The 115,343-nt window shown below is 39.9% G+C and carries 112 protein-coding genes and 1 tRNA gene (1 of these 113 only partly in view); 8 read left to right on the top strand and 105 right to left on the bottom strand.

Annotated elements, in window-relative coordinates; all coding sequences use genetic code 11:
• A protein-coding gene (gene selB, locus PQ478_RS13270) for a selenocysteine-specific translation elongation factor (protein ID WP_289234576.1) crosses the window boundary here: on the bottom strand, positions 1-1,187 show its 5' portion. It extends 766 nt beyond the left edge of the window; only the first 1,187 of its 1,953 coding nucleotides appear in the window; its start codon is at positions 1,185-1,187; the stop codon falls past the left edge of the window.
• A gap of 463 nt (positions 1,188-1,650) precedes the next feature.
• Between selB and PQ478_RS13275 the strand changes: the two genes are divergently transcribed.
• Positions 1,651-1,747: transfer RNA gene (locus PQ478_RS13275), tRNA-Sec, on the top strand.
• Positions 1,748-1,822: 75 nt separating this feature from the next.
• Here PQ478_RS13275 and PQ478_RS13280 read toward each other — a convergent pair.
• Positions 1,823-2,941, bottom strand: a complete 1,119-nt coding sequence (locus PQ478_RS13280; protein WP_289234577.1) for a PQQ-dependent sugar dehydrogenase — start codon at positions 2,939-2,941, stop codon at positions 1,823-1,825.
• A 153-nt stretch (positions 2,942-3,094) separates the two neighbouring features.
• On the opposite strand from PQ478_RS13280, the gene PQ478_RS13285 reads away from it, so the two are divergent.
• On the top strand, positions 3,095-4,189 hold the full coding sequence (locus tag PQ478_RS13285) for a metallophosphoesterase (protein WP_289234578.1): 1,095 nt from the start codon (positions 3,095-3,097) through the stop codon (positions 4,187-4,189).
• A gap of 102 nt (positions 4,190-4,291) precedes the next feature.
• Here PQ478_RS13285 and PQ478_RS13290 read toward each other — a convergent pair whose 3' ends face one another.
• Both PQ478_RS13290 and PQ478_RS13295 read right to left on the bottom strand, forming a co-directional pair.
• Positions 4,292-4,723, bottom strand: coding sequence for a hypothetical protein (locus PQ478_RS13290; protein ID WP_354004538.1), 432 nt, complete (start codon positions 4,721-4,723; stop codon positions 4,292-4,294).
• Between the two features lie 148 nt (positions 4,724-4,871).
• Complete coding sequence (locus tag PQ478_RS13295; protein ID WP_289234579.1) at positions 4,872-7,391, bottom strand: transglycosylase domain-containing protein; 2,520 nt, start codon at positions 7,389-7,391, stop codon at positions 4,872-4,874.
• Between the two features lie 485 nt (positions 7,392-7,876).
• Between PQ478_RS13295 and PQ478_RS13300 the strand changes: the two genes are divergently transcribed.
• A complete protein-coding gene (locus PQ478_RS13300; RefSeq protein ID WP_289234580.1) occupies positions 7,877-8,932 on the top strand; it encodes a peptidoglycan-binding protein in 1,056 nt (351 codons plus the stop codon).
• A 44-nt stretch (positions 8,933-8,976) separates the two neighbouring features.
• Here PQ478_RS13300 and ykzS read toward each other — a convergent pair whose 3' ends face one another.
• A complete protein-coding gene (gene ykzS, locus PQ478_RS13305; RefSeq protein WP_012959276.1) occupies positions 8,977-9,171 on the bottom strand; it encodes a protein YkzS in 195 nt (64 codons plus the stop codon).
• A gap of 99 nt (positions 9,172-9,270) precedes the next feature.
• Here ykzS and PQ478_RS13310 point away from each other — a divergent pair, with 99 nt between their 5' ends.
• Complete coding sequence (locus PQ478_RS13310) at positions 9,271-9,666, top strand: GNAT family N-acetyltransferase (protein ID WP_289234581.1); 396 nt, start codon at positions 9,271-9,273, stop codon at positions 9,664-9,666.
• Positions 9,667-9,715: 49 nt separating this feature from the next.
• On the opposite strand, the gene ald is transcribed toward PQ478_RS13310, so the two are convergent.
• A complete protein-coding gene (gene ald / locus PQ478_RS13315; RefSeq protein WP_289234582.1) occupies positions 9,716-10,843 on the bottom strand; it encodes an alanine dehydrogenase in 1,128 nt (375 codons plus the stop codon).
• Between the two features lie 326 nt (positions 10,844-11,169).
• Between ald and PQ478_RS13320 the strand changes: the two genes are divergently transcribed.
• The gene (locus PQ478_RS13320; RefSeq protein WP_022628083.1) at positions 11,170-11,601 is read left to right on the top strand and encodes a DUF2621 family protein; all 432 of its coding nucleotides are present in this window, start codon (positions 11,170-11,172) and stop codon (positions 11,599-11,601) included.
• Between the two features lie 50 nt (positions 11,602-11,651).
• Here PQ478_RS13320 and PQ478_RS13325 read toward each other — a convergent pair whose 3' ends face one another.
• A complete protein-coding gene (locus tag PQ478_RS13325; RefSeq protein ID WP_022628084.1) occupies positions 11,652-12,161 on the bottom strand; it encodes a CcdC family protein in 510 nt (169 codons plus the stop codon).
• A 193-nt stretch (positions 12,162-12,354) separates the two neighbouring features.
• On the opposite strand from PQ478_RS13325, the gene PQ478_RS13330 reads away from it, so the two are divergent.
• A complete protein-coding gene (locus tag PQ478_RS13330; protein ID WP_289234583.1) occupies positions 12,355-12,642 on the top strand; it encodes an aspartyl-phosphate phosphatase Spo0E family protein in 288 nt (95 codons plus the stop codon).
• A gap of 32 nt (positions 12,643-12,674) precedes the next feature.
• Here the strand turns inward: PQ478_RS13330 and PQ478_RS13335 are convergent, their stop codons facing one another.
• From PQ478_RS13335 to PQ478_RS13370, 8 genes are all read right to left on the bottom strand, one after another.
• Positions 12,675-14,465 carry an ABC transporter ATP-binding protein gene (locus PQ478_RS13335; RefSeq protein WP_075682715.1) on the bottom strand — a complete coding sequence of 597 codons (1,791 nt, stop codon included), beginning with the start codon at positions 14,463-14,465 and terminating at the stop codon, positions 12,675-12,677.
• Complete coding sequence (locus PQ478_RS13340) at positions 14,465-16,219, bottom strand: ABC transporter transmembrane domain-containing protein (protein ID WP_289234584.1); 1,755 nt, start codon at positions 16,217-16,219, stop codon at positions 14,465-14,467. Before PQ478_RS13340 ends, PQ478_RS13335 begins: the two co-directional genes overlap by 1 nt.
• A gap of 201 nt (positions 16,220-16,420) precedes the next feature.
• On the bottom strand, positions 16,421-16,639 hold the full coding sequence (locus tag PQ478_RS13345; RefSeq protein WP_012959284.1) for a YneF family protein: 219 nt from the start codon (positions 16,637-16,639) through the stop codon (positions 16,421-16,423).
• Positions 16,640-16,763: 124 nt separating this feature from the next.
• Entirely contained in the window at positions 16,764-17,204 is a 441-nt protein-coding gene (sirA, locus tag PQ478_RS13350; RefSeq protein WP_289234585.1) for a sporulation inhibitor of replication protein SirA, read from the bottom strand.
• A gap of 140 nt (positions 17,205-17,344) precedes the next feature.
• Entirely contained in the window at positions 17,345-19,342 is a 1,998-nt protein-coding gene (tkt, locus tag PQ478_RS13355) for a transketolase (protein ID WP_012959286.1), read from the bottom strand.
• 211 nt (positions 19,343-19,553) lie between these two features.
• On the bottom strand, positions 19,554-19,796 hold the full coding sequence (locus PQ478_RS13360) for a DUF896 domain-containing protein (protein ID WP_022628091.1): 243 nt from the start codon (positions 19,794-19,796) through the stop codon (positions 19,554-19,556).
• Between the two features lie 138 nt (positions 19,797-19,934).
• Positions 19,935-20,633, bottom strand: coding sequence for a YneB family resolvase-like protein (locus PQ478_RS13365; RefSeq protein ID WP_435521085.1), 699 nt, complete (start codon positions 20,631-20,633; stop codon positions 19,935-19,937).
• The gene (locus PQ478_RS13370; RefSeq protein WP_289234587.1) at positions 20,596-20,889 is read right to left on the bottom strand and encodes a hypothetical protein; all 294 of its coding nucleotides are present in this window, start codon (positions 20,887-20,889) and stop codon (positions 20,596-20,598) included. Before PQ478_RS13370 ends, PQ478_RS13365 begins: the two co-directional genes overlap by 38 nt.
• A 148-nt stretch (positions 20,890-21,037) precedes the next feature.
• On the opposite strand from PQ478_RS13370, the gene lexA reads away from it, so the two are divergent.
• On the top strand, positions 21,038-21,661 hold the full coding sequence (gene lexA, locus PQ478_RS13375; protein ID WP_012959290.1) for a transcriptional repressor LexA: 624 nt from the start codon (positions 21,038-21,040) through the stop codon (positions 21,659-21,661).
• Positions 21,662-21,804: 143 nt separating this feature from the next.
• Here the strand turns inward: lexA and PQ478_RS13380 are convergent, their stop codons facing one another.
• The 8 genes from PQ478_RS13380 to spoVK form a co-directional block, all read right to left on the bottom strand.
• On the bottom strand, positions 21,805-22,065 hold the full coding sequence (locus tag PQ478_RS13380; protein ID WP_022628094.1) for a hypothetical protein: 261 nt from the start codon (positions 22,063-22,065) through the stop codon (positions 21,805-21,807).
• Between the two features lie 64 nt (positions 22,066-22,129).
• Positions 22,130-22,363: a hypothetical protein gene (locus tag PQ478_RS13385; RefSeq protein WP_022628095.1), complete on the bottom strand. Its 234-nt coding sequence runs from the start codon at positions 22,361-22,363 to the stop codon at positions 22,130-22,132.
• 41 nt (positions 22,364-22,404) lie between these two features.
• Complete coding sequence (locus PQ478_RS13390) at positions 22,405-22,737, bottom strand: hypothetical protein (protein WP_289234588.1); 333 nt, start codon at positions 22,735-22,737, stop codon at positions 22,405-22,407.
• A gap of 313 nt (positions 22,738-23,050) precedes the next feature.
• On the bottom strand, positions 23,051-24,400 hold the full coding sequence (gene glnA, locus PQ478_RS13395) for a type I glutamate--ammonia ligase (protein WP_012959294.1): 1,350 nt from the start codon (positions 24,398-24,400) through the stop codon (positions 23,051-23,053).
• Positions 24,401-24,507: 107 nt separating this feature from the next.
• Positions 24,508-24,903, bottom strand: a complete 396-nt coding sequence (locus PQ478_RS13400) for a MerR family transcriptional regulator (RefSeq protein WP_012959295.1) — start codon at positions 24,901-24,903, stop codon at positions 24,508-24,510.
• 171 nt (positions 24,904-25,074) lie between these two features.
• Positions 25,075-26,322, bottom strand: a complete 1,248-nt coding sequence (locus PQ478_RS13405) for a methionine gamma-lyase family protein (RefSeq protein ID WP_012959296.1) — start codon at positions 26,320-26,322, stop codon at positions 25,075-25,077.
• Between the two features lies 1 nt (position 26,323).
• Entirely contained in the window at positions 26,324-27,595 is a 1,272-nt protein-coding gene (gene hflX, locus PQ478_RS13410; RefSeq protein WP_289234589.1) for a GTPase HflX, read from the bottom strand.
• 75 nt (positions 27,596-27,670) lie between these two features.
• Entirely contained in the window at positions 27,671-28,624 is a 954-nt protein-coding gene (spoVK, locus tag PQ478_RS13415; protein WP_289234590.1) for a stage V sporulation protein K, read from the bottom strand.
• A 174-nt stretch (positions 28,625-28,798) separates the two neighbouring features.
• Here spoVK and PQ478_RS13420 point away from each other — a divergent pair, with 174 nt between their 5' ends.
• A complete protein-coding gene (locus PQ478_RS13420) occupies positions 28,799-29,788 on the top strand; it encodes a tyrosine-type recombinase/integrase (RefSeq protein WP_289234591.1) in 990 nt (329 codons plus the stop codon).
• A 42-nt stretch (positions 29,789-29,830) separates the two neighbouring features.
• On the opposite strand, the gene hfq is transcribed toward PQ478_RS13420, so the two are convergent.
• From hfq to PQ478_RS13830, 82 genes are all read right to left on the bottom strand, one after another.
• Positions 29,831-30,061 (bottom strand): RNA chaperone Hfq, encoded by a 231-nt coding sequence (gene hfq / locus PQ478_RS13425; RefSeq protein ID WP_012959300.1) that lies wholly within the window; start codon positions 30,059-30,061, stop codon positions 29,831-29,833.
• Between the two features lie 50 nt (positions 30,062-30,111).
• Positions 30,112-31,050 (bottom strand): tRNA (adenosine(37)-N6)-dimethylallyltransferase MiaA, encoded by a 939-nt coding sequence (gene miaA / locus PQ478_RS13430; RefSeq protein ID WP_289234592.1) that lies wholly within the window; start codon positions 31,048-31,050, stop codon positions 30,112-30,114.
• Positions 31,051-31,053: 3 nt separating this feature from the next.
• Positions 31,054-31,845 carry a class I SAM-dependent methyltransferase gene (locus tag PQ478_RS13435; protein WP_289234593.1) on the bottom strand — a complete coding sequence of 264 codons (792 nt, stop codon included), beginning with the start codon at positions 31,843-31,845 and terminating at the stop codon, positions 31,054-31,056.
• A 29-nt stretch (positions 31,846-31,874) separates the two neighbouring features.
• On the bottom strand, positions 31,875-33,851 hold the full coding sequence (mutL, locus tag PQ478_RS13440; RefSeq protein ID WP_289234594.1) for a DNA mismatch repair endonuclease MutL: 1,977 nt from the start codon (positions 33,849-33,851) through the stop codon (positions 31,875-31,877).
• 35 nt (positions 33,852-33,886) lie between these two features.
• Positions 33,887-36,529 (bottom strand): DNA mismatch repair protein MutS, encoded by a 2,643-nt coding sequence (gene mutS, locus PQ478_RS13445; protein ID WP_289234595.1) that lies wholly within the window; start codon positions 36,527-36,529, stop codon positions 33,887-33,889.
• A gap of 143 nt (positions 36,530-36,672) precedes the next feature.
• Positions 36,673-37,248, bottom strand: a complete 576-nt coding sequence (locus PQ478_RS13450; protein ID WP_075682698.1) for an outer spore coat protein CotE — start codon at positions 37,246-37,248, stop codon at positions 36,673-36,675.
• A gap of 247 nt (positions 37,249-37,495) precedes the next feature.
• The gene (locus tag PQ478_RS13455; RefSeq protein WP_075682697.1) at positions 37,496-37,924 is read right to left on the bottom strand and encodes a YlbF/YmcA family competence regulator; all 429 of its coding nucleotides are present in this window, start codon (positions 37,922-37,924) and stop codon (positions 37,496-37,498) included.
• Positions 37,924-39,549 carry a tRNA (N6-isopentenyl adenosine(37)-C2)-methylthiotransferase MiaB gene (gene miaB / locus PQ478_RS13460; protein ID WP_289234596.1) on the bottom strand — a complete coding sequence of 542 codons (1,626 nt, stop codon included), beginning with the start codon at positions 39,547-39,549 and terminating at the stop codon, positions 37,924-37,926. The genes PQ478_RS13455 and miaB overlap by 1 nt, the downstream gene beginning before the upstream one ends.
• 186 nt (positions 39,550-39,735) lie before the next feature.
• A complete protein-coding gene (locus tag PQ478_RS13465; protein WP_075682695.1) occupies positions 39,736-40,602 on the bottom strand; it encodes a 2-oxoacid:ferredoxin oxidoreductase subunit beta in 867 nt (288 codons plus the stop codon).
• Between the two features lies 1 nt (position 40,603).
• Complete coding sequence (locus tag PQ478_RS13470; RefSeq protein ID WP_289234597.1) at positions 40,604-42,346, bottom strand: 2-oxoacid:acceptor oxidoreductase subunit alpha; 1,743 nt, start codon at positions 42,344-42,346, stop codon at positions 40,604-40,606.
• Between the two features lie 342 nt (positions 42,347-42,688).
• Complete coding sequence (locus PQ478_RS13475) at positions 42,689-42,949, bottom strand: stage V sporulation protein S (RefSeq protein WP_012959310.1); 261 nt, start codon at positions 42,947-42,949, stop codon at positions 42,689-42,691.
• A gap of 186 nt (positions 42,950-43,135) precedes the next feature.
• Positions 43,136-43,930 carry a TIGR00282 family metallophosphoesterase gene (locus tag PQ478_RS13480; RefSeq protein ID WP_012959311.1) on the bottom strand — a complete coding sequence of 265 codons (795 nt, stop codon included), beginning with the start codon at positions 43,928-43,930 and terminating at the stop codon, positions 43,136-43,138.
• A gap of 169 nt (positions 43,931-44,099) precedes the next feature.
• Positions 44,100-45,665 (bottom strand): ribonuclease Y, encoded by a 1,566-nt coding sequence (gene rny, locus PQ478_RS13485; RefSeq protein WP_012959312.1) that lies wholly within the window; start codon positions 45,663-45,665, stop codon positions 44,100-44,102.
• A 163-nt stretch (positions 45,666-45,828) separates the two neighbouring features.
• On the bottom strand, positions 45,829-46,506 hold the full coding sequence (locus tag PQ478_RS13490; RefSeq protein WP_289234598.1) for an ATP-binding protein: 678 nt from the start codon (positions 46,504-46,506) through the stop codon (positions 45,829-45,831).
• Positions 46,499-46,750, bottom strand: coding sequence for a hypothetical protein (locus PQ478_RS13495; protein ID WP_012959314.1), 252 nt, complete (start codon positions 46,748-46,750; stop codon positions 46,499-46,501). Before PQ478_RS13495 ends, PQ478_RS13490 begins: the two co-directional genes overlap by 8 nt.
• Positions 46,751-46,764: 14 nt before the next feature.
• Positions 46,765-48,192, bottom strand: a complete 1,428-nt coding sequence (locus PQ478_RS13500) for an AAA family ATPase (RefSeq protein ID WP_289234599.1) — start codon at positions 48,190-48,192, stop codon at positions 46,765-46,767.
• Positions 48,185-49,177, bottom strand: a complete 993-nt coding sequence (locus PQ478_RS13505) for a metallophosphoesterase family protein (RefSeq protein ID WP_075682691.1) — start codon at positions 49,175-49,177, stop codon at positions 48,185-48,187. Before PQ478_RS13505 ends, PQ478_RS13500 begins: the two co-directional genes overlap by 8 nt.
• A 137-nt stretch (positions 49,178-49,314) precedes the next feature.
• Complete coding sequence (gene recA / locus PQ478_RS13510; RefSeq protein WP_012959317.1) at positions 49,315-50,364, bottom strand: recombinase RecA; 1,050 nt, start codon at positions 50,362-50,364, stop codon at positions 49,315-49,317.
• Between the two features lie 236 nt (positions 50,365-50,600).
• Positions 50,601-52,220: a DEAD/DEAH box helicase gene (locus PQ478_RS13515; RefSeq protein ID WP_012959318.1), complete on the bottom strand. Its 1,620-nt coding sequence runs from the start codon at positions 52,218-52,220 to the stop codon at positions 50,601-50,603.
• Entirely contained in the window at positions 52,220-53,470 is a 1,251-nt protein-coding gene (locus PQ478_RS13520; RefSeq protein ID WP_289234600.1) for a competence/damage-inducible protein A, read from the bottom strand. The genes PQ478_RS13515 and PQ478_RS13520 overlap by 1 nt, the downstream gene beginning before the upstream one ends.
• Positions 53,471-53,483: 13 nt before the next feature.
• Positions 53,484-54,062 (bottom strand): CDP-diacylglycerol--glycerol-3-phosphate 3-phosphatidyltransferase, encoded by a 579-nt coding sequence (gene pgsA, locus PQ478_RS13525; protein WP_289234601.1) that lies wholly within the window; start codon positions 54,060-54,062, stop codon positions 53,484-53,486.
• Between the two features lie 35 nt (positions 54,063-54,097).
• Positions 54,098-54,592, bottom strand: coding sequence for a YajQ family cyclic di-GMP-binding protein (locus tag PQ478_RS13530; RefSeq protein WP_012959321.1), 495 nt, complete (start codon positions 54,590-54,592; stop codon positions 54,098-54,100).
• Between the two features lie 206 nt (positions 54,593-54,798).
• Positions 54,799-55,701, bottom strand: a complete 903-nt coding sequence (locus PQ478_RS13535; RefSeq protein ID WP_289234602.1) for a helix-turn-helix domain-containing protein — start codon at positions 55,699-55,701, stop codon at positions 54,799-54,801.
• A 21-nt stretch (positions 55,702-55,722) separates the two neighbouring features.
• The gene (locus tag PQ478_RS13540) at positions 55,723-56,490 is read right to left on the bottom strand and encodes a DUF3388 domain-containing protein (RefSeq protein WP_012959323.1); all 768 of its coding nucleotides are present in this window, start codon (positions 56,488-56,490) and stop codon (positions 55,723-55,725) included.
• Positions 56,491-56,775: 285 nt separating this feature from the next.
• Positions 56,776-57,027, bottom strand: a complete 252-nt coding sequence (locus tag PQ478_RS13545; protein WP_012959324.1) for a DUF3243 domain-containing protein — start codon at positions 57,025-57,027, stop codon at positions 56,776-56,778.
• Between the two features lie 73 nt (positions 57,028-57,100).
• Entirely contained in the window at positions 57,101-57,823 is a 723-nt protein-coding gene (ymfI, locus tag PQ478_RS13550) for an elongation factor P 5-aminopentanone reductase (protein ID WP_289234603.1), read from the bottom strand.
• Positions 57,824-57,846: 23 nt separating this feature from the next.
• Complete coding sequence (yfmH, locus tag PQ478_RS13555; RefSeq protein WP_012959326.1) at positions 57,847-59,133, bottom strand: EF-P 5-aminopentanol modification-associated protein YfmH; 1,287 nt, start codon at positions 59,131-59,133, stop codon at positions 57,847-57,849.
• Positions 59,133-60,413, bottom strand: coding sequence for an EF-P 5-aminopentanol modification-associated protein YfmF (gene yfmF / locus PQ478_RS13560; RefSeq protein ID WP_075682686.1), 1,281 nt, complete (start codon positions 60,411-60,413; stop codon positions 59,133-59,135). The genes yfmH and yfmF overlap by 1 nt, the downstream gene beginning before the upstream one ends.
• A 33-nt stretch (positions 60,414-60,446) precedes the next feature.
• Positions 60,447-61,172: a GntR family transcriptional regulator gene (locus PQ478_RS13565; protein WP_012959328.1), complete on the bottom strand. Its 726-nt coding sequence runs from the start codon at positions 61,170-61,172 to the stop codon at positions 60,447-60,449.
• A 38-nt stretch (positions 61,173-61,210) separates the two neighbouring features.
• Complete coding sequence (locus tag PQ478_RS13570) at positions 61,211-63,577, bottom strand: FtsK/SpoIIIE family DNA translocase (RefSeq protein ID WP_289234604.1); 2,367 nt, start codon at positions 63,575-63,577, stop codon at positions 61,211-61,213.
• A 119-nt stretch (positions 63,578-63,696) separates the two neighbouring features.
• Positions 63,697-63,921 carry a YlzJ-like family protein gene (locus PQ478_RS13575; RefSeq protein WP_012959330.1) on the bottom strand — a complete coding sequence of 75 codons (225 nt, stop codon included), beginning with the start codon at positions 63,919-63,921 and terminating at the stop codon, positions 63,697-63,699.
• Positions 63,918-64,667, bottom strand: coding sequence for a ClpP family protease (locus PQ478_RS13580; RefSeq protein WP_289234605.1), 750 nt, complete (start codon positions 64,665-64,667; stop codon positions 63,918-63,920). Before PQ478_RS13580 ends, PQ478_RS13575 begins: the two co-directional genes overlap by 4 nt.
• A gap of 107 nt (positions 64,668-64,774) precedes the next feature.
• A complete protein-coding gene (locus PQ478_RS13585; RefSeq protein ID WP_012959332.1) occupies positions 64,775-66,442 on the bottom strand; it encodes a ribonuclease J in 1,668 nt (555 codons plus the stop codon).
• Between the two features lie 331 nt (positions 66,443-66,773).
• Positions 66,774-67,649 (bottom strand): 4-hydroxy-tetrahydrodipicolinate synthase, encoded by an 876-nt coding sequence (dapA, locus tag PQ478_RS13590; protein ID WP_289234606.1) that lies wholly within the window; start codon positions 67,647-67,649, stop codon positions 66,774-66,776.
• A gap of 39 nt (positions 67,650-67,688) precedes the next feature.
• Positions 67,689-68,915: an aspartate kinase gene (gene dapG, locus PQ478_RS13595; protein ID WP_289234607.1), complete on the bottom strand. Its 1,227-nt coding sequence runs from the start codon at positions 68,913-68,915 to the stop codon at positions 67,689-67,691.
• A 15-nt stretch (positions 68,916-68,930) separates the two neighbouring features.
• A complete protein-coding gene (gene asd, locus PQ478_RS13600; RefSeq protein WP_012959335.1) occupies positions 68,931-69,977 on the bottom strand; it encodes an aspartate-semialdehyde dehydrogenase in 1,047 nt (348 codons plus the stop codon).
• A 153-nt stretch (positions 69,978-70,130) separates the two neighbouring features.
• A complete protein-coding gene (dpaB, locus tag PQ478_RS13605; RefSeq protein WP_012959336.1) occupies positions 70,131-70,724 on the bottom strand; it encodes a dipicolinate synthase subunit B in 594 nt (197 codons plus the stop codon).
• 71 nt (positions 70,725-70,795) lie between these two features.
• On the bottom strand, positions 70,796-71,671 hold the full coding sequence (gene dpaA / locus PQ478_RS13610) for a dipicolinic acid synthetase subunit A (RefSeq protein WP_289234608.1): 876 nt from the start codon (positions 71,669-71,671) through the stop codon (positions 70,796-70,798).
• Between the two features lie 190 nt (positions 71,672-71,861).
• Positions 71,862-72,104, bottom strand: coding sequence for a YlmC/YmxH family sporulation protein (locus tag PQ478_RS13615; protein WP_012959338.1), 243 nt, complete (start codon positions 72,102-72,104; stop codon positions 71,862-71,864).
• Positions 72,105-72,189: 85 nt separating this feature from the next.
• Positions 72,190-73,431, bottom strand: a complete 1,242-nt coding sequence (locus PQ478_RS13620; RefSeq protein ID WP_289234609.1) for a M16 family metallopeptidase — start codon at positions 73,429-73,431, stop codon at positions 72,190-72,192.
• 17 nt (positions 73,432-73,448) lie between these two features.
• Complete coding sequence (locus tag PQ478_RS13625; protein WP_012959340.1) at positions 73,449-74,426, bottom strand: polysaccharide deacetylase family protein; 978 nt, start codon at positions 74,424-74,426, stop codon at positions 73,449-73,451.
• 145 nt (positions 74,427-74,571) lie between these two features.
• Positions 74,572-76,686, bottom strand: a complete 2,115-nt coding sequence (gene pnp, locus PQ478_RS13630; RefSeq protein WP_289234610.1) for a polyribonucleotide nucleotidyltransferase — start codon at positions 76,684-76,686, stop codon at positions 74,572-74,574.
• Positions 76,687-76,892: 206 nt separating this feature from the next.
• Entirely contained in the window at positions 76,893-77,162 is a 270-nt protein-coding gene (gene rpsO / locus PQ478_RS13635) for a 30S ribosomal protein S15 (protein ID WP_012959342.1), read from the bottom strand.
• Positions 77,163-77,291: 129 nt separating this feature from the next.
• Positions 77,292-78,239, bottom strand: coding sequence for a bifunctional riboflavin kinase/FAD synthetase (gene ribF, locus PQ478_RS13640; protein WP_012959343.1), 948 nt, complete (start codon positions 78,237-78,239; stop codon positions 77,292-77,294).
• Between the two features lie 35 nt (positions 78,240-78,274).
• The gene (truB, locus tag PQ478_RS13645) at positions 78,275-79,186 is read right to left on the bottom strand and encodes a tRNA pseudouridine(55) synthase TruB (RefSeq protein ID WP_354004549.1); all 912 of its coding nucleotides are present in this window, start codon (positions 79,184-79,186) and stop codon (positions 78,275-78,277) included.
• A gap of 118 nt (positions 79,187-79,304) precedes the next feature.
• Positions 79,305-79,646 (bottom strand): 30S ribosome-binding factor RbfA, encoded by a 342-nt coding sequence (rbfA, locus tag PQ478_RS13650; RefSeq protein ID WP_012959345.1) that lies wholly within the window; start codon positions 79,644-79,646, stop codon positions 79,305-79,307.
• A 24-nt stretch (positions 79,647-79,670) separates the two neighbouring features.
• The gene (locus PQ478_RS13655; protein ID WP_022628137.1) at positions 79,671-79,952 is read right to left on the bottom strand and encodes a DUF503 domain-containing protein; all 282 of its coding nucleotides are present in this window, start codon (positions 79,950-79,952) and stop codon (positions 79,671-79,673) included.
• Positions 79,949-82,054, bottom strand: coding sequence for a translation initiation factor IF-2 (gene infB, locus PQ478_RS13660; protein WP_075682680.1), 2,106 nt, complete (start codon positions 82,052-82,054; stop codon positions 79,949-79,951). Before infB ends, PQ478_RS13655 begins: the two co-directional genes overlap by 4 nt.
• A 16-nt stretch (positions 82,055-82,070) precedes the next feature.
• Positions 82,071-82,382, bottom strand: a complete 312-nt coding sequence (locus tag PQ478_RS13665) for a YlxQ family RNA-binding protein (RefSeq protein ID WP_012959348.1) — start codon at positions 82,380-82,382, stop codon at positions 82,071-82,073.
• Positions 82,383-82,655: an RNase P modulator RnpM gene (rnpM, locus tag PQ478_RS13670; protein WP_075682679.1), complete on the bottom strand. Its 273-nt coding sequence runs from the start codon at positions 82,653-82,655 to the stop codon at positions 82,383-82,385. It lies immediately after the preceding gene.
• A gap of 19 nt (positions 82,656-82,674) precedes the next feature.
• Entirely contained in the window at positions 82,675-83,811 is a 1,137-nt protein-coding gene (gene nusA / locus PQ478_RS13675) for a transcription termination factor NusA (protein ID WP_075682678.1), read from the bottom strand.
• A gap of 42 nt (positions 83,812-83,853) precedes the next feature.
• Positions 83,854-84,324 carry a ribosome maturation factor RimP gene (gene rimP, locus PQ478_RS13680; RefSeq protein WP_012959351.1) on the bottom strand — a complete coding sequence of 157 codons (471 nt, stop codon included), beginning with the start codon at positions 84,322-84,324 and terminating at the stop codon, positions 83,854-83,856.
• A gap of 249 nt (positions 84,325-84,573) precedes the next feature.
• On the bottom strand, positions 84,574-88,872 hold the full coding sequence (locus PQ478_RS13685) for a PolC-type DNA polymerase III (RefSeq protein ID WP_289234612.1): 4,299 nt from the start codon (positions 88,870-88,872) through the stop codon (positions 84,574-84,576).
• 82 nt (positions 88,873-88,954) lie between these two features.
• On the bottom strand, positions 88,955-90,673 hold the full coding sequence (locus PQ478_RS13690) for a proline--tRNA ligase (RefSeq protein ID WP_289234613.1): 1,719 nt from the start codon (positions 90,671-90,673) through the stop codon (positions 88,955-88,957).
• A gap of 48 nt (positions 90,674-90,721) precedes the next feature.
• Positions 90,722-91,975 carry an RIP metalloprotease RseP gene (gene rseP / locus PQ478_RS13695; RefSeq protein ID WP_289234614.1) on the bottom strand — a complete coding sequence of 418 codons (1,254 nt, stop codon included), beginning with the start codon at positions 91,973-91,975 and terminating at the stop codon, positions 90,722-90,724.
• Between the two features lie 20 nt (positions 91,976-91,995).
• Positions 91,996-93,144 (bottom strand): 1-deoxy-D-xylulose-5-phosphate reductoisomerase, encoded by a 1,149-nt coding sequence (locus tag PQ478_RS13700; protein WP_012959355.1) that lies wholly within the window; start codon positions 93,142-93,144, stop codon positions 91,996-91,998.
• A gap of 59 nt (positions 93,145-93,203) precedes the next feature.
• Entirely contained in the window at positions 93,204-94,001 is a 798-nt protein-coding gene (locus tag PQ478_RS13705) for a phosphatidate cytidylyltransferase (protein WP_012959356.1), read from the bottom strand.
• Between the two features lie 15 nt (positions 94,002-94,016).
• Positions 94,017-94,790, bottom strand: coding sequence for an undecaprenyl pyrophosphate synthase (gene uppS / locus PQ478_RS13710; protein ID WP_289234615.1), 774 nt, complete (start codon positions 94,788-94,790; stop codon positions 94,017-94,019).
• A 151-nt stretch (positions 94,791-94,941) separates the two neighbouring features.
• Positions 94,942-95,499, bottom strand: coding sequence for a ribosome recycling factor (frr, locus tag PQ478_RS13715; RefSeq protein WP_012959358.1), 558 nt, complete (start codon positions 95,497-95,499; stop codon positions 94,942-94,944).
• A complete protein-coding gene (pyrH, locus tag PQ478_RS13720) occupies positions 95,499-96,218 on the bottom strand; it encodes a UMP kinase (RefSeq protein ID WP_012959359.1) in 720 nt (239 codons plus the stop codon). The genes frr and pyrH overlap by 1 nt, the downstream gene beginning before the upstream one ends.
• 176 nt (positions 96,219-96,394) lie before the next feature.
• On the bottom strand, positions 96,395-97,279 hold the full coding sequence (gene tsf, locus PQ478_RS13725; RefSeq protein ID WP_012959360.1) for a translation elongation factor Ts: 885 nt from the start codon (positions 97,277-97,279) through the stop codon (positions 96,395-96,397).
• 147 nt (positions 97,280-97,426) lie between these two features.
• Complete coding sequence (gene rpsB, locus PQ478_RS13730; protein WP_031311530.1) at positions 97,427-98,149, bottom strand: 30S ribosomal protein S2; 723 nt, start codon at positions 98,147-98,149, stop codon at positions 97,427-97,429.
• A gap of 164 nt (positions 98,150-98,313) precedes the next feature.
• The gene (locus tag PQ478_RS13735; RefSeq protein WP_289234616.1) at positions 98,314-98,880 is read right to left on the bottom strand and encodes a DUF6115 domain-containing protein; all 567 of its coding nucleotides are present in this window, start codon (positions 98,878-98,880) and stop codon (positions 98,314-98,316) included.
• A 55-nt stretch (positions 98,881-98,935) separates the two neighbouring features.
• Complete coding sequence (locus PQ478_RS13740; RefSeq protein ID WP_012959363.1) at positions 98,936-99,271, bottom strand: hypothetical protein; 336 nt, start codon at positions 99,269-99,271, stop codon at positions 98,936-98,938.
• Between the two features lie 12 nt (positions 99,272-99,283).
• A complete protein-coding gene (locus PQ478_RS13745) occupies positions 99,284-100,663 on the bottom strand; it encodes a flagellar assembly protein A (protein ID WP_289234617.1) in 1,380 nt (459 codons plus the stop codon).
• Between the two features lie 37 nt (positions 100,664-100,700).
• Positions 100,701-101,474: a FliA/WhiG family RNA polymerase sigma factor gene (locus PQ478_RS13750; RefSeq protein ID WP_289236982.1), complete on the bottom strand. Its 774-nt coding sequence runs from the start codon at positions 101,472-101,474 to the stop codon at positions 100,701-100,703.
• A 63-nt stretch (positions 101,475-101,537) separates the two neighbouring features.
• Complete coding sequence (locus PQ478_RS13755) at positions 101,538-102,026, bottom strand: chemotaxis protein CheD (RefSeq protein ID WP_012959366.1); 489 nt, start codon at positions 102,024-102,026, stop codon at positions 101,538-101,540.
• The gene (locus tag PQ478_RS13760; RefSeq protein WP_411810023.1) at positions 102,019-102,657 is read right to left on the bottom strand and encodes a chemotaxis protein CheC; all 639 of its coding nucleotides are present in this window, start codon (positions 102,655-102,657) and stop codon (positions 102,019-102,021) included. Before PQ478_RS13760 ends, PQ478_RS13755 begins: the two co-directional genes overlap by 8 nt.
• 23 nt (positions 102,658-102,680) lie before the next feature.
• Positions 102,681-103,772, bottom strand: coding sequence for a protein-glutamate methylesterase/protein-glutamine glutaminase (locus PQ478_RS13765; RefSeq protein WP_289234619.1), 1,092 nt, complete (start codon positions 103,770-103,772; stop codon positions 102,681-102,683).
• Between the two features lie 134 nt (positions 103,773-103,906).
• Entirely contained in the window at positions 103,907-104,764 is an 858-nt protein-coding gene (locus tag PQ478_RS13770) for a MinD/ParA family protein (RefSeq protein WP_289234620.1), read from the bottom strand.
• Entirely contained in the window at positions 104,757-105,917 is a 1,161-nt protein-coding gene (gene flhF, locus PQ478_RS13775) for a flagellar biosynthesis GTPase FlhF (protein ID WP_289234621.1), read from the bottom strand. The genes PQ478_RS13770 and flhF overlap by 8 nt, the downstream gene beginning before the upstream one ends.
• The gene (flhA, locus tag PQ478_RS13780) at positions 105,914-107,950 is read right to left on the bottom strand and encodes a flagellar biosynthesis protein FlhA (RefSeq protein WP_289234622.1); all 2,037 of its coding nucleotides are present in this window, start codon (positions 107,948-107,950) and stop codon (positions 105,914-105,916) included. Before flhA ends, flhF begins: the two co-directional genes overlap by 4 nt.
• Before the next feature lie 29 nt (positions 107,951-107,979).
• Positions 107,980-109,071 carry a flagellar biosynthesis protein FlhB gene (flhB, locus tag PQ478_RS13785; RefSeq protein WP_289234623.1) on the bottom strand — a complete coding sequence of 364 codons (1,092 nt, stop codon included), beginning with the start codon at positions 109,069-109,071 and terminating at the stop codon, positions 107,980-107,982.
• Complete coding sequence (gene fliR / locus PQ478_RS13790; protein WP_289234624.1) at positions 109,071-109,847, bottom strand: flagellar biosynthetic protein FliR; 777 nt, start codon at positions 109,845-109,847, stop codon at positions 109,071-109,073. The genes flhB and fliR overlap by 1 nt, the downstream gene beginning before the upstream one ends.
• Positions 109,847-110,116 carry a flagellar biosynthesis protein FliQ gene (fliQ, locus tag PQ478_RS13795; protein WP_012959374.1) on the bottom strand — a complete coding sequence of 90 codons (270 nt, stop codon included), beginning with the start codon at positions 110,114-110,116 and terminating at the stop codon, positions 109,847-109,849. The genes fliR and fliQ overlap by 1 nt, the downstream gene beginning before the upstream one ends.
• Positions 110,117-110,128: 12 nt before the next feature.
• A complete protein-coding gene (fliP, locus tag PQ478_RS13800; RefSeq protein WP_289236983.1) occupies positions 110,129-110,833 on the bottom strand; it encodes a flagellar type III secretion system pore protein FliP in 705 nt (234 codons plus the stop codon).
• On the bottom strand, positions 110,833-111,573 hold the full coding sequence (locus PQ478_RS13805) for a flagellar biosynthetic protein FliO (RefSeq protein WP_289234625.1): 741 nt from the start codon (positions 111,571-111,573) through the stop codon (positions 110,833-110,835). The genes fliP and PQ478_RS13805 overlap by 1 nt, the downstream gene beginning before the upstream one ends.
• A gap of 34 nt (positions 111,574-111,607) precedes the next feature.
• On the bottom strand, positions 111,608-111,970 hold the full coding sequence (locus tag PQ478_RS13810) for a response regulator (protein WP_075682663.1): 363 nt from the start codon (positions 111,968-111,970) through the stop codon (positions 111,608-111,610).
• Between the two features lie 23 nt (positions 111,971-111,993).
• Positions 111,994-113,247 (bottom strand): flagellar motor switch phosphatase FliY, encoded by a 1,254-nt coding sequence (gene fliY, locus PQ478_RS13815; protein WP_289236984.1) that lies wholly within the window; start codon positions 113,245-113,247, stop codon positions 111,994-111,996.
• Positions 113,240-114,232, bottom strand: coding sequence for a flagellar motor switch protein FliM (gene fliM, locus PQ478_RS13820; RefSeq protein WP_075682661.1), 993 nt, complete (start codon positions 114,230-114,232; stop codon positions 113,240-113,242). Before fliM ends, fliY begins: the two co-directional genes overlap by 8 nt.
• A gap of 102 nt (positions 114,233-114,334) precedes the next feature.
• A complete protein-coding gene (fliL, locus tag PQ478_RS13825) occupies positions 114,335-114,766 on the bottom strand; it encodes a flagellar basal body-associated protein FliL (protein ID WP_012959380.1) in 432 nt (143 codons plus the stop codon).
• Positions 114,767-114,979 (bottom strand): flagellar FlbD family protein, encoded by a 213-nt coding sequence (locus PQ478_RS13830; protein ID WP_075682660.1) that lies wholly within the window; start codon positions 114,977-114,979, stop codon positions 114,767-114,769. It abuts the gene before it with no gap.
• Positions 114,980-115,343: the final 364 nt, after the last annotated feature.

Consider the following 115,343-nt stretch of genomic DNA (forward strand, 5'->3'; position numbering starts at 1 on the left):
TCAGGCGTCCCTTCACGCTTTTTAGCTAGCATCTGAACAGTCGCCTGACCAAATTTATACGTCTGGCCATGCCCATCAATGACTTCTCCGCCGCCGATCGTCTCCATTGGAGTAGGACGTCTTAAAATAAATCGGTCTCCACGCCTTGTCACCACCGGTTCGTCTAAGCGCAGCTGGCAAAGGACTTCATCTCTCTCTGCTTGTAACTCATTGCGGTCAAAAAAGACGATTTTTCCATACACTTCTGATGTGCCAATATGTAATTTAATTGCCTGGCGCTGTTTGATCAAATGGTTCAGTTCATTAACTGTCTTTAAAGCAATATCAATCGTTTGTGTCGACTCATAACGGCCTGGTGCAGCGATCACATCCCCTCTTTTTAGCGAAGCTTTTTCAATGCCTCCTATATTAATTGCTACCCGCTGGCCGGCATGCCCCTCTTCTCTAGGCTGATGATGCACTTGAAGCTGTCTTGCTCGAACTAACTTACCCTGTGGCAGCACTTCGACCATATCACCTTCCTGTATCATGCCTTCATAAACTGTTCCTCTCACAACGGTACCTTGTCCATGAACGGTAAATACTTGATCAATCGGCAGTCTAAATGCTCCGCTTGCATTACGCACATCTAGGACAGACAATTGCTCGATTAACCCTGCTTTCAATTCTTCTAAACCGACTTCTTCAATGCTGTCAACGAGAAAGACAGGCTGGCTATCAAGAAACGTTCCTCTGATTGAATCTTCTATATCCATTCTTGCTAGTTCTAGCATTTCAGAGTCTACTTTAGTTATTTTGGTCACCACAACCACACCTCGCTTGATCCCAAGCAAGGTCAGGATATCTAAATGTTCGCGCGTCTGCGGCATGACGCCTTCGTCTGCTGCGATCACAAGCATAACCATATCAATACCTGCAACGCCTGCAATCATCTGTCTGATAAAGCGTTCATGTCCAGGAACATCAATGATCGATACTTCCATATCCTCATTTAAAGTGAGCGGCGCATAACCTAGCTCTATGGAGATTTTTCGTTCCTGCTCTTCTTTTAAACGGTCTGTATACACATTTGTTAATGCTTTGGTCAGAGATGTTTTCCCGTGATCAATATGACCGGCCATTCCAATGGTAAAATGTTTTTTCACACAAGCCACTTCCTTCTCTCCGTATGTACGTTGTATTATCATACTACACGCCACACAGCAGTTAAAAGCGATTTACTAAAATGTTATGGGGACGTAAAAAAGCCATCTGATTGGATGGCTTAAATTTAAGATATTTAGAAAATGAATATATAAAAATTCAAGTCAGAAATACGCGGCAGCTTGTATTAATAAGCCGCTCCTGAACGATACTTCGCTTTCCGTGTGGAGCTAGTGAGCTTCCTCGGGCTAAAGCACTGTGGGATCTCACTTTTGCTCTAGTCCACACAGGAGTCTTCGTATCATTCATCCGCTAAGACAGAGCGTAATTAGTTATGTGATTATAAGGAATTTTCAAACCAAAAAGTTCCCAATTGATTACTCAACAACTAATCTCTACTAACGTATTTTTGCCAGCAAACATCTACTCTACATTTCACTTGATAAAATTAAGTAATTCATGCATAATAGAGTTCGTTCAAATTTTAATAATTATATAGAACTTCTTGGGGCTGGCTGCGACACTGGTGTTCGTCACGGTCTTCAAAACCGCTCGAGAGGCGCGTGCCGTCTCTGGTAGGTTCGATTCCTACACAGTCCCGCCAAATTATATATATCCTTTTTATATAAATCAGCCCCTGGATCGATTGATCACAGGGGCATTCATTTTATTAGCGACTCTATTCACTTCTATTCAATTCTGTTAAGGAGACTTTATACAGTTTATCATCATTCTCTTTTGGATTGCCGCGTCCATCTTTGTTATTGCTGATGAAATATAATGTATCATCCTCAATCAGCACATCTCGTATCCTGCCATAATCAGTAATGACTTTTCGTTGCTCTCCTGTTTCAAGATCAAATTCGATCACGGCTTCTCCCCTTAAAGCTGCAACAAACAGCTTGCCATTCGCATAATCCATACCTGATGGTGCCCACGTGTCCGTGGCTCCTGAAGTGAATAAAGGTGTGATCATTCCTTCTTCTTCCTCTGTTCCTTGTATGATTGGCCAGCCATAATTTTGTCCGCCTTCAATTTCATTTATTTCATCTTTGGCACTGCTGCCATGTTCACTGGAGTAAAGCGTCCCTGCAGATGACCAAGTCAGCCCTTGAGGATTGCGGTGTCCGTAGCTGTAGATGTAGGAGTCAGGCAGTGGATTATCTTCTGGGATCGATCCATCTAGATTCATCCTTAATATGCTTCCTCCTAATGAGTTAAGGTCCTGTGCTAGATCTGGAGCAGAGGCATCACCTGCTGTTGCGTAAAGCGTTTCATCTGATCCGATTTTTAACCGTCCCCCGTGATGATAGGTACCGCTTGGGATCTGATCTAAAAGCAAGCTCTCTTCCCTCCAACTGTCGTCCTCCAATCGCAGAGTGACAATTCGATTGAATTGTCCGGAATTGTCTTCATAGGTGTAGTAAGCAAATGCTAGATTCGAATCAGAAAAATCTGGTGCCAGCACTAACCCCAAAAGTCCCGCCTCTGCTGCCGTTGCAATATTTTTTTCTAGCTGTACACCTTGCCGTTTCATTTCTCCATTTTCTACTTTTATAATAGAGCCCGGTCTTTCTGTTAAGTAAAAAGTATCGTCTGCTTTTTCAATTGACCATGGAATCTCGAGGTTTTCTGCTATGACTTCTATCCCAGTTGCATGCTCCTCCTCAGAGTGATTAGAATCTTCATTTATGTCAGCCTGCTCCGCTGTAGAGTCTTCTTGTTCATTACTAGAACACCCTACACTAGACCACCCTACTATCAGCAGGAATATACATACAGCTAAAAGTCTTTTCATCTAGCATCTCTTCCTTTCTACTACCTATTTTTATTAGGATACCCTGCCTGAATAGAAACTTAAACTAAAAGGCAGGACTTCTAGCATGAGTTAATGTAAGACTAATGATATGATAGATGGCATATATAAAACTTAATATAGGAGTCCTGCTTCATGACAATCATACTGTTTATTTTCTTTCTATTGATTTATTTTTCCCTTACTTTTTATGTAGCCTATAACGGCTGGATTTGGCTGAAGAAATCCTTTGGTTTCCGTTTTAAACGAACCTATTTCCTCGTCGTGCTCTTTATTTCCATTTCTTATTTTTTAGCGCAGTTTTATTCTATTTCAGGTCTTTTATGGGTTGGATACATCTGGCTCGTTGTATTTGGATATAGTCTGCTTCTATTTCCGCTATTAAATATCCTTTTCTTCGTTATGAAGAAAAAAAGGCTTAATACGAGAAAAGGATTTAAATGGGCCGGGTTTAGTGTCACTTTATTTTATTTGTTTGTTTTCATATATGGCTCCTATAACATGTGGAATCCAGTTGTTGTTTCCTATGATATTGAAGTTGCTAAAGAATCCGAACTGGATGAGATTAAGCTGCTCTTAGTGTCTGATATCCATATCAGCGAAACAATTGGGCCCAAAACGATTACAGAGCTAATCAACCTCTCAAACGAGGTCGAGCCGGATGTTATTTTACTAGCTGGTGATATTATTGATAGTAGTATAGAGCCCTATTATTCACATAACCTAAGTGAAATTATGGCAGGATTAACGGCTCCGCTGGGGGTATATGCTGTTTTAGGCAACCATGAATATTACGGAGATGACATTCCTACTTTTATTAAGGAAATGAATGAAATTGATATTGAGGTGTTAGTCGATGAGGCTGCACTTATTGAGGACCTTTTCTATGTCATTGGACGCAAGGATTACTCAGACTTTAACCGATTACCAATTGACGACCTTACTGAAGACGTGGATCACAACAAGCCAATTCTTTTAATTGATCATCAACCAAGAGAGTTTGATAAAGTAGGTGCTGCTGGAGTCGATGTGATGGTATCTGGTCACACCCATAAAGGCCAGTTGTTCCCTGGTAATCTCATTACTAATGCGATATATGAAAACCATTACGGCCACATACAATTAGACGAGCTCCACACCATTGTTTCATCTGGCTATGGTATATGGGGACCGCCGTTTCGTATCGGGAGCAGAGCAGAAGTGGTTGAGATCAATGTGAGATTTAATTAAATTTAGCCAGTTCAAGTATTTTTTAAAACGAACATTTTTCATTAAAGAAAGCCACTGCAGACTAACATTAAGCAGTGGCTTTCCTTATTTTGAGACACTTCTTTAAAGTCCCTTAATAAGCATTTTATCGAGCTCGCGAACTTTGTCATAAGCACCTACCAATTCTTCAGGTACTAATGTTCTCCCGTATTCCCAAGCATTTGTTTCAATTTGCGCTTTCAATTGTTCAATTTCTTCTTCGTCTCCATAAATAAATGTTCTTAGGTCATACTTTGTCTTTTTATAATCCACATAATAGCCGAGTTCATGATAAATGATGACCTTAAGAAGATTTTCTTTTGACTCTTTTATCCTGATTTTACTTAAGTACCCGTTAACTTCCAGATAGTTAAACTTTAATGTCGTAGTCGAAATATTAAAGCTCATCGGCGAGCTGAGCTCATTGTTAAATTCATAGTTGATTTGTAAATCATGTTCCTCTACGATCTCTTTGATCGCTTTTTCAATATCCCATATGTAAAGCATTTTCTTCATACACAATCCTTTCCTGCATCGTTCCTATTAGTCATTACTCTACCATGATCCCACACAGTTCACATAGAGAAAGTCCATTTTTTTATTTCTGGTAGGCAAAAGCCCTTCACATCCATTATAGATTGTGAAGGGCTTTTCTCACTTTTATTTAATTATCTTCTTCTTCGCTATCACTGTCACTTTCATCACTGTCAGACTCATCATCTGAGCTGGCAGAACTTGATTCATTGTTTTCCTCATCTTTTTCCTCTTCTTTCTCATCCTCTTTTTCCTGCTTCTTCTCCTCTTTCTCATCTTTCTCTTCTTTCTTATCTTCTTCCTTTTCTTCTTCTACATTGTCTTCTTCATCAGACCCTTGCTCCTCGTCATTTGAGGAATCATTCGGCTCTTCATTTGATTCATCGTCACTTGGGTCAATTTCAATATTTAACCCGTCCTCATCGACGACCTCACTCTCACTCTCATCCTCATCGTTATCAGTCTCTTGCTGTTCTTCTTTTCTACGTTCTCTTTCTTCTGATCTTTCACGTTCTCTTCTTTGTTGTTCCTGTTTAGCTCTTTCTTCCTCACGAGCTTCTTTTTGCTTTTTCTCCCATTCATCTTCTACTAGACTGTAAGCATCTTTAACAGTGGTCCCAGTGACAAATAGTTCTGTTACGAGATCACTTCTAGAAGAACTTGAGTCTGCACGTTCACCCGTTGAAGTATCTATTGTAATTTCTTCAACCGAATCAGGTTTTGCAAACTCTCCTGTTTCTTCATTTACCATACCACTCATCACTTCACGGAAGATATGCTGGGCGATTTGACGATCTTCTCTCGTTTTAATATAACTATTCTCATCAATTCTAGGATACCCCGTCCATACAGCGGCTGTATAATTCGATGTATAGCCTGCAAACCAAACGTCAGGAACCCCTTCATCAATATTGTATTTTTGCTTTGTTTCTTCATTAAAGTTCGTTGTACCCGTCTTACCTGCAACCGGTACGCCGCCAATGGCTGCGAGCTGTCCTGTTCCTTCTTCTACTACACTCTTCAACATATCAGTTACCATGTAGGCAGTATAATCACTCATTGCTTGTACACCTTCTGGCTGCATGTTAATTTCTCTGCCATCTGGGAAAACAACTTTTCTAACGGTATGAGGCTCATTATAGGTCCCTTCATTAGCGAAAGCTGAGTATGCACCTGCTAAATCAAGCGGTGAAATTCCTTCATCAAAGGACCCTAGAGCATAGGACTCATAGACAGAACCTTCAATATCAATCCCAATGTTTCCAGCAAATTCCTGCGCTTTATCCGCACCAACTTCTTGGAATGTCTTCACGGCTGGAGTATTCCAGCTTTGAGTCAAAGCTTCTCTTATAGACATCAGCCCGTGATATTGGCCATTATAGTTACGGATTACTTGATCACTGCCTGTATAAGTCATTTCTTCATCTTCTATTTGCTGATAGGTTGACCATTTCAAATGTTCAATTGCAGGTCCATAACTTAGAATCGGTTTAATTGTAGATCCTGGCGAGCGCTTAATATGGGTAGCATAGTTGGAACGGTTCTCTCCAGCTTCTTGATTACGACCTCCGCCAATGGCTTTAATTTCTCCTGTACGGTTGTCAACCACGGTTACTCCCGCTTGGAAATTATCATCCGGATATTGAATAAATTGATCAGAATTAAGCACTTCTTCTACATGTGCTTGAGCATCCGCATCATAGGTTGTATAAATTTCTAAACCACCGTTATAAATCATCTGGGCAGTTAATCCATCAATTTGTTCTAGTTCCCTATATACTTGGTCCATAAAGGCATCAGAAACGGATTGATCTTCCGAGCCTCTTTGCAGCATATCTTCGACCGGCATGCTTCTTTCTTCATCGTATTCTTCCTCTGTAATAAATCCATGTTCATGCATCACATATAGTACAGTATTTCGTCTTTCTTCAGCAAGGTCTGGATTTTGATAAGGGTCATATCCAGATGGACGCTGAGGCAGGCCGGCTAATAAGGCAGCTTCCTTAATTGTCAGCTCATCTACTTCTTTATTAAAGTAAGTCTCAGCTGCTGTAACAATCCCGTAAGCACCATTACCGAAATATATTTTATTTAAATAGAGTTCTAGAATCTCATCTTTTGTATAATGTCTTTCAAGTTCCAGGGCTAGATAGGCTTCTTGTACCTTTCGTGTCATTGATTTCTCAGCAGTTAAAAGTGAATTTTTCACTACCTGCTGAGTAATTGTACTTCCGCCTTCAGCACCAAAACCATTCGTAATATTAGAGATCACAGCCCCTCCGATGCGTCTGATATCAAGTCCTGAATGATCGTGAAAACGAACATCTTCAATTGCTATAAACGCATCCTTCACGTGATCAGGCACTTCTTCAATAGACATTGACTGCCTGTTTTCTCCATTACTTAAAGCAATAATCTCCTCGTTATTATGGTCATACAGAGTAGATGAATTAGCAAATGCAAACGTATCATCATCAATCTCTGGAGCACTTTGAACTAAACCATAAATTGTAAAGCTCCCAACCGCTCCTGCTATCACAAAGAGAACAGTTAAAACGGCTGCAACCTTAAACAATAGCCCGCTTCCTCTTTTATGTTTCCTTTTCTTTAGCTTCCTCTTTTCTTCCCTTGTTTCAGGTTTATCAGCCATAAACCCTTCCCCCACTTTCAATATTTAGATAGTCGATTATTCGTTCCCTCTTTCAAGCAAGGTAAAACCTTGTAAAATATGGTTTTCTACAAGATATACGTATAAAGGAGGATCCTCAACTGTATGGATTCTCAGTTTACGTTTTCGTAGTATAATATGTAGAGAGTTGAAAAATCTATCGAAACGGGAGCTTTTTGATCGTTTTTTGCATTTACTCTTATTTATAAAAACAAAGCTTGAACCTATTGGCATATTAAGGATTAACCCATAACAGCCTTAAAAATCCCATGATTTTACACCTTATTTTTTTGTCATTTTCCCACAAACACATACATATTTTGGCGATCTTGCCACCGATTATCTCGTAGCAATTTCATATATTACAAGTATATTGCAGTTTGATTAAGTAGAACGAGAATGCTTGCCTAACTCGTTTGATAGCTGTTACGATTACTAGCGTTGAACGAAGTAAGGAGGTATTCACTTTGAAAAAACAAACTAATTCAAAGCTTTTACGGAACTTCGGACTACCGCTTGCTACAGCTGGCGTGCTCCTATTTGCATCACCAGCCATTTCAGAGGCAAGTGACTTAGGAAGCAATCTTTTACACAAAGGCGTAGATGGCGAGAGTGTCCAAGTAGTTCAAGAACTCTTGCATGAAAAAGGCTTATTAGATGAAGCCGCTATAACAGGAACATTTTCAAAAGAAACATTTGAAGCTGTTTCAACATATCAAGAAAATCATAACTTAGTAGTGGACGGAATTGCTGGTCCGCAAACAGTAGGTGCGATGAAAGTTCTAGAAAAAGGTGACGAAGGGGTATTAGTAGAAGACCTTCAACATCAATTAGTAGATCTAGGTTTCTATGAAGGAAATAAAGATGGCTTGTATGGTCCATTAACCCAAGCAGCGGTTAAAGGATTTCAAAAAGCTCAAGGAATTTCTGTAGACGGTATTGCCGGCCCTGAGACTTACTCTAACCTTTACTACTCAAACCCAGCCGCTAATAAGGCAGCTGAGCCACAAGCTCCTGTAGCGGAAGCTCCAGTCGAAACAGCTCCTGAATCCCAAGAGCCTGCAGAAGCTCCTGTTGAAGAAGCTCCTGTAGAGGAAGCTCCTGCACAAGCTGAGGAAACAACAGAAGAACCTGCTGCTGAAGAACCACAAGCAGAGGAGCCTGAAGCAGTAGATGAACCTGCTGTGGAAGAAACAGAAGAAACAGTTGATTCTGCCCCTGCAGACAGCGAACAAGCAACATTCGAAATGGAAGCAACAGCGTACACTGCTTATTGTGAAGGATGTTCTGGTGTAACGGCTACTGGAATTGATTTACGCGAAAATCCTAATAAAAAAGTAGTTGCAGTTGATCCTAGCGTTATCCCTCTTGGATCACGTGTACATGTAGAAGGATACGGCGAAGCAATTGCTGGAGATACTGGCGGCGCTATTCAAGGCCATAAAGTAGACTTGCACATGGCAACGAAAGAAGAAGCGATTAACTTTGGCCGTCAAACAGTAACAGTAACGGTGTTAGATTAATATATGTTTAAAAAGCACATCTGCTTATTGCAGATGTGCTTTTTCTATTTCGTCCAGCCCGGTTCATATGTATAAATCGCAGCCCCGCCGTGCTGAGCATTCCCTCTAAAGCTTTTAACATCATCCTGCGCCACTAATACGGAACGAAAATCCAAGAAATCTTCTTTTGTAACCGTGTAAGATTCTAACTCCTTATTACGTAATTGTTCAAGAATCGATTGTGCTTCTTCTTTCGTCAACGGACTCTCCTCCTGCCTTTATCTGAACGTTATGATATAGTTAATGATAATAACATCGTACGATACTATTAAACTAAAGAACGGAGTGTATGTAAACCTATGATCACATATGAAGTGAATCGAGCGATCTCTGCTGAGCAATTAGCTGATCTTTTTAAGCGTTCTACAATTAAACGGCCACATGAAGATGCAGCTCGGTTGACTAAAATGATTGAAGCCTCTCCTCTCCTTGTCACTGCGTGGGATGGTGACCATTTAACTGGTGCAGCCCGTTCGCTGACTGACTTCTCCTATTGCTGCTATTTATCTGATTTAGCTGTAGATAAGCGTTATCAGCATAATGGGATCGGACGTAAATTAATCGAGCGAACCAGACAAGAAATCGGAACCGAATGCTCGCTGATCTTACTCTCCTCCCCTGAAGCACTTGATTATTACCCAAAAGTTGGTTTTAAGAAAGCTGATCACGCTTACTATATTCAACGAAAACAATAAAAGTCAGAGGATTCATATCCCCTGACTTTTTTATTTGCCAGATGTGTTTTTATGACTGAAGTGTTTTTAATGCTTCACGAGGAGCTAAGTACTCATACCCTAAATCACGAGCTACCGCTTCGTATGTGACAGTTCCTCCAGCTGTATTAAGCCCAAGCTCTAAAGCAGGATTTTCTTCGAGTGCACGATGTACACCTTTATTAGCAATTTGCAGCGCATAAGGGATTGTCACATTCGTTAATGCAATCGTTGAGGTTCGCGGAACTGCGCCTGGCATATTAGCAACAGCGTAATGAACAACGTCATGTTTTGTATAGGTCGGTTCATCATGTGTGGTGATACGGTCTACCGTCTCAATAATTCCGCCTTGGTCAATCGCCACATCGACAACCACTGACCCTGCCTTCATCGACTTAATCATTTCTTCTGTAACAAGCTTAGGTGCTTTCGCTCCAGGTATCAGCACCGCGCCAATCACTAAATCTGATTCCGCTACCGCTTCTGCAATATTCAACGGGTTCGACATCATCGTTTGAATATCTGTTCCGTATAAGTCATCTAATTGTCTTAGGCGCTCAGGACTTAAATCCATAATCGTTACATCTGCCCCAAGACCCATCGCAATCTTAGCAGCATTTGTTCCAACAACACCCCCGCCAATGACTGTTACTTTTCCACGTTTCACACCAGGCACGCCTGATAATAAAATCCCTTTTCCTCCTTTAGGCTTTTCAAGGAATTGGGCACCAATTTGAGACGCCATACGGCCAGCTACCTCACTCATTGGAGTAAGTAATGGAAGAGTTCGTCCCACTTGAACGGTTTCATATGCAATGGCCGTTACTTCTTTTTCAACTAATGCTTTTGCAAGCTCTGCTTCAGCTGCTAAGTGCAAGTATGTGAATAAAATAAGACCTTTTCTGAAATAAGCATATTCAGATGGGAGCGGCTCTTTCACTTTCATAATCATATCTGCTTTTTCCCAAATAGCTGCAGGGTCAGCTTCAATTTCAGCACCAGCTTGAACATATTGCTCATCACTAAATCCGCTTCCAATACCCGCATTTTTCTCGATTAATACATGATGCCCAGCTTGAACGAGCGTCATCACACTTGCAGGGGTCATCGCCACACGATTTTCATTGTTTTTTATTTCCATAGGTACACCAATTAACATGTAGACATCCTCCTTTGAACTCTTCAACATTTTCTTATTTTCAGTATAATCATTCTTAGTCAAACTGACCTTGTGGAAAATAATCAAACAACTCTGTCTCTTTTTGTATTTTTCCACAAATCATAAATTATCACTTCACACATGTAAAAATTAAGATTATACCTGTTCTACCTTACCCATTTTCGCCTTCCTCTACCTATTCTATCCCCTCATTCATCTGCCTTTTTACATTTTGTCAGCTTTTAAGGAGAAAAATTAGACACCAATAGCAGTTTTAAGTTGTTTATGGTAGGATAGAATCGATACGTAGAAGAGGTGAGAATAAAATGCCTACTTGGTTTATGTGGTTTATCGTACTATGGACCATCTTTTTGATTACAGTGATGTTTATCGGCGGATATTTCATGTTCCGTAAATTTCTTAAGCGTCTGCCTAAAGAAGATGGAAAAAGTATTCTAGATTGGCAAGACTACTATATCGAGAAGACGATTCATTTATGGGACGCAGAACAAAAAGCATTATTAAATGATTTAGTTGAACCCGTTCCTGAATTGTTTCGAGACGTCGCTAAAGGAAAAATTGCGGGGAAGATCGGTGAGCTTGTATTAGAAGAAAATGCGAGTGTATTAACCCAAGATTATATTATCCGCGGATACATTCTAGCTACGCCTAAACGTGATCATAAATTTTTAAAGAAAAAGTTAAAAGAAAAAGAAATCGATATGACACCATACAAACAATTGCTAGAATCATCTTAAACAAAGAACTCGCTCAATAGAGCGAGTTCTTTGTTTAAATTCGTATTCGTTTATGTTTCAGCAGGTACGATTATTTTTTTAGGGGGATTATTTATTAATTCTGCTTCAAGTTTTCGATAGGATCGATACATCGAAATCCGCCACGGAATAATCATTCCATAAGCAAGTAAAAAGAACATGCCAGCGAGCTCTTCAAATTGAACAGCGTCCCCAATGATCAGTTTAAACGTGATTCGAGCAACTAATAGACCGACTAATATAAATGCAAACGCTTTTGAACGTTTTAAATAAATTTGATTGCGCTTAATTTCAAAATTAGAGGTTTTTATTAATAATATGGAAAAAATCATGCCGACAGCTAATGCCTCAATCACCTGCCACCAAGCAGGGCGAGCTGGTTCATAGAGAAACATCAAAAAACCAGTAGACATAAAAATCGGAGGTAAAATAATTTTTTTTGCAGAAGCTGGACGTTTCGTTGCCTTAAGTCGAATAATAATAGCTAGAGTAGCCATTATAGCTGCCCCGATTGTTGATAATAATATATACGTATCACTCAATTTAGCTCACTCCTTTCTCATGAGCGTACCCATCCCTTTAAACATACCTTAAAGCGTCCTCTCTTTCAAACATTATTCAAACATTTGATAAAAAAATCTGCTCTTTGACAAATAAAAACGAAATATTCGCTTCTCTTTTAGTTAGGACGTTTCTTCCAAATAATTCAGATTGTTTTTAAATGAGGAGAATATTATGATATATGTAAGCGATTCGTGGAGGGTTGCACCTATGACAAAAAGGCAGCTAGAGGATTCATTAAGAAAACAAACTAGTAATTTTATAGAAGACTCAGTGCAAGCCGCAAATGAGAGAGTAACCGAAGAATCCATTGAAGAATCGATCGAAAAAAAACGGAATGAATTAATTAAAGTTGGTACAAGCAACGGTCTTCATTCTAAAAAAGCCGTTGAAGTAAGTCAGCAGCTAGACCAGTTGTTAAATAAATACGATCGCTTATTAAAAGAGAAAATAACAAAATAGAACCGACTTAGCAGATGCCAAGTCGGTTATTTTTAACTCAGTTTAATTTTTTCATTAGACCCTTTTTGCAGGAGGTACATTTTGTGATAGAGACCTCCTCTTTCTAACAGCTCTTCGTGATTACCTCGCTCAACAATCTCTCCTTGATGGAGGACCAAAATTTGATCTGCATCTTTAATGGTTGATAATCTATGGGCAATCGCAATCGTCGTTCTACCCTCTTGCATTTTTCTAAGTGCCATTTGGATCGCTTCCTCTGTTTCTGTATCTACATTTGCCGTTGCTTCATCTAAAATGAGTACTTTTGGATTTGTGGCCATCGTTCTTGCAAATGATAAAAGCTGACGCTGTCCACTTGATAGCGTTGACCCACGTTCTGCTAAAACTGTGTCATATTGATTTGGCAAACGTTGTATAAATTCATCTGCCTGAACAAATTCTGCTGAAGCACGCACTTGTTCATCGCTAATGCCATCCCGGTTCAGACGAATATTATGTGCGATCGTCCCCGTATACAAAAATGGATCTTGCAGCACGAGTCCGACCTCTCTTCTTAGTTCCTCATTAGGATAACTGTATAATGATTTGCCATCGATGATAATATCACCTTTAGATAATGGATAAAATCGCATGAGCAAATTAATAATAGAACTTTTTCCGCTTCCGGTATGTCCGACCAGCGCAACCGTTTCTCCTTTTTTAACTGTAAATGAGATATTCTTTAACACATCCGTTTTCCCGTCGTAAGAAAAAGTCACGTCACGAAATGTAATATCCCCTTGTTCGATTCTGTGAGGATCTCTCCCCTGTTGGCTCGGTGCATAATCTTGATGGTCCATCAGTTTAAACACTCGTCCTGCTGAAACAATTGCCTGCTGAAATAAGGACAATCTCATCATCATTTGGTTAACTGGTTCAAAAAAGCGATCTAAGTAATTAACAAATGCATAGATAACCCCGATCTCAACAGGGCTGACAAAGGATGTCACACCAAAATAGCTTAGCACTAAGATTAATGCGAGAATAGAAATAAGATCCACCATCGGCCGAAGTAGCAGCCCATCTAATTTCATGCTCTTCATACCAGCATCTAGATGTTCATCATTGACTCGCGAAAACTCTTTTCGCAACCGTTTTTCCTGCCTGAACATTTGAATAATCGCCATACCTTGTATTGATTCATTCATTTTCGCATTTAATTGGCTTAACCTTTCACTCATATCCGCATAAAACTTTGAGCTCCATTTACGATAGAGCTGCATTAAGCCAAGCAAGATAGGAATTAAAAATAAGCAGTAAAGCGCAAGTGTAGTATTTAAATAGAACATCGCTACAAAAACACCGATTAAAAACATGATGTTTTGGACAAAAGTTGCTAATACCGTTACATACAGCTCCTTGATTGATTCTGTATCATTGGTAATGCGAGAAATCAGCCCCCCTGCAGGCGTTTTATCGAAGAAAGCCAGCCCTAAACGCTCTACATTACTAAATACATCGACTCGCAGCTGTTGAATAATTCTAAGAGATACTTTTTGAAATAAAAAGGATTGAAAATAATTAACAAACACTGAGGAGATATGCAAACTTAGATACAGAACTGCTAAAAGTACAAGTTCATTAGTCGGAAAAACTTGTGGTGTGAGATAATCATCGATAAAAATTTTGACTAAAATAGGACCCATTAATTCCGCAGCTGTAGCAAGGAGCAGCAATGTAAATGCAATCGATAACGTTTTAGCATGCGGCTTTGCATAGCCTAAGAGACGATAGAGGACCTGTCGTTGTTCTTTCTCTGTTAATACACGGTCTTTATGTTCCATTACTCCTCGCCACCTCCTCTTACTACAGACTCTAGCTGCTGCTGCTCATACATGCTGCGATACCATCCGCCTTCATTCATCAATTCTTCATGAACACCACGCTCTATTACTTTTCCATCTGCTAAAACAAGTATTAAATCTGCATGTTTAATTGCACTTAAGCGATGTGCTGTAATAATCGTTGTTTTTCCGCGTCGGTTTTCTCTAAGTGAGTTTAGTATTTGTTCTTCTGTCTTTGCATCAACAGCTGATAAAGAATCATCCAATATAAGAATATTAGGATCAGAGATAAGCGCTCTTGCTATCGAAATTCGCTGCTTTTGACCTCCAGAGAGCGTTACTCCTCGCTCTCCAACAACAGTATCGTACCCTTGATCAAATCGAGTGATATCCTCGTGAATGTTTGCTAGTTTACAAGCTTGAACAATCTCTTTGAAACTAGCATCAGGCTTTGCAAATGCTACATTATCAGCAATCGTCGCTGAGAAAAGGAAATGTTCTTGCGGTACGAGTCCAAATGCTTTCTTTAATGCATCAAGGGAATATTCATTTATTGAACGTTCATTAATTCTTATCGATCCATCTGAGACATCATACTCTCGCTGCAGCAATTTTATCAATGTAGACTTACCACTGCCTGTTTTTCCTACAATCCCGAGTGTTTGACCTTCTATTAAAGTGAAATGCAGTTCAGTCAATGCATTTTTATCTGTACCTGGGTATGCATAGGAGTTCAAGGAAACATCAATGTCTCCTTTTGCGACCGTATCAACTGTCGCCAGCTCATCTGTAATATCTTGCTTTTCGCTTAACAAATGCTTAATACGATCATATGAAGCTCTTCCACGTTCCACAATGTTAAACAGCCATCCAAAGGCAAGCATTGGCCAAATCAACAGACCAAGATAGATGGTAAAACTCGTTAACTGGCCGATTGTCATTTCATCAGCGATCACATAACGCGCGCCAAATACAACAGCAAGAAAATAAGACAACCCGACAATCAATGAAATCGTAGGATCAAATAAAGCATCTACTTTGGCAACCGAAACATTTTTTTTGACAACTTGCTCCGATTGCGCACGAAACCCTTCTATTTCACGTTCCTCTTGACCAAAAGCTTTTGCTACTCTGACCCCAGTAATACTTTCCTGTACATTGTCATTCAAATCAGAAAAAGCTGCTTGAGCCACATGAAATCTTTTATGAAGCAATGTTCCATAATAACTTGTTAAAAGCGCCATGAACGGCATCGGGATCAAACTGATCAATGTTAACTCCCAGCTGATGGTGAGGGCCATTGTTAAAATAACAAAGCCTCCCATTGTCAGAGAATCCACTAAAGTAAGCACACCTTGCCCTGCCGTCGCTTGAACAGCTCTAATGTCATTTGTAGCATGTGCCATTAAATCGCCAGTCCGCTGTTTTTGATAAAATTTACTCGACATATTTGTAAAATGTTCATATAACTGATTTCTTAAAAGACGGGCTAAACGAATCGCAGCCCCAAATATCATAATCCTCCATACAAAACGAAGCACATAGACGATGAGTCCTACACCTAGTAAAACTCCAACCCAAGAAAGCAAGGTTGTTGTCGTCAACGTCTGCTCTGCGATATGATCCACAATCACACCCACTATATACGGGGGTAATAAGGTGAAAATAGAAACAAAAGCCAATACTAATATACCCAACCCATAAGAAACACGTTCACGCTTGAAAAACCACCATAAGTCTTTAAATACAGACATCTTACCAATTTCCTCCCTCGCAAAAAACCGAAAGTAATTAATATTCCGTAAATTAAATGGATACGTATATGATAAATATTACATATTCCATCCACCCTTCTCATGTATTGGAGCCGCTATCTTATTTCCTTTTTATGTATGATAGCATAACATCTTTTTACAGTAGAAAAACACCCCAATATGAGGTGCTTGTCCGATACATTATTTCGTTTGTTGCTTTTGCATTGCTTTCATCATCTGATTTATCTTCTTTTGTGATGGATTTTGACCCATTTGCATCATCATCACTCGAAGCATTTGCTCATTAATTGGCGGGTTCTTCTTTAAATAAGACATCATCGTCTTACGTGCGATAAAGAAACCGATAGCAACACCCGCAAGTACTGCGATCGTGTAGCCTAAAATATGAATCCATGGCATACGTCCAACGTCCTCCTTCAAACAAAATAAACCGTTCAAGCTTAGCCTGAATCAACCTACATTATTATATCGTAACGAGACCGTTTTTAAAAGCTCCTTATGAAATTTGTTCCTATTTATCCGCTTAGACAAACTTAACTTGCTTAATAGGATTAAGCCATCCAAAACGATGATTTTCAAAATTGATGGCAAAAAAACAAGGGTCTATTTTTCTCAGCACTTCAAAAAACATCGTTTCTGCTTCAATTTCACCAGTCGATGTTAATGATAGGTGTTTCTTATAAATTAGTAATTCAGCGCAGCTTTCAGGTTGGGCAAGGTCAAGCACATGGATATGTTTATTTACTTTATAGGAGGATAAATTTGAAAAAGCAGCCATCATTTGTTGCTGCAGCAACAAACCAGGCATCGGCTTTGAAATATACTCTATCTGCAAATCAATAATTTGCTTTTGTTCAGGTGAAGCCATCGTTCTTTCTAAAAATAAATGAAATAGTTTTGACTCTTGTCCAAAATAGTGCTGCGCAACGTCCTCTTCTAGTAAAAACAATTGATAATGTCTCATTCGCTGCACCCCTTTCATTCATTTCTTTACGATAAGTATAGGGGATGCTTCCTAAAATCATTGTCTTAAACTGGCGAGGAATTTCACTAGTTTTGTCGAATAAAAAGACCGCCTAAACAAGAGGCGGTCTTCATCATTCATTATTTATTTAATAAAACTTTTGCTTTAGCAACCACATTATCTACAGTAAAGCCATACTCCTGCATAATGCGCTCTCCTGGTGCTGATGCTCCAAATTGATCAATTGCAAGTACATCGCCGTGATCCCCAACATATTTATGCCAGCCAAGAGATGCTCCCATTTCAATACCTAAACGAGCTTTTACATTTGGAGAAATAACTTCATCCTTGTATTCTTTTGGCTGTGCTTCAAAGCGATCCCAGCTTGGCATGCTGATAACAGATGCATGAATGCCTTCTTTTTCAAGCACTGCTTGCGCTTCTACTGCTAGTGGAACCTCTGAACCAGAGGCTAATAAAAGTAAGTCTGCATCTCCATTTGCACGAGATACAATATAAGCACCTTTTTTCACACCTTCATAAGCCGTTTCCTTTGTTCCTTCAATAGTAGGAAGGTTTTGACGAGTAAGAACTAATGCTGTTGGTGTATCTTTTGATTCAAGCGCTAATTTCCACGCTGCAACCGTTTCATTGCTGTCACCAGGACGAACAACAGATAAACCAGGCATTGCACGAAGAGCTGCTAATTGTTCAACAGGCTCATGTGTCGGACCATCTTCACCTACAGCAATACTATCATGTGTAAAGACATAAATGACTGGAAGATTCATTAATGCAGATAGGCGGATAGCGGGACGCAGGTAGTCAGAAAACACAAAGAATGTTGCTCCGAATACTTTCACTCCCCCGTGCAGAGCCATACCATTTACAGCTGCACCCATCGCAAATTCACGAACACCAAACCACACATTGCGGCCGCTGTAATCTTCACGAGTAAAGTCACCAAGATCTTTCATCATTGTTTTGTTTGAAGATGCTAAGTCAGCTGAACCTCCGATAAGTTGAGGAACATGTTTAGCAAATGCATTTAATGCCTCACCTGATGATGCACGAGTTGCTACGCTTGAGCCGACATCATATACTGGAGCATCTTGATCCCAGCCCTCAGGAAGTTCGCCTTTAACAGCAGATTCAAATTGGGCAGCAAGCTCAGGATAAGCCTCTTTATATGTTGCAAATAACTCATTCCAGCTTTCTTCCGCTTTTGCACCTTGTTCTTTCACATTATTATAAAACTCTTTAACGTCTTCAGGAATGTGAAAATCTCCATCGCCTTCCCATTTATATGCTTCACGTGTAAGCTTCACTTCATCAGCACCAAGCGGAGCTCCGTGAGAAGCTGATTTACCAGATTTGTTTGGAGAGCCGTAGCCGATAACTGTCTTCACTTCAATTAACGTTGGACGATCATCTTCTTTAGCCGCTTTAACCGCACGGTTAATCTCATCAATGTTATTTCCGTCTTCCACACGAATGACTTGCCATCCGTATGCTTTATAACGATCTTCAACGCTCTCTGAGAATGAACGGTTTAATTCACCATCAAGTGAAATATCATTTGAATCATACATCACAATAAGGCGGCCTAATTTTAAGTGTCCTGCTAGTGATGCTGCTTCTGCAGAAACACCCTCCATTAAATCTCCATCTCCACAAATGCTGTATGTGTAATGATCAACGATATTGTACCCATCACGATTATATGTACTAGCTAAATGACGTTCTGCCATTGCCATACCTACTGCCATTGCCACACCTTGTCCTAATGGGCCGGTAGTAGCTTCTACTCCAGGAGTATGTCCAAATTCAGGGTGACCAGGTGTCTTACTTCCCCATTGACGAAATGATTGTAAGTCTTCTAGAGAAACATCATATCCAGTCAAGTGAAGAAGGCTGTAAAGCAGCATAGATCCATGACCAGCAGATAATACAAAACGATCACGGTTTGCCCAATCGGGGTTTGAAGGATTGTGCTGCATATATTTTGTCCATAGACTAAATGCCATCGGAGCTGCACCCATTGGCATACCTGGATGGCCTGAGTTCGCTTTTTCAATACTATCAATTGATAATGTACGAATGGTATTAATTGCTTTTAATTCAACATTTGTTGACATGATTTCGTTCATCCTTTCCGTTACTGAAAACGTTGTATTCGTGTTTCATCATATACTTTCTTGCCCGTTTTAACAAGCGGATTCGACAAATTCTCACCGGTTTGTTGCATTTTGACACTCTCCTTACTATTTCTCAACTACAGAAGTCTTATCCTATATTTAAGAGGTGTTTTTATAGAAAAGAAAAACCCTCTTTATAAAAAAGAGAGTTTTAATGGGTGAAGCCGCCGTTCTTCTTCTGTTTACTATCTTTCAATGCTTGAGGTGTCACATCATTTCCCTCTTCATCTACTACTTTTACGGAGTGCAGCTGATTTTTGAAGGATTTACGGAACGTTTGGATATATTCTTTTCTAAGAGCTTGCTGCTCTTTTTCCTCTGATTTCGTTAAGCCTGTTGATTTTGATCGTTTAGAAAGCTCATTAATTCTAGCAATCTTATCTTTTGATAGCATTTGATTCACCACCTTTAAAATGAACACGCGTAAATATGATCACATTTAAAATGTACATATCTAAATATGAACAAATCCTACTGTATCATGAATCTATAAACACTATCAAGTGAGGTGTATTGAGCTTTACGAGCTAATTTAGCTGTTTAAATCTTGATTTGATTTCGCTTCTTCATATTCACGATACCGGCGATGGACAGTGGCTTTTGAAACATCATAACCGAAACCTCTTAATGTCGCAGCTATATCATGAAAAGTTAATTTACGCTCACGAAGCCGGACAATATCTTCAATGGGTACTTCCTTTTTATCCCTGCCGCCTATTCTTTCGCCGCTTAGATTATCTTGAGGTCTATATCCCCTTTCCACCGCTGCCCTCATCCCTCGCTTTATTTTCAAATTATGTAATTTACGTTGATACTCTTCAACAATTGAGACGATATCAAGAACCATCGAATCTGCTTCCGATAGGCGCAGCTCTCCCTCATCCTGAATCGTATAGATTGTAATATCATCTTTTCGGAGCTGATGAAGGATAGCCATCTTCGCATGTCCGCGCCCAAGCCGAGTATCATCTTGGACCAAAACTGATTGTGCTTTGTCTTCCTTAATAAGGTCTAGTAATTTCAATATTCCTTCACGATCGATTTCATAACCGCTTGCTTTCTCTTCAATTACGTGCACCACTTCTAGCCCGTAATCTTCAGCTATCTTTTCTAATTCACTTTTCTGTCTTTCGATGGATGTTTGCTGTGTTTCTTTTTCTGTGCTTACTCTACAATAAATAATAGCTTGGTTATTATTTATCATTTTGCTTGTCTTTTTGTTCGTACGCATAGGCATACAGATTTTCAATCTCCTTTGTTGATTCATCTTTGTCTAAAGCATCTAATTGGCCGGCTTTTATAACTTCACCGTTTGAGAGCGGCTCTTGCTCATTATTAACTAAATCATACTCTTGTGCAATCGTATTTGTCATATCATCTTGGTCTATATTTCCGCCAGAGAAAAGAATCGAGCTATACATAAACATCAATGCGAAAACCGCAGTAATCATAATAAATAATTCTTGTCCTGAAAATTTTCTGATCATTTTCATCACCCCATAAGAATGTTTGTTCCCATTCACTATAAATGAGAACACTCGTTTGTGTCAAGCTAATTTTAGAACTTATGTTTGCATTACGTATGTTCGCATGGTACAATTTAGTCAAGAAGGAAACAAAAGCGAGGTGTTATTCGTGTCAAAACTATCAAAACGTCAACAAGAAATCCTAGATTACATTAAGATAGAAGTGAAGAAAAAAGGTTATCCCCCTTCTGTACGTGAGATTGGAGAAGCGGTGGGACTAGCGTCAAGTTCAACTGTTCACGGCCATTTATCTAGACTTGAGAAAAAAGGTTTAATCAGACGAGACCCTACCAAGCCTAGAGCAATCGAAGTACTAGAAATGGATGAGCTAGACCCAGTTGTGCATGAGAAGAAAACGGCTTACGTTCCGATTGTAGGTAAAGTCACAGCCGGTATGCCTATTACCGCCATTGAGAACGTTGAGGAATACTTGCCTCTTCCTGATCACTTGGTAACAAATGATTCCGTTTATGTTCTTGTTATCCAAGGAGATAGTATGATTGAAGCCGGTATTTACGATGGCGATATGGTCATTGTCCGTCAGCAACAAACTGCTAATAACGGCGATATCATTGTCGCAATGACGGAAGAAAATGAAGCGACAGTGAAACGCTTCTTCCGTGAAAAAGATTACATCCGATTGCAGCCGGAGAATTCTACTATGGAACCAATCTTACTAAAAGATGTAACGGTTCTCGGAAAAGTCATCGGAGTGTTCCGTACCCTTCATTAAATATTCATATAAAAGCTTGTCCTCAATACGCTTGTTCTCTATATTATGAGGACAAGCTTTTTTTATGATTGTATTTATAAAAAAAAGATGAAAAGTTTAAAAGCTAGAAAGCTTTCAAACTTTTCATCTATATGAACAAGAGTTTAAAACGCCCACGGCCTTATGAGCGGAGCATTGTGATCTTCTTTGCTCGTTTTATACCCTCTTCGTCTAAACTGCCGGTCCATCTCTCTTACCATCGTACGATATTGATTCTGATCCAACCGTCCATCTGCAAATAAGTAACATGCAAAGGCATACGCTAAAGCAGAAGTGTCAATATTTACGGTTACATCAACATCTGAATTTCCACTTTCATGAACGAAAGCTTTCGTTTCTGTTTGATTACGATTACGATGTTGCATCGTCATTCACCTCTCTTATGTTGAAATGGGCATTAGCTATGCTAATACCCATTAAATAACGGAATTATCTACGTGAACGTGCACGTGCACGAGCATAAGCTTCTGCATCTACGAAAACGTCTACTTCTGAGTTCCCGCTGTCATCTACATAAGACTCATTAAAGTTAAAGTTGTAGTTCTTATCCTTTAACGTATTTTCATTATCTACACGGTTGCGGTTCTTATTATGACTATCAACTTCTGCATTTAACCAAACACCAGCAACATCACGACGTCTTTCTCTTTTCTTACGACCCATTTTATTCTCCTCCTCAATTATGGTCTTAACTTCTTAGCTGCCTACCAAAACCAATTCCAGCATTTACAGCAATGTTTTCTTCTGCGGTCGCCTGCTACAGGACCTCTATCGCGATCCCTCCGGCGCCTGCGATCTTGATCACCTGCTACTGGGCCGCCGCCATCGCCGCTGCGTGCATTTGCTCTAGCAAACGCCTCAGTATCTACAAATACATTAACATTAGAGTTTCCACTATCTTCTACATAGGAATAGTTAACGTTATAGTTGTAGTTCTTATCTTTTAAAGTATTCTCATTTTCTACCTTATTTTCATTCTTGTTATTTGCCCATACGTCAGAGCCACCGTGATCACATTTCTTATGACACCACCACATAACTTTCCCTCCTTTTTTCTTGGAATACTTATATGTATGTCATGTAGTATGATAGCGTATAGACAAGACTCTAGTTTTTGTTTATTTTTTTACATTAATTTCATAAAAGCGTATGCGAAACATTTTATGGGATTAAAACTAATCAGATCTCAAGAAAGCATTATAAATGCAGTTTTTTTGTGAAGGAATATATTCAAAGCCTGACAGTTACGATGATCTACACGACTTGTGTAGATATATAGAAGTTGGTAAAGTTTAGAGGGATTAAGAAGTAAAGAAAACCCCTTTAACTGAGTTAAAGGGGTTAACTGTATTAATAAGATGACATATATTGCTCGCGCTCCCAAGGGTGAACTTGTGTGCGGAACATGTCCCACTCGATTTCTTTTGCTTCAACAAAGTGCTCCACTGCATGCTCACCAAGAGCTTTTACAAGAACTTCGTCTTTAACAAGCTTATCAAGAGCATCTTTAAGTGTAGCTGGAAGGTCATTGATACCTTCTTCTACACGCTCTTCTTTACTCATTACGTAGATGTTACGATCTGTTGCTGGTGGCGGCGTCATTTTCTTCTTGATTCCATCAAGACCTGCAGCAAGAAGAACAGCCATTGCAAGGTAAGGGTTAGCAGCCGGGTCTGGACTACGAACTTCAATACGAGTACTCACACCGCGAGAAGAAGGAATACGTACTAGCGGGCTGCGGTTTTTCATTGACCAAGCCACATATACAGGAGCCTCATATCCTGGAACTAAACGTTTGTATGAATTCACGATTGGGTTCGTAATAGCTGTGAAAGCTTCAGCATGCTTTAGAGTACCGCCTAAGAAATGCATAGCTGTTTCACTAAGCTGCGAATCTGTAGACTCGTCATAAAATACGTTGCCGGTTTCGTCAAATAATGACATGTTACAGTGCATACCAGAACCATTTACACCAAATAACGGCTTAGGCATGAACGTCGCATGCAAACCATGCTTACGTGCAATTGTTTTAACTACTAATTTAAATGTTTGAATATGGTCACACGCTGTAACCGCATCAGCATATTTAAAATCAATTTCGTGCTGGCCTGGAGCAACCTCATGGTGAGAAGCTTCAATGTCAAAGCCCATATCTTCAAGTTCTAAAACGATGTCACGGCGGCAGTTCTCACCTAAATCAGTTGGTGATAAATCAAAGTACCCACCTTTGTCATTAAGTTCTAGAGTCGGTTCACCGTTTGCATCATTCTTGAATAAGAAGAACTCTGGCTCAGGACCAATATTGAATGCAGTAAAGCCCATATCCTTCGCTTCAGCTAAAACGCGCTTTAAAATACCACGAGGATCACCTTCAAATGGTGTCGGCTCTTCACCTGGCTCACCTGGTTGATAAATATCACAGATTAAACGTGCCACTTTACCTTTTTCCGGCGTCCAAGGGAAGACAACCCATGTATCAAGATCTGGATATAGATACATATCTGATTCCTCAATACGAACAAACCCTTCAATTGATGAACCATCAAACATCATTTTGTTATCTAATGCTTTTTCAAGCTGATCAACTGGGATTTCTACGTTTTTAATTGTTCCTAATAGATCAGTAAATTGTAAACGAATAAATCTTACGTTATCTTCCTCAGCAATTCGCATAATATCTTCGCGTGTGTACTTTGACATTGTTATGTATTCCCCTTTCAAATTCTTTAAAAATGTATTTGCAGAATCGGTTCCCTAAACTAGAATACCCTGATTCCATTCATACGAAACCGATTCATACAGCCTTTTTAATGGAAAAATCTAGATAACTGACCTTGAATAATTGATGCCCTGCCGTTTCTTCCTGCCATCATTAAATCTTTTTTAAGATGGTTTCTTAATTCTCGGTCAGAAAGCGGCTTTTTAGAAGCTTCTTCTTGATCAGTACGCATTTGCACTTGCTGTTTCATTTGAATAATTTGTTTAATTCCTGAAATGTTAACCTTTTGATCTAGCAACGCTTTAATCTCTAATAATCGATCTACATCATTAAACGAGAATAATCGTTGATTCCCATCGGTTCTAGCAGGCTTTATTAATTCATGCTGCTCATAATAACGAATCTGCCTAGCTGTAAGTTCTGTCAGCTTCATTACTATCCCTATCGGAAATAAAGGCATGCTGCGACGAATTTCATCATTCATCTTGCCACCTCCTTGTCTTCTCATAGATTAGTATAAACAATGTCAGTTTCTTTGTCAAACTCATGTCAGCTTCCCTTACATAAAATTTTTCGATATTTTCTCTTTAAATAGAAAGTTCAGAAATATCTTCAGTAAAAAAAGCGTTCAACCGAACAGATTGAACGCCCTCTTTTATATTATTCGATCAAGTGCTTGTAAAACGGCAAGTTTTACGTGTTCATAAGTAAGTCCGCCTTGCACGTACGCAAGGTAAGGAGGTCTTATTGGGCCATCGGCAGTTAACTCGATGCTTGCTCCTTGAATAAATGTGCCTGCCGCCATAATCACATCATCTTCATACCCCGGCATATAACTTGGCTGCGGTTTAACATGCGCATTTATCGGAGAAGCGGCTTGGATCTCTTGGCAGAATGCAATCATTGTTTCAGCATCTTTAAAGCGAACAGATTGAATTAAATCTGTACGTCTTTCATCCCAATGAGGAGAAGTCTCCATTCCTGCTTCTTCTAAGCATGCTGCTGTAAATACAGCGCCCTTTAAGGCTTGAGATACGACATGGGGAGCTAAGAAAAATCCTTGGTACATTTCTAGCAGGCTGTATAAGCTAGCACCGCCTTCAGCCCCAATACCAGGTGCAGCAAGACGATAGGAAGCAAGTTCAATTAATTCCTTATCCCCGACAATATAGCCGCCAGTTTTAACAAGGCCGCCGCCAGGATTTTTAATTAAGGAGCCGGCAATTAGATTAGCCCCCACTTGAGTCGGTTCTAATGTTTCAACAAATTCGCCGTAGCAATTATCAACAAAAACAATAACGTCCTCTTTAATTGAGCGTACAAAGTCAATCATTTCTTTTATTTCGTGAATGAAATAAGAAGGACGATCCCCGTAGCCTTTTGAACGTTGAATCCCTATCATTTTTGTATTAGTATGAATCGCCTCTCTGATTGCATTTTTATCAATCCAGCCATCTTCTACTAACGGAACTGCTTTATAGCTTATTCCAAATTCCTTTAACGATCCATTTCCATTACCTCTGATTCCAACGATCTCTTCAAGGGTATCATAGGGCTTTCCTGTGATGTATAAAAGTTCATCGCCAGGCCTAAGCACTCCAAATAATGCCGTAGCAATCGCGTGTGTCCCTGAAATAATCTGCGGACGAACGAGTGCGGCTTCACCGCCGAACACATCAGCATAAACACTTTCTAAAGTATCTCTTCCTGCATCGTCATATCCATAGCCAGTAGAGGGTGTAAAATGAAAATCAGATACTTGATGCGTCTTAAAGGAAGCCATTACCTTTGCTTGATTGAAAAGAGCGGTTTCTTCAATCTCACGGTGGTGGCCGGCAATGTTTTCCTCTGCTTTTTTCATGAGTTGCTTAAGTTTTTCTTGATGTGTAAATGTTTCGTACATTTTATGACTCCTTCAGTAAACGTTCTTTGAGCTGACTATAAATAGATGTATTTTCTAAAGCATGTCCTTCAATGACATAAGCTTCCCTGGATTCATCAAATTGCTGGGTATGAATCATTGTTTCTTGTCTAGCAGCAGCTAAAATATGACCTTCATCTGCTTTAATGATTGATCGATAAGGCATCATCATTCCCTTTAATGCTTGTTCAATTTTCACCTTTAAAGCGAGCAGATCTTCCTCATTATAAGCACTCATTATGATTGAGTCTTTTGTATGAGTCGGAATAAAAACATCCGTTTTTTGATCGGCTTTATTATAGATGAGCAACTGCGGTATGGAGTGCGCTTCTAATTCTTCTATTAATTTAATTACCGTTCTTTCATGCTGTTCATAATCCGGATGAGAGCAATCAACAACATGTAATAATAAATCAGCTTCTTTTAGCTCCTCTAACGTGGAGCGGAATGATGCAACAAGGGTCGTTGGCAAATCCTGAATAAATCCAACGGTATCAGACATTAACACTGAAAATCCACTTGGAAGGTGAAGCTGCCTTGTCGTCGGATCAAGCGTGGCAAATAATTGATCTTCTTCAAGCGTGTCGGCTTTTGTTAACCTGTTTAAAAGAGTTGATTTCCCTGCATTTGTATACCCGACTAAAGCAAGTTGTATAGCAGCATTCTTTTTACGTTTTTCACGATATCTTCCCCTGTGATTAACGACCGCTTCAAGCTGCCGCTCAATTTCATTCATTCTCCTTCTAATATGACGCCGGTCCGTCTCAAGCTGCGTTTCCCCCGGACCTCTTGTTCCGATTCCGCCTCCTTGTCTTGATAGAGCTAGACCTTGTCCAGATAACCTGGGAAGCAGATATTTAAGCTGGGCTAATTCCACTTGCAGCTTACCCTCTCTGGATTTTGCCCGCGAGGCAAATATATCAAGAATCAACTGAGTTCTATCGATAACCGCTATACCGCACTCGGCATGAAGGTTTCTCATTTGACTTGCTTGTAATTCATCATTGAAAATAACAAGATCAGCTTCTGTCTCTTCTATAAGGTGAACAAGCTCCTGCACTTTCCCTTTTCCGACATACGTAGAAGGCTCAACCTTTTCTCTTTTTTGTGTGATCGTTCCTACGACTTTTCCCTTGGCGGTTTTAGCAAGGCTCTCAAGCTCTGCGATCGATTGTTCAAACTCTTCGTCCTCTCGATTCACTTGGCACCCTACAAGTATTACATGCTCTATATCCCTTTGCTTTATATCTTGCATATTTGGCACATCCTCACTTCAACATCATAATCTTATCTAAAAAAGCCAGGCACACACACGCCCGGCCCCTGCTCATTACTTAAGCTTAACATGAGAAGCATCAAAATTAAAATCTTCTTTTTGTAGAGTCACAAGGGATTCACGATCATACAGCCCCTCTTTCAATAACCGAACAGCCTGCATACGAATAGCTTCCTCTATAATATTACGAATATATCTACCATTTGAAAATGTCTTTTCTTGTTCAAGCCTTAATTTCCTCAAATGTTCTTTTACGTGTCTCTTTGCCTCATCCGTAAGCTCATACTCTCTTTCAATCACCATCCTTGCGGCCATCTCAAGCAGCTCTTCTGATGTGTAATTTGGGAAGTCAATTGCAATTGGAAACCGCGATGGGAGTCCTGGATTTAACGAAAGAAAATACTCCATTTCTCTTTGATACCCAGCTAAAATCAACACAAATTCATGCTGTTGGTCTTCCATCGCTTTTACTAGAGTATCGATGGCTTCCTTTCCGAAATCTTTTTCTCCTCCGCGCGACAATGAATAAGCTTCATCAATAAATAATACCCCGCCATTTGCTTTCTTAATGACCTCACGTGTTTTTTGAGCCGTGTGACCAATATATTCCCCTACTAAATCTGCTCTCTCCACTTCAATTAATTGACCTTTCGCTAATACATTCATTTCATGAAAAAAAGAAGCGATCATACGAGCAACCGTTGTCTTTCCCGTCCCTGGATTTCCTTTGAAGATCATATGAAGCACTTGCTTAGAAGCTCTAAGTCCTAATTCTTTTCGTCTTTGATTAATATAGAGCCACGCATAGATTTCTTTTATCAGCCTTTTCACTTCATTTAATCCTACGTACTCTTCAAGCTCCTTTTCAAAACGATCTAAAATTTCATGTTTTTGGCGATCTTGCTCAGATTTAAATAAGGAATCTGCTTCATTTGTATGTTGAGTCTGTTTGTGGTTTAAAACAACATTAATACGCCCATTCTTTCTCGTATTGACTCGGTCATTCATGCAAAACACCCCTTTATTACCGAGTTCGGTGCATTACAAGACAGTAGCTATTCATTCTTATTCATACGCTAAGTGAAATGAAAGTGTGACAAATGCCTAGAAGGATGAGGATGAAAATGAAAATATTCCTATTTTTTTGCTATAATACATTCATAGAAAGGGAGGGATTCATACATGTCTGTTTCCACACCTGAATTTATTACAGATTATCTTGACTCTTTATATGAAAAGGGACGGAAGGAGGCTACGATAAAACGATATCGTTATGACCTTCTAGATTTCCTTGAGTGGATGAAGGATCACAATAAACCATTAACAATAGAGGGCTTTGACTCTCTTTCAAATGAGGAAATGGCCCTTTTCTTTGACGAGTTAATTAAACATCGTTCCTACAAAATACGTACAACAAGAAGAATTTATTCCGTGATTCAACAATTAGCAAGATTTTATATAAAAAAAGGACAACTTCAGACACACGCTATTCTTTTCTACACTCAGCCAGAATTGATTCAAACTCCCTTACAACGAAAGGAATGGGTAAGCTCTGCTGAAGCCGACCAGCTCTTTTCTGTCGTTCGTTCTTATGAAGGATTAAGTGAAAATCAAATGAGAGCACGCCCTCTATTAATTGCTCGTAACGAATGTCTTTTACATTTATTATTGCATTATGGATGTTCTCTCCACGAGGCAGCTTCCCTTACCACTCGTGATGTACGATTTGAACGAAATGAGATACGTGTCCAATCTGAAAAAGGGATATCAAGAATTGTACCGATCACTCACGAGCATAAACAGCTTGCCTACAACTACTTAAAGACGATTCCAGAAGCGGTAAGACCTAAGCTTTTTTCAGATGAGCCTTTTTTTGTAGCCTTTGATTTTCAACGCGGTACGTTCCGCTGGTCATACGAAGAAGATCAACCGAAGCAATTAACGATAATCTCTATTCAAAAAATGATTCGACAGGAAGTGGAAAGAGCGGGGCTGCGGAAAGGCATTTCAGCGCAGCATTTAAGACACACCTATATTCTTAGAAAACTGCTAAATGGTGACGATGCGATCTCCTTGCAGCAGCAGCTTAGCTTTAAATCACTTCTATCACTTAAGCGCTACACTCTTACCATCAATCAATTAACAGAAGAGCAAAAACGAGAATTACAATAAAAAAGCTTTGGACAAAAGTCCAAAGCTTTTATAAATGATTTCTTATACTTCATCAGATTTCAATTGAACATTGCGTTGAGGAGCGAAGGTTGAGATCGCATGTTTATATACAAGCTGCTGCTTCCCTTCAGACTCGAGAATAATCGTAAAATTATCAAAGCCCTTAACATGGCCGCGTAATTGAAAGCCGTTTAATAAAAAGACAGTTACCGAGATGTTTTCTTTGCGTAGTTGGTTCAAAAATTGATCTTGAATGTTGATGGATTGTTTCATTAGAAGTCCTCCTCTTTATATCTCTATCCTTGTTTATTCGAGTTCTTTTTTCAATTTCCTTCTAAAAATTTGTCTACTGTGAAATTTACAATGTCTTGATAGTGCTTTGTTGGCTCAAAGGCAGACACAGAATACCATGCAGCATCCGTTTTATTTTTGAACCAGGTGAGCTGTCTTTTGGCATATCTTCGCGAGTTTTGCTTTAACACCTCAATCGCTTCATCCCTTGTATAAAGTCCGTCAAAATAAGCATAAATCTCTTTATAACCAATCGCTTGAATCGATTGACAATCACGGAGCCCTTGATCATAAAAGTGTTTCACCTCATCAAAAAGGCCAGCTTCTACCATTAAATCTACTCGTTTATTAATGCGGTCATATAAGTCTACACGATCCATTGTTAACCCAATCATCACTAAATTATACAAGGATTCTTGTTTTTCTTCGGTTTGCTGCTCTGAAAATAATTCACCGGTCACATAGTTTACTTCTAGAGCCCGGATGACCCTCCTTACATTATTAGGATGAATCTTTTCACATACTTTAGGGTCGATCTCCATCAGCTTTTGATAGAGCGCTTCGTTACCGTTCTTCTCGGTTTCTTCTTCAAGCTTTTTTCGATACGTAACATCTGTCGGAACTTCGGCAAAATCAAATCCGTGTGTGACAGCATTCACATAAAGCCCTGTACCGCCAACCAAGATTGGCAGCTTCCCTCTCTTAGTGATATCAGTAATAAGCGGGCGGCATAATTCTTGGAATTCAGCTACTGAAAAAGGCTTGTCCGGCTCTTTAATATCAATGAGATAATGCGGGATGCCCTCTTGTTCCTCTTTTGTCACCTTAGCCGTTCCAATATCCATACCCTTATATATCTGCATCGAATCTCCGCTAATAATTTCGCCATTCATTGCCTTTGCCACATGAATGCTAAGAGCCGTTTTACCAACTGCTGTCGGTCCGACAATCGCCATTAATCTTTCTTTCATTCCTTACACACCTCTATTTGTAGTAACATCAATAAAACCATAATGGAAAGCTGCATGCTGGCGTTTTATTTGCTTAAATCCAAACTTGTTAAAGCGTTCACTTTGCCAATGGTCTTTAAGAACGACTTTCTTTTTGGCTATACGTTTTGCGTGAAAGAGCACTTCTTCATCAATATCATCATGACATGCTATGCCTTTTAACCCTTTTATTCCTGTAGAGGTTTCAACATGCACCTCAAACATTGGGTCAAAGTAAACGACATCAATTGAAGAGGAAGAGGCTTGTTGTAAATAGGGCAGATGGTGAGTATGAATTACGTTGATCTCCCTCATCCGCTCAATCATCACTTTTGGCCCTTCCTGCCATTCTTTAAGACCTTCTTTAACAATATAAGCCGCCTCACGATTTGCTTCTAACCCAGTGACACATCCTTTTTCACCTACCGCAAGCTTTGCCATTAAACTGTCAGAAGCAAGCCCAAGCGTACAATCAAGAACGCTCATCCCCTCTTTTAAATCCGCCACATCAACGAGTGGATCCCTCATCCCTCTTAACCATTGCTTCACACGAAACATAGCAGAACTCGGATGATAGAAAAAGGGCTCCATTCTATCTTCTGTATATAACGTTAACCTGCTTTTAGCGACGACAATCACTTTGCTTTCGTGAGTGTTCAACAGCTCATCTACTGAGGCATCATTCCTCTTTATGAACAGACCATTAAGGTGACTGGCAACTTCTTTTGCTTTTCCTTCTAATTTGCTTGCTTGTTTCCTTGCAGTCGTTACGATCATGTTTTCCTCTTCTTTCTGAGTATTAGCTTCTACATCACGCGCTTAAACATTTTCTCAAGTTCATATGAAGAGAAATGAATAAGAATGGGCCTTCCGTGAGGACAAGTAAAAGGATCACTGCTTTTTCGCAATGATTCAAGCAGAGCAAACATTTCATCTTGCCTTAAATGACGATTTGCTTTTATCGATGCTTTGCAGCTCATTAAAATAGCCGCCTCTTCTCTTAAGCGTTTAATATCAATTTTTGCCGTTGTAAGCAGGTGGTCGATAATTTCTCTAATCGTTTCTTCTTCAAGGCCTTTAGGCAGCCATACAGGGTGAGAACGCACAATATAGGTTTTAGAACCAAATTCTTCTAAAAATACTCCTACTTGTTTCAAATCATCTAGATGCTGATCAATGATGATCGCCTCTTGGTTTGTGCACTCGATCGTCATCGGAACTAACAACTCTTGTGTTTCCCTTGGTACTTCTCCTACTTTTTCTCTATAATACTCATATTTTATTCGTTCCTGCGCAGCATGTTGATCAATCAGATACATACCGTTTTCATTTTGAGCCACGATATACGTACCATGCATTTGCCCAACTGGATACATCACCGGAACCCTGTCATGAAGCTCGTTTGTTTGTTGCTCATGTACACTGCTCGCAAAGTCGCCCTCTGCTTTATGCGTCTCTGGCATTTCTAGTGAATCTATTTGATTTTTTTCTAGATAATCTTCTTTAACCTTACTTTTTTCAAACTTATCTCCTTCTACCTTACTTCCTTCAGCCTTATCGAAAAATTTGCTCCCATTTGCGTCTTTCTCTATCGTTCCAGCTTCCTTAACGATTGACGGCAGAGGATCCTTCGCATGATTTCCCTCTGTTTGCGCACCACTATTATTTACTTGATTTAATAGTGATTGATCAAATAGTGACGAATCAGTATCTGGTGTAGCCTTCTCAAATGGAAGTGTCTCCTGGTAATGTATTTGTTTAGGTTTTTCGGTAGTATGTTTTATTTCAGGGATAAGAGTTTGTTTATTGAAAGCTGATTGAATAGACGAGGTAATAAGCTTAGCTAGTTCATCTTCTTTACTTAAACGGACTTCAAGTTTAGATGGGTGTACGTTCACATCAATTAATGTAGGGTCCATCTCAATACTTAGCACAACAACCGGGTACCTTCCGATCGGCAATAATGTATGAAATCCTTCTTGAACTGCTCTAGCAAGATGAAAATTACGTATATATCTCCCGTTAATAAATAAACTCATGTATTGTCTGGACGCTCTTGTTACTTCAGGCTTTGCAATATACCCCTCGATCGAATAATCAAGAGAGGTACCCGAGACAGCAACCATTTCTTTGGCTACATTCCGTCCGTAAATCGAGGCAATAACCTGCCTCACATCTTTATTCCCGCTCGTCTTAAGCATCTCTTTACCGTTATGATAGAGGGAGATAGCCACATTTGGGTGAGCTAAGGCCAGACGATTGACGACATCACTCACATGGCCCGCTTCCGTATGTACTGTTTTTAAATACTTCAAGCGAGCAGGGGTATTATAAAATAAATTCTGAACGATGACTTCTGTTCCTTTACGGGTTTTTGAAGGAGTGCGTGAAGTAATATGGCCGCCTTCTAAAGTCAGCTCTACACCTGGTCCCTCACCCGTGCACGTTCTCATCGTTAAATGTGACACAGATGCTATACTTGGCAATGCCTCCCCGCGAAACCCTAATGTGCGAATTTGGAAAAGATCGCGGTCGGTTTTGATTTTACTTGTCGCATGTCTATAAAAAGCCGTTTCTACATCATCAGCTTGAATCCCATCGCCATTATCAAGGATGCGAATCGATGACATTCCGCCTTCTTCCATTTCGATCAAGATATTCGTACTGTTTGCATCTAACGCATTTTCAAGCAGTTCTTTTACAATCGACGCCGGACGCTCGACTACTTCTCCAGCTGCAATCTTATTAGACAGAAACGCATCTAATTTAACAATTTGAGCCATCGATTCTTCCTCCTCTCACACACTATTTATCCTGCTTACTTCAGCTCTTGCTGGCAGTCATTTATTAACTTCATTATTTCAAAAGGGGATAAGTTCATCAGATCTGCCTCTTGAATCTTCTTAAGAACATCCATTTCTTTTGTATGAAGTTTATTTCTGTCATTTTTCTTTTCCGCAGTTTTTTGATTCTTATTATCTATCAGTTCTTCTCCAAATAATGAAAGCTGTGTGACGGGCTCCTTCACTTTTGATTTATCTGTTTCATTCCCTATTTCCACTTCTGTTGAAATGGAAGCTTTTTGGTTTTGCCCTTCAAGTACTTTTAATAATTGTTCAGCTCGGCTCGTCACTTCTTTTGGAAGCTCTGCTAATTGTGCCACATAAATTCCGTAACTTCGATCAGCTTGTCCATCTACTACTTTATGCAAGAAAACGACCTTGCCATCTTCTTCAACTGCTGATACATGGACATTTTGAACATGCTCTAACTCATCACTGAGGGCTGTCAATTCATGATAATGAGTTGAAAACAATGTCTTTGCTCCAATCTCATTATGAATATATTCTATGATGGCTTGTGCAAGGGCCATTCCATCATACGTCGATGTGCCTCGCCCAATCTCATCTAATAATATTAAACTGCATTCCGTTGCTTTACTTAGAGCGTATTGTGTCTCAAGCATTTCAACCATAAATGTACTTTGTCCGCTTGCTAAATCATCAGCGGCTCCAATTCTTGTGAAAATTTGATCAAAAATGGGAAGCTCTGCTTTTTCTGCAGGAACAAAACATCCGATCTGAGCCATGATGGACAGGAGGGCGAGCTGGCGCATATACGTACTCTTACCAGCCATATTAGGTCCGGTAATTAAGAGCATTTCACGCCCTGGGTGCAGGGCTACATCATTTGGAACATATTCTCCTTTTTGAATAACTGATTCTACAACTGGATGACGCCCTCCTTCAATCAGCACATCACCTACTGGACGTAATACCGGTTTTTGATAATGTTGTTTCTCACTGACCGTTGCAAAACCTAAAAGCACATCAATTTCACTAATTGTTTGTGCGAGTGCCTGCAAGTGAGGGACATAGTCTTTTACCTGTTCTCGAATCATGACAAATAAATCATATTCCAGCTGTTCCATCTTTTCTTCTGCTTCAAGAATTAATGCTTCTTTTTCTTTCAGTTCTGGTGTGACAAAGCGTTCAGCATTAGTCAGTGTTTGTTTTCGCTCATACCTGCCTTCTTCAAGCAGATGTCTGTTTGCTCTGGTCACTTCTAAATAATATCCGAACACTTTATTGAATCCGACTTTTAATGATTTAATGCCTGTCTCAAGTCTTTCTTTCCGTTCGAGTTCAGCAATCCATTTCTTTCCGTTCACACTTGCATCCCGGTACGTATCAAGCTCTTGATTAAACCCTTCTAAGATCATCCCCCCGTCCTTAATTGAAATCGGAGGGTCTTCCACGATGCTTCGCTCGAGCAATTCAATCACTTGTTCAAACGGCGCTTCGTTAGTAAACCAGCGATCTTTAAAAGAATCATCTAAACTCGTCACTTTCTCTTCTATCAAAGGAATCTTTTGTAACGACTTTTTCAACTGAACTAACTCTCTTGCATTCACATTTCCATAAGCAATTCGCCCTGCTAAGCGTTCAAGGTCATATACTTGTCTTAGCTCATCACGAATCTCTTCACGCAAGAAGTAATCATTCATAAAGGCAGTCACTGCTTTTTGACGCCCGCTTATTTTTGCCTCATCAAGTAAAGGTCTTTCAATCCAGCGTTTTAATAAACGTCCGCCCATTGCAGTGACCGTATGATCTACAATGCTCAAAAGCGAACCTTTCTTCTTTTTCTCGCGCAGCGTCTCAACAAGCTCTAAATTACGCTTCGTATGCAAATCAAGCTTCATATATTCTTCTGCATGATACCACTCTACTTTTTGAAGATGGTCAAGTGATCGTTTCTGAGTGCGGCTTAAGTAATTTAATAATCTTCCATACGTAGTGACAAGCTTAGATTGCGAGAGGTCTTCAACTAAATGCTTATATCTCTCATCCAGCGCTGCTTCTTCCTCATAAGAAACCGTAACACCTAAGAGGCGCTCTAATTCTGTTAGCTGTTCACGTTCTACATTCGGGCTCACAACGATTTCTTTTGCACCAGTTGCACTTAACTCTTGCAGCAGTTCAGTTTGTCCTCCTTGAATCATTGTCACCGCGCCTTCACCAGTTGTCAGATCACAACGTGCGATTCCAATTGATTCATCTTCAAATATACTGAAACTTGCCAAGTAATTATTCTCTTTCTCTCGAATCATTTTTCCGTCCATGACTGTTCCTGGTGTAAGCATCTTGACGACTTCTCTTTTCACTACACCTTTTGCGGTCTTTGGATCCTCCACTTGTTCACAAATAGCTATTTTATAGCCTTTTTCAACCAGCCTAGACATATATTGATCAGCAGAATGATAAGGGACACCGCACATCGGAATTCTGTCCTCTCCTTGCCCTCTGCCTGTTAATGTGATCTCTAATTCTTGTGCTGCTTTTACAGCATCATCAAAAAACATTTCATAAAAATCGCCTAAACGAAAAAATAAAAAGGCATCCTCATATTGTGCCTTAATGTCTACATATTGCTGCATCATTGGGGTTAGTTGTGCCATTATTCTCCTCCACCGTTCCTAAAAACATTCATCTTATTATAACACAGGGCCCTGCTCATCGCATTAGATCACAACACCCCTCTAGACTATCCATTTGAGCACATAAAAAAGTCAGAAAGATAAGCTCCTTCTGACTCTAGGTATTAATTATCCATTTCTTTATGCAGGAAATTCGGGTCAAGCTTCTCATATTCTTCATCGCTAATATCATCAAACTCGTCATCTTCCACATCAAACTCTTCGATTATCCCATCAGGATTTACAGCCACCGCCATCTTTGTTTCACCGATACAGTCTACAACAAATTCTCTTTCTACCTCAACATTTACATGTTCCCCGTTTTCTGAGATCGATGCCTCAAGAGTATTTGGCTGCTGCAAGGCCCGTGCAAATACTTCCATATCATCTGATAACACGTTTTGATCCTGCATCGATAGCGGGATCACATCGGTATAATTCACCGTTTGAGTCGCCACTTCCGTTTTAGTGTTGTCGTTGTAGGAAAACCATAAATTCACATCATAGCTTCCATCTACTTCTACATTGCTTCCTTTTTTCTGCGCACCGTATTTGTGGTTAATAATCCAGCAACCTAAAATACTTGACGGTTTGTGTGCAGGTTTTATTTTATGTGTAGCCTCAGAGAATTTTCGCCCCTTCCCACAAACCGCCTTTGTGATAATTTCCCGATACATTCCGTCATTTCTTGTTTGTGCCATGTAATTGAACCTCCTATTCTCTTATCCGTCCCATGGTGGTCGTGTCGGCTACTGCCTACTTACTCCCCCATTTTCTTTCATGCCCATTGTATGCGGGCTAATTAATGAATGTGCGAAAAGAATATCATACCTGTTACTCTTTCCTTATCACGTTATGAGGCAAGATTAGGTTTTAGTACAGGAAATCAACTTACGTAAACAAAAAAATAACCTTACATTCCTCTAGGGAACATAAGGTTACGATCTGTTATTGGCATCCGCCATCAAAATAAGGACTTTTTGTTGTCGTTCCTTTTAAAAGGTCTCCGCCCATTGATGTAATAATTTCATCAGTCACTGTTTTAGAGATTGTTTTTGACACCATTTGAAGCAGTTCATTTACTTCAATTTGGCTTTGCTTAAATTCTTGAACAAGAGGAATCTCATCGATTTCCTGGTGAAGCGCATCAATTTTTTGGTCAACGTCTTTTAACGCTTCTGTTTTATTATAATGCTGTAGATTCACAGCTTCCTTTTGAAGCTTTTTGATCTCAGCAATCAGCTCTTGTACTCTCAGGTGTTCATTAATTTTTTTCTCTGCTTGTTTAAAGAAATCTACTTCTTCTGTTTCAGCCATCATTTTCGCAAGTTCTTTTGCTTTCATTCGAATATCTTCTCTTGTATATGTTGCATTCATTATACATGCACCTCCGCATTTTCAACCAATTCTCCAGTTAATGACCATGTTTTTGCTTCATTTACTTTTACATACACAATCTCGCCTATAATTGACTTCGGACCCTTAAAGTTAACAAGACGATTTGTACGTGTACGGCCTGCTAATACATCAGGATCTTTCTTGCTTTCACCTTCAACGAGTACTTCTACGACTTGGTCTTGATAATCAAGGTTTTTCTTAGCTGAAATTTCGTTGACTAAGGCATTTAATCTTGCAAGACGTTCTTTTTTCACTTCCATAGGAACATTATCCTTCATCTTAGCAGCAGGCGTTCCCTCACGAGGTGAATAAATATAAGTGAAAGCACTATCAAACTCAATTTCGCGTACAAGTGATAATGTGTCTTCAAACTGCTCTTCTGTCTCATTTGGGAAACCGACGATTAGATCTGTTGTAAAGGATGCATTAGGAATAGCCATTTTAATTTTATGAGCAAGCTCTACGTACTGTTCTCTTGTATATTTTCGTGCCATAAGCTTTAATATATCAGAATTTCCGTGCTGAACAGGCAAGTGGATATGTTCTACAAGATTGCCCCCTTTGGATAAAACCGAGATCAAATGGTCATCAAAATCCCTTGGATGACTCGTTGTAAAGCGTACACGTGGAATATCAATTTTATGAATATCATCCATTAAATGTCCCAGGCGGTAATCACGGTCTTTAAGATCTTTTCCGTACGCATTAACATTTTGACCTAGCAGGGTAATTTCTTTGTAGCCTTGGCGAGCGAGATCACGAACCTCATCAATAATATCCTCAGGCAGACGACTGCGCTCTTTACCGCGGGTATAAGGTACGATACAGTACGTACAAAACTTGTCACAGCCATACATAATGTTGACCCATGCTTGAGTTTTACCTTCACGCTTACGGGGCATATTCTCTACAATGTCCCCTTCTTTTGACCAAACTTCAATCACCATTTCTTTTCCATAAATAGCGTTTTGAAGAAGGCTTGGCAAGCGGTGAATATTATGTGTACCAAAAATAATATCAATATGCTGATGCTTTTGCATAATGCGGTTTACGACATTTTCTTCTTGAGACATACAGCCGCATACCCCTAAAATAACTTCCGGTCTTTCTTTCTTTAAAGACTTTAGGTGCCCGATTTCACCAAACACTTTATTTTCCGCATTTTCACGAATGGCACACGTATTAAGTAAAATGACATCTGCATCTTTTGTGTCATCGGTTTCAGTAAAGCCCATTTCCGTTAGAAGGCCGGCCATGTTCTCTGAATCATGCGTATTCATTTGACAGCCATACGTACGGATGTGAAATGTCTTCCCACTGCCTATTCCTTGCATGGATTCAGGAATTAAATCATCTGGTCTAAGGACTTGTACATCTTCCTTCCCTCGACGCTTCCCTTGCTTATAATCAGGCTGATCAGTGATTTGGATATCACGGCCTTGAATACGAATAATTTTTTTATTTTCTTCTTCTGAAATAATTTTTGCATTAGAGAAATCGAAATACTTACTGTAATCTTTTTTTGCACCGTCTGAGGATTTTACGTCCTGTTCGGATTGACTTTCTGTATTTCCTAAGCGTCCTAAACGCTGATCTTCATTCATCGTTCTATCTCCTTCCACCTGAATCGATCAGAAACGTTCCAATTGCAATCGTTTAATCATATTATCCTAATACATAGTTCAATTGTATATTATAAAGATGTTTCTTGTGAAAAACAATGAAACTTGTATGACATCAATGCCTTCTCTGTATAGAAAAGAGTCTGGCATATGCCAGACTCTTTATTCTTACATAAATTCAGCCATCATTTTATTGAATTTCTCTTCATCTAAAGCGAGGTCCTGAGCAGCTAATGGCTGGTCTGAATAGCCATCTAGAAGCTCTTGGTATGAAGGCTGTTGACTATTTTGATAGATTAACCCTGTTACTAATCCATTATGCTGCATCAGCGTCTGCATTGCAGTCATACGGTTAGATGCATCATACTCTTCCACATCGCTTAACTTCGTGATATTTTGTTTAAACCAATCATACGTATTCACCTTGTTAAATGTCACACATGGACTGAAAACGTTAATTAAAGAGAAGCCCTTATGGTTGATTCCTTGCTCAATTAATGACGTTAGTTCTTTAAGATCACTTGAGAAGCTTTGCGCCACAAACGTAGCACCTGCTGTAAGAGCCATTTCCATAACATTAAGAGCTGATTCAACAGAACCGTTTGGTGTACTCTTTGTTTTAAATCCGACATCACTACGAGGAGACGTCTGGCCTTTTGTTAGACCGTAAATTTGGTTATCCATGACGATATAGGTCACGTCAATATTACGGCGGATTGCATGGATCGTGTGTCCCATCCCAATTGCGAATCCATCTCCGTCACCGCCGGATGCAATAACCGTTAAGTCCTTATTAGCCATCTTTACTCCTTGAGCAATCGGCAAGGCACGGCCATGGACCCCATGAAGACCATATGCATTAATATAGCCTGAAATACGTCCTGAACATCCGATCCCTGATACTACAGCAAGGTTATCTGGCTCTAAGCCGACATTTGCTGCCGCCCGTTGAATCGCTGCTTGAACAGAAAAGTCTCCACAACCTGGGCACCAGTTTGGCTTTATTTTGTTACGAAACTCTTTAAATGTCGCCATCTTAGACCAACTCCTTGCATGATTGATGTAATTCATTCGGCAAGAATGGATTTCCATCATATTTTAATAGATTTTGAATTTTGTCCGTTCCGATATTCATCTTAATAATCGTAGCAAGCTGAGCTGTCGCATTATTCTCTACTACAACGACTTTTTTAGCGCGATCAATCAAAGGCTTTAGTTCATCTGCTGGGAACGGGTGCAAGAGACGCACTTGAGCATGGTTTACTTTTACTCCGTCAGCTTCAAGACGCGGCATTGCTTCTTGAATCGTTCCGCGGGTTGAGTTAACACCGATTACTAACAAATCTGCCTCGTCATGCTTGGCATCTACAAATAATGGATCTTTAAACTGTTTTGGCAGATTATTCACTTTGCGCATACGTTTATCCATTTGCGCTTTACGATTTTCTGGACTTTCTGATGGTTTTCCTGTCTCATCATGTTCAACACCCGTTACATGATGCACCCCATTTTTCATCCCTGGAATCACACGTGGTGAGATGCCGTCTTCTGTTACTTCATAACGCTTAAAGTACGCACTATTTTCTCTCTCAGGAAGCTCTGCTGCAAGATCTAGTTTGCCGCGGCGGATCTCCACTCGATTAAAATCAAGAGGTTCAACCGTTTGTTTCCCAAGGGACAAAGCTAAATCAGTAACCAGGATTACTGGGCATTGATATTCTTCGGCTAAATTAAATGCTTCTACTGTATCATAGAAAGCTTCTTCTACCGAGCTTGGAGCGATAACAATTTTAGGAATATCTCCATGAGTGCTGTAGATCATCGCCATTAAATCAGACTGCTCTTGTTTCGTTGGAAGTCCTGTACTAGGGCCTCCACGCTGTGTATCCATAATCACAAGCGGGGTTTCAGTCATACCTGATAAGCCGATCGCTTCAGCCATTAAGGAAAGACCAGGACCTGCAGAGGCTGTAAATGAACGTACACCGGCATAGTTTGCACCGATCGCCATTGTACAAGCTGCGATCTCATCTTCAGTTTGAATCACCGTTCCGCCAAATTCAGGGAGCTTTTTGATCATATATTCCATAATTTCTGATGCTGGTGTAATCGGGTAAGCAGCCATAAATCGGCTTCCTGCAGCTACCGCACCCATACCAATAGCATCGTTACCAATCATAAACATGCGTTTTTTTCCATCAGCTTTTTCCAGTTGTAAGTTTGGCAGGTTTCCATCTGCTTCTTCTTTAAAATGAGCCGCTCCTGCATGAATTGCTTCCATGTTTTTATCAACAATGGATTGGCCTTTTTTCAAAAAGATTTCTTCTACAACTTCACGGTATTCATCTGGCTCTAATCCTAAAATTGCACTAGAAGCCCCAACAGCAACCATGTTCTTCATTAATGAAGTACCTAGGTCATTTGCAATTTCTGTAAAAGGAACAGCGAATAAACGAGCTACACTTCCTTCAGGCAGCACTGGGTTAAATTTAGCATCTGCAATAACGACGCCTTCCTCACGAAGCTCATGAATATTGACATCTATCGTTTCTTGGTCAAATGCTACAAGAATATCTAAGTCATCTGAAATTGAATTCAGCGGTGTCGTACTAACGCGGATTTTATTATTTGTGTGACCACCTTTTATACGTGATGAAAAGTGACGATATCCATATAAATAGTACCCTAAACGGTTAAGTGCTGTTGCAAAGATTTCACCGGTACTTTCAATACCTTCACCCTGCTGCCCTCCAACTTTCCAAGACAATTGGTTTCTCATCTGCCCCACTCCTTTGGCTGTAGCCATTTTTCTCTATGTTCTATCTAAGTAATAATAAAAACTGAGTAATATTAAAAACTGAATAATAATGAAAAGTATTAAATAGAATAAGTGTATCATCATTCCGAGTAATTTAATAGATTTACTAACAATTGATTAAATGAAACATTTACTTTCAAACGTCATAATGATAGTCCTTCTCAAAGAAAAAAGCAAGTTTTTTCACCTTTAATTGACACAGAGTTCCATCTATAGACGAAAGCTGGAGAGAAATGAAAAAAGCGCAAGCCTAAGCGGCCTGCACTTTTTTAAAAATGATCATTGTCAGTCATTTACAAATGACTATCTCGGTTCAATAATAAGCTTAATGGCTGTCCGTTCTTCTCCATCAATTTGAATATCCGTAAAAGCTGGAATGCATACTAAATCAATGCCGCTTGGTGCAACAAACCCTCTAGCAATCGCAATAGCTTTAATCGATTGGTTGAGAGCTCCTGCTCCAATTGCTTGAATTTCTGCAGACCCTTTTTCACGGATAACACCGGCTAGAGCGCCAGCTACAGAATTTGGTGTAGATTTTGCTGAAACTTTTAATACTTCCATTTCTTGTACCTCCTCATACGTGTCTCAATTAGGTTATCTAGCCTTAGACGATGATGAACAGTTAGTTACTTAAATCACAGCACCTAGCCTTGTACAAGATGATGCTCTACTTCATACGTATTTCTACAACCCTACACTTATTCCTGTCTTTTTTACAAATGAAGCGAAGAAAGGAGCCATCATCTATTATTGATAAAATGGGTGATCCTCATTTATGAGTATTCGCTCGATAGATGTTGCGAGACCAGTTTTTGGATCTGCATCAATCACCACTCCACTTAATTGTTCCCTTCCTTCAGCAACTTCAAACCTAACAGGCATAGACGTTAAAAATTTATAAAGAACAGCTTCCTTATCTACGCCGAGTACGCCATCATAAGGCCCTGTCATCCCTACATCACACATGAAGGCCGTTCCTTTTGGCAACACTCGATTATCTGCAGTTTGGACATGTGTATGGGTCCCTACAACAGCAGTTACTCTACCATCTAAATACCAGCCCATTGCCTGCTTTTCACTCGTTGCTTCTGCATGAAAATCCACAAAAATGAATGGCGTTCGTTTGGACACTTCTTCAATGATCTCATCAGCTTTTTTAAATGGACAATCCGTTGGCTGCATAAATGTTCTGCCCATAAGATTTACAACTGCGACTTCTAATTGATTAATCTTAACCATCGTATAACCTGCACCAGGTGTGCCTGCCGGAAAATTCGCAGGACGTACAAGTGTCTTCGCATGATCGATAAATTCAAAAATTCCTTTATTATCCCAAGCATGATTACCGAGTGTAACGGCTTGGGCACCTGCTGATAGAAATCCTTTGTAAATCTTTTCTGTAATTCCTCGACCGGATGCCGCATTTTCCCCGTTAATAATTGTAACAGCCGGCTTGTAATGCTGTTTTAATTTCGGTACATATTCATCAATCATTTTACGGCCTGGTGCACCGTATACATCACCTATAAATAAAATTCTCATAATAACCCCTTTATGCATCTTCATTATGCTTTAATCATTGTAATCAAATCTTAGAAATCGAATCTTAGTTATCAAAACATTAAATTCAAATCATTGTATGTAAATCATAGCATGCTTTCAAAGTCGTTGCATCTTCAGACAAAAAGAAATAAAGTGGCAAAATGCCACTTTATTTAGCATACTCAACTGCCCTGGTCTCACGTATAACGGTAACGCGAATATGTCCTGGATAGTCAAGTTCATCTTCAATTTTCTTAGTGATATCTCGAGCAAGTTTATGAGCTCTCGTATCATCAACCACATCCGGTCTTACCATAATACGCACTTCACGACCAGCTTGGATCGCATACGTCTTTTCTACCCCTTCAAATGACTCTGATATTTCTTCTAGTTTCTCTAAACGACGAATGTACGTCTCAAGTGTTTCACGACGTGCACCTGGTCTTGCTGCAGATAGGGCATCTGCCGCTGCTACAAGTGTCGCTATGATAGAAGTTGCTTCAGTATCACCGTGATGGGAAGCAATGGAATTAATGACAACCGGGTGTTCTTTGTATTTCGTAGCCAGCTCAACACCAATTTCAACATGGCTTCCTTCTACTTCATGGTCAATTGCTTTACCGATATCATGAAGTAAGCCGGCACGCTTAGCTAATTTCACATCTTCACCTAATTCAGCAGCCATCAGACCTGTTAAATGTGCAACCTCCATAGAGTGCTTAAGCACATTTTGTCCGTAACTAGTTCTGAATTTTAATCTACCTAAGATCTTAATGAGATCTGGATGCAAGCCATGAATACCCATTTCAAAGGTTGTCTGCTCTCCGTATTCACGAATTGCTTCATCAACTTCACGTCTTGATTTATCAACCATCTCTTCAATTCTAGCAGGATGAATTCTTCCATCTTGTACAAGTTTCTCAAGCGCTGTACGAGCGATCTCACGACGAATAGGATCAAATCCTGATAAAATAACTGCTTCAGGAGTATCATCAATAATAAGGTCTATCCCAGTTAATGTTTCTAATGCACGGATATTACGGCCTTCACGACCAATAATACGACCCTTCATTTCATCGTTCGGTAAGTTGACAACTGATACAGTTGTTTCTGCAACATGGTCAGCAGAACAACGCTGGATTGCAAGTGATAATACTTCTCTTGCTTTCTTATCTGCTTCTTCTTTTGCTTGTGCCATTCGCTCCTTGATAATAAGTGCCGTTTCATGAGCAAGCTCTTGCTCAACTTCGGTACGAATTGCCTCACGAGCTTCTTCCCGAGAAAATCCAGAGATGCGCTCAAGCTCTGCTTGATGCTTGTTCAAGATTTCCTCCACTTTGCTATCCATCTCTTCAACTTGTCGTTGTTTTTTGGTGAGAGACTCCTCCCTCTTGTCCAAAGACTCCTCTTTCTTATCTAAGGTTTCACTTTTACGGTCAAGAATCTCTTCTTTTTGAACCAAACGATTCTCTTGTTTTTGAATCTCATTTCTCCGTTCACGAATGTCCTGTTCAGCTTCAATGCGAATCTTGTGAGCCTCATCCTTCACTTCCAGAATGGCCTCTTTCTTACTCGCTTCAGCTTCACGTCTAGCATCTTCAACAATTTGTTTTGCTGCATGTTCCGCGCTGGAAATTTTCGCTTCTGCAATGGATCGTCTAACAAGATATCCAACAACTGCACTTACTGCAGAGACAACAAGCAAAATGGAGATGAACATAACCATACTTTCCATATTCTTTCACCTCCCCTTGCTATCTAATTGTTGGTTCCAATTGTGTCATACTTTCATTAATTAAAAGATGCATACGATAGTATACAGTGGTTGCGGAATAAATAATATGACAAAAAAAAATACACCGCATTCTCCCTAATTGTAAGCCTCGATACTTGTGATGTCAAGTGTTGTCAATCCTGATGACTTCACTGATTCCATCCTGTATTGATACTTGATAAGCCAAGTCCCCAGACTCTGCTAAATGCTGATTATGGGTGATCATAATGATTTGTCTGCCAAACATCGTACTCAAAGATTTTAAAAATTCATATAAATAATATACATATTCCCCCGACACATGTTTCCCTGGCTCATCTAAAAGCAGCGGTCCTTCAACTTTTGGCTGAATTGTTTCCATAAGTGCTACGCGTAGAGCTAACGTAACAATATCAACAACCCCGCCTCCCCTTGCATCTTGAGGTTTCGTTTTCACCTTAATCCCTTCATAATCTGAAACAACATAAAATTCAGCTACTGCTTTATTTCCTTGCTCTTCTATTTCTATTTGAAAAGAAAATAGAGGTCCAAATACATACTGAAGAGCATTTGTCACTAACGTCTCTATTTGCTGTTTGGCTTGTTCTCTAGCATACTCCGCAGATTGCTGAAGTAAAAGTCTAGCTTTCTCATACGTTTCAATAGTTTCTTTATACTCTAATACAGACTGTTCTTTCTTCTTCATCTGCTCTATAAGTAAACGCCTCTTTGCATCTTGACGTGTCCATTCATCATGGGCCTTTTTCAGTGAGAGCTCTATTTGGTTCATTCTCTCCTTCCTAAGGTCTCCTTGATTATTCATTATTAATTAGCTCCCGAGGAATAAGTGCCCATGTATCATTTAACGATTGTTCAATCTCACGTTCCAATCGATTAATTTCGTCATCTAATGAGTCCGGGGAGACACCTAAGTCTTCTAATTCATTTAAGAGACGAGTTCGTTGATTTTCTAGCTCCTCTAATTTAGCTTCTGCTCTGTATCTCATATCCCTTGCTTTATCAATCGCTTTTCTCATCGTAGTTAAATCTTGTTCAACATGTTTCATAATAGCCCTCCTAATTATTGATTTTTGATCCCTTGCTCTAAACTGCTCCCGCAAGTCGGGCATGTTCCAATATGCATTAATTGTTCCTCAAATTCTCGTTCTAACCTTTGCATCTCTTCTGTTTTTTGATTCATAAAACGATTTCCTTCGATGATTCTAGTGTTCACCTCATGCATTTGTTCCTTTAATTGCTTAAGCCTTTGATAATTCATCAGCTTATGCTCTAATTTTTCTCTGAGCCCCTCTGCTTCCTTCGTGTGCTGGACTTTTCTATACATATCGTTCGTGGTTTCTATTGCTTTCTCAATTTGTTTATACAGTACATGGAGTTGTCTTAATTGCTCAACTCTAGCTCTTTTCTTTTCAATGACAGCAAGAATTGACCAATCTTTTTCCTGGATAAAATCAGTTTGCGCCAGCTGGCGGTTAATCTGATTTTTTTGTTCAATCATTTGACCGTAACGTTGCTTTAGTTTTATTAGCTCTTGTTTTTGGCTTACCTTATCTTGTATATGCTCCCAAGCTCCTTGAGCATCCGAAATATGCTTCGTTTTATCAATCCATTCTCTGCACTTATTAATCGACTGCCCTACCAGTTCAATCTCAGCACGTTTATGATCGAGTGACTTGGCGTAGGCATGGGTTTGTTTTATATGATTCCAGGCTTCCTCCCATAAGTGAACCTGTTCTACTAATTGAAACTGTGTAACAGTCTCCTCCTTTTCTTTTGAAAGCTTTTGAAGAGCAGACTTAAGTTCATAGAGATTATCAAGCTTTCGTTCGGCTTGTTTCAGCTTATCTAACTTTTCTCCTGCTTGATCAAGCTTTGTCCGTTGCTTATCAAGAGTTTGATATGGTTCTAGTTCTACTGTAAGGTGCTCTAGTTCTGTTTCTTCCATTTTCACCCGCTGATTAAGGCCCGAAAGATCTTTTGACGTATCTCTGATAGCCATATCAAGAAAATGCGCCCCACTAATTCTTCCAATCGTTTTTGCACGCAGAGAAGATGTCTGCTCTAATAAAAAAGGACCATCTAATTGTTGAGAAAGGTGGATGATTAAATCATGATCTCTATCTACTCTTAGCGGCTCCATGCCATGTGCATCAAGCACCTCTTGTGGAACATGTATACCAAAGCCCTCTAGTACAAGATCTTCTTTATTTGGTTCTTTAATTATGTATCGATTTTTTGAGCTTGTCCTCTCTCTCACAATCGTTACCCCATGAGTAAAGGTAAGCGTCACCCTTGCAAAATCAGCCCCAACTCTCATAAAATCCGTTCCTCTTGGCTGATTAAACAATACCCACCTTACCCCTCGTATTATAGCCGTTTTCCCACTATCAGACTGTCCAACTAATACATTTAATCCTGCAGAAAATTCAATGGTTGTATCTAAATGAGATTGAAAGTTTTCTAATCGAAGCGAAGCGATATTATTCATCGTCTCCCCCCTTCCAGGTCTCCTCTATGATCGTAATCCTTCGTAAAGCTTCTTGACGAACTTTTTCTTCAACATTTGATAAAGCAGCAATTTCAGCTATAATATCTCCCATTTTTAGCGACTTAAACTCTGATTGTTCTTTTACTTGCTGTACAAACTCATGTAATTTTTCTTCTTGGTGCACAGCTTTTTCTAAGTAGGTGCGATCAAGGACGTCGTCCCCTTTTTCAGCCGTTTGTAATGGATGCAGCGTAAGGTTGATTGCGCCAGTTGAATCAATCGTACCTAGAACATATTGGGGAATTCTGCTAATTTCGGTCCAGTGGTTATTTACCCTTGCCATCGCACCAGGATTACATATATATTTACCATCACGTTCTTTAAGCCCAAAGCCTCCATGAAAATGGCCTGTTAATACGATATCAGCACTCGTTCCCCATATATGATCAATTAATGTGTGGGGAATTCCATCTGGCAATGCTTTTTCTACTAACATACTGTGTACTAAGTGAATCATGACGTCTGCCTCGTGCTCATTATTAGGATAATAATCAAGCTTAGGATCACGTTGGTCAAGATCATAATGATATGGTTGACCGGAGATTTGCACCTTCACACCGTTCTTTTCTATTAATACAGGCGCGTCAGGCTGGATGACAGTCATTAATCCAAAGGAATCTAAGAGCCCAAGCATTGTTCGTGAGATTGTTTCTGGGTTATGTCCATATGTATCATGATTCCCCGCAATTGCAAAGATAGGCATTTCGGCTTCTTTAAATAGACGAGCAAACTGACCAACTACATTGGGAGAAAGATCTGGACGGTCAAATACATCTCCTCCATGCAGGAGGACATCTACCTTCTCACGGTTAGCGATCGTTATCACTTCTTTAATTTTAGCGGTCATCGTTTCTACAAATGAATCTTTTCTATTTTTAGGAGTCGTCCCTCTAATATGGGTATCCGTTATATATAAAAATTTCATCGCACACCTCGAATGTTAAAAGAATAAGCACCTAAACTAGGTGCTTATTCTTAATTTCAATATGATTTTCGCTAGAGCATGTTTCATCAACCGTGTTAAAGTATAGTTTAAATGATCAATAGCTCTATTCAACCTGATTACTTTAAGTCTAATGGTACATCTTCAAATTCTTCATCAGTAGCTGGGTCTACTTTTATTTCTCCGTTTAACCCGTGATGATCACGAATAAGCGTTTCAATTTCAGAAGCAACATCAGGGTTTTCTTTTAAATATTGCTTAGAATTTTCCCGGCCTTGACCAAGACGCTCCTCTTTAAAAGAATACCATGCTCCGCTTTTTAGAACAATATCAAGATCTGCAGCAATGTCTAAGATAGAACCTTCGCGTGAGATCCCTTCTCCGTACATAATATCTACTTCTGCTTGTCTAAATGGTGGCGCTACTTTATTTTTAACTACTTTAATCTTCGTTTTATTACCGACCATATCGTTACCCTGCTTCAACGTTTCTGCACGGCGCACCTCAAGGCGGACAGAAGAATAGAACTTCAGTGCACGGCCTCCTGGTGTTGTTTCTGGGTTCCCAAACATAACCCCTACTTTTTCACGGATCTGGTTAATAAATACAGCAATCGTCTTCGACTTATTAATTGCTCCTGATAATTTACGAAGAGCTTGAGACATAAGTCTAGCCTGCAGACCAACGTGGCTGTCTCCCATATCCCCTTCGATTTCTGCTTTTGGCACAAGAGCCGCCACACTATCTATGACGATCATATCAACTGCTCCGCTGCGCACTAATGCTTCTGCAATTTCAAGAGCTTGCTCACCTGTGTCCGGCTGTGATAATAGCAATTCATCAATATTGACTCCAAGTTTCTGAGCATAAACCGGATCAAGCGCATGCTCTGCATCAATAAATGCCGCTTGGCCGCCGTTACGCTGAATTTCAGCAATTGCATGCAAAGCAACCGTCGTTTTACCAGATGATTCTGGTCCGTACACTTCAATAATACGGCCGCGAGGATACCCGCCTACTCCTAGTGCAATATCAAGTGCCAGCGCACCACTGGATACAGTTGATACACGTTGATCGACTTGCTCTCCTAATTTCATAATTGAACCTTTACCAAATTGCTTTTCGATTTGGCGAAGCGCCATATCAAGAGCTGCTTTACGATCACCCATTGAACATCTCTCCTCTATATATAAACTAATCTATTAATCATATTGTTGAATGAAAGAATCTTACTTGTTCATCATACCCTCTTTTGAGTCATTTGCCAATAGTTTTTACGAACATTTATTCGGTTTTTTATAGAAGTGAGGTTTGAAGCTTATGACGAAGGGAAATTCAAAGGTAGAGAAGAAGAGAAATGCTAGACCAAACTTTCAGGAAAGAGAGGTCTAGCATCGAAGAAACGTTAAGAAGAACGAGCTTTCGTAGGGCGTGGTGTGCGATTGTCGCGTTTTGGACGCGGTTTAGCTGGTTCAAGGTTTACACGAGCCCCATTAATTCTTGAATAACGCAGGGCTTCATAAACAAATGGCGCTACATCTTCAGGCACTTCAACAAAAGTAAAGTTCTCGAAAATATCAATACGGCCAATGGCTTTTCCAGGAATACCAACGAGTTCAGAAATTTCTTCAATTAGAATTTTAGGACTCATATTCACATTACGGCCGACATTAATAAAGAAACGCACCATTCCCTTAGCTCCGCCAGTCTCGCCAAAATTGTATCCTGCTTCCTCAGCTGCAGAATCATTTGAGAAATTCATTTTTAATAGGGCAGCCACTACATCCTCAGGACTGTGGTCAGCTAACACTTCTTGTACAAGCGGTTTAAATAATTCAAATTCCTTTCCACCTGTATCAATTGTATCATGAACAAGCTTCTTCCATGAACTTTGCTGCTTTTCTACCACATCTTCAATCGTCGGCACATCTTGTGAAGGGATAGCCATTTTTATTTCCTGTTCAATTGAGCGAAGATGCTTCATTTCACGCGGGGTAACAAGTGTAAGAGCCAGCCCCTTACGTCCAGCTCGCCCGGTACGGCCAATTCGATGAACATAACTTTCCGGGTCTTGCGGGATATCATAGTTAATCACATGAGTTACATTATCCACATCAATACCACGAGCAGCTACATCCGTTGCAATTAGAAATTCTATCGATGAATCCCTAAACTTCTTCATCACCGCATCGCGCTGCGATTGTGTTAAGTCACCATGAAGCCCATCAGCTAAGTATCCTCTTGCTTGAAGGGCTTCTGTTAATTCAGCAACCCCTTTTTTGGTACGGCAAAATAAAATACCAAGATCCACTTCTTCACTATCAATAATACGACAAAGGGAATCAATCTTATTACGTTCAAGCACTTTATAGTAAAGTTGATCGATAGAAGGGGCAGTAACTTCCCCCTTATTAATCGTCACGGTTTTTGGCGTCGTCATATAACGGCGAGAAAGCTTTTTGATGGCAGGAGGCATAGTTGCTGAGAATAAAAGCGTCTGTCTTGCTCCTTTTACTTCTCGCAAAATCGACTCAATATCATCAACAAATCCCATATCAAGCATTTCATCCGCTTCATCTAACACAATCGTGTGAACTTTATTTAATTGCAGCGTTTTCCGGCGGATATGATCAAGAATTCTTCCTGGTGTTCCGATCACAACTTGCACGCCTTGTTTTAATGCTTTAATCTGATGGCCGATCGATTGTCCGCCATATATAGGCATTGTTCGAATTCGTTTATGAGCAGATAGTTTTTGCAATTCCCCTGATACTTGAATGGCGAGCTCTCTTGTTGGAGTTAGAATCAATGCTTGAACATAGCGCTCTTCGGTCACTTTATCAATAACAGGAATACCAAATGCGGCTGTTTTTCCCGTTCCTGTCTGTGCTTGTCCGATAACATCTCCGCCTTCAAGAATGACTGGAATAGCTTTTTCTTGAATAGGAGATGGTTCTTCAAAACCCATGTCCTTAATAGCGCGTTTAATTGGTTCTGAAATCTGAAAATCACTAAAATATGTCATTATTCTATATTCCACCTTTTCAGTTCGTTCAACAAATAAAAACAACCATAGTTTATCGTCCTCTGACGAATGGCTTCTCTGTTGCCGCTTAGTTTTAACTTATGTACGGCCACCTCATTGTTCGGGCCGCATATTCCGACATAAACTTCTCCAGGCTTTCTACCATCTTGTGTACCAGGTCCAGCAACGCCTGTGAAACTGATCCCAATATCTGATTGAAGCTTCAGTTTAACAGCTTTAGCCATTTCCACGGCACATTCTGCACTTACCACTCCGTTTTCAGCAATAATTTTATTCGGTACACCTAAATTATTTTCCTTCACTTTTGTTGCGTAAGAAATAATACTTCCATGAAAAATTTCAGAGGCTCCTGAAATGGAAGTGAGTGCACTTGAGAAAAGGCCTCCCGTTAAACTTTCTGCAGCCGCAATATAGTACTTATGTTTTTTAAGCTGCTTAGATACGACTTCCATTAACGTTGTCTCACCGTACCCATAAAAATATTCTCCGACACGAGAAAGGATGTCTTTTTCTACTTGATCAAGAAGCTGGACACTTACGTTTGGGTCATAATGTTTGACTGTCAGCCGCAAAGTAACCTCACCCTCGCTAGCAAGAGGTGCAATCGTAGGGTTGGTTTGGTTGACAAGCAAATCATCAATCATTGCTGCTAATTTGGATTCGCCTATCCCAAAAAACCTGAGGACTCGGGATGTAATTTTCTCCTGTGTCACATTGTCTTTCTCAAGCAGCGGTCTTAATTCAGACACCACCATTGGCTGCATTTCTTTTGGAGGGCCGGGCAGCAAGACAAACTTACATTGATCGGTCTCCAAAACCATTCCAGGCGCCATTCCATTATGATTAACCAATACATGGCTGTCTTCAATGACAAGCGCCTGTTTTTTGTTATTTTCCGTCATGACCTGCCCTCTTTTTTCAAAGAAAGAAGTAATAGCATCTAACGATTGTTGGTGATACACAAGATCTTTCCCGCAGATCTCAGCAACGGTTTCTTTCGTTAAGTCATCTTTAGTGGGACCTAGCCCGCCAGTTAATATAACCAAATCAGATCTCTTAGAAGCTTGGTTGAGAACGTCAGTCAACCGTTCTTCGTTATCACCAACCACAACATGATAAAATACATCAATTCCATGCTGAGCTAGTTCCACGGATAAGAAAGCAGCATTTGAGTTCACGATCTGGCCAAGTAATAATTCGGAACCAACGGCAATAATTTCCGCTTTCATACTCTCCCCCCTTTTACTTAGATTTTAAAATAACATGACGATTCTTCATGAAATAATCAATTCCAGAAAGCAGCGTTAAGATCGTAGCAATCCAAATTGAAATCATTGCAAAAGGGATAGATAATGCTTCAAACGGCAGGTTATACAGCATAAGAGCAGAGATACCGATAATCTGCCACACTGTTTTCCATTTACCTAAATTGCTGGCTGCAATTACTTGACCATCTGCAGCAGCGACAAGCCTGATACCTGTCACTGCAAACTCACGGCTGATAATAACAACAGCCATCCAAGCAGGAAGAGCACCAAGTTCTACCAGGCCTATGAGAGCAGCAGTAATTAATAATTTATCTGCTAGCGGGTCTAGAAACTTGCCAAAATTGGTTACAAGGTTTAACTTTCTAGCATAATACCCGTCTAACCAATCTGTTGCCGCAGCAAATATAAAAAGCAATGCTGCAATAAAATGAGCCACAGGTATCTCAACGCCTAACCATTCCCACTGTCCCATTGGCAGCGGTGCAAGCAGAAACACCATAAAAATCGGTATTAAACAAATTCTTGAAATCGTAATTTTATTAGGTAAATTCACCAAACGTCCCTTCTTTCGTCAGTTTCCTATGTACATTATCTCATGTTGACAAATTGAACAGGGAAGTCGAAATCCTGCTGCTTCATAACTTGAATTACATGTTGTAAGTCATCGATGCTTTTCCCTGTTACCCTAACTTGTTCGTTTTGAATTTGTGCTTTCACTTTAAGCTTTTCATCACGAATGAGTTTAGTGATTTTTTTGGCACGGTCTGCACTCAAACCTTTAACTAAGGTGATGACTTGACGCACTGTCCCGCCATGGGCACGTTCAATTTTTCCAAAATCCATTGCTTTTTGTGAAAGGCCACGTTTTATAAATTTTGATTGCAAAATATCAATAACACTTTCTAGTTTGTATTCATCATCAGAAATAATCGTAATATGATCATCATCTGTTCGTTCAATTGAACTTTTAGACCCTTTAAAATCATAGCGGTTTTTAATCTCTTTCATTGCTTGGACAATGGCATTGTCTACCTCTTGACCATCAATATCTGAAACAATATCAAATGAATGTTCTTTTGCCATTTGTTTCACTCCATTCTCTCTATCTCTTTTCTAAAGTCTACCTCATATTGTACCATATTATGGACTAAGTTGAGAAACAAGTCGGACTTCTCTAATGAAGTTAATCTTTCTTAGAGTTATCTGATTCTGAAGTTCTCCTGCCTCGTGTTTTATGCACTCTAAGTCTGAAAGCTATCAAAAAAAGAAATGGCTGCTTGCCATTTCTTTTAGTCATTCACGCTGTTTGTAATATTAATTTTTTGATGGATGATATTTAATGGGAAGTCAACCTCTTCATCGTTAACGATCAACGTTACATTTTGTGAGGCGCCAAAGTTAAATTCAACTTCTTCTTCTCCTTGGAAGTCATACTCTAATTCTTCTCCACTTGCTGGCTGACCCGAGAAGAACATATTACCTAAACCGTTTTTCACATCCACATATGAGTTGTCACTAAACTGAATCACTACATCAAAACGATCAGCTTCCAGTTCAAAATAAGAAGTATTACCGCTGCTGTTTAAAAGGTTTAATGTTGAGGTTTCTGATGAAGTTTCCTCTTCTTCTTCCTCTTCCTCTACAGCAGGCTCTTCTTCAACTGCATCTTCATTAGCCGCTTCTTGATCTCCTTCTGCCTCTTCATCAGCTTCAGGCTCCGTTGCTCCTTCAGAGAAATCAGCATCGACATTTTCTTCTGGATCAGGGGCAATCGCAGCATCCCTCTCACCGCCGATACTTTGAGTTACAAGCCATATGCCTAGAGCAATGACGACCAAAAAGGCAAGCGCAATGACAGCCGGTAAGAATGCAGGCGCTTTAGATGATTTCTTTGGCTGACGTACGGGCGATTTAGACCGCTCAGACCTTGATGGCAAATCAATTGATTCTTTTTGAGGATTTGGGAGTTCATTTCTGTACTGATCAAACAATGGTTCCGGATCTAACCCAACTGCTTCTGCGTATGTTTTCACAAACGCGCGGGCATAAAAGAGTCCGGGCAGCGTATCAAAACGCCCCTCTTCTATAGCAAGCAGATATCGCTTTTGAATCTTCGTACTGCGTTGAAGGTCCTCAAGCGATAACCCCTTTTCCTCACGAGCCTCTCTTAAATGTTGTCCTAATTCTGACATTTCAAACACCTACCTACAACTTTAACTAATATCAAATGATGAAAAGCCAGATTCCATTACTTCGTAAGAAATCGTCTCCTTTTCATTATTTCTAAGTTCAATAATACAATCAAAATCCTCTAGTTCATATTCCGTTTCACGGACAAAAATATCAGGATGCTCAACCACTTTAACTGCCGGAAGACGCATAATATCCCTGACTAATGTACGATGTCTTTCAGTAGAGCGCATTGTCGAGACAATTCCGTCAATAATAAAGATATGGTCTTCACTTAATTCATCATCGGCTAATTGATTACGGACCGTTTGCCGCAAGAGCGTAGAAGATATAAACGACCAGCGCTTATTGGCACACACACTTGCTGCTACAATTGATTCTGTCTTTCCTACTCGAGGCATTCCTCGAATCCCAACCAAGTAGTGGCCGTCTCGCTTATACAACTCGGCCATAAAATCAACCAACAGTCCAAGTTCTGTACGAATAAAACGGAAGGTCTTCCGATCATCAGCGTCACGCTCAATATAACGCCCATGACGAATAGCCAGCCTGTCACGAAGATGAGGTTCACGAAACTTCCTTACAGTAATGCTGTCAATTGTATGTAAAATAGCGCGAAACCTAGCAACTTGATCATCACTTTTACTTCTGATAAGCATACCGCGGCGCATATCGTCTACACCGTTTATTGTCACGATATTAATTTTCAGCATCCCAAGTAATGAAGATATATCTCCTAACAACCCTGGCCTGTTATTATGAATTTGATATTCTAAGTACCATTCTTTCATCTATTAACGTCACCTTTCGTTATAGAATAAAGCCGTATTTAGGTAACACATTTGACAAAACAAGATTTCAATTTTTTACTTCCTTTTAATGATAATGGATTTTAGTTGTAATTGAAAGTGCTTTGTCACTTTAATCGCTAAATGAATAAAAAGGATTACGAATTCATATTTTACTATAATCTATCTTTACTTCATACACTTTTATTTGCAATCTAAAACATTTTTTGTATAAGACCTTGTTTAATCATAGAAAAAACGCCGCAGCTGCTGCGGCGTTTTCCTATACTACCCTTCGTTACGAACAAGCTTTACCATCATGTTTGCGATAGCATGCTGCTCGCCTTCATCTGCTACTTTCCACAGCTCAGCTAAAACACGCTCTTGCTCATTTTTAGGCTCGACTTGCTGTGCAAGATATTCACCAACTTGATAAGCAACATCTGATACCACATTTTCATTCATGCCCTCGTGTTGAGCTTGATTAAGACGATCACCTAAAAAGTCTTTCCATTGATCCCAATTATCGAGTACAGACATAATAACCCCTCCTTGAGTAGAAATGTATTACAAGCTTATTTTCTCAAGAGAGGGCTTTTTTTATGCATGACTTTTAACAATACCATGCTCCATTTACAGATAAAATTTGTCCGTTTATGTAATTCGATTTATTAGAACATAAAAAAGCAACTGCATGAGCAACATCTTCTGCCGACCCAATTGCCCCAGCAGGAATATCTGAAGTGAGGGCTTCAATATCTTCTTTTGTGTATTCATTCAACATGTCTGTATCAATGGCACCAGGAGCTACTCCATTAACTTGAATATTGCTTAAGGCAACCTCTTTAGCAAGGCTTTTTACAAAGCTATTCAAGCCCCCTTTTGCACTAGAATATGCCACCTCACATGCCGCCCCTGTCATCCCCCAGATGGATGAGACAGCAATCACTTTTCCTTCTTTTTGTTGAATCATGGATGACATAAGTGTTCTCGTTATCTTTATTGGGTTAAGTAAATGAATATTCATGATCTGATTAAGTCGTTCATCCGTAAGGTCTGTAAATAGTTCAGTTGAGCTTAGTCCACCGTTATGAATTATAGTATGAATAGGTGTATGTAGTTGTCCTAAGAGCTCATCTGCACCATTAATATGACTCAAATCCGCTTTCACAATCCATACCTCAGCACCCTTTTCCCTGCAGGTATGCGCAACCTCTTGGATCAACTTATTGTTCTGATGATAATGTAAAAAGAGAGCGCACTCAGGCGCAGCCAGCTCTTTTGCAATTGCTGCTCCAATCCCGCGCGACGCTCCCGTAATTAAAATTGATCTCATCGTTGGATTTATACCCTCCGCTCTCACTTTTCCGCTCTTACTTGGCATACTGTGAAGCGCTTAAAGTCAAAATGTTCTTCTAGAACTTCACTTAGGTGCTCTTTTGTGATCCCTTCAAGTACAGGAACTACATCAAATAGAGTCATGTCATTGAATTGATAACGCGTAAATTGATTAGCAATATATTCTGGAGAATTAAGCGAACGAAGAAAAGATCCTATCTTTTTCTTAACCGCACGATTAACAACAGACTCATCTAGCGCTTCTTGTTTGAATGTTGTAATCATTTCTTTGATCGCTTCAGCTAATTCATCCGGTTTCTTCGTATCTCCACCAAGAATGGTAAAGCCAAACCCTTCTTCGGCCGAATAATCGAAAGAAAACGAGTCATCAATTAATCCTTGTTCATATAGTTTTTGGTAATTAGCTGAACTTTGACCAAACATTAAATCAAGTAAAATGTTAATAGAAAGCTCATGCTTTAATAAATCTTCCCCTTGTCTAGATGGATTCGCTTCTTTAAATCCAACTAAACACTTCGGAGTCTGAACCGGCATATGAATGACATTTTTCTCAGTTGCGACTTCATTAGGTTCATCATCAAAGACCCGGTTGATCGTCTCTGGGGCTGCAAAAGACTTACTCCCTTGATTCTCTTTTACCTGCTTCATAATGGCTTGTGGGTCAACTGGACCGATGATAAATAATAACATATTATTTGGATGGTAAAATGTTTGATAGCAAGTATATAAAAGATCTTTCGTAATGTTGGAAATGGATTCAATTGTTCCGGCAATATCTAACTTGACTGGGTGATTCACAAACATATTCTCAATCACACCGAAGTAGGCACGCCAATCGGGGTTATCATCGTACATCGTAATCTCTTGACCGATAATCCCTTTTTCTTTTTCCACACTTTCTTCGGTAAAATAAGGATGCTGAACAAAGTCTAATAAGGTTTCTAAATTCTTTTCGACATTTGTTGTACTTGAGAATAAATACGCCGTTCTTGTGAAGCTTGTAAAGGCATTGGCAGATGCACCTTGTTTACTAAAATCCTGAAACACATCACCATTTTCATCCTCAAACATTTTATGCTCTAGAAAGTGCGCAATTCCATCGGGTACATGAATCGTATCATTACCACCAAGAGGGGTAAATTTATTATCAATCGATCCATATTTTGTAGTGAAGGTTGCAAATGTTTTATTAAACCCTTCTTTAGGAAGAATATACACATCTAAACCATTTTCTAACTTCTCATGGTAAAGCGTTTCTTTAAGCTGTTCAAAAGTAAGTTGTTTCATTATGAAGCTTCACCGCCTTTTAAGAAATAAATGGTATCTAACTCTATTTTTTGAGCGGCATGCATTACATCTTCTTTTGTGACTTGATCTATTTCTTTAAGCAGATCTTCAAGAGTACGGTTATGTCCGCTTACAATTTGGTGATAACTTAGTTCCACATATCCACGAGCAACATCAGACGTTTCAAGCAGCTGATTTTTCAGCATTGCTTTCGTTTGATCTAATTCAGCTTCCGTAAAATCACCTGAACACATTGCTTCAAGCTGCTCTTTAATAATCGTAACTGCACGGTCATACTTCGCAAATTCAATTCCGCTCATGACCATCATGACACCTTTGTGACTTTCATATCTTGAAGCGGCATAGTAGGCAAGGCTCTCTTTCTCACGAACATTGATAAACAATTTCGAGTGAGAGAAACCTCCAAATAGCCCGTTGCATACTTGCATCGCTACATAATCATCATCTTTATAGGTTGTATATGTACGATACCCCATATGCAGCTTTCCTTGCTTAACATCTTGTTCTTCTATCACGACATTTTCTTTTTCTACTTTTGGGCTCTCAGAACTAGGCGGCGTTTGATCAATTGGCTCACGGCCATTGATATTGAAATAGGTTTCCACTTTAGCAATGGCTTCATCTGCTTCCATTGCTCCTACCACGTAAAGGTCTATGCGGTCTTTTTTTAGAAGCTGTTGATAATATTCATACAGCCCCTCAGCTGTAATCGCTTCCACTTCTTCCACCGTTCCATATGAAGTAAGTCCAAACGGCTCATTTTTACACATTTCTTCAGTGATACGAACATTTGCATAGCGCATTTTATCATCATATACAGATTGAATACGCTGCACGAGCGAACGCTTTTCATTTGCTACAATAGAGGCATTAAACCCATTCTCCTCCACTAGCGGATCAAGCAAGACCTCAGAGATTAATTTAATCCCTTCTTCAAAAAGAGGCGTTTGATCAGTTAAAAAGGTTTCATTGGCTACATCTAATCGGATCGTTATGACATGCTGCTCGCCCTTTTTTTGAACATCAGATGCAAGCATCGCTCCGTACAGTTCATCAAGGCGGCCGCGAACCTCTTTTCTAGAAGGAGATTGAGCGGTCCCATTTTGCAGAACATGAGGCAATAGTGCACGCATGGCTACGGTTTCTCTATCTAATGGAGCTTTTATCATTAACATTAATGTATTCGTTTTATAACGATCGGTTTTAATGGTATGGATGTTTATTCCTCTAGATTCTTTCGTTTTCTCCATCAGCTGCATAAAATCATCTCCTTTTTACCATTCATGCCTAGTTTATGCTTTGACTCGCTTTCTTACTACGTGGAACTTAAATTTATCTGCTCTAAAGTAATTTAGTGAGTAAAGCAGAGGCCGCTCACTTTGATCATAATGAATTTGCTTAAGCAGTAAGAGCGAAGTTTCAGGATCACATTGAAGGATTTCAGAGACACGCTCGTGAAAACCAATCGGTTCGATGTAGGTCACGGCATAACTTATAGAGTGACCAATTTCTTCAAGATAATTAAAGATTGACTTAGTTTCATGAATAGAATGGTTCTCAAGCAATTGATTTGGGACTTTATCTAAACAATATACAACAGGCACTTGGTCTGCTGTTCTTACACGCTCAATTTCCATTACTTCTGTTAATTCGTCTTGATTAAAGCGGCGTCGATCTTCATCCGTTGCCTCTCTCACAGCAGAAGATAAAAAGATCGTACCAGGCTCCATATTTGCCTGTTTAATCATATCTGTCACACTATATAACTCTTCTATCCCTGCTGAGAAAAGTGGTTTGGTGTGAACAAACGTCCCGACTCCGTGACGTCTGATCACTACTCCTTCCTCTTCAAGAAGGCGAAGCGCCTCCCTGAGCGTTGCGCGGCTCACTCCTAGCTGCTTTGATAGTTCAAATTCAGAAGGCAGCTTTTCTCCTTCCTCATACACTTTATTTTCAATATCATCTTTAATACGATCTATAACCTGTAAATACAACGGACGATGATCTGCTTTAATCAAAGTCTCCACTCCTTTAGAACTTATTCTCTCTCTCCACTTTATGATGTAGCATCTATATCTTCATTTTCCACTTTAGAAACAAGAACTTCTCTTGGTTTGCTTCCTTCATAAGGACCGACTATACCCCTTACTTCCATTTCATCAATTAAACGTGCTGCACGTGTGTATCCGATACGAAAACGCCGTTGAAGCATAGATACTGAGGCGGTCTCCATTTCTGTTACTAATTGTACCGCATCATCATATAACTCGTCCTCTGCTTTTTCTTTCACTTCTGGCGCATCTGTTGGTGTCATCTCTTCTTGGTACTGTGCTTTTTGTTGTGATATGACAAAATCAACGACTTCTTCCACTTCACCATCCGATAAGAATGCTCCTTGGATCCGTGTCGGTTTAGTGGCTCCCATTGGCAGATACAGCATGTCTCCTCGGCCTAACAATTTCTCCGCTCCACCTGAGTCTAGTATGGTCCTTGAATCCGTTTGCGAGGAAACGCCAAAAGCTATTCTTGATGGAATATTCGCTTTGATCACACCGGTAATAACATCTACAGATGGTCTTTGTGTCGCAATAATCATATGAATACCTGCTGCTCGCGCCATTTGCGCAAGTCTTGCTATGGAATCTTCTACATCACCAGAAGCAACCATCATTAAGTCTGCCAGCTCATCAACGATCACAACAATATAAGGCAGTGTCGGCTGCTTTGCATCCTCTAGTTTATTTTGCTTATTGATCAATTCATTATAACCTTCAATGTTCCTTGTTCCCGTATGAGAAAACAGGTCATACCTTCTTTCCATTTCAGCGACCACTTTTTTTAACGCCTGTGAAGCTTTTTTAGCCTCTGTTACAACAGGTGTTAAAAGATGGGGAATTCCATTGTACATATTAAGCTCAACCATTTTAGGATCAATCATCATCAGCTTTACTTCGTGAGGTTTTGCTTTCATGAGTATACTAGTAATAATACCATTAATACACACACTCTTTCCGCTGCCTGTCGCTCCGGCAACGAGAAGATGGGGCATTTTATTTAAAGGAGCGAGTACAGGCTCTCCTGATATATCCCGACCTAGTCCGACTGCTAGTACATTTTCATCCTTTTTTGCTTTCTCTGAATCAAGCACTTCCCTTAACGTCACAATTGCTACTTCCTGATTAGGAACCTCAATCCCAATCGCAGATTTACCTGGAATAGGTGCCTCCATCCGAATATCTTTTGCTGCTAAAGCAAGAGCTAAGTCATCTGCTAGGTTTACAATTTTACTTACTTTGACTCCAACACTTGGGTGGACTTCATATTTGGTAACAGCTGGACCTAAGTGAACTTTTGATACTTTGGCCTTAACACCAAAACTCTCAAGAGTCTGCTCAAGCTTTCTTGCATTCGATGCCAGCTGTCTTTTCTCATTATATTGCCCAGTTTTATGCGGAAGTTTTAGAACATCAAGCGCTGGAAGCTTGTAGGATTCATTTTCTTGAGCTGCTGTGACAAGCGGAACCGTCACCTCGTCCTGATCTTCTGCTTTTCCCTCTGTTTTTCCCTCTTTCTGCTTTACCTGTGGCTTTTTCTCCTGTTCATCATCCGATTGTTGTCTTTGCGTCCTTTCTTCTTGATAAGCTTTTTGAGTAAAGTCAACAATTTCAGGTTCAACTTCTTCTTCAGGCTCAATCATTATATCGTCTAAAGAGTCTTCTTCTTTTTGTTTTTGACGCTGTTTTTTGCGTTCTTCGTAAGCTTGTTTTTCATCTGTTACTTTTTGCTTTGTTTTTTCTTTCATGCTTTTAACTTCATCTACAAGAGAGAGAATCGTATCTGCTATGAATACGTAGCCTTTTTTAAATACTTTACTTAATAATTCAGATAATGAACGGCCTGTTAATAAAATAATTCCAATAATAAATAAGATAAAACATAGAAAATATGTACCTGCCTCAGCAAATAAAAAATGACTGATTGCAAAAGCAATAGACCCTATCATCCCGCCTCCAAGATCTGTTGGCGGCACCTCTCCTCTCATCTCCATCCAAAACAACGTCCAGGTATTACGAATGACAGATTGGTCTGTAAACCCTTCTCGGTTATTTAAATGATGAAATAACCCTACATGGCTGAATAAAGTTAAAGAGAGTATCATCACATAAAATCCAGCCATTCTTCTTGACCAAAAAGAAGGCAGCTGTCTTTTAATCATTATGTACAGGGCTACCACTAATAATCCAACTGCAAGCACTGCAAACCATTGTCCTAAGAAAAAACGAAACAGTCTCACAAATGTTTCCCCAACTGTTCCTAACCTTGCCAATGTTACGACGGCAATGACTAATAATCCGAGTCCAATTAATTCGTATGTAAGCTGTGACTTCCACTCGGTCTTTTTTTTCTTTTTTCGTCTTGCCATCTATCTCACCTCTTTAGCATTGTTACATGTGATAAGCATAGAGAAGAAGCAGCCAAAATTGGCTGCTTCGACCATGCTTGGATTAAATTAATTATAGCATAATAAAGGTTAGCGCTACATCAATAAAATTGAGGTTTTGCTTGAATGATCGTCCCTGGAGATAAGTTAGGATTCAAGTAATTCATCGCATTTCCGCTTATAAGTCTTACCACTTTATATTGGCTTGCATTAATTTGTTCAACAATCAGCTGTCCTTCTGCACAATTTACCACTTGTTGTGTCGCATAACTATGTTCTTCTTCTGGGAAAATCTGTTCTCTTGGCATCATGGTGTATAAAATCATTGCACCATATCTCCTTTTTCTTTTACCGGTTTATTCGCATCGATTAACTCATTTAATTTTTTAAGTGCACTGCCAATCCCACCTACTTCATCAATCAACCCATACTCAACAGCATCGGTGCCGACTACATTTGTTCCAATATCACGGGTGAGGTTTCCTTTAGACAGCATTAATTCTTTAAACTTTTCTTCCGAGATCCCTGACTGCTGTGTAACAAAACTAATGACACGTTCCTGCATTTTATCAAGGTATTCGAACGTTTGTGGTACACCAATCACAAGACCTGTCAGCCTGACCGGATGAATCGTCATCGTTGCTGTTTTTGCAATGAATGAATAGTTTGCTGCTACGGCAATGGGTACACCGATGGAATGTCCTCCTCCAAGTACTAATGTGACACTCGGTTTAGACATGGATGCAACCATTTCAGAAATTGCTAAGCCTGCTTCAACATCTCCGCCCACCGTATTTAATATTAATAATAGTCCTTCTATTTTAGGGTTCTGCTCAACTGCTACAAGCTGAGGGATAATATGTTCATACTTTGTTGTTTTATTTTGAGGAGGCAGCTGCATATGGCCTTCTATTTGTCCAATGATGGTCATACAATGGATATTTGAAGCATCCATATCAGGGACATTTGTTTGTCCTAATTCTTGAATCTTCTCTAAGATGCCTGACCCCTTTTGGTCTTTTTGAGGCTGCTGCGGCGCTTGCGGCTGATCTTCTTGATAAAAATCCGACATGATTATTTTCCTCCTTCATTGTTATGTAATCGTAGTATGAGCGTGATGAAGGAAAATCATTCTTATCCATACAAAAAGGCATGTCTTATGCGACATGCCTTTCCCCATTATACCTCCATAATAATTGGAAGTATCATTGGTCTTCGTTTCGTTTGTTCGAACAAATAACGGCTTAACCCTTCACGAACATTACTCTTAAGTGAAGACCATTCATTAACGTTCTCAGTTACACATTTCTTTAAAATATTGCTTACAAGCTCATTTGAATCTTCAAGAAGTTTCTCTGATTCACGTACATACACAAATCCACGAGAAATAATGTTTGGACCTGAAACTATCTCACCGGTTTTCTTATTTAACGTAACAACGACTACCAGAATACCGTCTTTTGATAAGAGGCGGCGATCGCGTAATACAATATTACCAACATCTCCTACACCTAAGCCATCGATTAAAACATTTCCAGAAGGTACTTTGCCTCCCCTTCTAGCTTGTCCTTTTGTAAACTCAATGACTTCCCCCTTATCAACAAGATAGATATGTTCTTCTTTAACCCCAACTTCAACAGCTAGAGCACGGTGCGCATGCTGCATACGGAATTCCCCATGAACAGGAACGAAGAACTTAGGTTTCATTAAGTTGAGCATCAGCTTTAACTCTTCTTGACTACCGTGGCCTGAAGCATGCACTTTTGTTTGGCCATATACGACATCTGCTCCAATGCGGTGCAATTTATCGATAATACCTGAAACAGATTGTTCATTACCAGGGATAGCCGATGCAGCGATAATAACGGTATCATGTTCTGTAATCGTTATTTGACGGTGTGCACCTTTAGCCATTCTTGTTAACGCACTCATCGGCTCGCCTTGACTGCCTGTTGTTAATATTGCTAATTGATGATCTTTGTATTTATTCACTTCATCAATCTCAATAAGGAGGTTATCTGGCATTTCTAAATAACCTAATTTTGAAGCAATGGATAACACACGAACCATGCTTTTACCGACGACAGCTAATTTGCGGTTCGCTTTAACAGCTGCATGAATAACTTGCTGAATTCGGTGAACATTTGAAGCAAAGGTGGTCACTATTATACGGCCATCTGTATGTTCAAATACTTCTGCAATTCCTTGTCCAACTTCAGTTTCAGATTTTGTCGTTCCAGGGCGCTCTGCATTCGTACTATCAGACATCAAGCAAAGAACTCCTTTAGATCCTATGGCAGCCATCTTACCGATATCTGCTTGTTTTCCATCTACCGGAGTTTGATCAAATTTAAAATCTCCCGTATGTACGACCGCTCCTTGCGACGTTTCAACACATACACCAACCGAATCAGGAATACTGTGATTCACTCGGAAAAACGAGACATTGGTTGAACCAACCTTGATTCTTGAATTTGAATCAATTAATTTTAATGTCGTTTGACGGTGTATTCCCGCTTCTTTTAACTTTTCTTCCACTAACCCTAGAGTAAGTTTTGTCCCGTAAACTGGAACATTAATTTTCTTTAATACATAACTTAAACCGCCGATATGATCCTCATGACCATGAGTTAAAATAATTCCTCTAACACGGTCTTTTTGTTCGACCAAATAAGATACATCAGGAATGACAATGTCTACTCCCAACATATCATCATCTGGAAACATTAATCCTGCATCAACGACGATAATATCGTCGTCTACTTCTATTCCGTACATATTTTTGCCGATTTCTCCGACTCCACCTAAGGCAAAAACACGTACTTTCTCTGTCTGTTGCTTTGACACTTGGCGTTCCTCCTAAACAATAAAATAAACGATATATGCATTAAGAAAGGAATCTCATCTGCATAAAACAAGCAAATAAATTCTTTCTAATACGCTATTAATATAATGATTTCACTTAAACTAATGGTTGGAATTAACATGAGCTCTGTGCTGTGAGCCACTCTAACCCTTTAACATAATTGGTTCCGAATACAGAAAAAAGCATATATTTAATCTTGTGCTCTTAACAACCCGTACGAATCACTTGAAATCAGTATACCTTATTCATGAAATGAAACACAAGACTGAACTTCCTTTACTACCAAAATCATGTAATAAAAAAAGCCTAACCTTAAAGGTTAGACTCTTCAATCGTTGTTTTTACAACGTACTGTTCTTGCGCTGTTAGAGGAACCAAAGGAAGTCTCACGCCGCCTGTATCCAATCCGCATACTTGTAAAGCATATTTTACACAAGTTGGATTTGGCGCATGAAACATGGCTTTCATTACAGGTAAAAGTTTTCGGTGAATATCACCTGCTTTCACTACATTCCCAGCTATAAATGATTGAATCATTTGCTGCATTTGTTTACCAGCCACGTGAGAAACAACCGAGACGATCCCATCAGCGCCGATGGCTAATGCAGGAATCGTAAGTGAATCATCACCGCTGTAAACAAAAAAATCCTCAGCCGTTCCTTCGATAATAGCGGCCATTTGCTCCAAATCGCCACTCGCTTCTTTTACTGCTGTAATGTTCTCTATTTCTGATAGCCTAATTACGGTTTCAGCTTCTAAATTGACAGAGGTTCTCCCTGGCACATTATAGAGCATAACAGGCAGTTTTGTAGATGCGGCCACAGCATGAAAATGATCATACAATCCTTGCTGTGAAGGCTTATTATAGTATGGTGTTACAAGCATAACACCATCCACGCCGGCCTCAGCTGCTTCTTTTGTTAATTTAATTGTTTGAGCCGTGTTATTGCTGCCAGTTCCAGCAATAACAGCGGCTCTTTTATTTACGTGTTTCACAGCCAAATGAAACAACGAAATTTTTTCTTCTTTTGTAAGCGTAGGGGATTCGCCAGTAGTACCAGCAATCACCAACGCATCTGTCCCACGGTCAAGCAAATAATCAATCAGCTTTCGTGTTTTATCAAAATCAACATTACCTAACGAATCAAACGGAGTGACCATAGCCGTCCAAACATGGCCAAAATCCATAATGCCCAACTCCTTACAAGAGCAATACTAGCTGACCCATTACAGTTGCTTATTCCCTGCTTCTTCTAAATGGAACATGTAATGTAGTGCATTAACCGCTTTTTTCATATCTTCTTCTTTGACGAGTATCCAGATCGTTGTATGAGAGTCGGCCGATTGCAGTATTTGGATGTTTTCACGCGACAAGGCTCCAACAATTTTAGCCGTTACCCCAGGCACACCGCTCATTCCTGCACCTACCGCAGAAACTTTTGCACAATGCCTTTGAACTTCAGGCTCATATCCCATTTCTTTTAAAATTAACAGAGCACGGTCAGCTACTTCATCAGACACTGTGTAGACGACCCCTCTTGGATTAATATTAATAAAATCAACACTGATCTTCTCATTGGCCATAGCCTTAAATACTTTCTCTTGAAGATCAAACTGCCCATCTTTAGCCAGCACTTTAATTTGCGTGATGTTTGACAGATGAGCAATCCCCGTTATCGTTCTGTCTTGAACATCCTGTGCTGCCTTATCGGAAAGCATAGATGTAACAAGCGTACCTCGGCTTTGTGAATGGGTAGAACGAATATGAATAGGGATTTTAGCCTGCATGGCAATTTCTACTGCACGCGGATGAATCACTTTTGCCCCTTGATACGCCATATTACAGATTTCATTGTAAGTCATCGTATCAAGCGCTCTTGCATCTGAGACGATTCTCGGATCTGCTGTCATGACCCCTTCAACGTCTGTGAAAATATCGACCCATTCAGCTCCTACTGCAGCTCCAAGAGCAGTGGCAGACGTATCACTTCCACCACGCCCTAGTGTCGTAATTTCCCCTGTTTTAGATTGACCCTGGAATCCAGCAACAACCACTACATCCTTCGTTTCTAAAAGCTTCTTAAGGTGATCCGAACGCATTTCAAGGATTTTAGCACTTGTAAAATCATCATTTGTTCTAAAGCCAGCCTGAGCACCTGTTAAGGCCATTGCGTTAGCTCCAAGCTCATTGATCAGCTCTGTGAATACGACAGATGAAATGACTTCCCCGCATGAAACCAGAAGGTCCTGTTCCCGTTTTGATATATGGTTAGAATCAACCAGCCCAAGAAGAGTATCTGTTGCATAAGGTTCACCTTTTCGTCCCATAGCAGATACTACAACAATCACTTTGTAGCCTTCCTGAACAGATTTCATCACATGCTGCGCTGCTTTTTTTCGAACCTCCTCATCTCTAACAGAGGTTCCTCCAAATTTTTGAACGATAATCTTCATAAGCCACCTACTCTTCTACGATAACAGTTGTAATTTTACTAAGCTCTCAGCAATTTGAACTGAATTCCATGCAGCACCTTTAATAAGGTTATCTGAAACAACCCACATGTGGTAACCATTATCACGATCAAGATCGCGACGGATACGGCCGACAAATACATCTTCCCTGCCGACACAATCAGCAGCCATCGGATAGACTTGATTTGCTGGATCATCTTGAAGGGTAACACCTGGAGCTGTTTTTAATAATTCCTTTAACTCCTCTACAGTTGCGCCGCTTTTTTCTGTCTCAATGTATACAGATTCAGAATGTCCTGTTTCAATCGGAAGACGTACACAAGTAGCCGCAACCTCTAGCGATTCCATATGCATAATTTTCTTTGTTTCATTAATCATTTTCATTTCTTCAAATGTATAGCCATTCTCTTGGAATAAATCAATTTGCGGAACAGCGTTAAATGCAATTTGATAATGCTTTTTATCTCCGCCAACCGGAAGTATTTCAGGAGTGAATTCTTCTCCATTTAAAATAGATTGTGTTTGGCTCTTCATTTCTTCAATAGCTTCAAGCCCTGCCCCAGATACCGCTTGATAAGTAGACACAACTACTTTTGTTAAGCCATACTGTTTACGGATCGGCTCAAGCGCTACAACCATTTGAATGGTAGAGCAGTTAGGGTTGGCAATAATTCCGTTGTGATTACGAAGATCTTCTTCATTTACTTCAGGCACAACAAGCGGAACATCGGCATCCATTCTAAATGCACTTGTATTGTCAACAACAATAGCACCACGCTTTACGGCTTCTGGTGCGAGTGCTTTTGATACAGACCCTCCAGCACTAAATAGAGCAACGTGAACTCCTTCAAAAGATTCAGGAGTAGCCTCTTCTACGATATATGTTTCACCTTTAAAAGTGATTTCTTTACCAGCTGAACGCTTGGATGAAAGTAAAGTTAATTTCCCAATTGGAAAATTGCGCTCCTCTAATGTTTTTAGCATTTGTTGTCCGACCGCACCTGTTGCACCTACAACAGCTACATGATAGTTTGATGTTGTCATTTGTGTAGTTCCCCTTCCTGCGTTCATAAGTTTAATAGATTACGTTATCTTGACGCGATTGAACTGATTATAGCACAATAAATTCAACTTTTCGTCAATTTCCTCTATTAAACTTTAAGGGAAATCATTCATTTGTGCAACTTCGTCTAATCGCTAATCTTTGAATTTTTCTACCAGCACAGGCTGATACTGTACGCCAGCTAAGGCAGACTCCACTGTATCCACTAATGCTTCCATTCTAGCAACAAGCGAGTTAGGTTTTTTAACAGGATCGTCCTGCCCGAATGGAATAAAGTAAATATTTTTCGTTGCCATTAAACGCATGATATTTACACCGTTAAGTCCGAGGGCATCATTTGTTGATATGCCAAGAACAACAGGGTTTCCATTTCTAAGTGTTGCTTTAGCTCCCATTAATACAGGGGAATCTGTTAATGCATTAGCAAACTTACTCGTTGAATTACCTGTAATAGGTGCGACAACCATACAATCAAGCGGAGTTTTCGGACCAAATGGTTCCGCCTTTACTATTGAATTAACAATCGGTTCTGAAGTGATTTCTTTAATTTTGGTTAACCAGTCTGCACTGTCCCCAAATTTCGTATCAGTAGATTCGACTGTATATGTGACAAAAGGTGTTACTTTTGCCCCTAGGTCTACCAGCTTTTGCATTTCTGGCAGTACAGCATCATACGTACAATGAGATCCTGTTAAACCAAATCCTATATGCTTTCCTTTTAAAGACATATGAACCCTCCTCAACAATTATAAAAAGCTTCGGGATGTTTTCTTAAATAGGTGAACCTTCTTTTGTTTTTCTAATCTTCTTGCAAGAGATCTGAAAGTACATTGGCTAATATTTTCCCAGCCGTTTTAGGGGCGACAATTCCTGGGAGACCTGGTGCAAGCAGTGCTTTCATCCCTCTCTTTTCAGCATACCTAAAGTCCGTCCCCCCTGGCTTTGAGGCTAGATCAATAATAAGAGCGTGCAGCGGCATCTCTGCGAGAACCTTTGCAGTAATGATTAATTCGGGAACGGTGTTAATGCATATATCTACATCTGCTAATTCTTCTTTTAAGTGATCGGTATGAAAAGGCGTTAATCCCATTTCTGTGATTCTTGCTAGTTGATGTGACTCGTTTGCCCCAACTTTAACATTTGCACCTAGGGCATCAAATGTTCTCGCTACAGACATTCCTACTCGACCTAATCCTATAACAGCTACACACGCACTATGGATCGTAATATCCGTATGTTGTATTGCCATCATAATGGTTCCTTCTGCAGTAGGAATCGAGTTATAAATAGCTATATCATCTCTATCCATTAATTTAACAAGTCTTCGTTTCGCTTTTTTTACGTATTGATTAAGGGTGTCATTTGTGATCCCTGAAAAAATGGTGCAATGCTGAGGTGTTTGACTGAACATCTCGGGTGTTAATGTTACTTTTTCATTCGAGAAAATGGTTTCAATTTCCCCTTCATTGTTCATTCCGCTTACCGGAAGCAAGATCGCATCGACTTTATTCCACTTCACATCATCAATCGATTGCTTGGATGCCCCTATATAACCATCATCTAATTGGTCAAAACCAACTAATGAAAGCTTTGCATCCAGCGTTGATAATTTGCGAATAATCTCAAGCTGTCTTGCGTCACCCCCGATGACGACTATTACTTTACCCGTTAACATCAGCGTCCCTGCCCCTTTCCTAAAGTAGCCTTCGCCCCCACATGTCGTCAGTTTTATATACGTTGGAGGGAGTAACAGTATCTGAATTGATTCACGATAGCATATGTATAAACTTGATAATGGGTGAATAAAGGGAGTGATTTAAAAGACATGACTCAAACAAAAAAACACACTGCCTATCTGCAGTGTGTTAATCAGGAAAACCCATATCTATGATAATCATATCTTGACCAATCTTTTTAATTTGATTCCAATATACCGTCACTTCTTTTTCTTTTTTACCAAATCCAAACCATTTCATCGTCGGTACAATAAACGCTTCAATTTCTCCCGTTTCCTCATTAATCAGTAGGTCTGTCTGACCTAGGATTCCCATGCGTTCTCCTTTTTGGTAATCAATGATTTCTTTGTTGCTGATCTCACTTAGCCGCATGCTCTTCCTCCGTTCTCTAAGGGTTTATGATAGTATATGAGAACGGCAATTAAAATAGACCAGCTATATAGCTGGTCTATCTCGCTTAGGCTCTTAACGATTTAGGAACTTCTCCGGTTGAACTAATAAGTGAAATAGCAGGTTCAGTGGAAAGCAGTGATTGAGCAAGACGATTAACATTTTCTAATGTAACATTATTGATCTCAGCTAAAATATCGTCTAACGTGCGATGGCGCTTTAACATCAACTCATTTTTACCGTTTCTGCTCATTCTTGAATTGGTACTTTCTAAACTTAGCATTAAGCTTCCTTTTAATTGTTCTTTCCCATTTTGAAGTTCTTTTTCATTCATTCCTGCTTCACACAGTCGGCTTGTTGTCTGATTAAGGGCAACTACCAGCTCATCTAATTGCTCTAATGCCGTACCTGCATAGACGGTCAACATACCGCTGTCTTGATAGGAGGAATGGTAAGAAAATACGGAATAACATAATCCACGCTTTTCTCTAATTTCTTGGAACAGGCGGCTGCTCATGCTGCCTCCTAGTAAGTTATTTAGCAGAATTAAGGAATAGACATCTTTATTGCCAATTTCTAAACCAGGATAAGCAAGACATAAATGTGCTTGTTCCGTTTCCTTTTTACGTGTAATCAACTCCGATTGAAAGCGTGGTGCACTGGCTTCATATTGATAAGTTGTTGGTTTAACCTCTTTGAAAATATCTTTGATCGATTGAATGACCTCATCCGTTATATTTCCTGCAATAGAAATGACCACATGGTCTCCAGTATAGTAACGGTCCATGTAAGAACGTAGCGCCTCTTCATCGAATGTTTTAAGAGTCTCTTGTGTTCCTAAAATAGGATAGCCTAATGAATGTTCACCATAAGCCGCCTTACTTAAGAGATCATGTACAATATCATCAGGAGTATCATCCACCATTTTTATTTCTTCAAGCACGACATTTCTTTCTTTTTGAAGCTCTTTCGCCTCAAATTCAGAGTTGAAGAACATGTCCGATAATACATCTACAGCAATCGGTGCATGCTCATCCAGCACTTTTGCATAATAGCACGTATATTCTTTTGAGGTAAATGCATTCACTTGACCGCCGATTTTATCAAATGCCTCGGCAATATCTGCAGCACTTCGCTTTTTTGTGCCTTTAAAGAACATATGCTCTAAAAAGTGGGAAATACCATTTTCATGCACTTCTTCATAACGAGAACCTGTTCCTATCCATACTCCAATAGAAACAGACCTTACCGTCGGAATTGCCTCTGCCATAATTCGTACACCATTATCTAATTCAATCTTTTGTATCAATCTATATCCCCCTAAAATTAGTCATCCAGGGTTACACCATTATGAATTCTTGTCTCACTCATTAATTCTGAAACCGTACCAAGTTCAAGCCCTTTTGCTTGAATCCCTTCAATCATCTCCTTGAGCCCGGCCGCTGTAGGCTCGGTTGGATGCATCAAAACCATCGCTCCAGGATGTACTTTATTTAAAACACGATTGACCATTTCATCAGGATGTGGTTTTTTCCAGTCTACAGTATCAACCGACCATAGGATGGTCATCATTCCATGAGCACGAGCTTGATCTACCACTCTTTGAGAATAACTTCCGCTAGGCGGGGCAAACCACTTAGGTGTAACATCTAACGTAGCAAGTATGACGTCATTTGTTTTTTGTAATTCTTCATTTACTCTTTCAGTAGTTAGTGATTTCATATCAGGATGCGAGTATGCATGATTTCCTATTTCATGACCTTGTTCTAGTATCATTGTAGCCATTTTCGGATTGTTTTTAACCCAAGATCCATCTAAAAAAAAGGTCGACTTCACACCGTAATCCTTCATCACCTTTAACATTTCAGGAATATACTCATTTCCCCATGCCACATTCACTAAAAAACTGACCATGGGCTTTTTTTCATTCCCTTTATAAATAGGTGTCGGAGGCAGGTCCTCTAAATGAACCGACGGTGCTGTTTCCTTAAATACAAGCCTATCCTCATTAAATGTTCCCAGCTTCTTCATCTTATCATAGGAGGCATCAACGTCAACCTTTAACCCGTTGTAGCCAGGGAGAGCCTTCCAGACCGGATCCACCCTTGCATCTATCGCATCTTCTTCAAATTGTTCTTTATTCAGTTCAATTTCTTCATAAAGAGGATCTTGCTGCTTCATAACCATTGTTGTATCTTGCTTCAATTCATTTATGTATTGCAAAGAGAACGGATTTTGCACCGCTCCAAAAGAAATAACCATTAAACAGCAGCCTAGAAATAACACAGATACAAACTTTTTCATTCTAATCAATCCTCCTTCTATTGGCATACTATGCAATAAAGAAGGTTGATAGAACAAGCTTCCTAATACCCTTATTTAGTTAAGGAAGTAAGGTCAATGCCGCAACGACTAAAAAAGAGACAAGATTATCCTTGTCTCCTTCATCTTATTTTCCTGCTTGTTCTTGTTTTTCTTTCTCTTCTTTTAAGATGACTTTACGAGACAGGTTCACTCGTCCTTGGTTATCAATTTCAGTTACACGAACTAAAATCTCATCGCCAATACTTACGACATCTTCTACTTTATTAATACGTTCCTCAGCTAGTTGAGAAATATGAACAAGGCCATCTTTCCCTTTAAATAGCTCGACAAACGCTCCAAACTTCTCAATACGTTTTACTTTACCAAGGTACGTTTGACCAACTTCAACTTCACGAACAATGTCTTCGATAATTTTACGAGCTTGTTCGTTCATTTTACTGTCTACTGAAGAGATGTAAACTGTACCATCTTGTTCGATATCAATTTTGACACCAGTTTCTTCAATAATCTTGTTGATCATCTTACCGCTTGGTCCAATAACATCGCGAATCTTATCTGGATTCACATGCATAGTCATAATTTTAGGAGCATACTCAGATAATTCACTACGAGATTCGCTGATTGCAGATAGCATATTATCTAAAATAACCATACGGCCGCGCTTAGCCTGTTCAAGAGCCTGCTCAAGAACTTCACGGTTAATACCAGAGATCTTTATGTCCATTTGCAGAGCAGTTACACCCTCTTTAGTACCTGCTACTTTAAAGTCCATATCTCCAAGCGCATCTTCCATACCTTGAATATCTGTTAATACCGTTAGATGCTCATCTTGTTTTACAAGACCCATCGCAATACCTGCTACCGGTGCTTTAATAGGTACACCAGCATCCATCATTGCTAAAGTACTTGCACAAATACTTGCTTGAGAAGTTGAACCATTTGATTCAAGAACTTCTGACACAAGACGGATTGTGTATGGGAAGTCATTTTCACTTGGAATGATCGGTTCAAGGGCACGTTCACCTAAAGCACCATGACCAATTTCACGACGGCCCGGTCCACGGATCGGTCCTGTTTCCCCTACACTAAATTGCGGGAAGTTGTAATGGTGCATAAAGCGTTTAGACTCTTCAATACCAAGTCCATCAAGAATCTGCACATCGCCAAGTGCTCCTAGTGTACAAATGCTTAACGCTTGAGTTTGTCCTCTTGTAAAAAGACCTGATCCATGTGTACGAGGCAATAGATCAACTTGTGAAGCTAGGGGACGAATCTCATCAATCGCACGGCCATCAGGACGCACTTTTTCAACCGTAATTAAACGGCGTACTTCTTCTTTTACTACTTTTTGAAGAACTTCTCGCACATCGCCTACAAGCTCTTCTTGCTCTTCTTCATACTTCTCAATAATAGGCTTCATCACAGCATCAATCGCTGCTTGACGTTCATGCTTTTCTTGGACTTGAACCGCTTTTTTAAGATCTGCTTCAGCTAAATTGCGAACAGCAGACTCAAGCTCAGCATCAACTTGTTTAAGCTGGATTTCTTTTTTCTCTTTTCCTGCAGCTTGTACTACTTCTTCCTGGAAAGCCACTAAGCGTTTAATTTCATCGTGACCGTACATAATCGCTTCAAGCATCGTTTCTTCAGGCACCTCATCGGCCCCTGCTTCAACCATGTTAATTGCATCTTTTGTACCCGCTACTACTAGATCAATATCACTTTCTTCTAGCTGTTCAGTTGTTGGGTTAATGATCAGTTCGCCATCTTTACGGCCAACCGTAACACCAGCAATTGGTCCATCAAATGGAATGTCTGAGATCGATAATGCTAAAGATGAACCGATCATCGCAGCCATTTCAGAGGAACAGTTTTGATCCACACTCATAACAATACTGATTACCTGAACTTCGTTACGGAAGCCATCAGGGAAAAGAGGGCGGATTGGTCGATCAATTAGGCGGCTCGCTAAGATCGCTTTTTCACTAGGACGGCCTTCACGCTTAATAAAGCCTCCTGGGATTTTTCCTGCTGCATATAAACGCTCTTCGTAGTTTACAGTAAGCGGAAAGAAGTTTAAGTTTTTTGGCTCTTTTGAAGCGGTTACTGTTGATAATACAGCTGTATCACCATAACGAACAAGTACTGCTCCATTTGCTTGTTTAGCAAATTGACCTGTTTCTACCGTTAGTTCACGGCCTGCCCAGTCAATTGAAAAAATTTGTCTTTCTTGTTCCATTACGCGTACTCCTCTCGTACACTAAAATTATTCATTCTTTTCTTATTATTACCGATTTATGTGAAAAATAAAAGAGTCAATGGCAAATCTCGGGGTTATAGGCTCTGTTATGTAAAGACCCTACATATCGATGTGATGTAGGGATCATTTTCCAACACTTATAAATGTAGAAAAAAAGCGGGAAATCTTCCCGCTTTCATCATAACTTATCGACGTAAGCCAAGCTTGTCAACAAGGTTACGGTAACGTGTAACATCTTTGTTACGTAGGTACGTTAACAAGTTACGACGTTGACCAACCATCTTTAAAAGACCACGACGTGAATGGTGATCCTTCTTGTGAGTACGTAAGTGCTCGTTTAATGTGTTGATTTGCTCAGTAAGGATAGCTACTTGAACCTCTGGAGAACCAGTGTCAGTATCATGAGTTTTGAACTCAGCAATTAGCTCGTTCTTGCGCTCTTGTGTTAATGCCATCCTATTCACCTCCCTTTAAATAATCTCCTATTCCCTAGCAAGCGTCGGTGAGTCGCTCTGCCACGAAACGGATGTGTACTTGAAGTACAACCCTTACTATACAACGTTCAGCTTCAGAATGCAAGAAACTTAACAGCTTTTTTCAGCAAAATATTCAATCGCTTCTTCTTTATCTTTATTAATCTGTGAGATCAATTCATTGATCTCATTAAATTTTTTCTCAGCCCTTATTCTGCGTTCAAAAACGACCACAGCCTGTTCCCCGTAAATTTCTTGGTTGAAATCAAAAATATTTACTTCGATCGTTGGCTCCTTCTTCTCTTGATTAAACGTAGGCTTATAGCCAATATTACATACTCCGTTGTACCAATTCCCCTTTACTTGAAAACGTACGGCATATACCCCGGTTTTAGGTATCTTCATCCGGTCAATTGCCGCTACATTAGCCGTTGGGAAACCAATGGTGCGGCCGCGCTTATCACCATCGACTACTTTTCCTAACACGTAGTAAGGCTCTCCTAGATAAGCAGGAATCTTCTCTACACTGCCCTCCTCAATCAGCTCCCTAATCTTTGTAGAACTGATTTTGATGTCGCCTTGTTCTACTTTGCTGACAGTGGTTTGGTCAAATTTATTTCTAGAATGAAAGACTAAGGTTTCCATCGTCCCTTTGCCAAGAGAACCATATGTAAAGTCAAAGCCAGCTACTACATGTACAGCATCTAGTGAAATAATATAATCATCAACAAATTGTTGAGGCGTTAAAGACGCAAACTCTTTAGTAAAGTTAACGACATAAAGCGTATCCACACCAAGCTCAGCAATTTTCTTTTCCTTTAAAGGAAGCGGAGTGAGGTAAGGCATAGGGTGTGCTTCTTTTCGCAGCACCTCTTTTGGATGTGGATGGAAGGTCATAACAGCTGCTTCCACACCCAGCTTAGCTGCTTGCCTGCAGGCAGTTTCAATTACTTTTTTATGTCCAATATGAACCCCATCAAAATATCCAAGTGCTAATACAATTGGACGTTTTTTTAAGGTATTCGCTTCAATTGGGTGATGCAAATAAATCGTATCCATCATAATTCCCCTTTTTCTGCTTTACTTCAGGTAAACTAACTTGTCCAGATCATTTTTTCCGGCTTAATTAATCCAGGCTTAGTAGGATGCTTTTGATAAATGGCTAAGCATTCCCCTTGTCCATTATATACGGTAAACCGCATTTCATCTAACCCTTTTTCTTCTGATAAAACTGATCCGTATTTTATCAGCTGTTCTACCTCGTTATCTACAATGAGCATAGGGAGATGAGCTATTGCTTCATCTAACGGCCTTAAAACTTTTACACGTTCATCTACGCCCTCCATTTCTTCAAGCTCGGAAAGAGAGGTGCATACCTCCGTTGTGAAGGGTCCAGAAGCTGTCCGCTTTAGATGGGACATATGCGCAGGAAATCCCAAAGCTTTTCCCAAATCAACTGCAAGTGTTCGTACATACGTCCCTTTACTGCATTCCACTTCAAAAGAAAAAGAAAATGTGTTTGATGTTTCATTTAAGGTTAGATCGCTAGTTAACTCTAATCGATGAATCCTGACCTTCCTTGTTGGCCGTTCAACCGTTTGATTAGCTCTTGCGTATTCATACAATTTCTTACCATTAACTTTAACCGCTGAATACATCGGAGGGATTTGAGTAATCTCTCCTTTAAAGGAGTTTAATAAGGCGATGATGTCCTCTTTAGACCAAGGCTTATTAACACCCTTTGTCTCAACTACTTCTCCGCTTGCATCTTCTGTAGTCGTCGAAAAACCAATGGTTACTTCTCCTACATACGTTTTAGAGTAATCGGACATGTATTGAGCCACCTTTGTCGCCTTGCCGATACAAATAGGGAGGACCCCTACGACATCTGGATCAAGTGTTCCTGTATGGCCTACTTTTTTTGTTTGATACAGTCTGCGGATTTTCATGACGCAATCATGAGAAGTCATCCCTGCAGGTTTTAATAACGGTAAAATTCCTTCAATATTATTCATTATCGTACTCCTTGCTCTTATTCTCAAAGGCGAAAGAGGATAGAGAGCATGCGCCCCCTATCCTCTTAGCAGCATTCTAATAAAACGCTGAACTTATTTATTTAAGTCGTTATTTGTTTAAATCATTAATCAATGTTTCAATTCGATTTCCGTATTCGATGGACTCATCAAATTCAAACGTAATTTCTGGTGTTTTACGCAGGCGGATTCTCTTTCCAATCTCCGAACGAATAAATCCTTTTGCTTTTGAAAGTCCTTTTAATGTGGATTCTTTTTGCGCATCGTCTCCAAGAACGGTAATGAATACTTTCGCTTGCTGCAGGTCGCCTGTTACATCTACCCCAGTAATTGTGACAAAACTGATACGAGGATCTTTCAACTCCCGCATAATAATATCACTTAGCTCTTTTTTCATTTGTTCTCCTACACGATGTGCTCGAACGTTACTCATAGTTGTTCACCTCTGTTTATACGATTATAACCACTCATATGTTGTCAGCGTGCGCTCAGCCTCTGATTCAATATCAATGAATTTAAGTGCCCGCTCGAGCTCTCGCTCACAAATCACTTTCTGATTTGAAACAGTCACTATCGAGAGCTCTGCACGCTGCCATACATCTTGAAAATTGGTTTCTGCTACTGCTAGGTTGAAACGCTGCTTTAATCTAGTTTGAAGACTTTTTAGCACAGAACGTTTTTCTTTAAGTGAATGCACGTCGTAAATTAGAAGCTCGCAACGGACTGAACCGATGATCATTTACGTTCGATTTCCTCCATAACGTAAGCCTCAATCACATCGCCTTCTTTGATGTCATTAAACTTCTCTAGAGTAATACCGCACTCGTAACCGGCTGCTACTTCTTTTGCATCATCTTTGAAACGTTTAAGCGCATTAATAGCTCCTTCATAGATGACAATCCCATCACGAATTAAACGTACAGTTGAATCGCGTGAAATTTTACCTTCTGTAACATAAGCTCCAGCGATTGTACCCACTTTAGATACTTTAAACGTTGTACGGATTTCAACTTGACCAATGACTTTTTCTTCAAACTCAGGATCAAGCATTCCTTTCATCGCTGATTCAATTTCATCGATTGCATTATAGATAACACGGTGTAAGCGGATATCTACTTTTTCAACTTCAGCAGTACGCTTAGCTCCTCCATCAGGACGTACATTAAAGCCAATAACAATCGCATTTGATGCTGATGCAAGAATAATATCAGATTCTGTAATGGCACCTACACCCGTATGGATAATATTTACTTTAACACCTTCTACGTCGATTTTCTCTAATGAACCGCGCATCGCTTCAACCGAACCTTGAACGTCCGCTTTAATAATGATATTAATATCTTTTACTTCACCTTGCTGAATTTGATTAAATAAGTCATCAAGGCTGACTTTAGAGTTCTCAGCGCGGTTTTCTTCGCGTTGACGGCTCATACGTGCTTCACCAATTTGGCGAGCAGTTTTTTCATCTTCAAATACTTGGAACTGATCACCAGCTTGTGGAACTTCATTAAGTCCAGTAATTTCAACTGGAGCAGAAGGTCCTGCAGTTTTCACGCGACGTCCTAAATCGTTAACCATTGCACGAACACGTCCAAATGAGTTCCCTACTACAATTGGATCACCAACATTTAGCGTGCCATTTTGTACTAATAAAGTAGCTACTGCACCGCGGCCTTTATCAAGCTCAGCTTCAACAACAGTTCCACGAGCCATTCTGTCTGGGTTCGCTTTTAATTCAGCAACTTCTGCTACTAGAAGGACCATTTCTAATAGTTCATCAATACCCTGACCATTTAATGCTGAAACATTAACGAAAATCGTATCTCCGCCCCAAGCTTCAGGAACAAGTTCATACTCTGTTAATTCTTGCATTACACGGTCTGGATTAGCGGCTTCCTTATCCATTTTATTCACAGCAACAATGATTGGCACACCAGCAGCCTTGGCATGGCTGATTGCTTCTTTTGTTTGCGGCATTACGCCGTCATCTGCCGCTACGACAAGAATCGTAATATCTGTTACTTGAGCTCCACGCGCACGCATTGTTGTAAATGCTGCGTGACCTGGAGTATCAAGGAATGTAATCGGTTTGCCGTCTGTTTCAATTTGATAGGCACCGATATGCTGAGTAATCCCGCCAGCTTCCCCTGCTGTTACTTTTGTGTTGCGGATAGAGTCAAGCAAGGTTGTTTTACCATGGTCAACGTGACCCATGATTGTAACAACTGGAGGACGCTCTTTTAAGTCTTCCTCTTTTTCTTCTTCCACATAACTATCAAGGTCAATTTTATCTACAACAATCTCTTCTTCAACCGCTACTCCGTAATCACCCGCGATCAGCTCGATTGTATCTTTATCAAGCTCTTGGTTAATCGTTGCCATCACACCAAGCGCCATCAGTTTTTTGATCAGCTCAGAAGGCTCTTTGCCTAATGCTTTAGCAAGCTCTGCAACTGATAATGATTCAACAAAAGTAATCTTCTCTGGTAATGGTTTTGGCTTTGGCGGCTCTTGACGTGGTTTGTCATGACGCTTATTTTGCTGCTTACCGCGATTTTGCTGCTGATTAGGTCTGTTATTGCCTTTTTTCTTGTTGTTGTTATTATTATTCATATGATTAGTAGCCTTCCCTTGTTGCTTACCTGCTGGTTTTGCAGGCTTTTCTTTTTTTGCTTCAGTCTTCGCAGGAGCCGGCTTGCCTTCTAATTTAGCAATAGCCGCATCATCAATGTAGGACATATGATTCGAAACAGATACATCCATTGATTTCAACTTCTCAATGACATCTTTACTAGGAACGTTCTTCTCTTTTGCGTATTCATATATTCTCATTTTGCTCATATACGTACCTCCACAATTATTGGTCCAATAATGCGGTCATTTTCTTAGCGAATCCTGGATCTTTTATCCCTACTACCACTCGTTCTGCCTTACCGATCGCATTTCCAAGTGTAGTTCGATCGCTCACAATTCGAACAGGAATTGAATAATAGCCACATTTGTCCAATATCTTTTTCTTTGTCTGTTCAGCTGCATCATTTGAGAGCAGTACCAGCCTTACTGACCGGCTGCGTACATCTTTAATGACGAGCTCTTCCCCAGTTACTAACTGCCTTGCACGAGCGCATAGCCCAAGAAGTGAAATCCACTTCGGCTGCTTTGACGTCATCTACTTACGCCCCTTTTTACGCTCAATTTCTAGCTGATCGTACTGTTCTTCGGTAAGTTTCACTTGAAGGTGTCTAGATAAGCTGTCTTTCTTTTTAGCTTCCAAAAAGCATTCTTCACTGTTACTGAGATAAGCGCCTCGCCCATTTTTCTTCCCTGTAAGATCAAGCTCAACCTCACCTTCAGGCGTACGCACAATCCGAACAAGTTCGGACTTCGGTCTCATTTCTTGAGTAACAATGCATTTTCTGAGAGGAACTTTGCGCTGTTTCATTGGCCCCGTCTCCTTCTTCTTACTCTTCGTTGTAATCTTCTACATCAGGAACAAATGCTTCTTCACTTGCTGGGTCTTCATATTCAGAAGCAGAATTGTCTTCCTCATTTAAAAGACCTAACTCCCTTGCTTCTGACTCACTCTTAATATCAATCTTCCAGCCTGTCAGTTTAGCTGCTAAGCGTGCATTTTGTCCGCGCTTGCCGATTGCTAGTGATAGTTGATAATCCGGTACAATAACCTGAGTCATCTTTTCTTCTTCATTCACGTTTACTTTGACAACCTTAGATGGGCTAAGTGCATTAGCTACATATTCAACTGGATCTTCTGACCAGCGGACAATATCAATTTTCTCGCCCTTTAATTCATCTACAATTGTTTGTACACGCTGTCCGCGAGGCCCTACACACGAGCCTACTGGATCAACTTCTGGATTCTCTGCATGTACAGCAATCTTAGAACGATCACCAGCTTCACGAGAGACGGATTTAATTTCCACAGTTCCATCATAAATCTCAGGCACTTCAAGCTCAAATAAACGTTTTAAGAGGCCAGGGTGTGTACGTGAGATTAAAATTTGTGGTCCTTTAGTTGTTTTTTCTACTTTTGTAATAAACGCTTTGATGCGGTCATTATGCTTGTAGGTTTCATTAGGCATTTGTTCATTTAAAGGAAGAAGCGCTTCAACCTTGCCTAAATCCACATAAATGAAGCGATGGTCTTGGCGTTGCACAATCCCTGTCATGATGTCTTCTTCACGATCAATGAAGTCAGAATAAATGATGCCTCTTTCAGCTTCACGCACACGTTGCGTGACCACCTGCTTAGCTGTTTGCGCAGCGATACGGCCGAAGTCTTTTGGTGTTACTTCAATCTCGACGACATCATCTACTTCGTAATTAGGGTTGATTGATTTAGCCTCGTCTAATGAGATTTCAAGACGTGCATCAAAGACTTCCTCCACAATCGTTTTGCGTGCAAATACACGGATACTTCCGTTATCCCGGTTGACGTCCACGCGAACATTTTGTGCCTGGCTGAAATTACGTTTGTATCCTGAAATAAGTGCAGCCTCAATCGCCTCAATAATAACTTCCTTACTTATACCTTTTTCTTTCTCTAATGTCGTTAACGCATCCATAAATTCACTATTCATGAATGGAACATCCCCCTTTCAACTTCCACAAAAAATATCATTTTAGAAAATAATAGCTAAACGAGCGTTTGCTACCTTATCGTACGGAATTTCATATGATTTCTTCCGTGTTTTTATTTTCACTTCAATAGTTAATACTTCGCCGTCAAAAGATTGAAGCATCCCTTCGAATGCCTTTTCTCCATCAACTGGTTCGTACGTAGTAACATGAACATTTTTCCCAACTGCTTTTTCAAGATCTTTAACTTTCTTTAAAGGTCTCTCAGCCCCAGGAGAAGATACTTCAAGGAAATAAGCTTGTGGAATTGGATCCATTTCATCAAGTTTTTCGCTTAATTGTTCACTTACTTTCCCGCAATCCTCTAAATCAACACCTGTATCTGAATCAATAAAGACTCTAAGAAACCAGTTAGGTCCTTCCTTTTTAAATTCAACATCTACTAGCTCTAAGTTTAGCTCGTCCAATAGCGGTGTCACTAATTCTGCTACGATGTCCGTTACTTTCTTACTCAATTCATACCCTCCTTGATCTTACCCATCTATATAAATAAAGGTTACTTTACATCCTGTTATTTAAGAGAAACGATTCATAAATATAGGTCTAAACGAAAACGAAAGAGTGGGTTTCCCCACTCTTTTTAGGTTCCGTATTCTAAGTATTACCATAACAAGGATATCATACTCTCTAGCTGTTTGCAACTTACTCTGTGTCTCTAGATAGCGTCAGATCAGCTTTTGCGCCTGATAGTTGAACAAGGAAAGCTAGAATAAGGAAAGCTGATTGGAATCGGGCATGCCTGCTAAGCAGCCGTGATCATCAAGATGTTCAAGCACATTCTTTGTTAAACGTGCTTTTTGCTGCAGATCTTCTTTTGAGAGAAATTCGCCACCCTCTCTTGCCTTCACAATATTAAGGGCAGCGTTTGTACCAACCCCAGTCATTGCGTTAAACGGCGGAAGCAGGCTCATCCCATCAACAATAAACTCTGTTGCACTTGATTCGTAGAGATCTACCTTCTTAAACGAAAAGCCTCGCTCACACATTTCTAAAGCAAGTTCTAGAACGGTTAAGACAGCCTTTTCTTTAGGTGAAGCATCTAGACCTTTAGCATTAATCTCTTCAATTTTCGCTTTAATAGCTGTTGATCCTTTGATCATTGTATCGAGATCGAAGTCATCTGCTCGAACCGTGAAATAAGAAGCGTAATAAAGAATTGGGTGATGCACTTTGAAATAAGCAATCCGCACGGCCATTAATACATAGGCTGCTGCATGGGCTTTAGGGAACATGTATTTAATCTTTGTACATGAGCCGATATACCAATCAGGCACATCGTGCTTTTTCATTTCCTCGACCCATTCCGGCTGGAGGCCTTTACCTTTACGTACAAACTCCATGATCTTAAAAGCAAGAGATGGTTCTAGTCCTTTGTATATCAGGTATACCATAATGTCATCACGACATCCAATTACATCTTTAAGCTCACATGTACCGTTATAGATCAATTCATTGGCATTATTTAACCAAACATCCGTCCCATGAGAAAGTCCTGAGATCTGCACGAGCTCTGAAAATGTGCTAGGCTTCGTCTCTTCAAGCATTTGACGAACGAATCTCGTCCCAAATTCAGGAATGCCAAGGGTACCTGTTTTACACAAAATTTGATCTTCTGTCACTCCAAGCACATCAGGACCGCTGAATATCTTCATGACTTCAGGATCATCGGTAGGAATCGTTTTCGGGTCAATTCCGGATAGGTCTTGAAGCATTCGTATAACGGTCGGATCATCGTGTCCGAGAATATCAAGTTTCAGCAGATTATCATGAATGGAATGGAAATCAAAGTGTGTCGTTTTCCACTCAGCAGTTTTATCGTCTGCAGGGAACTGAATCGGTGTGAAATCATAAATATCCATGTAATCTGGTACAACAATAATACCACCCGGGTGCTGCCCGCTCGTCCGCTTCACTCCTGTACAGCCTGATACAAGCCGATCAATTTCTGCGCCTCTCATATGCAGATCATGATCTCCTTGATATCCTTTAACATACCCATAAGCTGTCTTTTCAGCAACGGTGCCGATTGTTCCTGCCCGGTACACATACTCCTCACCAAATAATTCTTTCGTATAATGGTGGGCTCTCGGCTGATATTCCCCTGAGAAGTTAAGATCAATATCTGGAACTTTATCTCCTTTAAATCCAAGGAAGGTTTCAAACGGGATGTCTTGTCCATCTTTCACATATGCCGTGCCGCATTCAGGACAATATTTATCAGGAAGGTCAAATCCTGATCCAACTGAACCATCGTTAAAGAAATAGGAATGCTGGCAGTTTGGACACACATAATGTGGCGGGAGAGGATTCACTTCGGTAATTTCAGTCATGGTTGCAACAAATGAAGATCCGACAGATCCACGAGAACCTACAAGATATCCATCAATCAATGATTTTTTAACCAGCTTTTGTGAAATAAGATAAATAACCGCAAATCCGTGTCCGATAATACTTTTTAATTCTTTTTCAATCCTCGCCTCTACAATTTCCGGCAGATCATCCCCGTAAATACTACGAGCACGAGAATAACTCATTTCTCTGATCTCATCATCCGCACCCTCAATTTTTGGAGTATACAATTGATCAGGGATGGGATGAATCTCTTCAACTAAATCAGCCACTTTTTGTGTATTTTCCACTACCAGCTTCTTAGCCTTGTCGTCTCCTAAAAAGGCAAAGGCATCGATCATTTCGTCGGTTGTTTTAAAATGAACAGGGGGCAGCGTCTGCTTATTCAGCGGGTTCGCTCCTCCTTGCGATGCAATTAAAATCTTACGGTAGATCGCGTCTTCTTTGTTCAAATAATGCGCATTACCCGTTGCCACAACCGGTTTATCAAGCTTTTCGCCTAATTCAACAATATTTGAGACAATTTCTTTTAACGATTCATCGTTTTTAACTAGTTCTTTCTCAATTAAATGCTGATAATTTTCTAGAGGCTGAATTTCTAAATAATCATAGAACTTTGCAATCTCCTCTACTTCTTCAGGAGATTTTTGCATCATCCCTTCAAACACTTCTCCTTTATCACACGCGGTGCCAATCAACAATCCTTTACGATGCTTTTGCAGCTGCGACCTTGGAATACGCGGTGTTCTGAAAAAGTATTCAACATGAGACATTGAAACTAATTGGTATAAATTTTTCAAGCCTTCTTGCGTTTGTGCTAGGATCGTACAATGTGATGGACGCTGTCTGGTAAAATTCCCCTGTCCCATATGATTATTTAATTGATCATGATGAGTAACATTCCGCTCGTTTGCATCTCGAACCATCTTCCATAATAAATACCCCGTCGCTTCGGCATCATAGATCGCGCGGTGATGACTGACAAGTTCAATATCGAACTTCTTACAAAGAGTATTCAATCGGTGATTTTTCAGCTCTGGATACAGGAATCTCCCTAACTCTAATGTATCGATAACAGGGTTTGTTGCGTCTCCCAGTCCGATTTTTTGGTAGCCAACATTCAAGAAGCCCATATCAAAACTAGCATTATGAGCTACTAGAGTAGCAGTCCCCACAAATTCATGGAAATCTTTTAGTACCTCTCCCACTTCTGGCTGGCCTTTTACCATATCATCAGTAATACCTGTTAATTCAATGATCGTATTGGTTAATGGCTCATGGGGGTCTGCAAAGGATTCAAACCGGTCAATGATTTCCCCGTTTTTGATTTTAACAGCAGCTAGCTCGATAATTGTATTATAAACAGCAGATAACCCCGTCGTTTCCACGTCAAAAACCACGTATTCCTCGGTCATCAGCTCACGGTTCGCTTCGTTATAAGCAATCGGAACTCCGTCATCTACAAGGTTCGCTTCTACCCCGTACAGCACTTTGATGCCATGTTTCTTTCCGGCCCCGTATGCTTCTGGGAAAGACTGAACAACTCCATGGTCTGTAATGGCAATAGCAGGGTGTCCCCATTTGGCTGCCTGCTCAACATACTTACCCGCAGATGTCATGCCATCCATTTGACTCATTGACGTGTGTAGATGCAATTCTACTCTTTTTTCTTCATCAGCTGCATTATCTGTACGCTCAGCCGGTTTAATTTGATTGAAGTCATTAGCAATCATAACCAAGTCTCTAACGAATGTATCATTTTGTACACCACCGCGAACTTTCAGCCACATGCCTTTTTTAACAGCTTGAAGAAGCGGGATATCCTCTTTATCCCGTGAAAAGATCTTAACCATGATGGAATCAGTATAGTCGGTAATTTTAAAGGTAAGCAGTGTACGTCCGCTGCGCAATTCTCTTGTTTCAGCGTCGAATACATACCCTTGAACCGTTACTCTGCGTTCCTCATCGACAATGGCCTCAAGCGGTATAGGATCATCTTTAATTGGATAGCCCAATACGAGATCCTTTCCTTCAAACTCATCACTTTTTTGCTCCATTTTCTTCTTCTCTAAAATGGCTTCTACTACTTTAGAGTGATCTTCTTGCTCGCGCTGCTCGACAAACTTTTGAAATTCTTGTTTAGATTCTTTTATAGCAGGCTCAAAGCCCACGTTTGGAAGACTTAGTGACACGAGACTTTCTCTTAAGGGATCTTGTAATTTCCGCTTTAGCGCGACAGCTTCTGTTTCATTGCGTACATTAATCTCCAAGCGTTTCCCATCAAAACGAGGGCTCTGATTTGAGAGTAATGAACGCAATCCATCGGATACTGCTTGCAGACGAGAAACGATCATCGGCCAATACTGCTCCCAGTCACTCTGACTTGGCTCACACCTGTCATAATAAAATGTGAAGCCGACTGTTGTAATATGAGTAAACGTTTCCTTTAACTTTTGTTCAAACAGCTCATATAAATGAGCAGGAATTAAAAGAGGAAGCTCTATATGAAAATGCCATGTTCGTTTTTCTTTTAAAATCGTTAATTTGCGAATCTTCCCATCCTTAAATACCCCATGTATCACTTCTTCAGGGAATTGTAATTGTGAAAGGAGTAATTGAAATCGCTCTTTTCTTAGCTGTTCATCTTGAGACATTTTTCTCCCCCCTGCTTAAATAAGCCTTGCATAAAAGAGAAGGTACCTCTAATTGAGATACCTCACCTTATATATCGTTTATTTATTGGTATAATTCTTCAAGTTTTCTTTGCTGAGTCTTAAGCTCTTCAGCTAAATCGGCTACAGCTACTTCAATGACTTCACCTGACTTGCGAATTTTCACTTCTACGATACCTTCAGCCGCACGTTTACCAACAGATACACGAAGCGGAATTCCGATTAGATCTGAGTCTTTGAACTTTACTCCAGCTCGCTCAGGACGATCATCATAAAGTACATCAAATCCAGTTTTCTTAAGCGACTGGTATAGTTCTTCAGATAGCTCGCTCTGTTCAGCATTTTTACTATTTAACGTGAGCAGGTGAACATCGTAAGGGGCAACTGACGGCGGCCATACGATTCCGTTTTCATCATGATGCTGTTCAATAATGGCAGCAACAGTACGAGAAACCCCTACCCCGTAACATCCCATAATCATAGGCTGCGCTTTCCCATTTTCATCAAGGATGGTTGCATTCATTGCCTCAGAATAGACCGTTCCTAATTTGAAGACTTGTCCAACTTCTATGCCTTGAGCAAAACGAATGGTTCCCTTGCCACATGGAGAAGGGTCTCCCTCTTTAATAAAGCGCAAGTCTGCATATTGATCAACCTTGAAATCTCGATCAGCCGTTACACCTGTGAAGTGGTAATTTTTTTCATTTGCGCCACAAACCGCATTCATCATTGCCGAGACTGCGTGATCTGCGATAATTTTCACACCGCCTGCACCGACTGGGCCAATATTACCTACAGGAGCAGAAAGAATGTCTGCTACTTCAGAAGCTTCAGCAAAACGGATCGCACCCGCTGACAGTTCATGCTTTAACTTAATGTCGTTTAATTCGTGGTCACCTCTAAGCAGTACAAGCACCCATTCCTCATCAATAGAAACCAGCAATGTTTTAATAATTTGATCTTCACGTATATTAAGTGCAGTTGAAACTTCTTCAATCGTCTTCGCTGAACCCGTATCCACTTTGGTACGGTCTTTTGCTTCTACATCAGGTTTTACATAGTTAATCTTAACTGCAGCCATCTCAATGTTAGCTGCATAATCAGACTCATCAGAGTATGCAATCGTATCTTCTCCGACATCAGCAAGCGCCATAAACTCATGTGTGTCTTTCCCGCCGATTGCCCCAGAATCAGCAATGACAGGACGGAATGTCAACCCTGCACGTGAGAAGATTCTTGAGTAAGTATCATACATTTCTTTATACGCCTCATCTAAGCTCTCAGGTGTTGCATGGAAAGAATAAGCATCCTTCATCATAAATTCTCTGCCGCGCAGCAGTCCAAAACGAGGACGGCGCTCATCACGGAATTTTGTTTGAATTTGATATAGATTTACAGGCAGCTTTTTATAAGAGCTGATGCTGTCACGTAAAATGCTTGTAATGACTTCTTCATGAGTCGGTCCAAGCGCAAAGTCACGATCATGACGATCTTTAAGGCGCATTAACTCTCCGCCCATTTTATCCCATCTGCCAGTCTCTTGCCATAATTCAGCAGGATGCATCGTCGGCATGGTTAATTCTTGCGCTCCGGCAGCATCCATTTCCTCACGTACAATCGATTCAACTTTATGCAGTACTCGTTTCGCTAGTGGTAAATAACTATATACACCTGCAGCAATTTGGCGAATCATCCCTGCTCGTAGCATTAGTTGATGACTAATAATATCTGCATCTGCTGGTACATCACGTAAAGTCGGTAATAAAAGTGAACGTTGTCTCATATTCAAAATCCTTTCCTAATCAACTATGCAATCCAACCCGTGTCTAATTTACATAAACAAACGGTTTATATCGTTCCATGTTACAAAAATAACTAATAAGAAAAGAAGAGCAAACCCTACAAGGTGAACCATTCCTTCCTTTTGCGGATCAATCGGCTTGCCTCTCAGTCCTTCTAAACCAATAAACACTAGCCGTCCGCCGTCCATTGCAGGAATCGGCAGCAAATTAATAATTCCTAAGTTAACACTTAAGGCAGCTGCCCATTGCATTAATACGAAAATTCCAAGAGCTGCGGCTTCACCGGTGTAATTATAAATCCCAACTGGCCCTGCTACATAATCAAGCGAGAACTGACCTGTAACTAATAATCCTAGCACTTCAAAGATCATTGTCATAAACAAGTAGGTTTGAGTTACACCAAATGTTAAAGATCCTATAACGGAAAACTCCCGCGGCTGTGTCACACCAATAAATCCTTCCGCATCGCCCATTTGTCCGACTCGCTCATTCGGAGTTACGGCAATGGATTCCGTTTGTCCATTCCTGACAACAGTGAACGTAATCGACTCATTTGGGTTTTGTTGAATGATTGTTGTCATCTCTTCCCACGTATCTACTGGAGTATTCTCGATACTGGTTACTTGATCACCTTCAACAAGTCCAGCCTCCTCAGCTGCACCGCCTTCCATAATTTCCCCAACTTCAGCACGGTCAACTGGAATACCTTGCATTAGTGCAAGCGCTGCTAGCAATACGAAGGCTAAAACAAAGTTCATCATTGGACCTGCAAAAATCGCTAAAGCACGCTGCCCTACTGATTTCGAGCCGAATTGACGATTCCAAGGAGCAATTTGTGTTGGCTGCTCATCTTGAACCAAAACCGCTGTCTCATTCACTTTATAACGGACAAGTTCATCATCATCGTATGCCTGCACAAATAATTCGTGCTCTAAATCAATCTTTTCTACTTGAACAACCTTTGCTTCAGGGTGTTTTGATTTATTATTAATAATAATTTGAGAAACTTCCTGCCTGCCGTTGAATACAAGCCCTATTTCATAGCCGGGCTTAATATCAATCATTTCGGGGTCTTCTCCAGCCATACGAACGAATCCACCAAGCGGCAGCATACGGATGGTATAAACAGTCTCATTCCGTTTAAAGGAAAATAATTTAGGGCCAAAACCGATCGCAAACTCTCGGCATAAGATCCCTGCACGTTTTGCAAAGTACAAGTGCCCCCACTCGTGGATAAAAACAAGCAGGCCAAATACTACTATAAACGAGATTAATGTATTCAAATGACTAACCTCCACTTTATTTAATTACGTAACGAGTGGATAAACTTTCTCGTCTCACGATCTACTTCTTTAATCACATCAAGTGTCGGGTGATTAATTTTTTCGTGCCGCTCTAGAGCTTGTTCAATTTGATCTTCTATGTCTAGAAATGTAATTTTACCATCTAGAAAGGCAGCTACTGCTTCTTCATTCGCAGCATTTAAAACCGTTGGCATCGTCCCGCCGATTCTTCCCGCTTCATAAGCAAACTTCATGCAGCGATAACGTTCTGTATCTAGTTTGGAAAAATTCAGCGTTCCAATCTCCCACAGATTTAATCGTTCACTGTTAGAAGCTTCTAGTCGGTTTGGGTAGGTCAGCGCATATTGAATGGGCACTTTCATATCGGGTGTCCCTAGCTGGGCAATGACGCTTCTATCAACAAACTCCACCATTGAATGAATAATGCTTTCTTTATGAAGAACTACATCAATATTGTCGTATGGAATATCAAACAGCCAATGCGCCTCAATGACTTCTAGCCCTTTATTCATCATTGTCGCAGAATCAATGGTAATCTTTGCTCCCATTGACCAGTTAGGGTGATTAAGAGCTTCCTCTACTGTCACTCCATTAAGCTCGTCTCTTGTTTTGTCACGGAAACTTCCGCCTGAGGCCGTTAAAATAAGGCGATCGACCTCTGATGAACTCTCACCATTTAATGCTTGAAAAATAGCTGAATGCTCACTATCAACTGGTAAGAGAGGAACCTGATGTTTTTTGGCCGCATCTGTTACTATATGTCCTGCTGTGACTAGTGTCTCTTTATTTGCAATCGCAATTGTCTTACCTGCTTCGATCGCTTTTAATGTAGGAGCGAGCCCTACACTGCCTATCACTGCATTGACTAAAATATCTGCTTCGTTATTGGCAGCTACTTCAATTAATCCTTCTTCACCATATACGACTTTGATTTCATCAGATATTTGAAGCTGTAGTTTTTGTGCATCCTCTTGTGTCATTACAGAGACAATCGATGGTTTAAACATATTGATTTGATCGAGCGCAAGGTTTATATTACGCCCTACAGACATCGCAATAAGTGAAAATTGATCAGAATGGTGTTTAATCACATCAAGAGTTTGTGTTCCTATAGAACCTGTTGCACCTAATAAACTAATCTTTTTCAACATACTCACCTACTATCTAAATTATCACCATTCTTTTTCCTATGTATATCATAAAGATGTTAAATCAGCTGCAGTAAATGCAAAATAGGCATCACATAAATCAAGCTGTCAAAACGGTCTAGGATCCCGCCATGTCCAGGCAGCACGTTTCCTGAGTCTTTCACAGCGTAATGTCTTTTAAGTGCTGATTCTACTAAGTCGCCAAGCTGTCCAAAGGTAGAGGCGATTAAAATAATAAATAATGCTGTTAAATAGTTAGGGAAGATTGGGAAAAAGCTATAAAAAACAGAGCCTATAACGAGCGCTGTAAGGATGCCGCCAATGGACCCCTCTATCGTCTTTTTAGGACTAATATCAGGCCAAAGTTTATGCTTTCCAAAAGATCTTCCTGCAAAGTAGGCACCAGAATCTGTTGCCCAAATAATAAATAATACAAAGAATACTAAATGCATTCCAATATCCGGAATGTCGCGTGTCAAAATTAGAAAGTGAAAGCCAAACCCTACATAAACCGATGATAAGATGACAAAGCCAACCTCGTCAAATGTAAAGCTGTTTTTCGTTAAGACTGTAAACATTAATAGGACTAAAATTAAGAATATAAACGTTTCTACTTTTGTGTATGTAATTGGAATTAATTGATCAAACCAAGATGTTGGCACAAGCAGCAGCCACATTGAGGCAAGACTAACCAATCCCATTAAAGATAAAGGTGCAATTTTTTTCATTTTTAATAGTTCAATCATTGCCACTGAGGCGACGAGAGAAATGAAGATAGAAAAAAACCAACCTCCGAGAATGACCATGCTAAGAAAAACGATCGCACCAATCACACCCGTAATTATTCTTTGCTTCATTTAATACGCCCCCCTCTAAACTCCTCCAAAACGCCTTGCTCTTTTTTGATATATAGAAATGGCTTCTGTAAAATGCTCTTCATTAAAATCAGGCCACAGAACATCGGTAAACCAGAATTCACTATAGGCAACCTGCCAAAGCATAAAATTGCTCAATCTAATTTCACCGCTTGTCCGAATTAATAAATCCGGATCTTTTAAATCTGCTGTCATAAGGTTTGATTCAATTACCTTATCGTCAATATCACTTGGTTTTAGCTCGCCCTTTTCAACTTTCAAGGCAATCTCTTTCATTGCTTCTACCATTTCAAAACGACTCCCGTAGTTGAGAGCAAAATTTAAAATAAGGCCTGTATTGTCTTTCGTTTCATGCACTGCTTTATTAACAGCACGCAGCGTGTGCTCAGGAAGGTGATCAAGACTTCCCATTAAACGCACCTTCACGTTTTCTTCCATAAGCTTAGGAAGCTCCATGCCTAAAAAGCGTTCTGGCAGCTTCATTAAATAATCGACTTCCGTTTTAGGACGCTTCCAGTTTTCTGTTGAAAATGCGTATAATGTCAAGACTTCAACACCTAATTCATTGGCCCGACGAACAATTTTGTTTACTACTTTCATTCCTTCACGGTGTCCAGCAATTCTAGGAAGTCCTTTTTGCTTTGCCCAACGGCCATTTCCGTCCATAATAATGGCTACATGCCTAGGAACGGCAGCCGGGTCTAATTCTAATTCACCGTCTGTTTTTGTAGGTGTAAGACTTGATTTCCATTTCGAAAATTTTTCCAGCATTTAAATGCCCTCCATCTAAATTGAAGCAGGTTAGGCCCTTATCAGCATATCCTAATCACAGCTAGCTCATAACTATACTAATAAGAACGTGTAAAAAACCCCCTATAAAATAAGAGGGTCTTATACATCATCTATTTTACCTTGAAACTGCTTAGACTTCCATGATTTCTTTTTCTTTCTTATCTGCCACTGCATCAATATCAGAAATATGTTTATCTGTCAGCTTTTGAACATCATCTGTATAACGGCGAAGTTCGTCTTCTGTCATTTCACCGTCTTTTTGCAGCTTCTTCAAGTCATCATTCGCATCGCGACGCACATTACGAACAGCTACTTTTCCTTCTTCTGCTGACTTTTTAACCAGCTTTACTAGTTCGCGACGGCGTTCTTCCGTTAATGGAGGAATTGCAATACGGATAACTGTACCATCATTTGAAGGTGTTAAGCCTAGGTCTGCTTTTTGAATCGCACGCTCAATATCATTCATTGATGTTTTATCAAATGGTTGAATCATTAACAAGCGAGCTTCAGGTACTGTAATAGTAGCTAGTTGGTTTAATGGTGTTTCTGCACCATAATACTCAACTGTTACCCGATCTAGAATAGCAGGGTTCGCACGTCCGGCACGAAGCTTTGCTAATTCACGGTTTAATGATTCAATTGCTTTGGTCATACGCTCTTTTGCATCTTGCATAATTTCTGCTGACATTATGAGTTCCCCCTTACAATAGTTCCGATTTTTTCACCGAGTACGGCCTTCTTAATATTACCCTCTTCCATAATAGAGAAGACTACAAGTGGAATATTGTTATCCATGCATAAAGATGATGCTGTTGTATCCATCACCGCTAAGCCCTCTTTTAAAACATCCATATAAGAAATACTTGAATACTTTTTAGCATTTTCATCTACAGAAGGGTCTGCACTGTATACCCCGTCTACTTTGTTTTTAGCCATAAGAATAACTTCTGCTTCAATTTCCGCAGCACGAAGAGCAGCTGTTGTATCTGTAGAGAAGTATGGGTTGCCGGTTCCTGCAGCAAAAATAACTACACGTTTTTTCTCTAGATGACGAATCGCTTTACGGCGAATATACGGTTCAGCTACCTGTCTCATTTCAATAGAAGTTTGAACGCGCGACTCAACACCAATATCCTCTAAACTATCTTGAAGAGCTAATGAGTTCATTACTGTCGCAAGCATTCCCATATAATCAGCTGTAGCACGGTCCATGCCCTTAGCACTTCCAGCCATTCCACGCCAGATGTTTCCACCGCCCACAACGACAGCGACTTCTACATCAAGCTCAATAATTTCTTTTACTTGCTTAGCTACAGATTGGATGACTGTGGGGTCAATTCCATAGCCTAATTCTCCTGCTAATGCTTCCCCGCTTAGCTTTAGTACAACTCGATTAAATTTTTGCATGACAACCTCCATCAACACAAGACGTGTAGACTTTTCTTTTACTTAAACTCTCGCTTTAATACTCAATAAAAGATTTCAGGCATGATTTTGCCAATCTATTTTATGGACATTATTAAATATACCATTACTTACAACCTCTTGAAAAAAGGGACACAGTGTGCCCCCTCTTAGCTGGATTACTTTTTAACTTGTGACATAACTTCTTCAGCGAAGTTATCTTCACGCTTCTCCATACCTTCTCCAACTTCATAACGGATGAATGATTTAACAGAAGCGTTTTTGTTTTGTACATATTTACCTACTTTTTGATCGCCATCTTTAACGAAAGGCTGATCAAGTAAACAAACTTGCTCGAAGTATTTGCTTAGGCGGCCTTCAACCATTTTTTCTACAATGTTCTCTGGCTTACCTTCGTTTAATGCTTGCTGCTTTAATACTTCACGCTCACGGTTAACTTCTTCTTGTGATACTTCATCACGAGAAACGTACGTAGGGTTGATAGCAGCTACGTGCATAGAGATATCTTTTGCAAGATCAGCATCAGTTGAGTCTCCTACTACAGAAAGAACTCCGATACGACCTCCCATGTGCAGGTACTCACCAAATACGTCAGCATCTGTTTTCTCAACTAACTCAAAGCGGCGAAGAGAGATCTTCTCACCAATTTTAGCGATTGACGCATTGATGTACTCTTGTACAGTTTGGCCTTCACCTTTAAAAGGTTGACCCATTGCTTCTTCAACAGAAGCCGGAGTTTGAGTTAATACGTGCTCAGCTAATTCTTGAACTAACTTTTGGAAGTTTTCGTTTTTAGCAACGAAATCTGTCTCAGAGTTAACTTCAACAATTACTGCTTTATTTCCTTCAGCTTTAACTACTGTAAGACCTTCTGCAGCTACACGATCTGCTTTTTTAGCAGCTTTTGCAATACCTTTTTCACGAAGTAGGTCAATTGCTTTTTCCATATCCCCATCTACTTCTGTTAAAGCTTTCTTACAATCCATCATACCTGCGCCTGTTTTTTCACGTAATTCTTTTACCATTGCTGCTGTTACTGCCATGTCAAAACGCCTCCTTAAATTGTCAGTATGTCACACATGCCAAGAGAACAAACATCAAAGCTTGTCCTTATGTATGTCATGTTCTTATTTCGTAAAAAAAAGTGGCAAAGGGTCATCCCCTTCACCACCCTTTTTGATCAAATGAAATTAAGCAGTAGTTGTTTCTTCAGCAACTACTTCTTCTTCCTCACCTGAAGTAGCTTCGATCACCGCATCCGCCATTTTACCAGTAAGAAGTTTTACTGCACGAATTGCATCATCGTTACCAGGGATTACATAGTCAATTTCATCTGGATCACAGTTCGTATCTACAATCGCAACAATTGGAATGTTCAGCTTGTGAGCTTCCGCAATTGCAATGCGCTCTTTACGTGGGTCGATAACGAATAGTGCATCTGGAATTCCTTGCATGTCTTTAATACCGCCTAAGAACTTTTCAAGACGATCCATTTCTTTCTTAAGAAGAATTACTTCTTTCTTAGGAAGAACATCAAACGTGCCGTCTTCTTGCATTTTCTCTAGATTCTTAAGACGAGTAATACGTTTTTGGATTGTTTCAAAGTTAGTAAGAGTACCACCTAACCAACGTTGGTTGATGTAGTACATGCCACAACGCTCAGCTTCTTCTTTTACTGAATCTTGAGCTTGTTTTTTAGTACCAACGAAAAGGATTTTCCCTCCGTCAGCTGCTAAGTCACGTACAAAGTTGTACGCTTGCTCAACTTTTTTCACTGTCTTTTGAAGATCAATGATATAAATTCCGTTACGTTCTGTGAAGATGTAGCGATCCATTTTTGGGTTCCAGCGACGAGTCTGGTGACCGAAGTGTACCCCAGCTTCTAGTAATTGTTTCATGGAGATTACTGCCACATCAAACACCTCCTTCAATAAATGGTTTTTTTGTCCTCCGCTCTCATCATCTTTAAGCGAGACTGCAAATGCAGCACCAACGCTTAAATTAGAGGCGTGTGTGATTAACACCGTGGATTAATATACCACATCCAATGCCTTGTTGCAAGTTATTCCAACTTCTTTTAGCGATAAAATTTCAAAATAAGTTCTACTTCCCCTTTGCCTAATTGAAGTTGTTTGGCAATTTGTTCGGCAGTTAGCCCTCTTTTTGACAGCATCAATACATTTGCCGTGTCAGACTGCTCAAAAATCGCTGCTGATTCTTCATTAGATGAAGGTGAAGGTGGAAGATAGTCATTGTATTTTTCGTCTAGGAACGGATCTTTTTCCTGCTCAATATTTACAGGCTTCTTAATTTGAGGATGATCATCCCGGCTTTTAGATGTTTTCCCATCCCTTTTATCTTGCTGAAGAGAGGTTGACTGACCTTGCTCGTTATTTTCTCCTTTGCTTTTGTTTTCACTAGGAGAAGACACCTCTTTTAACTGCTTTATTTCATGCAGCAGCCGTTCATTCTCTTCTTTCATCTCAGATGTGTAGGCAAAAAGTAAATCCTCTATTTCCCTTTTTACTTTTTCATTTTCAGTATGACCAGAAGGTGGCCCAACGCTTATTTTTTTGGCTAATGTCATCATCCACAGGATCGTTAAGCCGTGCAGCAGCAAGCTGATCGTTAATATATATACCATCTAGAACCTTTCCTTTCATTTACATGAAGACAAAACAGCATGATCGACAGAATGGTCAACCCGAAAAATCAATAAATTTCCCTTTATAAGGATGAGAATTATTTAGCTCAACCTCATCATTTTTGTTGTTTGCACCTTTTTGATTTGAATCATTTTCATTATTCTTTTTTTTCCTATCTTTATTGCTTTGATCTCGTTCTTTTTGAAGTTTACTTTTCTCTGACTCTTGTGTTTTCGTGACTTGCTTACGCTTTAAACGATCTTCCGCTTCTAGCTGTTGTCCGATAATTTCCTGAGAAACTTGGCCTCTTTGCTGCATTTGTTCTTGAAGTTTGCCTGTCTTTTGAGATTGCGGAAAGGAACCTTGTACTTCAATAGGCTTTATACTCATGTCGTCATCTCCTTAAAGACTTGCAATCGTAATCTCACGATCTATTAAAGAAATTCTAGCATACTGATGAGGAGCTACAAGCTTTCTGCGGTACTTGCCAAAATGAATATCGACATTCGGATAGATTGTCTGCTGCACATATACGGCTCCCTGCCGCTGCCTTTCTTCTGAAACTCCATAAGATTCAAGCTCGTCAGTTGATTGATCTAATAATTCTTTAGCAGCTCTAAAGGAATGCTGAACTCTAAGCATTAAGATCTTCTCTTTTCCGCTAAGAGGCTTGGTTTTATGTTTGTCCATATACACTTTTAGCAGTTTGCCTAGTTTCACCAACTCGTCCTGGGCCTTTTTTCGATTACTCTCAGCTGCTTTCTGCTTATTCATAAGGCGTGCATTCATTCCTATATACAGCAAGGTTTTTGTCTGCATCGCATTGCCTATCGTTTTAGCCCGGATCTCTTCTCCTGCAGATACCGTTCCTCCGACAATATTTCCTTTTCCCTTTGTACAGATAATGGACCTGCCGGCAATACTTGAGCTGTGCAAAATGGCTTGAGTGACTTCTATCGTTCCATCAGCTTCTACTTCCCCTTCATTGATAAAGGTAGTTTGTATATCCTGCCCAGCTTTAAGAAAACTTTTATGCTGTCCGACAATCCCTGCTCCTACATAGATCGAGCCGCCTGCAAGGAGGCGTGCTCCCTCTACTGTTCCTCTTACTCTTATATCTCCATCAGCTTGTACACTAAACCCAGTTGGTACATTTCCATTTATGATGACGTTACCAACAAAGGTGATGTTTCCAACTTTCATGTCGACATCACCTTTGACTTCAAATATAGGATACACGTGAACTTGCTTCTCGCTCATACTGACTTGACCATTTATTAAAGAATAGACCGCTTGTCCTGTCTCATCCACACGAGTATTTTTACCCTTACGTAAAACAAAGTCTCTGCCAGGAACTGCTTTTAGCTCTTCACCAAAAATGTTCACTCCATTGACCCCGTCTGTTGCTGCTATTTTACAAGCGATCTTCTCTCCTGATGTCACTGACTCGATATCGATAACATCACGCAGGTTGACTGTCCCTAAGCCATCATCATTTGTGGTCTCATGTGAATGGAATAGTGCTTTTAAATAGGCATGATTTCCATTAACAGCCGGACGCCCTGCTGCAACCTTTAGAGGAGATGTTACCGTTTCACCACTTATAAGTAATAAGAGGGATTCTTCAATCAGACCATGGGTAACACCGTATTCTTTTAACCATTCCTCTAACTCGTCTCTAGTGAGTTGATCCTCTTCGTTTCTTTCTTTTGTTTGAATCAAGTGCGCCTGCATTTTATCGGTTGAGACGTCTATTTTAAAATAATCATCCATTTCTAACATTGACCCGCCCCCAATAACGAGTGATTTCATGTAAGGATTATATGTTGATGAGCTGATTCATCCTGAAAAGTGCCTTTGAATGAATTTGCGAAATTCTTGATGTCGATAAATTTAAAATATGGCCTATTTCAGTTAACGTTAGCTCGTCAAAATAGAATAGACTAATAACCAGCTTTTCATTTTCAGATAGGCGATTGATCCCTTTTATTAATTCCTCTTTCACCGCTTCAAACATAAGGCTTTCTTCAGGTGTTTTTGTTTGTTTGTCAACAAGCGTTGCAGAATAAGAGGCACTGTTATTTGAATCGCTTCGGTCGGAATCATTTGTTCGTTCATCGATTGATAATAAATTAGATAAATAGTGTTCATTCATGATTTGATAGACTTCTTCTTCAGGCATGTCTAACTTAACTCCAACTTCTTTTGCACTCACATTTCTTCCAAACTCTTGTTCTAGTTGCTGAATACATGCTTCTACCCGTTTAATTTTTTCACGCATCGACCTCGGAAGCCAATCCTCTTTACGCAAACCATCTATAATCGCACCACGCACACGAAACGATGCGTATGTATCAAATTTGAGATCTCGATTGGGATTGAACTTTTCCAGCGCATCATATAAACCTAACATTCCATGGCTCGTAAGATCGTCTTTTGAGACATTTTTAGGAAGGCCTACAGAGATTCGTTGTACATGATAGTTCACAATCGGCATGTATAAACGAATTAATTCATCACAAGCCTCTAAGTCTCGGCTTGTTAACCACTTATCCCAAATTTTCTGATTTTCATTAGTAGATACACGTGCCATCATTTGTCCCTCCTATCACTACATTCCATTCATCCCAATCAAACTCACTTCGTTAAATGTGTTCTAAATGGCCACGGTCCCCTGATTGACGGTTCTTATATGTAACTTTTTTGTCACAGGATCGAACTCAATTGTTCTACCGCTTTTTCCCCCGACATCACTCGCCAATACTGGGATCCTCAATTGTTTTAATGCAAGCTTAACTGCTTCTACATTTCTTGGTCCGATTCTCATCACATCGCTGCCGCTTTGGAAGGTAAACATCTGTGCACCGCCCGCCATCTTGGCTTTAAGGGAGTAAGATCGTGCCCCTTCAGCGATCATTTTGTTAAACAATTCTTTAATCGCTGTATCTGCATATTTCGCTGTATTTAATGTTACTTGTTTTGATTGACTTGAATCAGGGAGCATCACATGGGCCATGCCTGAAATGTTTGTCATTTCATCATAGATGACCACACCTACACAAGACCCTAATCCAGAGGTGCGTATTGTATTGGGCGGTGCGGCAAGCTTTAAATCTGCCATCCCCACTTTGATTACCTCACTCATCCACGTCCACCCCTAAAGCTTTAAAAATCACCTGAAATGAGTCAGGATCTGGCAATAGAAAGAAATGACCTGACGTTTCTTCACTCTCATTGTCTGCTTCTGTTATATGAGTATCGATAACAAGCGCATGGTCACTCACTTCAGAGATTGACATCAGACCATAATTTAATACTGCTCCGACCATATCTATACTCAAACCAGGTACCGTAGGCTGAAGATTAAGTTTAGTAAAGTCTGCTAACGATGAAAGATAAGAGCCTGAGAGGATATTTCCTACTTCTTGTAAAGCAGATAGTCCAATTTGATCAAACGGAGGCTGCTTTAATTGAAAATCCTCGTCTTCAATAAGTGATCGAATTAAGCGCTCGGCTTGGTCGATCTCTGATAAAAAAAACATGCTGCCTGGCGCATCGCCTTCAATCCGCAAAAAAATAGCAGCTACCTCCGCCTCTGCTCCCCCAACTTGATCAGGTAAATCCTGCAGAGGAACCACTCTAACATTAGGAACCTTCATATCTATTTTGCGTCTTAATAATGTAGAAAGCGAAGTAGCTGCATGACCAGCCCCAATATTCCCAATTTCTTTTAACACATCTAAATGAAATGGCTTAAGCTGATTTAGATCTCTCAATTCACCCAATGGATAACTCCCCTTCATTTAAATTGATTAAGATGACGCATAATATGGTCACTTATCTTATCAAGATCACTTATTTCATCAACTAACTGTGCTTCGATTGCTGCTTTTGGCATCCCGTATACTACCGATGTACGAACCGATTCAGCAATAGAAAAACAAAGGCCGTTTTCTTTTAACTTCTCTAAACCTGCTTTGCCGTCTGAACCCATGCCTGTCATAATAACAGCAATTTTTTGTAAGTCTGGAAACTTCGCTAGTGATTCAAATAAGACATCCACTGAAGGTCTATGCCCTCTTCTCATGTCACCTTTATTCAGATGAATAGAATACGCTTGACCCGTTTTCATTATTTCCATATGCGAACCACCAGGTGCAATATAGGCAGTTCCATTTCGAAGGATGTCCCCGCCAGCGGCCTCTTTCACATCAATGTGAGAGATCGTATCTAAACGTTGGGCTAAAGATTGTGTAAATCCGCTTGGCATATGCTGAACAATGACAATCGGTGCATCAATTTCTTTGGGCAGGTTTGTTAATACTTCCTTTAATGCCTTAGGTCCGCCAGTGGATGTTCCAATAGCAATCATTTTTTTATTGCTGCTGCTTGTTGAGTGCTTAGTCACAAAAGGACGGTATGAAGGTATTTGCTGTATATGGCGCCCACTTGTGTTATTCATTAGGTTTGCTTGACTCGCGAGCTTTACTTTCTTCACAATTTCTTTTTCAATCACATGCAGATCTAGGGATATGGCTCCTGACGTTTTTGCAACAAAATCTACAGCACCAAGCTCCATAGCAAGAAGCGTTTGAAGAGCTCCTTCTTTTGTTAAACTGCTGATCATAACCACAGGAATAGGATCATGCTTCATTAATTGTTCAAGTGTCGATATCCCATCCATTACAGGCATTTCTACATCTAAGGTAATGACATCCGGAGCAAGAGACACACGTTTTGTGAGGGCTTCTTTTCCATTCCTTGCTGTACCTACAACATGTATATAGGGGTCTTTATTCAACATATCGCTGATTACTTTTCTCATAAATGCAGAATCATCTACTACCAAAACGTTGATCTGCTCTACCATATGATCACCTCTCTCTTTCATATGGACTGTCTTCCTGCGTTCTTTCATTTCGTTGTTTATCTTTCGTTATTGTTCATTCATTATTGTTCATTTTCATTAACTTCATTTTCATTAACTTCATTTTCATTAACTTCATTTTCATTAATCAACTATTTTTAATCAACTATTTTTCGTTTTAGTCCTCTAATAAGTTGACTAAAAGAATAGCTGGGTTTAGGTCTTTTTGTACCTGTATAACGTAAAACCATTTCCCTCATAGCTTTTGATATATTCGATTTTTTATCGAAATGAACGAACGGTTTTTGTGCTTTGACCGCTCGGCTGACAGAGCGGTCGTCTGGCAGGCTTCCAAGTACACTAATTTCTTTTCTTAGAAACTCTTTTGTTACTCTTTTAAAGTTACTTGCCGTTTGTTCTCCTTCTCGGCTTGTTTCACACCGATTAACAATCACCATTATTTCTTTTGTCTCATCTTGTAAATAGATGTATTTAATCATGGCATAAGCATCGGTCATCGCAGTAGGTTCAGGTGTTGTCACAACCATCACTTCATGAGCGGCAAGAATAAACTTCAAGCCTTCCTTTGTCACACCTGCCCCCATATCAAGAAATATATAGTCATATTCCGTCTCTAATGCATTTAATTGAGTCAGGAAGCGTTCCATGTCCTCCGTTTTAAGCTCTATCAATTCAGAAAAACCTGAACCTCCTGCTAAGTAAGATAAATCCTCTGGACCTTTCTCAATAATATCCCAAATCGTCCATTCACTCTTCAGCAGATCAACAATCGTTCGTTTTGATTGCATTCCCATTAAGATATCAAGATTGCCCATTCCAATATCTAAATCAATAATAGCTACTTTTTTATCAAGTTTAATTAAACTAAGAGCAAAATTAAGACATACATTCGACTTCCCTACGCCGCCTTTGCCACTTACTACAGCGACTACTTTAGCACCCGGTCCGCCCGAATGACTTACAATGCGTCGTAAGCTTTCTGCTTGATCATTCATGTTCAGCTTCCTTTAATACGGGTTCAATTAATTGTTCGATCGTTGCTTCTTTCATATCATCTGGTACATTTTGACCATTGGTAATATAAGCTGCACCTAAGCCAAATTCTAGCGGGACATTAATATAGGCACCATATGACGAGGTTTCATCTTGCTTTGTAAAAATAACTTGTTTAATAGGAAGCAGGGAAAATTGAGCAATGATCTGCTTCATGTCCTCATATTTAGAAGTTAAGGCTAAAACAAGAAGAGTTTCTGCCTCTTCAGTAAAGTCCATGACTTTAGATAACTCTTCGACGTAAAGTTTATTTCTAAAATTTCTTCCTGCAGAATCAACGAGAATCACATCAAAATGCTTATATAAATCTTTCGCTTTTTTAAAATCTTCTATTGAATAAGCAACTTCTATCGGGATATTCAAAATCTTGGCGTATGTTTTCAACTGTTCGACCGCTGCAATTCGATAGGTATCGGTCGTGATAAGAGCTACCTTTTTTTGCTGTTTTAACACACATTCTGCGGCTATTTTTGCAATGGTTGTTGTCTTGCCTACCCCGGTAGGACCTACAATATTAATGATTTTCTTTTCAAAGCGAAGGCCGCCTACAGGTAATATGGACAGCTCTTTTTTCAGCCATTCTGCGGTTTGATTTAGTAAAGCTTTCGGGTCTCTATCTTGTTCCGGCTTTTTATACCATTCGTTAAGGAGAGTTCCTAAAATTTCAGCACGTATGGAGCGTGAAACCCCCTGCTCTTTTAGTTGGTTCTCTATTGTTTGAAAGGGCAGAGGATATTCTTGTTCAGAAAGCATTTGTGCAGGCTTTATTTCTTTTATCAGCTTTTTTAATTCATTCACTTCTTTGACTAGATCTTCATCAGAACGTCCTGCTCTCTCGGCTGGTTGTATATTCCTCTCGACTTGTACAGAGGAGACAGCAGGTGCTCTTCTTACCTCATTTCTTTTTGCCGGCTTATAATCAGGCATTGGGTCAATGACTGCTACGACTTCAAGTTTCTTCTTTGTAAAGAAGCCTAGAAACCCGCCCGACTCTACTTCTTTTGAACTTAGAATAACCGCTTCATCACCTAGTTCTGCTCGAATTAGTTTCATAGCTTCGTGCATAGAGGCTGCTGTATATTTTTTTATTTTCATTCTGCATTCACCACTCCAACACTTTGAACTTCTACATTTGCTTCTAATTCGTTATAAGAAAGGACCGGCACATGCGGAAGATAGCGTTCTAATAAATGTCTCACATACATTCTGACAGCAGGGGAACAAAGAATGACAGGCACTTGACCCATTCCTTGAAGACGGTCAGCTTCGCCGGCAGCTGATTCTAAGATCTGCTGCGATACATTAGGATCCATTGACAAGAAATTTCCATGCTCGGTCTGCTGAACTCCATCAGCAACTTTCTTTTCTACACTTCCACTTAATGTGATGACATAGAGAGGTTCCCCTGGAGTTGTAAACTGCCTAGAAATCTGCCGTGATAAAGACTGTCTTACATACTCTGTAACGAGATCCATATCTTTTGTCATCTGCCCGTAATCAGCCAATGTTTCAAAAATAATCGGCAAATTACGAATCGAAATGTTTTCTTTCAATAAGTTGGTCAGCACCTTTTGTACTTCTCCAGTAGATAACGTATTAGGCGTCACTTCTTCCACTAAAGCGGGATACGTTTCTTGTAGATGTTCAACAAGCTGTTTCGTTTCTTGACGACCTAATAATTCATGGGCATGGCGTTTGATCACTTCTGTTAAATGGGTGGAAACGACAGAAGGCGGGTCCACTACTGTATAACCTGAGAGTTCCGCTTGTTCTTTCATTTCTTCACCAATCCAGAGAGCCGGCAGACCAAATGCTGGTTCGACTGTCTCAACACCCACAATTGATTCATCCTCTACACCAGGACTCATCGCCATATAGTGGTCGAGCAAAAGGTCACCTTTTGCTACTTCATTACCCTTTATTTTAATCGTGTACTCGTTTGGCTGAAGCTGAATATTATCACGAATCCGAATAACCGGAACGATCATACCGAGTTCTAGTGCCATTTGCCTTCTGATCATGACCACTCGATCAAGCAAATCCCCGCCCTGATTTGCATCCGCAAGAGGAATTAACCCGTAGCCAAATTCGAATTCAATCGGATCAATCTGCAGAAGGGAAACCACACTTTCCGGTGATTTCATATCATCTTTTTCTTCTTCCGTTTCTTCTGTTTCTTCCTCTTCAACGGAGCCCTTCTCTATCCTAGACAGTTGAAAGGCCCCAAAGGCAAGCAGTGCAGCCACCGTAAACGTTACAAATTTATCAATCGGTGTTGCTACCCCTAATAAGAAAATCGTCCCTGCTGCTACGTAAAGCATTTTCGGAAAGGCAAATAACTGTTTCGTTAAATCTTGGCTCAAGTTACCATCTGAGGCGGCACGTGTGACAATAATACCTGTTGCTGTAGAAATTAACAGGGCTGGAATTTGACTGACAAGACCGTCGCCTACTGTAAGAAGGGTATACGTCGTTGCTGCAGTTCCAAGATCCATTCCCATTTGCATCATCCCAATAACAAGACCAAAAATCATATTAATGATAACAATCACAATACCTGCAATTGCATCACCTTTTACGAATTTACTCGCACCATCCATCGCCCCGTAAAAATCAGCTTCTTTTTCAATACGCTCACGACGGCCTTTCGCTTCAGCATCAGAAATCATTCCTGCATTTAAATCAGCATCAATACTCATTTGTTTACCAGGCATCGCATCTAGGGTGAATCTCGCTCCAACCTCTGATACACGTTCAGCCCCTTTGGTAATAACCACAAACTGAATAATAATTAAGATTAAAAAGACAACAAACCCGACAAGGGCGTTTCCGCCTACCACATAGTTACCAAATGTATCGATAACATTTCCTGCTTCTGCATTACCTAAAATAGACCTCGTCGTAGAAACATTTAGTCCCAGCCGGAATAAAGTGACGAGTAATAATAAGGTCGGGAAAATCGAAAATTGCAGTGAATCATTTGTACTCATTGCAACTAAAATGATAATGAGCGCAAGAGAAATATTTATAATAATTAAAAAGTCCAGTATCCCTGGTGGTAATGGAATAATGAGCATAACGACAATTAAAATAACGCCCAGTAATACCGATAAGTCTCTTGGCCTCACAAAACTTCTCTCCTAACTTTCATACAAATTTAATTCACTTGCTTGTTTTTCAAACGGTACACATAAGCAAGCACCTCGGCTACAGCTTTAAACATATCCTCCGGCACTTGATCTCCTATGTCAGCGTTGGCATACAGTGCCCGTGCAAGCGGCTTATTTTCAACCAGCACCACGTCATGTTCACTTGCGATCCCTTTAATTTTCTGGGCTACATAATCTACACCTTTAGCAACAATAATCGGAGCATCCGCTTTTTCCTCATCATATTTCAAAGCAATCGCATAATGAGTCGGGTTTGTGATAACGACATCTGCATTAGGGACTTCCTGCATCATTCTCTGCATCGCCATTTCCATTTGCTTTTGCTTACGCTTTGATTTGATCCTCGGGTCCCCTTCCATGTTTTTGTGCTCATCTTTAATATCCTTTTTGGACATTTTAATTTGCTTTTCATGGTCATATTTCTGATAGAGATAATCTGGGATCGATAAAAACAAAAGCAAGACAGCAACAGCTACACCCATTAATGCGGTCAGCTGGGCAATGACATAAAATCCATCAGCAACCGCTTTTTGACTTAACAGAAGGACATCTTCTAAGTTAAACCACAGAATAACGAATACCACCACACCAGCAAAAGCTATTTTTAATAAGGATTTCAGCAATTCAACAATAGCTCGTACAGAAAAGATTCTTTTAAATCCTTTGATGGGATCAATTTTACTGAGCTTCATTTTAAGCGGATCAGTGGTAAATAATGGACCGACTTGAATGTAGCTCGCCGCAACCCCTGCAACCATTGCCACAAGCATAATTGGAAGTAACACAACGGCCGCTTCCATCACAATTTCTTTAAACATGGCTTCAAAACTTCTTGGAGTGACATCCATTAAGAGATACGTTTGAAATACATGTTTCATTAAATCCATCAACGTAGATCCTATGATGGCTCCGCCAAAAAACCATAAAAATAAAAAGACTAAAAGAAGAATAATAGCTGTATTAACATCTGTACTTTTAGCAACCTGCCCTTTTTTTCTGGAATCCTGCCTTTTTTTAGGTGTTGCTTTTTCAGTTTTTTCATCTGCAAAAAATTGCAGATTCATCCGAAGAAAAGCCATTATGCTCCTCCTAATAATTGCAGCAGCGTTCGCATTGCGAGCACCATTTGATCAAATAATTTTTGTACGACCATAATAAATACAGACATATAAACGATTAGAAGCGGCAAACCGACTAAAATTTTCAGCGGCATCCCCACCACGAACACGTTCATTTGCGGTACAGCTCGTGACACCATCCCAAGTGCAACATCAACTAAAAACAAAGAGCCGACAATCGGAAAAGCCATCTGAAATGCAATGATAAACATCGCATTGAAGGTTGTTGCGATATAATGGACGATGTTTTCTTGTCCAAACGGCAGAAAAACTTGATCCATTGGCACGAACTGATAGCTGTAAAAAATTCCATCTAACAATAAATGATGTCCATTTACGGCAAGCAAGAATAATAGAGCAAACGTATATAGATACCCACCTATTAATGGAGACTGCGCTCCTGTTTGAGGGTCGACCACGTTAGCAATCATAAATCCCATATTAAAATCAATAAATCCGCCTGCTACTTGTACGGCATACAATAAAATCATCGCAATCAGCCCAACGCTAAGCCCGACTAAAATTTCTTTAATCACAAGCAAGAAAAATGTAGCGTCAATTAAAACCTCAGGTGTATCTAATGTAAAGATCATAATCCAGCTAAGCATAAGAGCTAGTCCTATTTTATGAGTCGTAGGGATGGACCTGTGGCCGTAAATAGGCAGCACCGAAAAGAAGGCAAGAACTCGAACAAACACTAACAAAAAAGCCGGAAGAAGATTAACAAATTCAATCATTATCCGATAAACCGATGGAGATTGCTAAATATTTGGTAAGCAAAGTTTGTTACCTGTGAAAGCATCCACGGCCCAAAAATAACAAGTGATGCAAGGACCCCGACAATTTTCGGTATGAAAGCTAATGTCTGTTCCTGTATTTGGGTGGTTGCTTGAAAGATACTAACTAAAAGCCCTAACCCCAATGCAACGATTAAAAGCGGACCAGCTACAATCAGTACTGTCCAGACACCATTTTCCGCCATGCTTATGACAAATTCAGAACTCATTAAGAACACATCCTAACTGAAGCTAAGCAGTAGTGATTGAACAATTAAATACCAACCATCTACAAGTACAAACAGTAAAATTTTAAACGGTAGAGCAATCATAACAGGAGGAAGCATCATCATCCCCATAGACATTAATACACTCGCTACAATCATATCGATTACGAGAAAAGGAACGAATATTAAAAATCCAATTTGAAAAGCCGTTTTTAATTCACTTATCGCGAAAGCAGGAATTAAGGCTGTCAACGGAATATCATCTAATGACTCAGGACGATCCATCCCAGCATACCCCATGAACAAGGCAAGGTCTTTTTCCCTCGTATGCTTGGCCATAAATTCTTTCATCGGCACCGCTGCTTGCTCTAATGCTTCCTCTTGAGTAAGTGCTCCTTCAAGAAACGGTGTAAGTGCTTGTTCGTTCACCTCAGCAAATATTGGAGCCATAATGAAAAACGTTAAAAATAGAGCTAGTCCAATCAGGACTTGGTTTGGCGGCATGGATTGAGTGGCCAAGCCTTGTCTGACAAATGAAAGGACAATTACAATTCTTGTAAAACTGGTCATTAGAATCAAAATGCCTGGTGCAAGCGATAAGACAGTTAATACGATAAGCAGCTGAATCGTTGTTGCAACGTTTGCTGGCTCTTCTGATAAGAAATCAAGATCAAGTCCCGGGATTTGAGTAATAGCAGGCATTATAAGTTGGTCAACCATCATTTATCTCTCTCCCTAACTGCATCATGAATCTCTTTTTGAGACTTTGAAACGTCTTTTAACTGTTTACCTAATAAGGCCTTAAAAGCTTCTTGATTATCATTTGCAGCTGGTGGAGAATGAGACTCTCTATTCCACAAACGATTGACCTTACCTAATGCTTTTGTAAGAGGCTGCTCAAATTGCTCGTATTGTTGTTCTTGCATTTGAACAAACGTTTCAACCTCTTTTGGGTCATCAAGTTCTTTCAATAATTGAATAGATTCCCCTACACCTACGACAAGAAGACGATCTCCTACTTTTACTAATTGAACGGAGCGGTTGCCTCCAAGAGGAACACCGCCAATATTGTGCAGCAATTTAGTCGATCTAAATGACTGGGTTCTTTTATTAACAAACCGCAGAAGCATATAAATTAAGAAGACAACAAAGACGAGAGCTGCAATCATTTGTATGAACATTAAAAATGGATTTTGGTCTGTCAAACCAATCATTTCGTCTTGCTCGTTATTCATCTCATTGGCTTCGGTTTCTTGCACGGATCCACTATCTTGCTGGTCATGTTGCTCGATATTCTCTTCGGCCGGAAATTCAGTTGAAGGCTCTTCCTGATTAATTCCTTCACGAGATTCCTCAATGGCTTCTTGAACCGACCGATTTTGACTTTCTGCCTCTGCCTCTCCTGCCGTAAATGCAACTAAAGAAGCTGCTAGGAGAGAAGCTAACACCTTCTTGCACATACTAGGTGACACCTCATTTACTTTCCTAATCCAATTATCCAAGTGTTTTCTTTATTGCCTCTAGCACGCGGTCCGCTTGGAAAGGCTTAACAATAAAATCCTTGGCCCCCGCTTGGATCGCATCAATGACCATTGCTTGTTGACCCATCGCAGAACACATAATAACTTTTGCATTAGGATCAATTTTTTTGATTTCCTTCAATGATGTAATCCCATCCATTTCAGGCATCGTAATGTCCATCGTAACAAGATCAGGTGATAGCTCTTCATACTTCTGAACAGCTTGAGCACCGTCATTCGCTTCCCCCACTACATCAAATCCATTTTTGGTAAGAATATCTTTAATCATCATGCGCATAAACGCTGCATCATCAACGATTAATACTTTGTGTGCCATTACGGTCTCCTCATTTCCAACAATTATTTTAAATTACGAATACGATCTTCCTGGCTGACAATGTCTGTCACCCGAACACCAAAACTCTCTTCAATTACAACGACTTCGCCTTTAGCGATAAGCTTTTGATTCACTAAAATATCAACCGGTTCGCCAGCAAGTTTATCTAACTCAATAATGGATCCTTGGCCTAGCTCTAAAATCTCTTTGATTGAGCGCTTTGTCCGACCTAATTCAACGGTTACTTGAAGAGGAATATCTAACAGCATACTCAAGTTTTTAGATTCATGGTTTGATAGAGGTTGAGCTTCAAAATGAGAGAAAGCTGCAGGCTGCACATCTACTTCCCTGCCTCCGTGCATGCCAGAGCCAATATGCTGTTGTTCTCTCGTTCTTTCATGGATTGGTTGTTCAAAAGATTGATCCACCTGATGAGATCGATCATTTTGCGGCATCTCGCTTCGGCGTGAATGAACCTCAGACTTTTCGGCAGATGGCTCATTAGCAGGCATTTCTGGAATAACCTCTTCACCTAGAAAATCTCCATCTATTGGAGCTGGATTCATTAAATCATCTACTAAACGTTTGGCAAATGTAACCGTAACAAGCTGCATAATATTTGAATCAATTAACTCTCCGATCTTTAAACGGAATGAAATTTTTACTAAAATTTGATCTTCAGGCACATTCGATGTTCCTACATTATGTTTTAAATCCATTAAATCAATGCCTGGCGGAGAAATATCTACGCGTTTATTAAATACAGTCGACATTGAAGTCGAAGCGGAGCCCATCATTTGGTTCATTGCTTCTTGTACTGCACTCACATGCATGTCTGAAAGATCACTAGCAGGATTTGTGCCGTCTCCTCCAAGCATTAAATCAGCAATGATGGCCGCATCGCCTGTTTTTATGACAAGCAGGTTCATTCCTTCAAAACCTTCAGTATACTCAACATGAACCGCTACATGAGGCTGTGGAAACTCGGCCGGCAGTTCTTTGCTTTCTACTAAAGAAAGAGTAGGTGTCGTAATTTCAACCTTTTGGTTTAATAGTGTTGATAACGCTGTAGCAGCACTGCCAAAAGAAATATTTCCGATCTCTCCTAAGGCATCTTGTTCAATATCCGATAAATAATCATTTACATTTAACGAAGTGGATGATGATGGTGATGTTTCAATTTCTTCTTTCATTTCTTCTTCTTTTGTTTCATCATCATTACCGATACCTTTTAGCAGTTCGTTTATTTCGTCTTGGGACAGCATGTCGTCATTCATCATCTTCTGCCTCCTCAATTACATCCGTCACTTGAACGGCCATTTTATTTTTCATTTTCCCTGGCTGAGCATAGAATTTTTTCTCACCTTCAACGGTTACAAGAAGAGGCTCATTGATTAATTGATCTAACTCAATGACGTCTCCTTCACCTAATTGCAGAAATTCATTTATCGTTATTTCCGAGCGTCCAAGCTCTGATTGAATAAGTAATGGCGCCTTTTTAATTTTTGCTTCAATCGCTTCTTTTTCACCTGGCTGATGCTGTTTTTTCTTCTCTTGCATCCAATAGTGAACAGAAAGCTTAGGGAGCACTTCCTCAAGAACAACATGCGGCAAACAAATATTAATCATGCCTGATGTTTCTGAAATGGTTGTTGATAAGGAGATGACAACAACCGTTTCATTTGGTGAAACCATTTGAAGGAATTGAGGGTTAACCTCGATCTCCTCCATCACAGGATCCATTTCAACTACGCTGCTCCATGCTTCCTCGAAGCTGTCTAATGTACGTTGAAACAGTTGTGACATGATCCTCGTTTCTATTTCAGTTAAATTTTCTATTTTGTTAATACTGATGCCCTTCCCGCCTAATAACCGGTCCAGCATGGCATATGCTACATTAGGATTCACTTCCATTAATAAACGTCCTTCTAACGGATACGGTTCAAATACATTTAAGATGGTCATTTTTGGGATCGAACGGATAAATTCTTCATATGGCAGCTGATCAACGGATGCCACGGATATTTGAACAAACGTCCTAAGTTGAGCCGAAAAATAAGTGGTTAACAATCTTGCAAAATTTTCATGGATACGAGTTAAACTACGAACTTGATCTTTAGAAAAGCGCAGGGCTCGTTTGAAATCGTACACTTTAACTTTCTTTTCCGTCTCTTCTTTTTTGAGTTCATCAGCATCCATTTCTCCAGTAGAAAGTGCCGATAACAGAGCATCAATCTCACCTTGCGATAAAATGTCAGCCAAGAGCCTCACCTCTCCATTCCTTAAAACAGCTATCTAACGTTTCTTTATAAATCTTTCATCCCGCAAATCTATCGACCTTTATAATAGATTGGTGGGAGTTGATTATTGAATGACCCAGCTTGTGGTATACACTTGAACAACCGAGCCCTCTTGTAATAATTGATTAATTTGTTCCTTTATTTCTGCTTCGAGTTCTTCGATCCCAGCAGAGCCGGCAAGATCCGGAGATTTTTTACCAGATAACGTTCTAAGAATAATGTTTTCCACTTGAAAATCACGCTTCTGAATTTCTTGCAACGCTTTTTTGCTATCTACGTGAATATGGAACTGAGTACGTACAAAATCATTTGATAATAAGTTTGTCGTAATTTCTTCAGTTACATAGGACTGGGCAATAATTTCATCAATCGTAGGCTCAGCATTGGCTTCAGGCTGATTTGTAAAATGATTAAACAAGACCAGCGTGATTACACCAATTAAAGTTAAGGCAATTAAAATGATAAGCATGATATTAATGAGCTTATTTTTAAACAATCATGAGCCCTCCAAACCTTTATAAATCGATATAAGACCAATTTCTTTGTACCTTTGATTAATTAATGAGTAGACTTCTTTGATATCATTTTTAACTACAATTTTTTTCCCGCTGACAAGCGTAATTGTTGTATCTGGAAATGCTTCTATTTGTTCTATTAACAAGACATTCAGCATGAACGGCTGCCCATTTAATCGAATTAATTCAATCATTTTATGGATGGGCTGGGGTAAAAGTATTTTAACTCATAGGGATACGAACATTAGTGATGCGGCTTTAGGTATACCGCTCCTGAAACAAACTTCGCTTTCCGTAGTAGATCCCTATAATGTGTTGATTTCCGCTGCAGGCACTCGCTTTCCGCGGGCGGTCCGGAAGCCTCCTCATCGCTTCACTCTTGTGGGGTCTTCCATGGCCACGCACATCCCGCAGGAGTCGGTGCCTTCCGCTCCAATCAACTGAGCGAGTAAGTTGGTAAGTGGTCCCTCTCATTGGAAATAGCTTCTCATTAACTTTTTTAATCCCCAAAGGAAATCCACATATATACCTTCCGCTTGAATAGCGATTCGTTCGTAT

This window comes from Alkalihalophilus pseudofirmus, from assembly GCF_029094545.1.
Taxonomy (GTDB): domain Bacteria; phylum Bacillota; class Bacilli; order Bacillales; family Bacillaceae_D; genus Alkalihalophilus; species Alkalihalophilus pseudofirmus.

Coding starts and splice junctions, on each gene's coding strand:
- PQ478_RS13280 (WP_289234577.1), bottom strand. CDS start 2,941: ATGAAAAGACTTTTAGCTGTATGTATATTCCTGCTGATAGTAGGGTGG.
- PQ478_RS13285 (WP_289234578.1), top strand. CDS start 3,095: ATGACAATCATACTGTTTATTTTCTTTCTATTGATTTATTTTTCCCTT.
- PQ478_RS13290 (WP_354004538.1), bottom strand. CDS start 4,723: ATGAAGAAAATGCTTTACATATGGGATATTGAAAAAGCGATCAAAGAG.
- PQ478_RS13295 (WP_289234579.1), bottom strand. CDS start 7,391: ATGGCTGATAAACCTGAAACAAGGGAAGAAAAGAGGAAGCTAAAGAAA.
- PQ478_RS13310 (WP_289234581.1), top strand. CDS start 9,271: ATGATCACATATGAAGTGAATCGAGCGATCTCTGCTGAGCAATTAGCT.
- ald (WP_289234582.1), bottom strand. CDS start 10,843: ATGTTAATTGGTGTACCTATGGAAATAAAAAACAATGAAAATCGTGTG.
- PQ478_RS13320 (WP_022628083.1), top strand. CDS start 11,170: ATGCCTACTTGGTTTATGTGGTTTATCGTACTATGGACCATCTTTTTG.
- PQ478_RS13330 (WP_289234583.1), top strand. CDS start 12,355: ATGATATATGTAAGCGATTCGTGGAGGGTTGCACCTATGACAAAAAGG.
- PQ478_RS13335 (WP_075682715.1), bottom strand. CDS start 14,465: ATGGAACATAAAGACCGTGTATTAACAGAGAAAGAACAACGACAGGTC.
- PQ478_RS13340 (WP_289234584.1), bottom strand. CDS start 16,219: ATGTCTGTATTTAAAGACTTATGGTGGTTTTTCAAGCGTGAACGTGTT.
- PQ478_RS13345 (WP_012959284.1), bottom strand. CDS start 16,639: ATGCCATGGATTCATATTTTAGGCTACACGATCGCAGTACTTGCGGGT.
- sirA (WP_289234585.1), bottom strand. CDS start 17,204: ATGAGACATTATCAATTGTTTTTACTAGAAGAGGACGTTGCGCAGCAC.
- tkt (WP_012959286.1), bottom strand. CDS start 19,342: ATGTCAACAAATGTTGAATTAAAAGCAATTAATACCATTCGTACATTA.
- PQ478_RS13360 (WP_022628091.1), bottom strand. CDS start 19,796: ATGCTATCAAAAGATAAGATTGCTAGAATTAATGAGCTTTCTAAACGA.
- PQ478_RS13365 (WP_435521085.1), bottom strand. CDS start 20,633: ATGCGTACGAACAAAAAGACAAGCAAAATGATAAATAATAACCAAGCT.
- PQ478_RS13370 (WP_289234587.1), bottom strand. CDS start 20,889: ATGATCAGAAAATTTTCAGGACAAGAATTATTTATTATGATTACTGCG.
- PQ478_RS13380 (WP_022628094.1), bottom strand. CDS start 22,065: ATGCAACATCGTAATCGTAATCAAACAGAAACGAAAGCTTTCGTTCAT.
- PQ478_RS13385 (WP_022628095.1), bottom strand. CDS start 22,363: ATGGGTCGTAAGAAAAGAGAAAGACGTCGTGATGTTGCTGGTGTTTGG.
- PQ478_RS13390 (WP_289234588.1), bottom strand. CDS start 22,737: ATGTGGTGGTGTCATAAGAAATGTGATCACGGTGGCTCTGACGTATGG.
- glnA (WP_012959294.1), bottom strand. CDS start 24,400: ATGTCAAAGTACACACGCGAAGATATTATGCGAATTGCTGAGGAAGAT.
- PQ478_RS13400 (WP_012959295.1), bottom strand. CDS start 24,903: ATGAATGATGAAATTCGTCGCAGCATGCCTTTATTTCCGATAGGGATA.
- PQ478_RS13405 (WP_012959296.1), bottom strand. CDS start 26,322: ATGTACGAAACATTTACACATCAAGAAAAACTTAAGCAACTCATGAAA.
- hflX (WP_289234589.1), bottom strand. CDS start 27,595: ATGCAAGATATAAAGCAAAGGGATATAGAGCATGTAATACTTGTAGGG.
- spoVK (WP_289234590.1), bottom strand. CDS start 28,624: ATGAATGACCGAGTCAATACGAGAAAGAATGGGCGTATTAATGTTGTT.
- PQ478_RS13420 (WP_289234591.1), top strand. CDS start 28,799: ATGTCTGTTTCCACACCTGAATTTATTACAGATTATCTTGACTCTTTA.
- hfq (WP_012959300.1), bottom strand. CDS start 30,061: ATGAAACAATCCATCAACATTCAAGATCAATTTTTGAACCAACTACGC.
- miaA (WP_289234592.1), bottom strand. CDS start 31,050: ATGAAAGAAAGATTAATGGCGATTGTCGGACCGACAGCAGTTGGTAAA.
- PQ478_RS13435 (WP_289234593.1), bottom strand. CDS start 31,845: ATGATCGTAACGACTGCAAGGAAACAAGCAAGCAAATTAGAAGGAAAA.
- mutL (WP_289234594.1), bottom strand. CDS start 33,851: ATGGCTCAAATTGTTAAATTAGATGCGTTTCTGTCTAATAAGATTGCA.
- mutS (WP_289234595.1), bottom strand. CDS start 36,529: ATGGCACAACTAACCCCAATGATGCAGCAATATGTAGACATTAAGGCA.
- PQ478_RS13450 (WP_075682698.1), bottom strand. CDS start 37,248: ATGGCACAAACAAGAAATGACGGAATGTATCGGGAAATTATCACAAAG.
- PQ478_RS13455 (WP_075682697.1), bottom strand. CDS start 37,924: ATGAATGCAACATATACAAGAGAAGATATTCGAATGAAAGCAAAAGAA.
- miaB (WP_289234596.1), bottom strand. CDS start 39,549: ATGAATGAAGATCAGCGTTTAGGACGCTTAGGAAATACAGAAAGTCAA.
- PQ478_RS13465 (WP_075682695.1), bottom strand. CDS start 40,602: ATGGCGACATTTAAAGAGTTTCGTAACAAAATAAAGCCAAACTGGTGC.
- PQ478_RS13470 (WP_289234597.1), bottom strand. CDS start 42,346: ATGAGAAACCAATTGTCTTGGAAAGTTGGAGGGCAGCAGGGTGAAGGT.
- PQ478_RS13475 (WP_012959310.1), bottom strand. CDS start 42,949: ATGGAAGTATTAAAAGTTTCAGCAAAATCTACACCAAATTCTGTAGCT.
- PQ478_RS13480 (WP_012959311.1), bottom strand. CDS start 43,930: ATGAGAATTTTATTTATAGGTGATGTATACGGTGCACCAGGCCGTAAA.
- rny (WP_012959312.1), bottom strand. CDS start 45,665: ATGGAAAGTATGGTTATGTTCATCTCCATTTTGCTTGTTGTCTCTGCA.
- PQ478_RS13490 (WP_289234598.1), bottom strand. CDS start 46,506: ATGAATAATCAAGGAGACCTTAGGAAGGAGAGAATGAACCAAATAGAG.
- PQ478_RS13495 (WP_012959314.1), bottom strand. CDS start 46,750: ATGAAACATGTTGAACAAGATTTAACTACGATGAGAAAAGCGATTGAT.
- PQ478_RS13500 (WP_289234599.1), bottom strand. CDS start 48,192: ATGAATAATATCGCTTCGCTTCGATTAGAAAACTTTCAATCTCATTTA.
- PQ478_RS13505 (WP_075682691.1), bottom strand. CDS start 49,177: ATGAAATTTTTATATATAACGGATACCCATATTAGAGGGACGACTCCT.
- recA (WP_012959317.1), bottom strand. CDS start 50,364: ATGGGTGATCGTAAAGCAGCTCTTGATATGGCGCTTCGCCAAATCGAA.
- PQ478_RS13515 (WP_012959318.1), bottom strand. CDS start 52,220: ATGACATATTTTAGTGATTTTCAGATTTCAGAACCAATTAAACGCGCT.
- PQ478_RS13520 (WP_289234600.1), bottom strand. CDS start 53,470: ATGAAAGCGGAAATTATTGCCGTTGGTTCCGAATTATTACTTGGCCAG.
- PQ478_RS13530 (WP_012959321.1), bottom strand. CDS start 54,592: ATGGCAAAAGAACATTCATTTGATATTGTTTCAGATATTGATGGTCAA.
- PQ478_RS13535 (WP_289234602.1), bottom strand. CDS start 55,701: ATGTCAGAATTAGGACAACATTTAAGAGAGGCTCGTGAGGAAAAGGGG.
- PQ478_RS13540 (WP_012959323.1), bottom strand. CDS start 56,490: ATGAAAGAATGGTACTTAGAATATCAAATTCATAATAACAGGCCAGGG.
- PQ478_RS13545 (WP_012959324.1), bottom strand. CDS start 57,027: ATGTCTGTACTCGATAATTGGGATCAATGGAAAGACTTTTTAGGTGAT.
- ymfI (WP_289234603.1), bottom strand. CDS start 57,823: ATGAGATCAATTTTAATTACGGGAGCGTCGCGCGGGATTGGAGCAGCA.
- yfmH (WP_012959326.1), bottom strand. CDS start 59,133: ATGAAACAACTTACTTTTGAACAGCTTAAAGAAACGCTTTACCATGAG.
- yfmF (WP_075682686.1), bottom strand. CDS start 60,413: ATGCAGCTGATGGAGAAAACGAAAGAATCTAGAGGAATAAACATCCAT.
- PQ478_RS13570 (WP_289234604.1), bottom strand. CDS start 63,577: ATGGCAAGACGAAAAAAGAAAAAAAAGACCGAGTGGAAGTCACAGCTT.
- PQ478_RS13575 (WP_012959330.1), bottom strand. CDS start 63,921: ATGATTTTATACACCATGATGCCAAGAGAACAGATTTTCCCAGAAGAA.
- PQ478_RS13580 (WP_289234605.1), bottom strand. CDS start 64,667: ATGTCGGATTTTTATCAAGAAGATCAGCCGCAAGCGCCGCAGCAGCCT.
- dapA (WP_289234606.1), bottom strand. CDS start 67,649: ATGGATTTTGGCCATGTTTGGACGGCTATGGTCACTCCGTTTGATTCG.
- dapG (WP_289234607.1), bottom strand. CDS start 68,915: ATGAAGATTATCGTTCAAAAATTTGGAGGAACCTCTGTTAGAGATGAG.
- asd (WP_012959335.1), bottom strand. CDS start 69,977: ATGACAACATCAAACTATCATGTAGCTGTTGTAGGTGCAACAGGTGCG.
- dpaB (WP_012959336.1), bottom strand. CDS start 70,724: ATGTCTTTAAAAGGAAAGCATATAGGATTTGGTTTAACAGGATCTCAT.
- dpaA (WP_289234608.1), bottom strand. CDS start 71,671: ATGTTAACGGGTAAAGTAATAGTCGTCATCGGGGGTGACGCAAGACAG.
- PQ478_RS13615 (WP_012959338.1), bottom strand. CDS start 72,104: ATGCGGCTAAGTGAGATCAGCAACAAAGAAATCATTGATTACCAAAAA.
- PQ478_RS13625 (WP_012959340.1), bottom strand. CDS start 74,426: ATGAAAAAGTTTGTATCTGTGTTATTTCTAGGCTGCTGTTTAATGGTT.
- pnp (WP_289234610.1), bottom strand. CDS start 76,686: ATGGAACAAGAAAGACAAATTTTTTCAATTGACTGGGCAGGCCGTGAA.
- rpsO (WP_012959342.1), bottom strand. CDS start 77,162: ATGGCATTAACACAAGAGCGCAAGAACGAGCTAATTGCTGAGTTCAAA.
- ribF (WP_012959343.1), bottom strand. CDS start 78,239: ATGGATACGATTTATTTGCATCACCCAATTGAAGCGAATACCTTAAAA.
- rbfA (WP_012959345.1), bottom strand. CDS start 79,646: ATGAGTAACGTTCGAGCACATCGTGTAGGAGAACAAATGAAAAAAGAG.
- PQ478_RS13655 (WP_022628137.1), bottom strand. CDS start 79,952: ATGATCATCGGTTCAGTCCGTTGCGAGCTTCTAATTTACGACGTGCAT.
- infB (WP_075682680.1), bottom strand. CDS start 82,054: ATGAGCAAAATGAGAATATATGAATACGCAAAAGAGAAGAACGTTCCT.
- PQ478_RS13665 (WP_012959348.1), bottom strand. CDS start 82,382: ATGACGTCAAAGCAGCCGAAGTGGATTTCACTTCTTGGGCTATGCGCT.
- rnpM (WP_075682679.1), bottom strand. CDS start 82,655: ATGAAACAGCGCAAAGTTCCTCTCAGAAAATGCATTGTTACTCAAGAA.
- nusA (WP_075682678.1), bottom strand. CDS start 83,811: ATGAATAGTGAATTTATGGATGCGTTAACGACATTAGAGAAAGAAAAA.
- PQ478_RS13685 (WP_289234612.1), bottom strand. CDS start 88,872: ATGTCTCAAGATGAACAGCTAAGAAAAGAGCGATTTCAATTACTCCTT.
- PQ478_RS13690 (WP_289234613.1), bottom strand. CDS start 90,673: ATGAGACAACGTTCACTTTTATTACCGACTTTACGTGATGTACCAGCA.
- PQ478_RS13705 (WP_012959356.1), bottom strand. CDS start 94,001: ATGAAGCAAAGAATAATTACGGGTGTGATTGGTGCGATCGTTTTTCTT.
- uppS (WP_289234615.1), bottom strand. CDS start 94,790: ATGCTGGAAAAATTTTCGAAATGGAAATCAAGTCTTACACCTACAAAA.
- frr (WP_012959358.1), bottom strand. CDS start 95,499: ATGTCAGCAGAAATTATGCAAGATGCAAAAGAGCGTATGACCAAAGCA.
- pyrH (WP_012959359.1), bottom strand. CDS start 96,218: ATGCAAAAATTTAATCGAGTTGTACTAAAGCTAAGCGGGGAAGCATTA.
- tsf (WP_012959360.1), bottom strand. CDS start 97,279: ATGGCAGTAACAGCAGCAATGGTAAAAGAATTACGTGAAAAAACAGGC.
- PQ478_RS13735 (WP_289234616.1), bottom strand. CDS start 98,880: ATGGTATATATATTAACGATCAGCTTGCTGCTGCACGGCTTAACGATC.
- PQ478_RS13740 (WP_012959363.1), bottom strand. CDS start 99,271: ATGAGTATAAAGCCTATTGAAGTACAAGGTTCCTTTCCGCAATCTCAA.
- PQ478_RS13745 (WP_289234617.1), bottom strand. CDS start 100,663: ATGTTAGAAATGGATGATTATTTTAAAATAGACGTCTCAACCGATAAA.
- PQ478_RS13750 (WP_289236982.1), bottom strand. CDS start 101,474: ATGGCACGTGTATCTACTAATGAAAATCAGAAAATTTGGGATAAGTGG.
- PQ478_RS13755 (WP_012959366.1), bottom strand. CDS start 102,026: ATGAGTGAGGTAATCAAAGTGGGGATGGCAGATTTAAAGCTTGCCGCA.
- PQ478_RS13765 (WP_289234619.1), bottom strand. CDS start 103,772: ATGAAAGAGAGAGGTGATCATATGGTAGAGCAGATCAACGTTTTGGTA.
- PQ478_RS13770 (WP_289234620.1), bottom strand. CDS start 104,764: ATGAATGATCAAGCAGAAAGCTTACGACGCATTGTAAGTCATTCGGGC.
- flhF (WP_289234621.1), bottom strand. CDS start 105,917: ATGAAAATAAAAAAATATACAGCAGCCTCTATGCACGAAGCTATGAAA.
- flhB (WP_289234623.1), bottom strand. CDS start 109,071: ATGGCTTTTCTTCGGATGAATCTGCAATTTTTTGCAGATGAAAAAACT.
- fliR (WP_289234624.1), bottom strand. CDS start 109,847: ATGATTGAATTTGTTAATCTTCTTCCGGCTTTTTTGTTAGTGTTTGTT.
- fliQ (WP_012959374.1), bottom strand. CDS start 110,116: ATGAGTTCTGAATTTGTCATAAGCATGGCGGAAAATGGTGTCTGGACA.
- fliP (WP_289236983.1), bottom strand. CDS start 110,833: ATGGTTGACCAACTTATAATGCCTGCTATTACTCAAATCCCGGGACTT.
- PQ478_RS13805 (WP_289234625.1), bottom strand. CDS start 111,573: ATGTGCAAGAAGGTGTTAGCTTCTCTCCTAGCAGCTTCTTTAGTTGCA.
- PQ478_RS13810 (WP_075682663.1), bottom strand. CDS start 111,970: ATGGCACACAAAGTATTAATCGTTGATGATGCAGCGTTTATGCGCATG.
- fliY (WP_289236984.1), bottom strand. CDS start 113,247: ATGAATGACGACATGCTGTCCCAAGACGAAATAAACGAACTGCTAAAA.
- PQ478_RS13830 (WP_075682660.1), bottom strand. CDS start 114,979: ATGATTGAATTAATTCGATTAAATGGGCAGCCGTTCATGCTGAATGTC.